This is a genomic window from Mesorhizobium sp. B1-1-7 (assembly GCF_006442705.1).
Classification (GTDB): Bacteria; Pseudomonadota; Alphaproteobacteria; order Rhizobiales; family Rhizobiaceae; genus Mesorhizobium; species Mesorhizobium opportunistum.
In genome coordinates this window covers 1-110,802 of sequence record NZ_VFWQ01000018.1, presented here as the reverse complement: position 1 = coordinate 110,802, position 110,802 = coordinate 1, and the positions used below count along the sequence as shown (strand labels likewise).

Below are 110,802 nucleotides of genomic sequence, written 5' to 3'. Positions count from 1 at the left end.
TCAGCGAGCGTGATTATTGGCGCACCCGCACCAGCGAGGTCGGCCGGCTCGTCGGCGAAGACTGGCAGGCGATGGAAACCTTCGTCCAGCGCGCCCGCGGCGCCGAGCCGGAAAAAGTGGTGCGGCCCGAGGCCGACAGTGCCATCCGCGCCGTCCATGCGGCCGGCTTTCGCCTCGCGATCCTGTCCAACGAACTCGACCTGTTCTATGGCGCCGGCTTCCGCCAAAAACTGCCGCTGCTCGGCTTGTTCGATGTGATCGTAGATGCCACCCATACCGGCATCCTCAAGCCCGACCCGCGCGCCTATGCCTTCGTCACCGAAGCGCTCGGCCTGCCCGCCGGCGCTTGCGTATTCGTCGACGACCAGCAGCGCAATATCGATGGCGGCCGTGCCGCCGGCATGCGCACGGTTCATTTCGACGTTGCCCGGCCGGCATTTTCCTACGCCGAGGCACTCGGCCATTTCGACCTCGTCCCCGCCGTCTGAGAACCATTTCCGGAGCCTGTCATGCGCGACATCAATTTCCTCACCGAGACGAACGCCAAGCCGATCTGGCATCCGATGGCGCACCCGGCCGAGATGCGGGCCAATCCGCCAAAGGTGATCATGAAGGGCGAGGGCGTCACCGTCACCGACATCGACGGCAACAGCGTGCTCGATGCCGTCGGTGGTCTGTGGAACGTCAACCTCGGCTACAGCTGCGATCCCATCAAGAAGGCGATCGCCGACCAGCTCGGCGCGCTGCCCTACTATTCGGGCTTTCGCGGCACCTCGACCGGACCATCTATCGAGCTCGCCTACGAACTCTCTGAATGGTTCGCGCCGGAAGGCATGGTGCGGACCTTCTTCACCTCGGGCGGTTCGGATTCGGTAGAGACGGCGCTGCGGCTCGCCCGGCAATACTGGAAGATCCGCGGCCAGGGCGACCGCACGAAATTCCTTGCCCTGAAGAAGGGCTATCACGGCACGCATTTCGGCGCCGCCTCGGTCAACGGCAATGCCAATTTCCGCCGCAACTACGAGCCGCTGCTGCCCGGCGTCTTCCACATTCCCGCACCCTGGACCTTCCGTAACCCGTTCGACGAGACCGATCCGGCTCGGCTGGCGAAACTGTGCGCCAAGGCGCTGGAGGACGAGATCGCTTTCCAGGGCGGCGACACCATCGCCGCCTTCATCATGGAGCCTGTGCTCGGCGCCGGAGGCGTCATCGTTCCGCATGAGAGCTTCATGCCGCTGGTGCGCGAGATCTGCGACCGCCACGAAATCCTTTTGATCGCCGACGAGGTCGTCACCGGCTTTGGCCGCACCGGCGCCTGGGCGGGCTCGCGGCTGTCGGGTGTGAAGCCGGATTTCATGACCATCGCCAAGGCGATCACGTCAGGCTATTTCCCGCTCGGTGCCACGCTGATCGGTGGCAAGGTCGCCGATGTCTTCGAGGCCGACAAGACCAGCTTCGGCGCGATCGGCCACGGCTACACCTATTCCGGCCATCCTGTCGGCTGCGCCGCGGGACTGGCGGCGCTTGCCGAAACCAAACGGCTTCGCCTGAACGAGAACGCCGCAGCGCGCGGTGTCGAACTTGCGGCCGTGCTCGAAGGCCTGAAGGCGAAGCACGCCATCGTTGGCGATGTCAGGTACAAGGGCTTGATGGCGGCGGTCGAGCTGGTCTCCGACCGCGCCACAAAAAAATCCGCCGACAAGAAGACCATGGCCGTGGTCTCGGAGGCGGCCTATGAGGCCGGCGTCATGCTGCGCGTGTCAGGCAACAACATCATCCTGTCGCCGCCGCTGATCATCAGCGCCGCCGACGTCGCCAAAATCGGCGAGGCGATCGGCGCAGGCCTGTCGAAGCTCTGACGGACAATTGAATACAACGAGGCTTTGGAACCGACGGATGACTCAATCGCAGAAGAAGATCGCCGAGGAAACCTTGGTTGGCCGGCGCGGCCGCCTGCTCGGCGCCAAGTCGCAATTGTTCTACGACGAGCCCGTGCACCTCGTGCGCGGCGAAGGCGTCTGGCTCTACGACGCCGACGGCCGCAAATATCTCGATGCTTACAACAATGTCGCCCATGTCGGCCACTGCCACCCGCATGTTGTCGAGGCGCTGTGCCGGCAGGCGAGCCTGCTCAACACCCACAGCCGCTATCTGCACACCGCCATCCTCGATTATGTCGAGCGGTTGACGGGGACGTTCGATGCAAGCCTTTCCACCGCCATCCTGACCTGCACCGGCAGCGAGGCCAACGACATCGCGCTGCGCATGGCGCAGGCGGCATCGGGCCAGATGGGCATCATCGCCACCGATGCCACCTATCACGGCAACACCACGGCGGTTTCGCAGCTCTCGACCCGCATGCCGCCGGTCGGTGGCCGCGCCCGTCATGTCAGGCTGGTGCCGGCACCCGACAGTTTTCGCCATCCCGATCCGATGGCTAACGGCAAGACCTTTGGCGACGTGGTGCGCGAGGCCATTGCCTCGCTGGCGAAAGACGGCATTGGCCTGTCCGGCATGATTCTGTGTCCGCTGCTCGCCAATGAAGGCTTCCCGACACTGCCCAGCGGCTTTTTCGATGATGCCGTGGCGGCGGTGCGCGACGCCGGCGGCCTGGTCATCGCCGATGAGGTGCAGCCCGGCTTCGGCCGCACCGGCAGCCATTTCTGGGGCCATCAGCGCGCCGGCTTCACCCCCGACATCGTCACCATGGGCAAGCCAATGGGCAACGGCCATCCGGTCGCCGCCGTCGTCACCACTGGGCAAATCCTTGCGACGTTCCGCGACGCCTTCCGTTACTTCAACACTTTTGGCGGCAATCCGGTTTCCTGCGCCGTGGCCAGCGCGGTGCTCGATGTCATCGAGCAGGAGAACCTCGTCGGCAATGCGCGCGACGTCGGCGCCCATGCACTCGGGCTGCTGCGCCCGCTGGCGGACCGCCGCGAATGCATCGGCGAGGTCAGGGGCGCGGGTTTGTTCTTCGGCGCCGAGCTGGTCCATGACCGTGAGACCCGCGAGCCCGCGCCTGACATCGCCGGGCGTATCATCAACGCAATGCGCCATCGCGGCGTGCTGGTGGGCAAGACCGGCATTCATGGCAATGTGCTGAAGATACGCCCGCCAATGCCGTTTTCGCGCGACAATGCCGATCTCTTGATCGCAACCTTGGACGAAGTGCTGGAAGAAGTCGGCGGGGTTACGGCGTGAGCGCTGTTTCCGCGCAATCGGAGCCCGAGACGGAAGCGGATGTCACCGCGCTTGCCAGGCGTGCGCTCGAACATTGGGGCGTTCGCGACAGTGAACCGGAACTGCTGAAATACCGCGAAAATGCGGTCTTCCGCATTCGCCTGCCCGATGGCCAGCCGGCCGCCATGCGCATCCACAGGCCGGGCTATCACTCGGATGCCGCGCTGTCTTCGGAATTGCAGTGGATGGGCTTCCTGCAATCGGCCGGGGTCGCCACGCCATCCCCGGTGCCGACGTTGAACGGCGATCTGTTCGTGCCGGTCGGCACCGGCACAGCGGCGCCGCGTCAGGTCGATTGTCTGAGCTGGCTGGAAGGCCGCGCTGTCGGCGCGCGCGGCGTGCCGCTCGGCTATGCGCCCGAACAGGCAAGGCGGGTATTCACGGCCATCGGGCGAACCATCGCCCGCATGCACAATGCCGCCGCCGGCTGGGCGACGCCGCCTGGCTTTGCCCGTCACAGCTGGGATTTCGAAGGCTTTTTCGGTGCGACCCCCATATGGGGCCGTTTCGAAACCTGCCCGTTTCTCGACGATACCAGCCGCGAACTGGTGTTCCGTGCCCACGAGAAGGCGGTCGCGGCGCTATCGCGGCATGAGCGTAGCGCGCGCAATTTCGGCCTGATCCATGCCGATCTGGTGCGCGAGAACGTTCTGCTCGACGGCGACGCCATCCAGATCATCGACTTCGACGATTGCGGCCATGGCTGGCACGTCTACGATCTTGCCGTGGCACTCTACCAGAACCGCGACGAAGCGATCTATCCGCTGATCGAGGCGTCGCTGCTCGATGGCTACCGCCAGGAGCGAGACCTGACGCCAGAGGACATCGCGTCCTTGCCACTGTTTTCAGCGCTACGCGCCTTTGCTTTCCTCGGCTGGGTGCAGAGCCGCGTCGAGGGTGACGTCAACAGGAATGCCGGCATGCGCATCTCGACCATCGCCGCCGACGTGGTAGTGGCTTACCTGCGGGGCACGTGAGCGCTGCTGCCGACTGCGCAGTCAACTCATCGCAAAATGGATGCTGACCGTTCCCGAACTGCCAAAATCGGCAACGATGGTGTCGCCGGGCCGCGCTTCGACCGGCCGCACGAAGGATCCCGACAGCACCACCTCGCCAGCCGCGATCGACATGCCGTAGCGGGCGAGCCGGTCCGCCAGCCAGGCGATGCCCATCGCCGGATGGTTGAGCACGCCGGCGCCAAGCCCGGTCTCCTCGACCTCGGCATTGCGCGAAACAATGGCGCCGATCCAGCGCATGTCGGCTTCTTGCGGTCGCTGCGGCCGGCCGCCCATGACGATGCCGGCATTGGCGGCATTGTCGGAAATCGTGTCGAAGAAGGTGCGTACCTTCTTGGTCTCGGCATTGACACGCTCGATGCGGGTGTCGAGGATTTCAAGCGCCGGCGTGATGTAGTCGGTGGCGTTGAGCACGTCGAAGAGGGTCACGCCGGGCCCCTTCAGCGGCGCCTTCATGACGAAGGCGATCTCGGCCTCGACGCGCGGCTGGATGAAGCGGCCGGTCGGAACCGCAGCGCCGTCGCTGAAGAACATATCGTCGAACAGCACGCCCGAATCCGGCGTGTCGATGGCCAGCGCATATTGCATCGCCTTGGAGGTCAGGCCGATCTTCCAGCCCTTCGGCTTCAGCCCGGCGCCGATCTTGCGCGCCACGAGCGCCGCCTGGACGCGGTAGGCGTCCTCCATCGTTGCCTCGGGAAAATCGAGGCTGAGTAGCCGGATCTGCCGGCGCGACCGCTCGGCCTCGAACAGCCGCGCCGCGGCGTCTTCGACTTGCTCGGGGGTCATACGCTTGCCTCGTCGACGACACCGTTGCGAAGCAGGCCGATACCGTCGGCCTCGACCTCGATCACATCGCCCGGCTTCAGCCAGATCGGCGGATCGAAACGGGCGCCGGCGCCGGTCGGCGTACCGGTGACGATGATATCGCCCGGCACCAGCGTGGTGAAGGTCGAGATGTAGTTGATGATCTTGCGGAAGGGAAAGATCATCCGGCTGGTTCGATCCTGCTGGCGGATCTCGCCATTGACGCGGGTGGAGAGCGCGATATCGGCGATCTGCGCCTCATCCGTGAACGGCACCAGCCATGGGCCGATCGAGCCCGTGCGGTCGAAATTCTTGCCTTGCGTGACGTTGAACTTGGCATGCCGCACCCAGTCGCGGATGGTGCCTTCATTGCACAGCGACAGCGCCGCAATGTGGCCGAGCGCATCGGTCTCGGCGATGCGCCGGCCGCCCTTGCCGATCACGATGACGATCTCGCCCTCATAGTCGAGTTGCGGCGATTCCGGCGGCCGTACCAGTGGCGCGTCATGGCCGACGAAGGAGCGCGGAAAGCGGATGAACAGCGAGGGGTTCGAAGGCGCCGCCTGGCCGTCCTTGTACTCCTCGTTGCGGTCCGGATAGTTGACGCCGACGCAGATGATCTTCTCCGGCGAGGGGATAGGAATGTCGTAGGCGACGGCATCGAGCGGGAAATCGGCGGCGAACGCCTCGGCCTCTTCCGCCAGCCGCCGCAAGGCGCCAGCCTCGATCACTTCGCGCAATGTCGGCCACTGGCTGTAGCGAGCCGCCAGGTCGACGACGCCCTGGCCGGTGACCGCGCCATAGCGCGTCTTGCCGCCGGCGGTGAAGGTGGCGAGCCGGGGCGGGGTCATGCTGCGGCTCCGGTGGTGGCGATGGATGTCTGCAGGGACAGAGTTCTACGGCGCCCCCCTCTGTCCTGCCGGACATCTCCCCCTCTTGGGGGGAGATTGGATTTTGTCTCTGCTTTCGCCAATTTCCAGCGTTGCAAGGAGGGCGTGGGCCGTGAAGCCAGCCAATCTCCCCCCTTGAGGGGGAGATGTCCGGCAGGACAGAGGGGGGCGACAAGGAATGCTGACATCAACTCAAAACCCGCCTACGGCGCGATGATCGGCGACGCCGTCAGATCCGGCTGGCGTGCCGCCGCGCCGGCGAAGGTGCTGCCCTCCTCGAACCAGCTTTTCGGGGCCGGTGCGCCCCACAGCGTCTGGCGCTGCGGGTCCTTGAGGTCCCACTTGATCGGCTCGAGGTCGGGATCGACCGTCTGGTAGTCCGAACAGTAGATCTCGATGCGGTGGTTGTCCGGGTCGCGGACATAGAGGAAGAACGCGTTGGATATGCCGTGGCGGCCGGGGCCGCGCTCGATGTTCGGCAGATAGCCGGTCGTCGCCATGAGGTCGAGCAGGTCGATGATGTTGAGCGGCGTCGGCACCCAGAAGGCGACATGATGCAGGCGCGGGCCGACGCCGTTGGTGAAGGCGATGTCGTGGACGCCGCCCTTGCGATGCGTCCAGGCCGCCCACAGCTTTCCGGTTGCCGCATCCTCGGTGTATTCGGTGACCCGAAAGCCGAGCTCGTTGTAGAAGCCGACGGACTCGTCGACATTGGGCGAGAAGCAGTTGAAGTGGTCGATGCGCAGCGGCTTGACGCCCTTGTAGAGCGCATATTTCTGGTGGATCGGCGGCAGCCTTTCCATCTGGGCATAGAACTCCAGCGGAATGCCGTGCGGGTCGCGGGTGCGGAAGGTGCGCGACTGGTAGGGCCGCTCGACCCATTCCACCGGCAGGCCCTTGCCCTTGAAGAAATGCACCGCCTTGTCGAGATCCTCGTCGGAAAAGACCTTGAAGCCGAGATCGCGCGCTTCCGGCGTCGTCGCCTTGCGAAGCACGATGCAATGATGGCCACGCTCCTCCATGGCGCGCAGGTAGATGGCGCCCGATGTCTCGTCGGTGACCTGCAGGCCGAGCGTGTCGACATAGAACGCGCGCGATCTGGCGAGGTCAGTGACGGCCAGCTCGACATGGCTGAGGCGCACGATGTTGAAGGCGGGATAGAGGTTGGGCTTGGGCAAGGGCATCTGATTTCCTCCGTCAGCCGCCGAGTTTCTGGATCGCGTGCGCTGAAGTGGCGAAGGCGATGTTCTTCGTCTCCATGTAGAAATCGAAGGAATGGTCACCGCCGTCGCGGCCGATGCCGGAGTTCTTGACGCCGCCGAACGGCGTCGGCAGATGCCGCACATTCTCCGAATTGACCCAGATCATGCCGGCGTCCAGCGCATCGGTGAAGCGGAAGGCGCGGGTCACGTCCGAGGTCCAGAGATAGCCGGTCAGGCCGTACTGCGTGTCGTTGGCGAGCGCCAGCGCCTCCGCCTCGTCCTTGAAGGCGATTGCCGTCAGCACCGGCCCGAAAATCTCCTCCTGGGCGATGCGCATTGTGTTGGTGGCGCCGGTAAACAGCGTCGGGCTGACATAGCAGCCGCCACCCGGTCCGGCGAACTTGCCGCCGCCGGCGGCGACCACCGCGCCCTCCGATTTGCCGATCTCGATATAGGACAGCACCTTTTCCTCGTGCACCGGATGGATCAGCGGTCCGACAACGGTCTTGGGGTCGAGCGGATGGCCTATTGTGATGCGCTTTGCCTTTTCCGCCACCAGATCGGTGAACTTGTCGTACACGGAAGCTTCGACCAGCAGTCGTGACGACGAGGTGCAGCGCTCGCCGTTGAGCGAGTAGATCATGAACACCGCCGCATCCGCGGCACGTTCGAGATCGGCGTCGGCGAACACGATCACCGGGTTCTTGCCGCCAAGTTCGAAATGCACGCGCTTCAGCGTGTCGGCGCCCTGTTTCATGATCATCGAGCCGGTGCGGCTTTCGCCGACGAAGCCGATCGCCTTGATGTCGGGATGCTCGGTCAGCGCCTTGCCGGCATGCTCGCCGAGGCCATTGACCAGGTTCCACACACCCTTCGGCAAGCCGGCCTCCTCGGCAATCTCGACCAGCAGCCGTGCGGTCAGCGGCGAAAACTCAGCCGGCTTATGAACGACGGTGCAGCCGGCGGCCAGCGCCGGCGCGATCTTCCAGGTCGACAGCATGAACGGCGTGTTCCACGGCGTGATAACGCCGACCGGACCGATCGGCACGCGCGTGGTGATGTTGACCTGGCCTGTCGTCCGCAGCGTCTCGCCGTCACGCGCTTCCGGCGCACGATCGGCGAAGAAGCGGAAGTTCTCCGCGCCGCGCAACGCCGCCTTGGCCATGAACTTCAGCGCCTGGCCGGTATCCATGCATTCGACGAAGGCGATCTCTTCGGCCCGTGCCTCGATGGCGTCGGCGATTTTGTGCAGCAGCTTCTTGCGCGCTTCGCCGGGCATGGCGGCCCAGGCCGGGAACGCCGCCTTAGCCGCCTTGGCGGCGCGGTCGATATCGGCGGCGCCCCCGCGTGCGACCTTGGCCAGCGGCTTCAAATCGACCGGCGACATGGTCTCGAAGGTCGAGCCGTCGGCGGCCGGCACCGCCTCGCCGCCGATCTGGTTCAGCACGCCGTCGCGCTTGAAGCGGGCCAGATAGGCTTCGGCCTTTTTCAGATTGCCTTCGAGATCGGACATATCAGCTTCCGTCACTTGCCGCGCAGCCGCGGGTGGATTGCGTTTTTCTTCCAGCTCAGCACTGGGTAGATTTCCCTGATCTCCAGCGACAAGGCGAAATGCGGCGTCTCGAACAGCGCTGCCAGATATTCGCTTACGGCCGCGAAGATGGCTTCTCCTGTCCGTTTCTTGTCCTCGGCGCTCCGGCCGGTCCCGATGCGAAACGACATGTCGAGGAAGGCGTTTTCCGGCAGCCTGTCGGCAATGGCATACGCGTCGGCGCGAAAGGCCCGCACCCTCACGGCGCCGGTCTCGAACAGCCCGGTGTCCAGCACCGTGCGCAACACCAGCGCGCACAATTCGCCCATATCGACCTTGGCATCGAGATTGGCCGAATACTCGATGGAGAAGTGAGGCACCGCGTCTCGTTCCCTGCAACATTGCTTTGTTATAATTAACGCGTTAATTACATGCGATCCCGCCGAAGTCAAGTCTTGCATCGGGCTTGGCACGACGATACGGGATGACGGTGACGGCGCTGAGGGCCAGCGCTGCTGGGCAAAGCCCGCCACCGATCGCGAGCCAGCGTTGGAGAGAATTTCACTTGCTGCCGGAAAATACTCGTCGCTCCCTGCCGATGGCATTGCTTCACGCCCGTGAAGTGGTGATGGCGCGGTTTCGTCCCATGCTTGCCGCCCATGACGTGACCGAACAGCAATGGCGCGTGCTGCGCGTGCTGAGCGAAGCCGGCCCGGTCGAGGCGACGGAGCTGGCCGACCGCGCCTCGGTGCTGCCGCCCAGCCTGACACGCATCATCAAGGCGCTCGAGGGACGCAAATTCATCACCCGCAACAAGGCCGAAGGCGACGGCCGCCGCGTCGTCCTGACCATCGCCCCGGCGGGTTCCGCCCTGATCGATGCCCTCTCGCCCGAGCGCCGCGTCATTTACGACGACATCGAACGCCGCTTTGGCCATGAGCGGCTGGAGCAACTGCTCGATCTCCTGGAAACCCTGATCGACGGCGAGAGCTGAGGCTCACCCGCCAAAACTGCCCAACCGCGTCGGCTGCGTGTAATTCCGGTCGACATAGAGCAGCGCCGAGCCGCCGCTGCCGTGCCTGACGTCGATGACGCGGCCGATCATGACATTGTGCGTGCCGACGATATGCACGTCCTCGATCTCGCAATCGAAATTGACGATCGCGTCCGATAGCGCCGGCGTGCCCGACGTCAGCGTCTGCCAGCGCGCCGCCGAATAGCGCGCTTCCATGTCCCGGGTCGCGCCGGCGAACTTTCCCGCCAGATGCATATGGTCATGCGTCAGCACGTTGACGCAGAAGCGCCGGTTGGCGAGGAACATGGCGGCCTGCGCCGAACGTCCGTTCATGCACACCAGCAGCGTCGGCGGCTCGTCGGAGACGCTGCACATGGCGGTGGCGGTGAAGCCGCCGCGCCCCGCCGGGCCATCGGTGGTGACGATGTTGACCGGAGCGCAGACCCTTGCCATGGCGTCGCGGAAATCGGCCTTCGAAATCTGCGTGGCCATCGGCGTTCACCCGGCCGAGGCGGGAAGCGGATTGAGCCAGGTATCGCCCGTCCAGCCATTCTCGTCATAGTCGGCCATGCAGGTGTCGACCAGTTCCTCCATCGCCTTCAGCCGGCCGCCGCGTTCGGCGCCCTTCAGCACCTGCAGCCGCACCTCTTCCGGCGCGCCGGCATAGTTCAGCTCATAGAGCGCGTGGCGGCCGCCGAATTCGGTGCCGGTCGCGTCCCACAGCAGCTTCATGATCTTGATGCGCTCGACATGGCCCATGTCGTTGGAGCCGCGCACATACTGCGCCAGATATTTGTCGATCTCGGGATTGTTGAAGTCGCGCACCGACGACGGTAGGTAGATCAGCCCGGACGCGATCACCCGGCGCACGGTGTCGATGACGCGCGGATAGGCTTCCGACATGAAGGTGCGGTAGGCCAATGCGGCTTCCAGATTGGGCAGCACCGCGCCATTCGCCCACGGGATGGGGTTGTAAGCCATCGCGTTGGAAAAGCTCCAGAACATGTGCCGGAGCGCGATCACCTCGCCCAGTGCCGCCTGGTTGCCGCGGAAAGCATCGCCGCCGGTGGCGCGCAGCGCCTTGGCCAGCAGGCCGGCGAGGAAGTCGAGCTTGACGGCAAAGCGCGTGCAGCCCTGGAAGCAATAGCCGTGCATGAAGCCCGACGCCGGATGGAACGACAGGATCTTCTGCGCGTCACGCAGCACCAGAACGTCCTCCCAGGGGATGAAGACATTGTCGAGCACCAGGATCGCGTCGTTCTCGTCGAAGCGCGACGACAGCGGATAGTCGAACGGTGCCGCCACCGTGTTGGCCGTCTGTTCATAGGAGACGCGGCAGAACATCTTTATGCCCGGCGCGTTCATCGGCACGATGAACATCACCGACAGCGATGGATCCTCGGTGACGGTCGCCGAGCTCTGCGCCAGGAAATTGTAGTGCGTCAGTGCCGAGGACGTCGCCACCACCTTGGCGCCGGAGACGTAGATGCCGGCATCGGTCTCCTTGGTGATGTGGACGAAAACGTCCTTCACCTGCTCTGCCGGCTTGTGGCGGTCGATCGGCGGGTTGACGATGGCGTGGTTCATGAACAGCACGGCTTCCTGGGCTCTGCTGTGCCAGGCGAGCGCATTGGCCTTGAACGGTCCGTACCAGTCGGCATTGGCGCCGAGCGTGTTCATCAGCGCCGCCTTGTAGTCGGGCGTGCGGCCCATCCAGCCATAGGACATGCGCGACCACTCGGCGATCGCCGTCTGTTGGGCGACGAGTTCGCCGGAGGATTTGGCGACACGGAAATATTTGTGGGTGTAGCCGCCCGATCCGGTGTCGGTGGCCGAGGTCAGCGTCTCGCGCCGCCTGGGGTCATGCAGCGCGTCGTAGAGGCATGCCAGCGACCGCGCCGAATTGCGCATCGCCGGATGCGTGGTGACGTCGGCGATGCGTTCACCGTTGATAAAGACCTCACGGCCGTCGCGCAGGCTCTCCAGATATTCGGCGCCCGTGAACGGGCGCGCTCTGTCGGCACGGAAATCTTCTGACCGCATGATGTTCCTCCACTTGGTATGCGATCCTAGCGTCGGGGCCGAGGATCAGCTATGGACGGAACCGCAAAACCGATTGGACTTTTTCCGGCGCCATGAGCCAGAACTCCATCCCCGATTTCTTCGTCTATGGCGAGCCCGTGCGGCCGCTCGATGTCGGTTTCCTGCATGTCGAGACAGTGCTTGCGCGCAGCAATATCCATCTCGGCCAGGTCGCCGCGCACAAGCATCCGCAGATGGGCCAGATCACCTACTGGACCAGCGGCTCCGGCACCTATCGCATCGAGGACCAATCCTGGGACTTTTCGGCGCCAGCCGTCAGCTTCGTGCCGAGCAATGTCGTGCATGGCTTCTCGATCGGCCCCGGCACCGACGCGATCGTCGTTTCAGTCGCCGACGATGCGCTCGCGGCAATAGAAGCGCACAGCCTGCTGCCGCTGGACAGGCCGGTCTTCGCCGACGGCCTGCCGCAGCACGCCGCCTGGAAACGGCTGGCGGCGGTGCTGGACATGATTGCCGCCGAATACACCGAAGCGCAGGCCGGCAACGACAAGACCTTGCCGTCGCTGATCGCCGTCGCGCTCTCCCATATCGCGCGTCTCGGCCCCGAGGTGAAGGACGCCGCAGGCTCATCCGAAGCCTCGCTGGCGCAGGGCCTGCGCCGTCTCGTCGATGCCCATTTCCGCGACAACTGGCCGGTTGACCGCTACGTCGAAGCGCTGGCCACGACGCCGCATCTTCTCGACAAGGCCAGCCGCGCGGTGCTGGGCAGCGGCGTCAAGCGCGTGGTCGGCGAGCGGCGGCTGCTGGAGGCCAAGCGGCTGCTTCTGTTCACCGTCCGCACCGTCGAGAGCATCGCCTACGAGATCGGCTTCGACGATCCGGCCTACTTCTCACGCTTCTTCCGCGAACGGGTCGGCGAAGCGCCTGCCGCCTGGCGGCGGCGGCAGTTGCAGGGGCATTGATTTGGTGCGGCGCCACGTCTCGTGACGCGCAATCCTTGATGTTGCAGCCTCGGCCACTTTTTCGTGAAGCTGCACGGGTTGATCCGCTCGCCTGCTTGCCTAGGTAGAGGGAGCGGCCGGGTGCCACGCAAAATCCCACAACAGGGCAAATCCGAAAATCGGTATGACATTTTCCTGTATTAGAAAGCTTGCCCTTCCTGTTCTTGTCGTCGGCGTCCAGTCCTCCTGCGTCATTCCAGACGATACATCGCGCATCGCCAAGGTTGACCCCACGACGGCGGCGGCTCGCAAGGAGATGGTCGGCCTCAGCGAAGCCGATGTTCGAATGTGCGCGGGCTTTCCGACCGCCACCGCGGACGCCGGTCACTCTGGCCAGATCTGGACCTACAAGCGCGTCGTTCAGCGCGGCAATCTCAGCATTGTCGTCCCAACCCTGGCGCTAGGTGCGATCCCGACGGTCGGCGGCTCCGTCAATGTCGCTCCCGGCGGCTATTGCGACACGCAAATACGCATGGTCGACGGCCGCGTCGCCGAAGTCGCCTATGCCGGCGACAACAATTTGCCGAACAGTCGCGATGCGCTCTGTGTCAGCACGGTGGACGCCTGTGTGTCCTATGCCCGCCAACACAGCCAAAGAGCGACAGCCAGATAGCCGTCACGGCCGATTGGCGAGCCGTGGCGTTGCGTGTCGACGCCGGTAAGGGCTTGACTGACCCGCCGGACGGAATACGCTAAGGCGAAATACCGGCCCTGATCGCCGGGCGGCAAACATGCCTCGTATGCCTCGCCCTTCCGGGCGCAGGCTGCGGGGCATTGTCATTTCTGGGGTCCTGTTTGAAACGGCGCATCGAGATCGGCATCCTTTATTCCCGTTCGGGGAGCTACCAACTCGTCTCCGATGCGTGCCGCATGGGCGCCATGCGCGCCATAGCCGACATCAATGCGGATCGCGGCCATGGTATCGAGCTGGTGCCGATCGAGCGCGATCCGCAAAGCAACGCGGATCGCTACGCGACGCTCTGCGAGGACATCTTCAAGACCAGCAGCGCCCGCCATGTCGTCGGCTGCGTCACCTCCTGGAGCCGCAAGGAGACGATCCCGGTGCTCGAGAAGGCGGGCGGCATGCTCTGGTACGCCTGCCCCTATGAAGGGTTCGAGGCCAACGAGCATGTCGTCTACATGCACGCTTGCCCCAACCAGCATTTGGTGCCGCTGATGGCCCATGTCGCGCCGCGCTTCGGCGCCAACGGCTTCCTGCTCGGCTCGAACTACATCTGGGGCTGGGAGATGAACCGCGTCGCTCGCGACCTGATCGCGGATGCCGGCGGCAAGGTGCTGGGCGAGCGCTATCTGCGCATCGGCGAGACCGACGTGTCGCGCCTGATCGCGGAAATCCGGGCGACGCGGCCGAGCTTCATCCTCAACAACCTGATCGGCACCTCATCCTACGCCTTCCTGGCCGCCTATCGCGACTTGGGCAGGGACGATTCCGCCTTCAGTCCGGAAACCTGCCCCGTCATCTCCTGCAACCTCACCGAGGGCGAGCTGCCGGCGATCGGCGAATCCGGTAAGGGGCATCTGTCGGTCGGGCCCTATTTCGCGCCACGGCCGGCCGCCTTCGCCTCGTCTTTCGAGGCCTCCGCCTATGCCTCCGTGCAGGTGATGGCCGACGTGCTCTCGCGCGATCCCGACGCCGGTCCGGCGGAATTTTCCAAGGCCTTCGCAGAACGCCGCTTCTCCACCCGGCTCGGGCCGATTGCCATCGACGCCCATTCCCAGCACGCGACACTGCCGGTGATCATCGGGCGGATCGCCGATGGCTTCTTCGAGGTCGTCAGCCGCGAGGACGAGGTCGCGCCGGACCCCTATCTGTCGCGCTACGACCCGGCAAAAACATTCGGCCGACCGCGCCTGAGGGTGGTGTCGTGACGAGAATCCCCCGCATCCCCAATCTCGGCGGCGCCAGGGCCTTCATCCTGCATCGCCCGCATCCGACGGTGCAGGCGATCACCAGGCAGTTGTCGGCCATCGGCCTGGTCACGCTGGACTGCTGGCCCGAACCGCCGCCCGAAGTGCTGGCCGCCGATTTCGTCTTCTTCGACGCCGATCTCGGCTTCGACGAGCAATTCCCGTGGAAACCGGGCGAAGCGCCGATGCCGCTGGTGGCGCTGATCGGTTCCGAGGCGCCAGGCCGCATCGAATGGGCTTTGTCGCACAAGGCGGACGCGCAGCTCTTGAAGCCGGTCGGCAATGCCGGCGTCTACAGCGCGCTGCTGATCGCCCGCCAGAGTTTCGAGGCGCGCAAACACCTGGCCAGCGAGATCGCCTCGCTTCGCCAGCGTGTCGCCGAGCGCCAGACCATCGTGCGCGCGGTGGCGGCGCTGTCGAAAGGCACCGACGACGAGCGCGCCTATGCGCAGCTGCGTTCCCTGGCGATGAGCTGGCAGATCAGCGTCGAGGATGCCGCACGCCGCATCGTGGCGATGACAAGTGCCGAAGCAACGGGTGAGGAAGCAACAGGCGAGGAAGGCGGCGATGACCAGTCCCATCGCGCCTGATCTTGCGGCCCTGTCGCGCATGCCGGCCAAGCCGCGTCCCGGCGTCTGGCGCCGGCTGGTCAAACGCCGCCTGGCGCTGCTCGGCCTGGTCATCGTCGCCATCGTCGTCGCCGGCGCGGTGCTGGCGCCATGGCTGACCGGCTACGATCCCAACGAACAGATGTTCGACGGCCTGACCATCGAAGGCTCGCCCCTGCCGCCGGATGCCAAATTCTGGCTCGGCACCGACCTGCTCGGCCGCGATTTGTTGACCCGCATGCTCTACGGCGCCCGCACCTCGCTGATCATCGGCATCGTCGCCAATGGCGTGGCGCTGTTGATCGGCACTTTTGTCGGTGTCACCGCGGGCTATTTCCGCGGCTGGATCGGCGGCGGGCTGATGCGCTTCACCGACCTGATGATGGCCTTTCCGGCGCTGCTGCTCGCCATTTGCCTGGCGGCGGTATTCCAGCCGAGCCTGTGGATCGTCGCCATGGTCATCGCGCTGGTCAACTGGGTGCAGACCGCGCGCGTCATCTACACCGAAACCTCATCGCTCGCCGAGCGCGAGTTCATCGATGCCGAGCGCACCATCGGCGCCGGCGCGCCGCGCATCCTGTTCCGCCACATCCTGCCGCATCTGCTGCCGACCATTATCGTCTGGGGCACGCTCGGCATCTCCACCACCGTGCTGCTCGAGGCGACGCTCTCCTTCCTCGGCATCGGCGTCCAGCCGCCGACCGCCTCCTGGGGCAACATCATTTTCGAGAACCAGACCTATTTCCAGGCGGCGCCCTGGCTGGTGTTCTTCCCCGGTGCGGCGATCCTGGCGCTGGCGCTCGCCTTCAACCTGATCGGTGACGCGCTGCGCGACATCCTCGATCCGACGCAAAGAGGCCGGGAATAATGGGGGGCCGGGCATGATCGCCTATCTCGGCCGCCGCCTGATCCAGTCGCTGCTCATCCTGCTCGGCGTCTCGCTGATCACCTTCGCACTGCTCTATCTCCTGCCGGCCGATCCGGTGCGCCAGATCGCCGGCCGCAGCGCCACGCCGCAGACGGTCGAGAACATCCGCCAGCAGCTCGGCCTCGACCAGCCCTTCGTCGTCCAGTACTGGCGCTATCTCACGAAGCTCGCCAGCGGCGATCTCGGCCGTTCCTACATCCAGCGCTCCGAGGTCACCGAGCTGATCGTCTCGCGGCTGCCGGCGAGCCTGCTTTTGATGGTCGGCGCCATCCTGTGCGAGCTGCTGATCGGGCTCTCCATGGGCCTGATCGCCGCCGTCAAGCGCGGCACCGCCGCCGACCAGACCTTGATGGTCGCTTCCTTCGTCGGCGTCTCGGCGCCGCAATTCGTCGTCGGGCTTTTGCTGCTCTACGTCTTTGCCGTGCGGCTAAGCTGGTTTCCGATCGGCGGCTACGGCACCTGGCGCCATCTCGTGCTGCCGTCGCTGACCATGGGCATCCTCGGCGCCGGCTGGTACGCCCGCATGATGCGCTCTTCGATGATCGACGTGCTGCGCCAGGATTATGTGCGCACCGCGCGTGCCAAGGGCCTGGCCCGCAGCGCCATCATCTTCCGCCATGCACTGCCCAACGCCATCCTGCCGGTCATCGCCATGATCGGCATCGACATCGGCATCTTCATGGGCGGCATCGTCGTCGTCGAAAGCGTGTTCGGCTGGCCCGGCATCGGCCAATTGGCATGGCAGGCCATCCAGCGCGTCGACATCCCGATCATCATGGGCGTCACGCTGGTGTCGGCCTTCGCCATCGTGCTCGGCAACCTCCTGGCCGACATCATCGCGCCCTTCATCGACCCCCGCATCAAGCTCAGATGACCATCAAGCTCGGATGAAAATGAAAACCGAACAGAGAAAGGGAACATAACAATGAAAAAGTTTCTCGCATCCACGGTAGCGGCGTCGGCCTTGGCGCTGATGCTCGGCATGACCAGCGTCCGCGCCGAGGACGCTGTCGATCCCAACGCCAAGCAGGGCGGCGCCATCACCATCACCTACAAGGACGACGTCGCCACCCTCGATCCGGCGATCGGCTACGACTGGCAGAACTGGTCGATGATCAAGAGCCTGTTCGACGGGCTGATGGACTATGAGCCCGGCACCACCAACCTCAAGCCCGACCTGGCCGAGAGCTACGAGATTTCGCCCGACGGCAAGACCTTCACCTTCAAGCTGCGCCACGGCGTGAAATTCCACAATGGCCGCGAGATGACGGCCGACGACGTGAAATATTCGCTCGACCGCGTCACCAATCCGAAGACGCAGAGCCCGGGCGCCGGCTTCTTCGGCTCGATCAAGGGCTATGACGATGTCGCGGCCGGCAAGGCGACAAGTCTCTCCGGTATCACCGTGGTCGATCCCTATACCGTCAAGTTCGAGCTGACCCGGCCCGACGCCACCTTCCTGCATGTCATGGCCATCAACTTCTCGCATGTCGTGCCGAAGGAAGAGGTCGAGAAATACGGCGCCGATTTCGGCAAGCATCCGGTCGGCACCGGCGCCTTCAAGCTGGCCGAATGGACGCTCGGCCAGCGCATCGTCTTCGAACGCAATGCGGATTATTGGCACAAGGGCCTGCCGCATCTGGACAAGATCACCTTCGAGATCGGCCAGGAGCCGATCGTGGCGTTGCTGCGCCTGCAGAAGGGCGAGATCGACGTGCCCGGCGACGGCATTCCGCCGGCCAAGTTCCAGGAGGTGATGGCCGATCCCGAGCAGAAGGCCCGCGTCGTCGAAGGCGGCCAGCTGCACACCGGCTATATCACCATGAACACCACCATGGCGCCGTTCGACAATGTGAAGGTGCGCCAGGCCGTCAACATGGCGATCAACAAGGCGCGCATCATCCAGATCATCAACGGCCGCGCCGTGCCGGCCAACCAGCCGCTGCCGCCGTCGATGCCGGGCTACGACAAGGAATACAAGGGCTATCCCTATGACGTCGCCAAGGCCAAGGCGCTGCTTGCCGAGGCCGGCCATCCCGACGGGTTCGAGACGCAGCTGTTCGCGATGAACACCGATCCCAACCCGCGCATCGCCCAGGCGATCCAGCAGGACCTGGCGGCGATCGGCATCAAGGCCGGCATCCAGTCGCTGGCGCAGGCCAATGTCATCGCCGCCGGCGGCGATAAGGCAGGCGCGCCGATGATCTGGTCCGGCGGCATGGCCTGGATCGCCGACTTCCCGGATCCCTCCAACTTCTACGGCCCGATCCTCGGCTGTGCCGGCGCCGTGCCGGGTGGCTGGAACTGGTCGTGGTATTGCAACAAGGACCTCGACGCCAAGGCGGCCGAGGCCGACTCGGTGGTCGATCCCGCCAAGGCTGCCGAGCGCGATAAGATGTGGAGCGCCATCTACGACAAGGTGATGGAGGACGCACCCTGGGCGCCGGTCTTCAACGAGCAGCGCTTCACCATGAAATCAGCCCGCATGGGCGGCGCCGACAACCTCTATGTCGACCCGGTCCATATCCCGATCAACTACGACAATGTGTATGTAAAAGATGTGCAATAACTGCGACTACACCATCCACGGGCGCCATCATCATTTCGGCTGGGACAATTCCTTTGTCCCGGCCGAGCGGGTGGCGCCCGGCTCGACCATCGAGTTCCAGTGCCTTGATGCCGGCGGCGGTCAGTTGCAGGCCGACAGCACGGTGGCCGACGTGGCCAGGATGGACTTCGCCAGGGTCAACCCGGTCACCGGTCCGATCTTCGTCGAGGGAGCCGAACCGGGCGACGCGCTGAAGGTGACGATCGAGCTGTTCAAACCGTCCGGCTTCGGCTGGACGGCCAACATTCCGGGTTTCGGCCTGCTCGCCGACGACTTCAAGGAGCCGGCGCTCAACATCTGGAAATACGATGCCGCCTCGCTGGAGCCGGCGCTGTTCGGCAAGAACGCCCGTGTGCCGCTGAAGCCGTTCGCCGGCACCATCGGCAACGCGCCTGCCGAGAAAGGCTTGCACTCGGTGGTGCCGCCACGGCGCGTCGGCGGCAATCTCGATATCCGCGACCTCGCCGCCGGCACCACGCTCTATCTGCCGGTGGAGGTGGCGGGCGCGCTGTTCTCGGTCGGCGACACGCATGCCGCGCAAGGCGACGGCGAGGTCTGCGGCACTGCGATCGAAAGCCCGATGGATGTCGTGCTCAAGCTCGACCTGGTCAAGGACGCCAGGCTGAAGACGCCGCGCTTCACCACGCCGGGCCCGGTGACGCGCCATCTCGACGCCAAGGGCTATGAGGTGACGACCGGAATTGGGCCGGACCTGATGGCGGGTGCCAGGGAGGCGGTCGCCCAGATGGTCGACCTGCTCGCCGGCCGCTACAGAATAGACCCCGTCGAGGCCTACATGCTGGCCTCCGTCTGCGGCGATCTCCGCATCAGCGAGATCGTCGACATGCCGAACTGGGTGGTATCGTTCTACTTCCCGCGCTGCGTGTTTGAATGACGCTACGTCGGCGCCAAGGCACCCCCCTCTGTCCTGCCGGACATCTCCCCCGCAAGGGGGGAGATTGGCGGTTTGACCGCTGCGCCTCTTCTCAAGCGGTGGTGATTGGCGAAAGCCGGAGTGATCATCGATCTCCCCCCTTGCGGGGGAGATGGCCGGCAGGCCAGAGGGGGGTGTGCCGGAGTAAACTCCTCCCCGGGCTACACTCCCAATGACCTCAAACCCCGAAATAATCCTCGACATCGCCAATCTCTCGGTCAGCGTGCGCGGCGAGGATGGCGAGCGCGACGTCGTCTCCAACCTGTCGCTGACGCTTTCGCGGGGCGAGACGCTGTGCATTGCCGGCGAATCCGGCTCCGGCAAATCGATGACCGCGCTGGCGATCATGCAGCTTTTGCCACAGCCTGCCGCGCGCATAGCGTCAGGCAAAATCCGGCTTCGTGGAGGGGATATGGGCGACACCGATCTTGCAACCCTCGACGAGCGCCAGATGCGCCGCATTCGTGGCGACCGCATCGCCATGATTTTCCAGGAGCCGATGACCTCGCTCAACCCGGTGCTGTCGATCGGCCGGCAGCTCACCGAATCCATCGAGGCGCACACCAGCCTGTCGCAGGCCGAGGCCCGCCAGCGCGCCGTCGAGGCGCTGAAGGCGGTGCGCATTTCGGAAGCCGAAAGCCGGCTAAAGCAATTTCCGCACGAGCTCTCCGGCGGCATGCGGCAGCGGGTGATGATCGCCATGGCGCTGGCGCTCGAGCCCGACGTGCTTATCGCCGACGAGCCGACGACGGCACTCGACGTCACCGTGCAGGGCGAGGTGCTGGAACTGCTGCGCGACCTGCAGCGACAGCATGGCACCAGCGTCATCCTGATCACCCACGACATGGGCGTGGTCGCCGAAATGGCCGACCGCGTCATCATCATGCGGCATGGCCGCATGGTCGAGGAGGGCAAGACATCGGACATCTTCGCCCGCCCGCAAGCCGACTACACGCGCGAGCTGCTCGCCGCCGTGCCGCGCATCGGCAGCGGTATCGGCCGCCAACAATCCAGGGATGTCGAGGTGGCGAAGCCGGCCGACGTCGCTGTGGTCAACGACCTGCATGTCCGCTTCGATTTGCGCGGTGGGTTCTTCGGCCAGGTCACCCGTCGCGTTCATGCCGTCGAGGGCGTCAGCTTCTCGATCGCGCCCAACGAGACGCTGGCGCTGGTCGGCGAATCCGGCTGCGGCAAGTCGACCACCGCCAAGGCGCTGGCCGGGCTGGTGCCGTACAGCGGCGACATCGTCATTGGCGGGCGCAATCTGTCGGGCTTAGGCCGCGACGAGCGCAAGGCGGTGCGCCGCGACGTGCAGATGATCTTCCAGGATCCCTTCGCCTCGCTCGATCCGCGCATGCGTGTCGGCGACCTCGTCGCCGAGCCCCTTGTCATCCACGGCATCGCTACGAAGGAAGAGCGCCTGGACCGGGTGGCGGCGCTGTTCGCGCGCGTCGGCCTGTCATCAGACCAGATGGAGCTCTATCCGCATGAATTCTCGGGCGGCCAGCGCCAGCGTGTCTGCATTGCCAGGGCGCTCGCCTTGCGACCGAAACTGATCATCGCCGACGAAAGCGTGTCGGCGCTCGACGTCTCGGTGCAGGCGCGCGTGCTCGATTTGTTGAAGGAATTGCAGCGCGAATTCGGCGTCGCCTATCTCTTCATCTCGCACGACATGGCGGTGGTCGAGAACATCTCCGACCGCGTCGCCGTCATGTATCTCGGCCAGATCGTCGAGATGGGCACGCGCGACCAGGTCTTCTCCAACCCGCGCCACCCCTATACGAAACGCCTGATCGAAGCCGTGCCGGTGCCCGACCCGGCGCAGCGCAGAAGCCGCTTCGCCCGCCTCGACCAGGAAATCCCGAGCGCGACCCGCAAGATCGGCGAGGCGCCACGAAAACTGATCCTGAGCGATGTCGGTGGCGGACATCTTGTTGCCGCCGGAAGTTCGGATCGGTGAGTGAAATTGTCGTCGCCGGTCAATTCTTGACGAGACCCTCATAAGGCGGCGTATTCAGGATATAGGCCACCTCTGTCCGGTTCCGGGCGCGAAGTTTTTTCATGATATTGCGAACATGCACCTTGACCGTGCTCTCGCACATGTTGAGTTCATAGGCGATGATCTTGTTCGCTTTCCCGCGACGCAGCGCTTCGATGACCGAAATCTGGCGCGACGTGAAAAAATTGTCTTCTTGCGCCTGCGATTTGGTGGCCTGGTGGCCGTCCCTGGCGTTTTTCGCCGATTGGAAAAGCACACTTGGCGGGATGAAAATTCCCCCTGCCGCGACGAGATGAATTGCCTTGGCTGCGATTTGCAGGCTGACGCTCGTCGGAACATAGCCGCATGCGCCATTGTCGATCGCTTTGTGAACATCGTCGAAATTTTCGATATCGGCCAGGATGATGGTGCTCACCCAGGGTCTGGTAGCCTTGAGGTGGGCGATCCGGGCAAGATGGTGGTCTGCCTCGGAGTTTGACCACACGGCGCACATCAGCACCGTCGAGATCCGTTGGGTCTCCTCCAGGTCTGCCGCGTCGAAGGTTTCGATGCTCGAGAAGTGCTGGAAACGAAATGCCGGTTCGATTTCCGCAAGGCCTCTTGCCAGGCAGTCGCACATCAGCGATCGATCATCGATAATCGCGATCTCGATATCCGCCGCAATGAAGGCGGGTGGGCTGTCAGGATCGATATCAAAAGCACACAGGCTTGCCTGGGCCGCCTCAAATGTTTGAATTGCTGTCATAGCTGCTCCTCTTGCCCCCTCGCTCGCATCTGGGGCGTGGCTACTGCTCCACGGTTCTCAACTCCGCCTCAGTAATCCGTGGATTCGAGCCAGATGTATGTGAAGCACAGCACACGACGGAGTGAAGCCGATCTCGGCAACGGCCATCGCGTCGTCGCCGAGGACTGAGGCGTTTGCCGATCCGGCGGCGGACACCCATGGCCGACCGGGGCTCCGGCAAACTGCCAGGCGGTTCACACGGTTGTGTTCCATCTCCGGCGCGCTCATGGGTGGCTTTTTGCCACCGAAGTGCGCCGCTTCGGACATGAAATCGGCAACGGCCCCTTGCCGATCATCCCATTTTCCTCATGTTTATTGCTTTGAAGATGATCGATCGTAGGGGGCGGCCGGATTCATCGTAATGGGAGGAAATACCATGAAGGCATGCTATTTCGTTTCTGCCGCATTTCTCGCCGCATCGGCGATCCCGGCCTCGGCCGCCGAAATTTCCGATGGCAAGGTCAAGATCGGCATCCTTAACGACCAGTCCGGCGTCTATGCCGATTTCGGCGGCAAGTGGTCGGTCGAGGCCGCCAAGATGGCGGTCGAGGATTTCGGCGGCAAGGTGCAAGGCGCGCCGATCGAGATCATCAGCGCCGATCACCAGAACAAGCCGGACATCGCCTCCAACATCGCGCGGCAGTGGTATGACACCGAACAGGTCGATGCCATCATGGAGCTGACGACCTCTTCGGTCGCTCTCGCCGTCCAGGGCATTTCCAAGGAAAAGAAGAAGATCGACATCGTCACCGGCGCGGCGACCACCGAACTCACCGGCAAGCAGTGCTCGCCCTACGGTTTCCACTGGGCCTACGACACCCATTCGCAGGCGGTGGGAACCGGCGGCTCTCTGGTGCAGCAGGGCGGCGACAGCTGGTTCTTCGTCACCGTCGACTATGCCTTCGGCTATTCGCTCAAGGAGCAGACCGCCAAGTTCGTCGAAGCCCATGGCGGCAAGGTGTTGGGCGAAGTGCGCTATCCCCTGGGGGCGACCGACTATTCATCCTTCCTGCTGCAGGCGCAGTCTTCGGGCGCCAAGGTGGTCGGACTGGCGAATGCCGGCCTCGACACCTCCAATTCCATCAAGCAGGCGGCCGAATTCGGCATCGTCCAGGGCGGCCAGCGCCTTGCGGCCCTTCTGTTCACGCTGGCCGAGGTGCATGGGCTGGGTCTCCAGGCCGCGCAGGGCGTCGTGCTGACCGAGGGCTACTACTGGGATCGCGACGACAAGAGCCGCGCGTTCGGGCAGCGCTTCTTCAAGCGCACCAACCGCATGCCGAACATGATCCAGGCCGCGACCTACTCGGCGGTGACGCAGTATCTGAAGGCGATCGACAAGGCCGGCACCGACGAGACCGAGGCCGTCGCCAAGCAATTGCATTCGCTGCCGGTGGACGACGCCGTGATGACCAATGGCAAGGTGCAGGCGGACGGCAACATGGTTCATGACATGTATCTCTACCAGGTCAAGGCGCCCAGCGAGAGCAGCAAGGACTGGGACTATTACAAATACCTCGCCACCATCCCCGGCAAGGAGGCCTTCCTGAGCGAGAAGGAAAGCGGCTGTCCAACGGCGGCCCAGTGATCGGCGCGGCCATGGCGCCGCCCGACCCCAACGGAAACGAGCCGCCTGTCGTGCTTTCCGCTCGCGGGCTGCGGCGCGATTTCGCCGGCTTCGTCGCCGTCAAGAACGTCGACCTCGATGTCCGCTATGGCAACATCCACGCCCTGATCGGACCCAACGGCGCCGGCAAGACCACCGTTTTCAACCTGCTGACCAAGTTCCTGGCGCCGACCAGCGGCAGGATCGAACTGCTCGGCCACGACATCACCCGCACCTCGCCGGCGAGAGTGGCGCGGATGGGGCTGGTGCGCTCGTTCCAGATATCGGCGATCTTTCCGCATCTCAGCGTGCTCGACAACGTGCGCGTCGCGCTGCAGCGACCGGGTGGGCTTGGCGTCCAGTTCTGGCGCTCGCTGGCGGCACTCGACCGGTTGACGCCGCGTGCGATGGAGCTGTTGCGCTCCGTCGGTCTCGACGATGCCAGGAACAGGCTGGCCGGCGATCTCTCCTATGGCAGGAAACGCGTGCTCGAGATCGCCACGACGCTGGCGCTCGATCCGAAGGTGCTGCTGCTGGACGAGCCGATGGCCGGCATGGGGCATGAGGACGTGGCCACGGTTTCCGACCTCATCCGTTCGGTGGCGGGCGACCGCGCGGTGCTGATGGTCGAGCACAATCTGACGGTCGTGGCCGATCTCTGCGACTGGATAACCGTCATGCAGCGCGGCGAGGTGCTTGCGGCCGGCGACTACGCCACCGTCAGCCGCGACGAGCGGGTGAAGGTCGCCTATATGGGCACCGCCGATGACTAGTGCCGCACCCCTGCTTGCGGTCCGCGGCCTCAACGCCTGGTACGGCGAGGGCCATGCGCTGCACGGCGTCGATCTGGAAGTGTTTGCCGGCGAGACGGTCACGCTGCTCGGCCGCAACGGCGTCGGCAAGACGACGACGCTGCGCGCCATCATGGGGCTGATCCGCAAGCGAACCGGCAAGGTCGTTTTCGACGGCGCGGACCTGATGCGGCTGCCGCTCCACAAGACCGCGCATCAGGGCATCGGCTTCGTGCCGGAGGAGCGTGGCATCTTCGCCACGCTGACGGTCGACGAGAACCTGGTGCTGCCGCCGGTCGTTGCCAAGGGCGGCATGAGCGTCGAGGAGATATTCGATCTCTTCCCCAATCTGAAGGAGCGGCGCAACAGCCCCGGCACGCGGCTGTCGGGCGGCGAACAGCAGATGCTGGCGATCGCGCGCATGCTGCGAACCGGCGTGAAGATGCTGCTTCTCGACGAGCCGACCGAGGGCCTTGCTCCCGTCATCGTGCAGCGCATCGGCGAGCTGCTGGCGACGCTGAAAAAGCGCGGCATGACGATCCTGCTGGTCGAGCAGAATTTCCGCTTCGCCAGCCGTGTCGCGGATCGTTTCTATCTGATGGAGCACGGCAAGGTCGTCGCCGGGTTCCCGACCGGCGAGCTGGCGAACCGCATGAGCCTGCTCCACGACGTTCTGGGTGTATGAGGACGCCATGACGATGATCTTCGGAATTCCCGTCCAGGCATTCCTCGGCCAATTGCTGGTCGGGCTGATCAACGGCTCCTTCTACGCCATGCTGAGCCTGGGGCTGGCTGTCATTTTCGGCCTGCTGCGCGTCATCAATTTCGCCCATGGCGCCCAGTACATGCTGGGCGCCTTCGTCGGCTATCTGCTGCTCACCTATCTCGGCATCGGCTACTGGCCGGCGCTGGTCCTTGCACCGCTTATCGTCGGCGTCTTCGGCGTCGTCGTCGAGCGCCTGGCGCTGTCGCGGCTTTACGACACCGATCCGCTCTACGGCCTGCTCTTCACCTTCGGCCTCGCGCTCGTGCTCGAAGGCGTATTCCGCTACTATTACGGCGTGTCGGGAAATGCCTACGCCGTGCCGCCGCTGCTTTCGGGAGGCACCAATCTCGGTTTCATGTTCCTGCCCAATTATCGCGGCTGGGTGGTCGTCGCCTCGCTGATCGTCTGTTTCGGAACCTGGGCGCTGATCGAGAAGACCAGGCTCGGTTCCTATCTGCGCGCGGCAACCGAGAATCCCCGTCTCGTCCAGGCCTTCGGCGTCAACGTGCCGCTGCTGCTGACCCTCACCTATGGCCTCGGCTCCGCCCTTGCCGGGCTTGCCGGAATTCTGGCGGCGCCGATCTATCAGGTGAGCCCGCTGATGGGGTCGGATCTCATCATCGTCGTCTTCGCTGTGGTCGTGGTCGGCGGCATGGGATCGATCCTCGGCGCGATCGTCACCGGCTACATGCTTGGCCTTGCCGAAGGGCTGACCAAGGTCTTCTACCCCGAGGCCTCCAACCTCGTGGTCTTCGTCATCATGGCGATCGTGCTTCTGGTCCGGCCGGCCGGCCTGTTCGGAAAGGACGCCTGACATGCGGAAGGGACATCCGAGATGGCCGAACTGACGCTTCGCGAGACATCGGCCGGAAAAACCCCGGCATGGCTCGAATGGACGCTGGTTGGGCTCGGCATACTGGGGCTGCTGGTGGCGCCCTTCCTCGTCTACCCGGTTTTCCTGATGAAGATGCTCTGCTTCGCGCTGTTTGCCTGCGCGTTCAATCTGCTGCTCGGCTACACCGGCCTGCTGTCGTTTGGCCACGCCACCTTCTTTGGCGGCGCCGCCTACTTTACCGCCCATGCCGTCAAGGTCTGGGGCTGGCCGCCGGAGGCGGGCATCCTGCTCGGCATGACAGGCGCCGCGCTGCTTGGCCTCGTCATGGGGTTCTTCGCCATTCGAAGGCAAGGCATCTATTTCGCCATGATCACGCTGGCGCTGTCGCAGATGTTCTTCTTCTTCTGCGTGCAGGCGCCCTTCACCGAAGGTGAGGACGGCATTCAGGGCGTGCCGCGTGGCGTGCTGCTCGGCGTCCTCGACCTGAACGTCTCGCTGAATATGTACTATTTCGTGCTGGCGGTATTCCTGGTCGGCGTCTTCGCCGTCTGGCGCATCGTCAATTCGCCCTTTGGCATGATCCTGCGCTCGATCCGCGAAAACGAGGGCCGCGCCATCTCGCTGGGCTATTCCGTCGCCAGCTACAAACTCGCCGCTTTCGTCATGTCTGCGGCGCTGGCCGGGCTGGCGGGCTCCCTCAAGGCCATCGTCTTCCAGTTCGCCACGCTTACCGACGTCACCTGGCAGATGTCGGGCGAGGTGATCCTGATGACGCTTCTGGGCGGCATCGGCACGATGGTTGGGCCGGTCATCGGCGCCAGCCTTGTGGTCGGACTGGAAAACACGCTTGCCACCTCCGGCTTCCCGGTGACCATCGCCACCGGGCTGATCTTCATGGTCTGCGTGCTGATTTTTCGGCGTGGTATTGTGGGAGAGCTCTATGCGCGGGGGCTCGGGCGGACCGGGAAGGGCTGAAGGGCACCAGATCGACCGCGCGCGATTGAACGGTCCGAGCAGCTGCGCTCGCCACGGCACATCCGTCCATTCCGCGTCGAAAAGACGTTCGGTCTCCTCAGAACTTAATTTACCAAGTCTATCGTCACATGCGCGAGTGCTGATAAATCAACCGCCCGTAAACCAACACTCGATCATATGCCGTATCAGTCGAGGGGCGGGTCATGGTCATCAATAAGTTCTGGCGGTCGGAAAGCGGCAATTTCGCGTTGCTGTTTGCGTTGGCGGCGCCTGCGATCCTGGCGGCCGTCGGTTTTGCAGCGGACGTATCCAGCGTCATGCGAGCAAAGGTCAACCTGCAGAACTCTTTGGACGCCGCGACCCTATCCTCGTCGCACCTGTCGGACGACGAAGCGGCCCGCAGACTTGCATTTGATGGCTATTTCCAGGCCAACGTCGCAAATCACCCGGAACTCACCAACGCGAAATTGACCCTGTCGGTCGACAAGGGTTTCAACTACGTCAAGACCAAGGCCATCGCTTCCGCGGACGTGAAACTCTATTTTGCTTTCCTGTTCGGCGACAACCAGCACATCGAAGTGGATGCCGGTGGTGTAGAAGCGACGAACAACCTCGAAGTCGTGCTCGTGCTGGACAATACGGGCTCCATGGCCGGTGCCAAAATCAAGGCTCTCAGGGACGCTACCAAGGTACTTCTTGATAATCTGGATGGAGCAAAGTCACCTGATCGGAAGGTGACCGCCGCGATTGTGCCCTTCGTTACCGCTGTCAACGTAAATGGCGACAAATTTGACCCGTCATGGATCGACATGGCAGGCAAATCGCCCAACAACGGCGCGAATTTTCCCCTGCTGCCCGACGGCAAGCGTGTAAATCACATGGACCTGTTCAGGGACCTGGCACAGGGAACCGGTTGGCAAGGGACGGGATGGAAGGGCTGCGTCGAGGCGCGCCCTGGAAGCGCTGCCATTTCTGACGTAGCGCCGGATCAAGCTGACGCCAACACCTTGTTCGTGCCCTATTTCGCTCCAGATGACCCCGGTGATGCAACCGGTCCATCGTCGAGCTATGGCAACGACGCCAAGGTCTACAACAACTCCTATCTTTCCGATGACGTTCAGGACGGCACGGACACCAAGGGAAAAGATAAAAAGATCGCCAAGTATGAAAACCCCAAGGCGAAAAAGATCAACGACAAATATGCCCCTCTGACAGTCGGCCCCAACCGGGCCTGCCCGACTCCGGTCGTGCCGCTGACCGCTGACCTGGACAAGTTGCGGACGGCTGCTGCCCAGATGCAAGAGTGGAACGGGTCTGGCACCAATGTCTCCGAAGGGCTCTCCTGGGGCATGCGGGTGCTTTCACCGGCCCCGCCGTACACCGACGGCGCGCCCTGGAAGACTCCGAATACGAGCAAAATCGTCGTTCTGCTCACCGACGGCGAGAATGTCGTTTACGGAGCGAGCGCCGAACCGGAAAAGTCGGACTACACTTCCTATGGCTACCTTTCGTCTGGCCGGTTCGGGACGAGTAACCAGACAGACGCCGCACGCTCCGTGGATAGATGGACGCTCGACGTTTGCGATAAATTGAAGGCGCAGCAGGTTCAGATCTACACCATTACCCTGCAATCCGACACGGCCGCGAACCGGACACTTTACGGCAAATGCGCGACAAATCCGGCTGACTACTATGCTGTCAACGATCCCAGCAAATTGCCGAATGTATTCCAAACCATCGCTGGAAAGTTCACGACACTCCAGCTGGTTGATTAGTCCACCCCAAGGAAGGGGCGTTGCGATTGCGGGACAAAGGGCAATTGCCGCTCAAGGCTAACACAGTGTAGTGGTGGGACAGAACTGGTCCCCACAAAACATGCCCGCCCTCTCGGTCGTTCTTCCCGCCTACAACGAGCAAAGTAACCTCGCCGACGCCGTCGACGAGGTTCTGAAGCACGTGGCGTCTGTCGTGCCCGATCTGGAAATCATCGTCGTCAACGACGGGAGCACTGATCAAACCCAGACGATCCTGGCAGCTTTGGCGTCTCGGCACCCGGAGGTTGTTGCTGTGCACCAAGCCAACGCCGGTCATGGCCAAGCCCTGAGTAATGGCGTGAGAAAGGCAACCGGAGGCTACCTTCTCCTGCTCGACAGCGATCGACAGGTGTCGCTGGAGGATTTCGCAGTGCACTGGCGGATGATGGCGGATTGCGACGTGCTCCTTGGATGCCGATGGCCGCGAGCAGATCCGCTGCATCGCATGATCGTATCGAACTCGTTGCGGTTGCTGCTGGCTGCCAAGTTCGGATTGGCTGCGAAGGATGCGAATGCCCCTTATAAGCTTCTCGGACGTCAGGTTTGGCACGAGGCTTTCGATAGGATGCGCACCGGATCCGTTATTCCGTCGGCATTGTTGGCCGCTCGTGCGCTGCAGCGAACTGATATTCGTGTCCTGCAAGTGAGTGTAGCGTACCGCGACCGTCCCCATGGGCCGTCCTCGTTGAACTTGAGGCGCCTTGCGAGCCTCTGTGCCAAAGCCGTCGCTGACATTTTCTTTTTCCGAACCAGCTCACGCGGCCATGCTTGATCCAGCGAGCTTGGAATCCCTTGTCGCAATGTGGCTCGCCATTTTGGTCACCGGTTTACTCGCTGTGCCGATTACAGGGCGACTTTTTCCCGGCGAGACAGCAACGCACTACTTCACGGGCAAGATTCTCGGTTGGTTGATCTGCACGTACATGGCCTGGCTCCTCAGCGCTTTCAAGCTGATCTCGTTTGAGCGCTCCGGCGTCGTTGTCGGCCTGGCTTCCTTGGCGACAATTTCCGCTCTCTGTTCCCTTGGGAGCAAGACGATGCCAAGGCTACGCGACGTCCTGCGATGGGAGATGGTTTTCTTTCTTGTTTATTTTGCCGGCGTCACACTGCGTGCAGAGAATCCCGATATCAGGAACCTGGAAAAGTTCATGGACTTCGGCTTCGTCAACGCCGCATTGCGAGCCGACTATATGCCTCCGCCCGACCCATGGTGGGCGGGCGAGCCGATCAATTACTACTACTTCGGCCATGTCGCGGCAGCCTGGCTGACAAAACTTTCCGGGGTACCATCCGACCACGGCTACAACCTCATGATCGGCGTGCTCTTCGCCTTCACTGCAATCATGGCGTTTTGCATCGTTCGGGACGGGCTGCGGCCGGCCAAGCCGGCAATCTCCATGGCACTAGCTGTTTCCGCAGCAGCGCTTGTCACCCTTGGGGGAAACTTCCACAGCGTTCTTTATGGTCCACTCCGCGGGCTCTCCCCGACGACACTAGGCAGGGAATTTCGCTTCCCCGATTCGACGCGTTATGTGGGTTTCGACCCTCCAACGACCGATAAGGTGTTTACGGAAATGCCCGCCTACGGTTTTACCGTGGGCGACCTGCATGCGCATTTGCTGAACCTGCCTGCCGGCTTGCTTATTCTCTTGATACTTTTTCGCCTTGTCGGGCGACGCCTCGCTGACCGATCCTCTGCAGGTGCCAGTCCAGCCGAGATATTGGCTCTCGGTTTCCTGTTCGCGGTCAGCGCCATGACAAATAGTTGGGACGCGGTCTCATATGGCATGCTGATGGGGCTCGCTGGTTTGTTCATATGGCTGCAGCCGAGCCAGATCGACGCAAAAAGTTTGACCTGGTTGGTGTTGCGAGGCGTCGCGGTGATTGCCATTGCTTGCCTATTGGCAAGTCCCTTTCTCGCCGCCTTCAAGCCGTTCGCCTCCAACCTTAGGCTCGCCAAAGCACATACACCGATTTGGCAACTCGCGATCGTCTACGGCCACGTGGCCGTCCCCTGCCTGGTACTTCTGACCGGGCTATTCCTTTGGGCGCGTGATGATGCGGCTTGGAAAAGTGCCGCAATGTTGGCCGCCCTGGCGTTGCTGCTGGTCGCCTTGCCTGAGCTAGTCTACGTCGAGGACATTTATGGCGGCGAATATGTTCGCGCAAACACCATGTTCAAGTTCAGCTTCGCCGCCCAACCAGTGGCGATGCTGGCAAGCGTGCTTTTGATCGGACTTCTGCTGAGCAGGGGTGGCCTCAAGATGGGGGCCTTGGCAGCGGTCCTGGCCATTCCGCTATTCGCGACATTGTCCTACTTCTGGGCTACCCATGCTGGTATCGGCAAGGCTCTAGCCTCAAATGCGCTGACACTGGACGGCCTTGGCTCCATATATCGAGATCGTGCCGCCGATCGGCCATTGCTGGATTGGCTGAGAGCTCAGGGAGCCGGTCAGCGGATCCTGCTTGTTGAAGCTTCGGGCGATAGCTACACCGACGCTGGCAGGCTCTCGGCTATGAGTGGTGTGCCCACTGTTATGGGTTGGCAAAATCACGAATGGCTCTGGCGCGGCGACTATGGTGCGACGGTCATTCGAGCCGAGGACGTTGCAAGCTTCTACTCGTCGAAAACGCCCGCCAATGCCTGCAGAATCTTGACAAAATACGGTATCACTCACATCGCCATCGGCACGGTGGAACGGGAGAAATATGCAGCATTAGATGAAAGCCTCTTTCGAGGGCTGGGAACTGTCATTGTTAATAGCGGACCTTCGATCCTGGTTCGTTTCGACGCATCAACCTGCTCAAATGGGAAGTCGACGGACAGGATGGACTGAGAATTAATGGTACATTGCGATAGGATGGGGCGGTGCTATCATCACCGCCGATATTTGGGGACGCCACGTGAAACGCACCTATGCCCGGCCCACGCTAGCTAAGTCACATATTTTGCCGCACCATTTGGCGGCGGCAACTGCTTTGTCACGTTCCCATGGAACGACGCCTCCAAGCCTGACTCCAACTCCAGCTCCGACATCAACACCGACGCCAACACCAACACCAACGCCGACGCCGACACCAACTCCAACTCCAACTCCGACACCGACACCAACTCCGACACCGACGCCAACGCCAACGCTGACACCAACTCCGACACCGACGCCGCCACCATAGGTTGCGGCTCGATCTATCCCCTGGCCATCACTAGCTTTGATCGCTGTTCACAGTCTCAACAGTGGAGGTCGGCTTTGAGTTCAAGACGTGGCGGCTGATGCCATCACCGAAGCGGCCACCGTGCATCATCGTCAGACCCGTTGCGCCAATGCTCAACTCGCAAAAGCCGTCACCCATAACACCCGCGCTCCAACGCCAGCCGCCGCACCAGCGCCAGCACCGCGTCGACGGTCGGTGTCGGCTTGTCCGTTAGCCGGCCAAGCTCCTGCACCGCGCTTACCAGCGCGTCGATCTCCATCGGGCGGCCGCGCTCCAGATCCTGCAGCATCGACGTCTTGTGGTCGCCGACATCGCCCGCACCCTTGATGCGGCGGTCGACCCCGATCGGAAAGCGCACGCCGAGGCTTTCGCCGATCGCCTGCGCCTCCAGCATCATGGTGCGGGCAAGCGCGCGGGTGCCCTCGTCGGCGACGATCGCGGCCAGCGTGCTGCCGGTCAGCGCCGAGATCGGGTTGAAGGAGAGGTTGCCCCACAGCTTCACCCAGATTTCGCTGCGGATGTCGTCGCGCACCGGCGCCTGCAGCCCGGCCTTGACCATTTCCTCGGCCAGCAGCGTCACTCGTTCGCTGCGCTCGCCGGAGGGCTCGCCGAGCGAGAAGCGCTTGCCCTCGACATGGCGGATGAGACCGGGCGCGTCGACCTCGACGGCAGGATAGACGACCGCGCCGATGACGCGCTGCGGCCCAATCCGCTGCCAGATCGCACCGCCGGGATCGACCGCGTTCAGCCTGGTGCCCTCGAGCGGCCCCCTCACCCCATGGAAGTACCACCACGGCACGCCGTTCTGCATGGTGACGACCGATGTTTTCGGCCCAAGCAGCGGCGCGATCTGGTCCAGGGCAGGGGTCAGCGAATGGGCCTTCAAGGCCAGCACCACAGTATCCTGCACGCCGAGCTCCTCGGCCTTGGCGGCGGCCCGGACAGGCGCTAGCGTTTCTTGGCCATCCTCGATCAGGCGCAGGCCATCTGCCTTGATCGCTTCGAGATGGGCGCCGCGCGCGACGATCGACAGATCGGTGCGGCCGGCGATCGCCAGCTTGGCGGCGAGATAGCCGCCGATCGCGCCGGCGCCGAAGATGGTGATCTTCATCGCCAAAGCCCGAGCTTGGCGGCGAGGCCGATGCGCTGCAGCTTGCCGGTCGCGCCCTTGGGGATCTCGTCCAGGATCACGACCTTGCGCGGCACCTTGAAGTCGGCGAGCCGTGTCGCGGCATAGGTGCGGATATCGTTTTCAGTGGCGCCCATGCCTTCGCGCAGCACCACGGCCGCGGCCACCTCCTCGCCAAGCTTGTCATGCGGCATGGCGAAGGTGACCACCTGCGCCACCGCCGGATGATCCATCAGCACGTCGTCGACCTCGAGCGGCGAGATTTTCTCGCCGCCGCGGTTGATGATTTCCTTGAGCCGGCCGGTGACCCGGAGATAGCTATCCTCGTCGAGCACGCCCTGGTCGCCGGTGTGGAACCAGCCATGCGCGAAGGCCGTGGCGTTGGCCTCCGGGTTCTTCTCGTAGCCCGCCGTCACATTGGGTCCGCGAATGACGATCTCGCCGGTCTCGCCGGCCTTGAGCAGCCGGCCGTCCGGCGCCATCACTGCTACTTCCGGACCGGCGCCGGCGCCGACGCTGCCCGGCTTGCGCAGGCCCGGCGGCAGCCGGTTCGACGCCATCTGGTGCGCGGCTTCGGTCATCCCGTAGGATTCGATCACCGGACAGCCGAAGGTCGCTTCGAGTTCGGCCATCACTCGCGCCGGCAGCGATGCCGAGGACGAGCGGATGAAGCGCAGGCGCGCGCCCGCCAGCGCCTCGGTGTTGCGCGCCGCCCGGGCCAGGATCGCCTGGTGCATGGTCGGCACCGCCGTGTACCAGCTTGGCCGCGCCTCGCCCAGCCACTGGAAGAAGCGCAGTGCATTGAAGCCCGGCGTGCAGTAGATGCTGCCGCCCGATGCCAGCGACGACAGCACGGCCGCGATCAGCCCATGGATGTGGAACAGCGGCATGATGTTGAGGCAGCGGTCGTCGGCCGTCAGGCCAAGCGTCGCCCCGATATGGGCTGCCGAGGCCGCGATGTTGGCATGGCTGAGCGGCACCAGCTTTGGACGCGATGTCGTGCCCGACGTGTGCAGCAGAAGCGCGATGTCGCCATCCCCCGCCATGTCAGGCGTCGCCTGCGGACCGATAGCCGCGCCCTCGATGGTGAAAATGCCGGCAGCCGGCGAAACAACAAGCCTGAGCATGCCGATGCCGAGCCGCTCGGCCACCGCAACCGCAGGGCCGGCCTCGTTTTCGGCAACAAGGATAGCCTTGGCGCCGATGTCGGTGAGATAAAAATCGAGCTCGTCCGGGCGATAGGCGGGATTGAGCGGCGCCGTCGAGGCGGTGGCGGCCACCGCGACGAAGGCTGTGGCCATCTCCGGCCCGTTAGGCAGCACGATCGCCACCCGGTCGCCGCGCCCGATGCCGAGCGCATGCAGCCGCTCGGCCGTGGCCTTGATCAGGCTGCGCAGCCCGCCATGGGTGAGTGTAGCCCTGTCCGGCGCCAGGATTGCCGGAGCATCATCGGTGCCGGCGGCGAGGCGGCGGGAAAGGTCTTTTGAATTCGTGCTCATGGTCACCAACTATGTTTCAAACGACTGGCGATGGAAGCCCAACAGACGGTGGCGCCGCCCCTCATTACCCTGCCGGGCATTTCTCCCCGTATAGCGACGGGGAGAAAGGGCTGGCCGCAACTCGGTCTTTCTTTTCAACCTTGGCGATTGGCGAAACCATCGACAACAGCGCCCCTCTCCCCGTCACTATACGGGAGAGGATGCCGGCAGGCAGGTGGGGGGCAGCGCCAACTCTTGGAATGTGATTCTCCACCTCAATATCCAAGCGCCATCCCATCCTTACGCGGATCGGAGGCGCCGGTGAGCGTGCCTTTCTCCCAGTCGATCAGCACCGCCTGTCCGCCGCCAAGCGGATGCTGCGGCTCGGCTAAGCGATGGCTGCGCCGGCGCAACCCTTCGAGCGCCTCGGCCGGAACGTTGCGTTCAGCCTCCACCATGCCGTCATTATAGAACACCCTTGGCGCGTCGAGCGCCTGCTGCGGGTCCATGCCGAAATCGATCATGTTGGTCAAAAGATGCACATGCCCGAATGGCTGGTAGCCCCCGCCCATGACGCCGAACGGCATCACCACGCGGCCGTTCCTGGTCGCCATGCCGGGCATGATCGTGTGCATCGGCCGCTTGCCGGGCGCGATGGCGTTCGGATGCGCCGGGTCGAGGCGGAAGCTCGAGCCACGGTTCTGCAGCACGACCCCGCTCTTCGGACCGACGACGCCGCTGCCGAACGAATAATAGGTCGAGTTGATGAAGGAGACGGCGTTGCGGTCGCGGTCGACGATCGAGATGTAGACCGTGTCGCTGCCCGGCAGGTCCAGGCGCGGCAGATGCGTCATGGCGCGGTCCCGGTCGATCTCGGCGCGCAGCCGGTCGGCATAGGCGCCGGAAAGGAGCTGTTTTGTGGGCACATGAACCTGGTCCTGGTCGCCGACGTAGCGGTCGCGATCCTGGTATGCCAGGCGCCCGGCCTCGATTTCCAGATGCAGCCGCTCGGCGCCATTGGGGTCGAGCCCGCCGAGCTTGAAGCCCGACAGCACGTTCAGCATGAGCAGAGCCGTCAGCCCCTGATTGTTCGGCGGCATCTGGTGGATATCGTAGCCGCCATAGGCGGTGCTGACCGGCGCCACATAGTCGCCCTTGGTCGCGGCGAAATCCTCGTGCGAATGCAGCCCGCCCAGTTCATTGAGCCGGCGCACCATGTCGTCGGCGACCGCGCCTTCGTAGAAGCCGGCACGGCCGTGCCTGGCGATTGTCCGCAAGGTGGCCGCCAGTTCCGGCTGGCGGTGGATGTCGCCGGCCTTCGGCGCCCGGCCGCCCGGCAGGAAGATGCGCGCGGCGTGTTCGTCGGCCGACAGGTCAGTCTCCGGCTCGGCCCAGTCGAAGGCGACGCGATCATGCACGACATAGCCGTTCTCGGCATAGTGGATGGCCGGCGCCAGCGCCTCGGCCAGGCTCTTGCGGCCATGGTCCTCCAAAAGCCGGCTCCAGGCATCGACGGCGCCCGGCACGGTCACCGCGTGCGGTCCCTGCTTCGGAAGCTCGTCGAAGCCCTTGTCGAGATACCAGTCGACGGTGGCGCCCGCAGGGGCGCGGCCCGAACCGTTGAAGGCCAGCACGTCGCCTTGCCCCTTCGGGCAGTAGAGCACAAAGCAATCGCCGCCAATGCCGGTCGACTGCGGCTCGACCACGCCCTGCACGGCGGCGGCGCAGACGGCGGCGTCCATGGCATTGCCGCCGGCGCGCAGCATGTCGATCGCGGCAAGGGTCGCAAGCGGATGCGATGTCGCGGCCATCGCTTGCGTGGCACGAACCGGCGAGCGGCCGGGAAACTGGAAATCACGCATTCTGTCTTTGTATCCCCTGGTCTGATGGATGCCACGTTGCCGCCATGGCGTAACACGACACGGCAACGGATCGCTTCGGCTTCTCGACACTGCGCATTGCCAATTCTCCTCGTTGCGCCAGACGCATGTCAGGCTCGGGCCCGATAAGGCGTTAGCCAGGTTTCCAGCGCGTTCAGTGCCGAGATGATCGTGAAATTGATGGTGAGATAGATTGCGCCCGCGGCCACGAAAACCTCTACGGCGCGATAGGTCTGCGAAATAAGCCCCTGGGCGATGCCGGTTACTTCCATCAGGGTGACGATCGATGCAAGCGACGTACCCTTCACCATGAGGATGATCTCGTTGCTGTAGCTCGGTATGGCTTGGCGCAGCGCCAAAGGCAAAACGACGAGGCGCAGGGTCTGGAGCCGTGTCATGCCGAAGGCAGAGGCCGCCTCGACAAGGCCGCGCGGCACACCCTGTATCGCACCCCGCAGGATTTCGCTGCCATAGGCGGCGGTATTGAGACTGAGCGCTATGATGGCGCACCAATAGGGCTCGCGAAACAGCCACCAGAGCCCCACTGCCTGAAGTGTGGGGCGGAACTGGCCGAGGCCGTAATAGATGAGGAATATCTGGACGAGCAATGGCGTGCCGCGAAAGACGGCAACGAAGGAGCGTATGGGCCAGACCAGCATCCGATGGTTTCCCTGCTGCGCCAGTGCGAGCAACAGGGCCAAGGCAAAGCCTATTCCGATCGACAACCCCGCAAGTTGCAAGGTCAACGGCAAGCCGGAGAGAAGGGTGGGAATGATCTCTACAAAGAAGGCCAAGTCGATCATGCGTGGACCATGCCTCGCCACGCCCGTGCCTCGCCGTAGCGGAAGACCGATCCGGTCACGGCAGCGATGAGGAAATACAGCGTCGCGGCTGCTACGTAGAAGACGAAGGGCTCCCGCATCGATCCCGCGCCGATCTGAGATTGCCGCATCAATTCCACCAAGCCGATCACGGAGATCAAGGCCGAATCCTTGAGCACGAGCTGCCAGACATTTCCGAGACCCGGCAGGGCGTGCCGCATCAGTTGAGGCACGATGACGAGACGCAGCGATTGGAACCGTGACAGGCCGAGCGCCTTGCTAGCCTCAAACTGGCCGAGATCGACGGCGAGATATGCTCCGCGATAGACCTCGGCTTGATAGGCGCCCGAAATGATACCGATCGCCAGGACGCCGGTCGCAAATGTCGGCAGCCCGACGAAGCCTGCGCTGCCGAAGAATTTGCCGATCTCAGTCAATGCTATGCTGCCGCCGTAGTAGAGCAGGTAGATCGTCAACAGATCGGGCACACCCCTGAACACCGTGCCATAGCCCTTGGCGACCCATGACGGCAAAGCTCTCGTGGAGAGCCGGCCTCCTGCTGCAATCGCGCCGAAGAGAGCGCCGAGCAGGAAGCCGAGGACTGACAGCGCAAATGTGACGCCGGCTGCCAGCAGCAAGGCTCCGCCCCAGCCGCCCTTGCCCAAGGAAAGGATATGGAGTGTGTCCGTCATGTGAAACCTGATCGTTCAGCACGGCATCCGGCCGATCGGTTGATGCCAACCGGCCGGACAGAATACACGTGGCTACTTGACCGGCGTCACGTCCGTTTTCACCCATTTTTCCGAGATGCGTTTAATGGTCCCGTCTGCAATGGCGGCGCTGATCGCGTCGTTCAGCATTTCCTTGAGCTTGGCGTCTTCCTTCCTGAGTCCCGCACCCGTTCCGGCGCCGAACAGGCCGCCGACAAAGCCCGGACCTGCAACCGTGAAGCCCGAGAATTCGGGTTTTGCGAGCGTCGCGGCGAGTGCTGTCTTCTGAGCGAATATTGCATCGATGCGGCCTGCGGCCAGATCGAGATCGTGCTGCTCGGTCGTCTTGTACTCGCGGATCTCCACCGTGTCGCCGAAGTATTTCTTGACAAATTCGAGCATGGCGGTGGCCGCCTGGACACCGACCACCTTGCCCTTCAGCAGGGGCTTCAACTTGTCGACCGCGGCCTGGGAAGCAGCCTCGTCGTCCAGTTTGAATTTCTCGGTCGAAGCGCCGAGCTTCCCCAGATCGCTATCCTTGGCGGCTGCGAACCCGCCCGGGTCGATCGCATAAGGCTGGGTGAAGTCGATGGTCTCGAGGCGTTTCGGCGTGATGAACATGCTGGCCATGATCACATCGAACTTGCCGACCTTCAGCGAAGGAATAAGTCCGTCCCAGTCCTGAGCGATGATGGTGCATTTGACCTTCATCCGCTCGCAAAGATTGTTGGCGAGCTCGATCTCCAGTCCGTCGAGCTTGCCGTCCGCGTTGGTGAAGTTCCACGGAGCGTAGGCACCCTCCGTGGCGATGGTTATGGCCTTGGGCGCGTCCTCGGCCAATGCGGTGTGCATGAAGCCGAACATGCTAAGTGCGGCCGCAACGGCGGCCAAACGACAAACTTTCATGTGGTTCCCCTTTTTTTGATAGGCTGATCGAGCTGTTCCTACGTCCGGCCGCATTGCCGGTTCGAGGCCATTCCTGTCCGGCCGGCGTTCGTCACCGGCTCGGACTCACGAACTCGGCCAGCATCGGTGCTGTGCTGAGAATGTGATCCTGCATCACCTTTTCCGCTTGAAGTTCGTCGCCTGAACGCAAGGCCGCGATCACGGCGGCATGCTCCTCGCGCGCAGAATGCGGCTTGTCGCAGTCGTCGAACCAGATGCGCATGTAGGGCTCTATCACCACATGCAGCGCCGCTATCTGGTGGATAAGCTTGGGCCTCCGGCTTAGCGCACAGATACGGCCATGGAATTCCTGGTGGCGGACCACCCAGTCGCTGCTTCCGCTCTGGCCCGCGCGTTCCATGCGCTCGAGCAGGCGCTCGAATTCCTCGAACTCCTCCTCATCGATCCGGGGCATCGCCAGCCTTACGGCCAGTCCCTCCAGAACCGACCGAATTTCGAAAATCTCGTAAAGCTCTTCGACCGTCAGGCCTGCGACCACGCATCCCCGATTGGGCCGCAAAACCACCAGCCCGTCGGAGGCCAGGCGCCGAAAGGCTTCCCGCACCGGCATTCGACTCATGCCGATCTCGGCGGCAATCTCCTCCGGAATAAGCCTGTCGCCCGGTTTGTAGCGGCCGAGGCGAAGGGCTCTCTGAACGTGCCTGTACGCCTCTTCCTCCGCGGTGGCGGGCATCTGTGGCTCTGCCGAAAAGGCTGCTGGCATGGGGGCACCTAGAAAGTATTTTTGTATCCACGTATCATAAAATCCGCATTTTATTGCATCGTCAATAGCCTGTGACGACGTTCAGGACGGAACAAGAGCTCGAAGTCGGCATCGACCTGCACCGCGTCATCGCCGAAATCAGCGGCAATGCGATGCTGCACGGCATGCTGTGCGGCATCCTCGACAAGTGCCAGCACTATGTCTGGACCGAGCTGTTGTGGCTCGACGAATGGAAGATCGCCTGCGACGAGCATGCCGAGATCGTCGAGGCGATCTGCGCCGGCGATGCCGCCCGAGCCGGCACGCTGGCCCGCGCCCACGTAAGGGGCTCGCGCGACAATGTGCTGCGCCTGCTGCAGGCGAAATCGGACTACCAGAGTTTTCTGGCCAAGGCGTCCTGAGTGGCGCTGGTGGCGGCGTCAGATGGTCCGAGCGGCCATGGATATTGCTATCGACGGCACTACTATATGTCTCACGAACTGCGACGAGGACGGTCCAGTGCTTCCCTCGACAGGGCTCGATCGGTTGAGCGCATTTTCGGATGGCGTGTTCGCCGTCCTCATCACGGTGCTGGTCCTCGACTTGCGCCCGCCGGAGTTGCCGACGTTCAAGGCGCTTCTGGAGCTCTGGCCGACATGGCTGAGCTACAGCGTCAGCTATCTCTTCATCGCCATCGTCTGGGCGAACCATCATCATCTGTTACGCCACGCCAGGGAGGCGACAGCCAGCCTGATGTGGTACAATTTCGCGCATCTGTTCTCGGTTTCGCTGCTGCCGCTGGCGACCGCGTGGATGGCGGTCAGCGAGCTGGCGCCGCAGCCGGTCGCCTTCTATGCCGCCGTCTTCTTCCTGGTGAACCTGACCTACATTCTTCTGATCCGCGAACTCATCGACCCGATGCCGGAGAACGCGGTTCCGCTCGCGGTGCGCAAGCGCATGCGCATCCGGTCGCTCGCGACGCTCTGCCTATTCGCGCTGGCGGGGCTGGTCGCCCTGAAATATCCAGTCGCGGGCTTGGCGATCTGTTGCTGCTGCTTGGCCGTCTATCTCAGGCCGGAAGCGCCGGGGGCAGGCAAAAGCTCAGTCAAAGGCTGAATTCTCGCACCCGACGCGTTGGACGGCTTCAGCCCTTGCGCTCCTGCAGGCTGTTGCCGCCGTCGACCACCAGCAGGGCGCCGTTGACATAGCTGGCGCCTTCCGATGCCAGGAACGCGACCGCCGCAGCAACCTCATCGGGCCTTCCGGCCCGCGCTGGCGGTGTTTGCAGGGCCGCCATCCGCTCCATCTCGCTCGACGCACCGGTTTCGATCCAGCCGGGAGCCACGGCATTGACCGTGATGCCGCTTCTGGCCACTTCGAGCGCTAGCGTGCGCATCAGGCCGACCATGCCGGCCTTGGCGGCGGAATAGGCAGATGTGCCCTCGAACGACACCAGCGGCCCGGTGACCGACGCCACATTGACGATGCGCCCGTAGCCCGCCTCGATCATCGCCGGCAGAAATGCGCGGGTGACCAGGAAGGCGGTCTTCAGGCTGACGTCGATGCCTCGGTCCCAGTCGGCTTCGGTCATGGCGAGAAACGCTTTGTCGACCGACGGCGATGCCAATGAGCCCATGCCGGCATTGTTGACCAGGATGTCGACCGCGCCGGCGGTTGCCCGCAGCCGCTCGACCTCCGCTGCGCTGGTGAGATCGGCGACCGCCGCGTTGGCGTCGATGCCCTCGGCGCGGAGCTCCGCCGCGCGATCGAGGACGCGTGCGCTGGCGCCGGTCAGGAACACGGCATGGCCCGCATGGCCGAGTTGCCGGGCAATGGCAAAGCCGATGCCGTCGGCGGCTCCGGCGCCGGTGACTAAAGCGCGCTTGATGTTGGTGGACGTCATGGCTCAATCAGCTCCGCTCGTTTCCGTCGCGCACAGCTGGACAGCAGTGGCCGCTAGCGCCGAACATATAGTCCATCGAAAAAGATTTGGCGCCTCGAGCGGTGAGGATCGAGCCGACTCTCATTTCTTCTGCCGGAATTTCGAATGGCAACCCGAACAATCCTGCAGGATGAGATGCAGCAAATGTTCCGCCGGCAGCTTGGCCGCATCGGCTTGCTCGGATTCCGGCCGCTTGCCGAGCAGGCTGCCGCCATCCATCGGCAGACCCGCTCCCATCCGCATGTCATCGCTGATTTCGGCCGGGGCTTTGTCGGCTTTGGCCGCGAGTGCCGAGGCGAGCTTGCCGATGTGGCGGGCGAGCGCTTCGAATTCCGGCCTCGCCTGGTCGATCTCCACCCTGGCGCCAGACGGCGCGCCCAGCGTGCCGGCCGGGAATTCGGCGAACAGGGCAGGGCTGGTGTGGGCGCTGAGCGCATCGGCCGCCGCCTTGAACCCGCCGGCATTATACTCGCGCTTGCCGTCGAACATCTCGGCGATGGTTCTTGCCGCCCCCGCCATCGCCTTCATGGAGGCCTGGCGGGCGGCCACGGTCGCATCGCTCGAGGCCGGCGCCATGGATGAGCAGAGAACCATCCAGCCGGCAAGCGCCAGCGTCGCGGCTCCGGCCGGTATGCGGGTCTTCATGCCCGCACGTCGAGCACGCCCATCATGCCGAGTTGCTCGTGCTCGAGGATGTGGCAGTGATACATGCGCCGGCCGGGCTGCTCCTGGCGCAACAGAAGCCGCACCGTCTCGCCACGCGCCACGTTGACGGTGTCTTTCCACGCAACGAAGGGTGGCTTGGAGACCTTGCCGTCGCGCTCATGCTCGATCACCTGGAACTGCGTGCCGTGGACATGGAACGGATGGTCCATGTCGGCCTGATTGACGATTTCCCACAGCTCCGTCTCGCCGGCTTTTGCGACGATATCGATGCGCGCCATGTCGAAGGTCTTGCCGTTGATCAGGAAGCCCATCTCCATGCCGGTCGCGTTCGTCGCCATGATTTCGGTGAAGACGAGACGCCGGCTGACAGCAGGGGCGGAAAGCGGAGCGATCGGCCGCAATCGCGCGGGCAGCGGCGGCATCGCCGCCCCCGGCGTTTCCGAGACATCGACCGTCAGCAGCATCAGACCAGCATCGGCCGGGCGGCCCGCGCCCATCCAGCCGCGATCATAGTCCAGCGTGCCCAGGGTAGCGGGACCAGGCCTGTCGAAGGCGACGACCAGCTCGATCCGCTCGCCCGGGCTGAGCAGGATCTCGTCCACCGCCACCGGCGCCTCGATGAGCCCGCCATCCGTTCCCACGATTGTCATCGCCGCGCCTTCGAAGGCGAGCTTCAGGAAGCGCGCATTGGTGGCGTTGTAGAGGCGCAGGCGCCGCCTGTCGCCCTTTGCAACGGCAAGCCTCGGGTTCCTCTGGCCATTGACCAGCACCTGGTCGCCGACGCGGCCGTTCATCAGGTCGGTCATGGTGTTGCCGGGTATCAAGCCGTCGGCGGCCAGCCGCAGATCGGTCAACATCAGCACCGTGTCACCATATTCGGCCGGAACAGGGTCGGCTTTCGATTTGACCACGAAGGCGCCGGCCAGGCCGCGATAGACCTGTTCGGCCGTCCTGCCATGCGGATGGGGGTGATACCAGTAGGAGCCGGCGCTGCCTTCCGGCAGGTCGAAGGCGTAGACGCGATCGGCGCCCGCGGCCACCGGGTCCATAGGATTGCCGTCCTGGTCGGCCGGCACGGGCATGCCGTGCCAGTGGACGGTGCTTGCCTCGCTGTTGATTCGGTTGGCGAAGCTGACCTCGACCCGGTCGCCCTCGAAAGCCTCGATCAGCGGCCCCGGGCTCATCCCGTTATAAGCGAGGATGGGCGTTTCCAGCCCCTCGGCGAAGCGCGCAATAGTGGCCTCCGCCGTCAGCTTCGCCTTGAACACGCTGGGCCGGGCCGCCTCGTTTGCAAGCAGCGGCAGCGCACGCAACGCTTCGCCCTCCGGCAGCATGGTGGCGCCTTGCGTCACCGCGTCCATATTGTGGCCGCTCATGCCGGGCATGGTGGACATGTCGTCCATTTTCATCTGCGCCAGCGCGCGCGGGCTCGCCAGGACCGTTGCCAGGCCTGCCGCCAGAAAACCGCGTCGATGCATTTTCGCTCCTCTATGTCGGGGGAAAGGGCCTCACCATACGACTTGCCGACGCTAAACGTTCCAGTGGCGGGAAGGTCAAGCGCGATCGACGGTTCGGCGTTTGGAATTTCCAGCCGATGGATCGCAATGGCTTCGGCCGCGTTCACCCCAATGGCTGATACAACCGGCCGTTTCATCGACAAGCGCGAGAAGCCCGACCATGCTCATCCAACCGATCGACTATTTTCTTGTCGCCTGGTTCACGCTCGCCCTGGCTTCGACCCTCTATGTCGGCTTCGACCAGTACCGCAACAATCCCGAGCCGGTGGTGATGAAATGGGGCTTCATCCTGGTGACGCTCTATATGGGTCCGCTCGGCCTGCTGCTTTATGTGCTGGCCGACAAGGAGCCGCGACCCGGCGAGCACGAGGCCTTCACCCGCACGCTTTGGAAGCAGGGTGTCGGCTCGACTATCCATTGTGTCGCCGGCGATGCCACGGGCATCATTCTGGCCGCCGTCATCACGGCGGCACTCGGCCTGCCGATGTGGCTCGATCTCATCGTCGAATATCTCGCCGGCTTTGCCTTCGGCCTGTTCATCTTCCAGTCGCTGTTCATGAAGTCGATGATGGGCGGCAGCTATTGGGAGAATGTGAGGAAGAGCTTCCTGCCGGAATTCATCTCGATGAATTTCATGATGGCCGGCATGGCACCGGTCATGAGCTTCCTCATGATGGGCCGTGACATGCGCGCCATGGAGCCGACGGAGCTGCTGTTTTGGGGCGTGATGTCGATCGGCGTCATCGCCGGCTTCGCGCTTGCCTATCCCGCCAATGTCTGGCTGGTCGCGCGCGGCCTGAAGCATGGCCTGATGACCGAGCGCCCAAATCAGGGCGCGGCTGGCGGGCACGAGCATCACCAGAAGGGACACAAATCGGCTTCCGGCAAGGGCAGCGCCGGCCATGGCATGCGCTCGGACGCCACCACTCCGCAAATTGCCGCGCTCGGCGTGGTGTCGGCGATCGCGTTGGCGCTTGGCATGGCCGCGCCGGCGAACTGGCTGAACCTGGCACTGTCGGCCCGCGATGTCGGCGGTGTGATCATGCCGCAAGGCATGATCATGGATCGCGACACGCCGGCGGACGCCATGCGCGATATGGCGGCGACCTCGCCGCGGCTCGTCACCGCTTCCTACGGCTTGGCTGCCAGGGGCGACCAGGATCTGCCGTTCCGCATGGAAAACGGCGTCAAAGTATTCGAACTCAGGCCCTCGGTGGTGCGCTGGCAGATCCTGCCGGACGTCGCGGTCGACGCCTATGCCTATAACGGTCAGATCCCGGGGCCGCGCATCCATCTTCGCCAGGGTGACCGCGTCCGCATCAACGTCACCAACGGCCTGCCGGAGGAAACCACGGTGCATTGGCACGGGCTGATCCTGCCTAACCAGATGGACGGGCCGGCCGAGATCACGCAGAAGCCGATCGAGCCCGGACAGAGCTATTCCTACGAGTTCACGGCCACCCAGCATGGCACCTACTTCTACCATCCGCATGCCAAGCCAGACCGGACCCAGGCGCTCGGCCTCTATGGCGCGCTGATCATCGATCCCGCCAACCCCGGCGACGAAGTGGCGGCGGACCACGACTATGTCATCGAGCTCCAAGAGTGGCTGGTGCGGGAGGGGCTGACCTATCCGTCGATGCCGATGGATGGCGGCATGCCCAACTTCTTCACCATCAACGGCAAGGCGTACCCTGCGACCGACACGATCCGCATGAAGGTCGGCGAGACGCTCAAGGTGCGTTTCATCGGCACCAACAACGGCTTCATCCACCCCATGCACATCCATGGTGGACCGTTCGAGGTGGTCGCCCGGGACGGCGAGACTATCCCTCCCGCCGCACGCTTCCTTGCCGATACCATCAATGTCGGGCCCGGCCAGCGCTACGACGTGGTCTGGAGGGCGCAACGCCCCGGCAAATGGTTGATTCATTGCCATATCCCGCACCACACGACGAACAACAATGTCGAGGACAAGGGCGGCGGCGGACTGATGACCGTCATCGAGGTGAGCTGACGGGGGCTAACCGTAAGTCACAGATCGCTTCGGCCATGCCGTTTTTTTGGACAGCGAAACCGCCGTCGGTTCAAAATCGGCTGAATCTGAAATCAAGCCGGTAACCGCACACCTGATAAGTCGACTGAATGATTCAGCTGTTTGGAATGGCGCGCCCGAAGAGATTCGAACTCCTGACCCCCAGATTCGTAGTCTGGTGCTCTATCCAGCTGAGCTACGGGCGCGCATCAGGCCGTGTTTTCAACGACCCAGCGATCCGATCCTGAGGACCGGCCGCGAATGTGTGCAGTTCCCTAGCGACTGAATTTACGAAAAGCAAGTCGATCCGGCAAAAGTTTTGTCGCAGGCATGTCATCTGGCGATGGCGGCTCGGATCCCGACGCTCGAGGCAGCCGCGAAGCCGGCGCGATTCCAGGCTGGACGGAAAGTCTCGGGGAAGATCAGGGAAAGGCCGAAAGGCAAGCGCCCCCCGAGGAAGCAGTGCGGAAGACCTCAGGCCGGGCGGCGCAGGCTGCCGCGGGCCTGGTCGAGCCGCACCGGCTGGTCGGGGATGGTGACCGAGAATGTCGTGCGTCCGCCGATCGACTCCACCAGTTCCACCGTGCCGCCATGCGCACGGATCAGTTCGTGCGCGATGGCCAGGCCGAGCCCGGTGCCGCCGCTGCGCGCCGAGCCGCGGAACGCCGCGAACAGGTTCTCGCGCGCCTTAGCCGGCAGGCCGGGGCCGGTGTCGGTGACGACGATGCGGCTGACGCTGCCCATCCGTTCGGCCGAGACCGCCAGCCGGCGCACCACCGCGCTCTCGGTGTCCGCCGCCATCGCCTGCACCGAGTTGCGGCAAAGATTGGTGAGCACCCGGAACAACTGGTCGGAATCGGCATCCACCTCGAACGCCGTCTCGACGGCGTTGATGAACTCGATGCCCTGTCCGATGTCGAGCAGGCCGTGCACGTCCTCGACCAGCTGGTACAGCCGCACCCTGCGCCGCGAAGGCGGCGGCTCCTGCGTGCGGCCATAGGCCAGAACGCCTTCGGAATAGGAGACGGCACGGTCGAGCGCGCGCAAAAGCTTCGGCGCGAAGGCCTGCACGGTCGGGTCCCTGACCTGGCGCAGGCGATCCGACATCAGCTGCGCCGAAGCCAGGATGTTGCGCATGTCATGGTTGATCTTCGACACGGCAAGGCCGAGATCGGCAAGGTGCTTCTGCTCGGAGAGCATCTTTTGCAGCCGCTCCTGCATCTGCGACAGTTCGCGTTCGGCAACGCCGATCTCATCGGCGCGGGCGGCGGGGCGGATGATGCGCCCGGGATCGTCCGGAGCCTCGGAGAAGGACAGCATCGAGCGCGTCATGGTGCGGATCGGCCCGATCATGATCAGGTCGATGGCGGCGTAGACCAGCATGGCCGTGAACAGCGAGATCAGCAGCGAGACGAAAGCGACATTGCGCGAATATCTCAGCATCGCGTGGCGCAGGCTGTAGTCCGGCATGATCAGCTCGAATTCCTTGTCGCTGTCGCCGACCGGTCCGAAAACGCGAAGCATCCGGTCGCCGCCGAAGAACAGCGTGTCCAGCGCGCCGGTCATACCCTTGACCATGCCGACGCTGGCGAGGTCGATGTGCTCGTCCACCTGCGGCGGCATGTCGGCCACCACCAGGAGCCGCGAGACGCCGCCATCGCGCACCGCGATCGCCTTGGCGCCGATCGCCATCAGCACGTCGTTCTGGGCCGTACGCGACAGCGAGGTCGACTCGCCTTGCACCAGCACGATCGAGACGGCCGCGGCCGTGCTCAGCCGCTCCTTGAGCCAGTTCAGCCGGTAGCTGGCGATCCAGGGCAGGAAGATGAGCACTTCGGCCAGCAGCACGAAAACGATGGTCAAAAGCAGCAGTTTCGTCGACAGGCCGCGCGACAAAGGAACCGTGCGGACGGCGGCTGGCGCTGTTCCGGTCCCTTCTCCCGCTTGCGTGGCTTCGCTCATGTAACCCTGTCTTCACAATCACTTGATCGGCCAAGATTAGGCGATTAAGGCATTTTTGCCAATTTTATCCTTTGGTCGGAACATTAAATCGCCGTCATAAAGCTCGCGTCCTTGGCGCGGCGACCTGGATTGACTTCCAAAACCCTTCTTTCTATAAGCCCGCTCACGCTCGGGCCATTCGTCCCGGCGCGGTTTCGATCGCGCCAAAGCCGGCCCGGCAAAGCTCCTGTTACAGAGTGACAGAATCAAGAAGGGCCGCACCCCGCGGTATTAAAACAAATGAAGCGTACCTACCAACCGTCCAAACTCGTCCGCAAACGTCGGCACGGCTTTCGTGCCCGCATGGCCACCAAGGGTGGTCGTGGCGTCGTCGCAGCTCGCCGCAACCGCGGCCGCAAGCGGCTCAGCGCCTAAGCGAGACGAGATCGTTGCCCGCAACCGGCAAGCCAGTGGGGGTCAATCCCAAGCGGCTTCTGAAACGCGCGGAATTCCTGGCCGTCCGCCGTGGTGAAAAGCGCCGCGGGCGGTTTTTCCTCGTCGAGGTCCTCGACCGCGGAGACGGCGGCGTGCCGCGTGTCGGCTTCACCGTCACCAAGAAGGTCGGCAACGCTGTTGTGCGCAACCGCGTCAGGCGGCGGCTGAAAGAAGCCGTCCGCGTCCATGCCGCAGATGACATGATGCCCGGCAATGATTATGTCATCGTCGGGCGCGACGATGCGCTGCGCGCCCCGTTCGGCCAGTTGAAGGCCGAACTCTCCCGCCGACTTCGCGGAACACGATAGGCCAAGGGCTCTCGATGGAAAACAACCGGAACTTCTTCATCACCATCGCGCTGTCGGTGCTGATCCTGACTTTGTGGCAGGTTTTCTACATGAACCCGCGCGTCGAGCAGCAGCGCGAGGCCGCCAAGATCGAGCAGCAGCGCGTGGAGGAGCAGAAGAAGGCGGCCGAGGCCGCCAATCCAGGCGCTGCGACACCGGCGCCGGCCCCAGGCACCATTCCAAACGCGCCCGGCGGCGACGCCGTCACCGCGGCCGGCCGCGATCAGGCGCTGGCCGCTTCGAAGCGCGTCAAGATCGACACGCCGAGCCTCGAAGGCTCGATCAACCTGACCGGCGCACGCCTCGACGACCTCAAGCTCAAGCACTACACCGAGACCGTCGACAAGAATTCGCCCGAGATCGAACTGCTCAACCCGCAGGCGCTGCCGACCGGCTATTTCGCCGAGATAGGCTTCGTCGGCAACGACAAGACCGGCGCGGTGCCGGGTTCGGACACGGTGTGGAGCGTGGAAGGCAATCCGACGCTGAGCCCGTCGACGCCGGTGACGCTTACCTACACCAACGACAAGGGCCTGACCTTCAAGCGCGTCTTCTCGGTCGACGCCAACTACATGTTCACGGTCACGGACACGGTGCAGAATTCCGGCGCCAGCGCGGTTTCGCTGTTCAATTACGGCCGCGTCACGCGCTACGACAAGCCGGCCGTCGCCAGCACCTACGTGCTGCATGAGGGCCTGATCGGCGTGACCGGCACCGAGGGCCTGGCTGAATACAAATACGCCAAGATCGAATCCGAAAAGCAGGTCACTCCGGGCAAGTCGACCGATGGCTGGCTCGGCATCACCGACAAATACTGGGCCGTCACGCTGGTGCCGACCGAGAAGCAGCCGTTCCAGCCACGCTACGCCTTTTTCGAGGATGGCCGGCACCGCTACCAGTCCGACTTCCTCACCGATGCAATCAATGTCGATGCCGGCCAGTCCGCGACGGTCGAGACGGAGATCTTCGCCGGCGCCAAGGAAGTGGCCAAGATTAACGCCTACGAGGCGGACCGTCACATTCGCCAGTTCAACCTGGTGATCGACTGGGGCTGGTTCTATTTCATCACCAAGCCGATGTTCTGGCTGATCGACACGCTCTACAAATTCTTCGGCAATTTCGGCCTGGCGATCCTCGCCACCACCGTCATCGTCAAGGCGCTGTTTTTCCCGCTTGCCAACAAGTCCTACGCGTCGATGGCGAACATGAAGAAGGTGCAGCCCAAGATGCTCGAGATCCGCGAGAAATACGCGGACGACAAGATGAAGCAGCAGCAGGCTATGATGGAGCTGTACAAGACCGAGAAGATCAATCCGCTCGCCGGCTGCTGGCCGGTGGCGCTGCAGATCCCGGTCTTCTTCTCGCTCTACAAGGTGCTCTACATCACCATCGAGATGCGCCACGCGCCGTTCTTCGGCTGGATCCAGGATTTGGCCGCACCCGATCCGACCTCGATCTTCAACCTGTTCGGCCTCGTGCCGGTCACGCTGCCGCACATGCTGATGATCGGCGTCTGGCCGCTGATCATGGGCGTCACCATGTTCCTGCAGATGCGCATGAACCCGACGCCGCCGGATCCGACGCAGGCCGCGATCTTTACCTGGATGCCGGTCATCTTCACCTTCATGATGGCGGGTTTCCCGGCGGGTCTCGTCATCTACTGGGCCTGGAACAACACGCTGTCGATCCTCCAGCAGGGCCTGATCATGAAGCGCCAGGGTGCCAAGATCGAGCTGTGGGACAATCTGGTCGCGCTGTTCCGGAAGAAACCGTCGCCGGCTGAGTAGCCGGCCATCTTCCTACAAAAGGCTGAATAGAAGATCTCTTCTCGAAAAGCCCGGTTCGTCCGGGCTTTTTCTTTGGGTGAATATCTGTTCACGTTCCCGTGATCGGCGAAACTGCAAGCGGTCGCGGGGCGTGACTGCGTGTGCATTTCCAAAGGCTATCAATTCCGATCAGCCCTCACCCGGAGGAAGACCACATGCGCTTGCCCTCATTCAGGATCATCGCCCTTTCCGCACTCGTCGCTGGCGCGGCAATTGCCGCCCCGGCCTATGCCAAGAACCCGACAGTCGGCGGCGCGCCGATGTACGCCACCAAGAACATCGTCGAGAACGCCGTCAACTCGAAGGATCACACCACTCTGGTCGCCGCCGTCAAAGCGGCCGGCCTTGTCGACACGCTGCAGGGCGCCGGCCCATTCACCGTCTTCGCGCCCACCAACGAAGCCTTCGCCGCGCTGCCGGCCGGCACGGTCGAAACGCTGCTCAAGCCCGAGAACAAGGACCAACTCACCAAGGTGCTCACCGCGCATGTCGTGGCCGGCAAGATCTCCGGCAAGGACATGATGGCCAAGGCCAAGGCGATGGGCGGCAAATATGAGATGAAGACCGTCTCGGGCGACACGCTCACCGCCGAGGTCAAGAAGGGCAAGCTCTACATCATGGATGAGTCCGGCGGGGAGGCCAAGGTGACGATCGCCGACGTCAACCAGTCGAACGGCGTCATTGATGTCGTCAACAAGGTGCTGTTGCCGAAGTAACGGCTTCCGGCAAAGGGGATCAGGCAGGTCCGTTGGGGCTTTCTCGGGCCTGCCGCCCCCACCTCATGACGAGGTGCCATGTTTATTGGGAAGCCATATCGGCAATGGGCCGGGGTCCTGCAGTCCCTCGCAGGGCTCCGGTTTCTTTTAAGAGCAATTCCAGGAAAAGTGTGACACGGTTTTCCCGGGAAAAGCGCGTAGCGCTTTCCCTTGGGAATTGCGTAAAAACAAAGAGATAGAGCGGTTCGCCGTTTCCGTGAAACGGTGAAATGCTCTAGCGCGCGTCGGGCAGCTATCCGGTCCGGCTTCTCCCGGAATCCTCCGCCGCAAAAAAGATCACTCCATGACGGCGCTGTGGTCGACCTTGGCCGGTGTCGCGGGCTTGCGCAGCAGGAGAACCAGCGGGATGGCGGCAAGCGACAGGATCATCATCAGCTTGAAGTCGTTCATATAGCTGATGATCGTCGCCTGCAGCGTCACCACGCCGTCCAGCGCCGCGCGGCCGGCCGCGCTGTAGGGGTTCATCGCCTGGAAGATCGCCGGATTGCCGAACGCCTGGTTGAAGGGCGTCACATAGGTGGCGATGTTGGCGTGGTTGATCTGCACGTTCTGCGTCAAGAGCGCGGTGACCACCGAGATGCCGACGCTGGAACCGATGTTTCGCGACAAATTGTACAAGCCCGTGCCTTCCGCGCGCCGCTCCGGCGCCAGCGTGGCAAAGGTGATGGTGGTCAGCGGCACGAACAGGAAGCCAAGCCCGGCGCCCTGGACGAACCCGGTGCTGACGATTGTCCATTGCGAGACGTCGGGCGTCCAGCCGGTCATGTCGTACATCGCCCAGGCGGTGATCAGCAGGCCGATCAGCAGCAGCCAGCGCGTATCGACCTTGCCAATCAGTTTGCCGACCAGGAACATGCACGCCATGGTGCCGAGGCCACGCGGCCCCATGACGATGCCGGCGGTCACCACCGGATAGCCCATCAGCGTCTGCAGATAGGGCGTCATCAGCGCCAGCGAGGCCAGGTAGGTGATGCCGATGATGAAGATGAAGATCATGCCGACGGCGAAATTCCTGTCGAGGAACAGCCGCGGGTTCACGAAGGTGTTTTTGGCGGTGAAGGTGTGGACGAGGAAGATGTAGAAGGCCGACGCGCAGATCAACGCCTCGACGATGATCTCGGATGACGAGAACCAGTTGAGCTGCTCGCCGCGATCGAGAAACATCTGCAGCGCGGCAATGGTTACGCTGAGCATGCCGAAGCCCAGCCAGTCCAGCCTGGCCTTGATGTCCAGCTTGGTTTCCTGGACGAACATCGACACGCCCGCGAAAGCCAGCGCACCGATCGGCACGTTGATGTAGAACACCCAGCGCCAGGAAACATTCTCGGTCAGCCAGCCGCCGATGACCGGCCCCAGAACCGGTCCGACCATCACCGAGACGCCGAACAGCGCCATCGCCGAGCCGCGCTCCTCGACGCTGTAGATGTCGAGCAGGATGCTCTGCGACAGCGGCACCAGCGCCGCGCCGAACAGGCCCTGCAGCAGGCGGAAGCCAACGATCTGCGGCAGCGACTGCGCGAAGCCGCACAGCACCGAGGCGACCACGAAGCCGGTGATCGAGGTCAAAAGGATGCGCTTGCGGCCGAAGCGGTTGGCAAGGTAGCCCGAGGGCGGCGTCATCACGGCGGCCGCCACGATGTAGGAGGTTAGCACCCAGTTGATCTGGTCGGCGCTCGCCGAAACGCTGCCCTGTATATAGGGCAGCGCGACGTTGGCGATGGTCGTGTCCAGCGCCTGCATGATGACGGCCAGGATCACGCAGGCGGTGATGGCGCCGCGATTGGCGACCACCGCTGTGGCACCTGTCGCGGACGCGCTGGTCATGATTTTTGTCCGAACCGGCCGATGAGGTCGGTGACGAAGTCCGGCAGCCCGCGCGCATGGCCTGTGTCGATGCCGACCACGACGCTCATTCCGCCACGCAGCGGCGGCTTGCCCTGGGAATCGTCCACCGTCACGCGCATCGGGATGCGCTGCACGACCTTGACCCAGTTGCCGGTGGTGTTCTGCGCCGGCAGCAGCGAGAAGCTCGACGACGAGGCGGGGCTGATCGAGGCCACCGTGCCGTGCCATACGGCGCCCGGATAGGTGTCGACGCTGATCGTCGCCGTCTGTCCCGGCCGCACATAGGTCAGCTCGGTCTCCTTCGGCTCCGCCTCGATCCACAGGTCCGTCTGCGAAATCAGGCTGAAGGCCGGCTGCGAAGCCGGCAGGTACTTTCCGACCTGCAGCGCGTCGACATTGGTGACGACACCGTCGAACGGCGCCTTGACGACGGAATCGGCGAGGTTGCGCTGGGCGTCGTCCACGCCCGACTGGGCCTGCAGATAGAAGGGGTTCTTCTCCACGGGCTGGTTGGCGTCGCCGCCAAGCTGGGCAAGCGTCGCCTGTGCCTGCGCCTTGGCGACGGACACTTTCTGGCGCGCGGCGACTAGGTCGTGCTGGGCGCTGTCGAAACTTGCCTTGGAGGCGGTCGAGGTCTTGAGCAGATCCTGTTGGCGCTGGAAGGCGGACTCGTAGTACGGAATGTCGGCCTGCGCCTGCTCGATCTGCGACAGCGATTGCTGGTAGCTTGCCTGCAGGGTCAGCACCTGGTTGCGCACGGTCCCGAGCTGGGCCTGGGCGGCGGCAAGAGCGGTCTCGAAGGAGGCCGGCCTCAGGCGGAAGAGCACGTCGCCCTTCTTCACCGCCTGGTTCTCGTGGACGTATATCTCCTGCACCGTGCCGGAAACGTCGGTGGACACGCCGAGCGACTGGGCCTGGATGTAGGCGTTGTCGGTCGTCATCACCTGGCCGCCGGTGACGTAGTAATAGCCGCCGACGACCAGCGCGACGGGAAGTAAGCCAAACAGGATCGGCCGCGTCAGGCCGCGCTTGGGCCTTGTCGGGGCCGGGGCCGGTGGCGCCACGGCGGCGGGCGCTTGCCGGGGTTGCGGCTCCTTGGCCGGAGCCTCCAGGGTTGCCGGTTCCGGAGCCACGGACACTTCCAGCTCGTCATTCTCGATGACGACATTGGCTCGCCTCTGCTCGCGTTCGCTGTCCAGCTGGATGATCTGGTCGCGTGAGCGATCGGTGGAAGGCTCGCCTTCGGCAGGCTTCTTGGGTGCGGTCGATTCAGCCATGTGTTTTTCAGCCATGTATTTTCTCCCGGTCGACGGCAGGCTGGGTGCAAGCCGCGAGCAGATTGGATTTGATCAAGCTTAGGGTTTGCAGCAGTTGCTGCTGTGCATCCGGCGAAAGCCCGTCGAAGGCCTCGTCACGCGTCTTCTGGCCATTGGCCCGCATGATCTCGAGCAGCGGATGGGCCAGAGGGGTAAGATAGAGCAGCCATGCCCGGCGGTCGGCGGGGTTGGGCCGGCGCTCGATGAAACCGCGCGCCTCCATCTTGTCGAGCAGCCGGGCAAGCGTGATCGGCACGATCTCGATGAGGTCGGCGAGCTTGTTCTGGTGAATGCCTTCATGCAGCGACAGATAAGCCAGCACCTGCCATTGCGCCCGGGTCAGCCCCGACGACCGCGAACGCTGCTCGAACCGCTTTCGAAGCAGGCGCGCAACATCGTGCAGCACGAAGCTGATATTGGGCGAGATTGGCATGGGGAGAAATTCGGGTCTACGAGCAACTTTTCGTGAGCATGCTTATTATCATCATGCACATAATCCTGCTGGACCCGATGCACAAGACGGGTTAAGCCGCGAAAAGGAAAAATTGCATGGGCCACGACAGCGAGGAGGCGCTTGGCGGTGGGAATTTGCCGGCAAGGATTTGACGAATGAATTGGATCAAGATCGCGGCTGTCACGGGCCTCCTGGTGTGCCCCGGCATCGCGGTTGCAAAGGAAGCGGTCAGCTGCGGCGGCGCCGCCATGCTGGGGGGCGCGCAGTTGAATTGCAGCCACGTCGAACCCAAGGCACCGCCGCAATTCTGCACGTTTAGCTGGGCTCTCCACACGATGGCGGGCGATCAGAAAGTCGTCGAAGGGACGTTTCTGCTGCCGCCGGGAGCATCGAATATCGCCGTCTACCAGGGCAGCGGTTTCGACAGCGCGCTGTCCAATCCGATCGTGATCTGCCGCGGCAACAAATGAACGTCGCGACCAAGGAAGGCTCGCTCTCGGCCGATTGATGCTATAGGGCGGATCACGTTATTTTGACAAGGCGCACCCCGCAGTCCGGATGCGCCGCCGACCAATCACTTCCTCGACGGATCTCGACATGGACGGACCCAACCCCGGCATCAAGCACCCGATCCCGATGCATACGCGCGTCGGCTTCCTGAAGCCGCTGGTGAGCGTGCCGAACATCGAGATCGGCGACTTCACCTACTATGACGACCCCGATGGGCCGGACAAATTCGCCGACAAATGCGTGCTGCACCATTATCCTTTCATTGGCGACAAGCTGATCATCGGCAAGTTCTGCGCCATCGCCGAAGGCGCGCGCTTTATCATGAACGGCGCCAACCATGCCATGTCCGGCTTTTCGACCTATCCGTTCAACATCTTCGGCCATGGCTGGGAAAACGGTTTTGATCCGGCGACATGGTCGAAGGAAGTGCGCGGCGACACCGTGGTCGGCAGCGACGTCTGGATCGGCATGGAGGCGGTGATCCTGCCGGGCGTGCAAGTCGGCCATGGCGCCATCATTGCGGCGAAGTCCGTGGTGACGCACGATGTGCCACCCTACGCCATCGTCGCCGGCAACGCGGCCAAGGTGGTGAAGATGCGGTTCGATGACAGGACGATCCGGCGGCTGCTGGCGGTGGCATGGTGGGACTGGCCGGTCGACAAGATCGGCCGCAACCTCGACGCCATCAGGGGTGCCGATATTTCTCTTCTGGAGGCAGCAGCTTGAACGCTTTGAACAGCACCACGATCGGCACCGAACTTTTCACGCGCGGCTGGATCTTCATCCGCGGCGTGCCGGCCATGAAGTTCCTGCCGCCGGAAGGGCCGCCGGAAATCGCCTTTGCCGGCCGCTCCAATGTCGGCAAGTCGTCGCTGATCAACGCGCTCGTCAACCAGAAGGGGCTGGCTCGCACCTCCAACACGCCGGGCCGCACGCAGGAACTCAACTATTTCGTGCCGGACGGATTTTCGGGCGAGGGCGCCGACCTGCCGCCGCTGGCGCTGGTCGACATGCCGGGCTACGGCTACGCCACCGCGCCCAAGGAGAAGGTCGACGAGTGGACGAAGCTGGTCTTCGACTATCTCAAGGGCCGCGTCACGCTGAAGCGCGTCTATGTGCTGATCGACGCCCGCCACGGCATCAAGGCCAAGGACGACGAAGTGCTGTCGCTGCTCGACAAGGCGGCGGTGTCCTACCAGATCGTGCTGACCAAGACCGACAAGATCAAGGTCGCTGGCGTGCCCAGGCTGATCGAGGAGACGCTGGCAAAGATCAAGAAGCGGCCGGCGGCGTTTCCGTTCGTGCTGGCGACGTCATCGGAAAAGGGTGAGGGTCTCGAGGAATTGCAGGCCGCCATCGTGCTTGCCGCCAATGGCGGGTGACGCGGTTTCCCGTCAGGACTTTGCCTCGAGGGCAATCATCTGGTGGCGTTCTTCCTCGGCCAGGCTTGCGGTGCCGTAGGCCTTCAGGAACATATCGACGCCCGACCGGACGATGTGCTCGATCTCCTCCTGGCTCGGCGCCTTGACGCGATAGGCGAAGATGCACTGCCGGAAAAGACCGGCAAGGCAAAGATCGGTGAACTGATAGGCGGCAAGGTCGACGTCGTCGATGCGCAGCAGGCCGCGCTCGATGGCGGCGTTCAAGAAGGCCACCATCCTGTCATGGCCGCGTTTGGGGCCGCGCTCGTAAAACCGCGCGCCCATGTCGGGTATCCTGTCGGAGGCGCCGATCACGGTGCGCTGCGCCTGGATGACCCTGGCCGAGGTGATCTTCATCGACAGCACCTTGCCGAACTTCACCAGCGTCTGGCGCAGATCGTCGGAACGGTCGAGCAAGTCGTACATGTTCTTGAATATGCTGCCGCGCTCTTCCTCGATCAGCGCCTCGAACAGCTCTTCCTTATTGGCGAAGTATACATAGATGGTGCCCTTCGACACGCCGGCTTCGCGCGTGATGTCGTTCATCGAGGCGGCCTCGAAGCCCTTGTCGATGAAAACGCGGCGGGCGCCGTCGATGATCTGGCTGCGCTTGACCGGGTCCTGTCCGGCGGCCGGGCGGCCGCGGCGCAGGCTGTCCAGCAGATCCTCGCATTTGTCGTTTTCGGCGTCGGGCGTTGTGTCGGCCATAAAAGTCACACCTCGAAAATAATTCGAACCAAGCGGTTCGATTGCCTCTTGATATGGTCCTCTTTACGCGCTATGTCAACGTCCATCGAACCGAACGGTTCAGTCTATTATAATCTTTCCTAGAGAGATGTCATGTCCTCAAACGCGCCATCCACCGCCGAAGTCCGTCCGTTCCCCAGCGCCAAGGTTGCGCCGGCGACGGAAGCACCGGAAATTCCTGTCCAGCCGGCCGCCGCGCCGCCGCCGGAAGCCCCCGCAAAGAAAAAGCGTTCGGCGCGCTCCGTCCTGCTGCCGATCATCGGCGTTGCCCTGCTCGGAGCCGGCGCCTGGTATGGCTATGACTATTGGACGACCGGCCGTTTCATGATCTCGACCGACGACGCTTACGTCCAGGCCGACATGGCGTTCGTCTCGCCGAAGATTTCCGGCTATGTCGATCAGGTCAAGGTGAGCGAGAACCAGCTGGTCAAGGCCGGCGACCCGCTGCTGACGATCGATGACGGCGACTACAAAATAGCTGTCGCCCAGGCTGACGCCCAGATCGCCACGCTGTCGAAGACGCTCGACCGTATCGACGCGCAGACCAAGGCCGCGCAGGCTTCCCTGCAGCAGGCGCAGGCGCAGAAGGTCGCCGATCAGGCCGCGGCCGGCAATGCCGCCCGTGCCCAGCAGCGCGCCGCGCAGCTGGTCAAGACCCATGTCGGCACGCAGGCGCAATTGGACGACGCCCAGACCGCGCTCGACCAGGCCAATGCCGCGCTGGTCGGTGCCGACGCGCAGATCGCCGCCGCACAGGCCAATATCGGTGTGCTCGAAGCGCAGCGCGCCGAGTCGGCGAGCACGCTCGCCTCCTTGCAGCTCAGCCGCGACAAGGCCGCGCGCGATCTTTCCTTCACCGTGCTCAAGGCGCCCTATGACGGCGTCGTCGGCAACCGTTCCGTCGAGCAGGGCGACCTCGTCAGCCCCGGCCAGAAGCTTGCCGTCGTCGTGCCGATGGACAAGCTTTACATCGTCGCCAACTTCAAGGAGACCCAGCTTGCCCGGCTGGTTCCCGGCGAAAAGGTCAACATCTCGGTCGACGCCATCGACGGCCAGCCCATCCAGGGAACCGTTTCGTCGCTCGCTCCGGCCTCAGGCGCGGTCTTCTCGCTGTTGCCGCCGGAAAATGCCACCGGCAACTTCACCAAGGTCGTGCAGCGCGTCCCGGTCCGCATCGACGTTCCGGCCGATGCCCTGAAGACCGGCAAGCTGCGCGCTGGCTTGAGCGTCGTCGTCAACGTCGACAGCCGCACCGCACCTGCCGCGACGACCAACTAGGCGCTTTTCGGAGGGCGGCTCGGGGGCTGATTAAGCACTGAGCCGCCCGGCCTGCCTCAAGGAGGCCCATGCAATGGCAACCGCAACAATCACCGCAGGATCGCCGCCGGCACGGCCGTCCGTCCCTGACACCATTTCCACACGCCGCATCATTGCCTTCCTGGCGATGGTGTTCGGCATGTTCATGGCGATCCTGGACATCCAGATCGTCTCCGCCTCGCTGGCCGAGATCCAGGCGGGCTTGAGCGCCAGCTCCGATGAAATTCCGTGGGTGCAGACGGCCTATCTGATCGCCGAGGTGGTCATGATCCCGCTGTCGGGCTTCCTCAGCCGCATGCTCTCGACGCGCGTGCTGTTCACCATCGCGGCGGCCGGCTTCACCGCCGCCAGCGCGCTCGCCGCGACCGCCACCAACATCGACCAGATGATCGTCTACCGCGCCGTGCAGGGTTTCATCGGCGGTGGCATGATCCCGAGTGTCTTTGCCGCGGCCTTCACCATCTTCCCGCCCTCGCGCCGCGCCATCGTCTCGCCGATGATCGGCCTGGTGGCGACGCTGGCGCCGACCATCGGCCCGACCGTCGGCGGCTATATCAGCCATGCCTTTTCATGGCACTGGCTGTTCCTGGTCAATGTCGTGCCCGGCATTCTGGTGGCGACCGCCGCCTGGTCGCTGATCGACTTCGACAAGCCCAATCTCAAGCTGTTCAGCAAGTTCGACTGGTGGGGTCTTGCCGGCATGGCGGCGTTCCTCGGCTGCATGGAATATGTGCTTGAGGAAGGCCCCAACAATGACTGGCTGCAGGATCATGCCGTGTTCATCTGCGCCATAATCATGACCATCGGCGCGGTGGTCTTCTTCTGGCGTGTCTTCACCGCCGAGGAGCCGATCGTCGACCTCAGGGCCTTCAGCAACATCAACTTCGCCTTCGGCTCGCTGTTCTCGTTCGTCATCGGCATCGGCCTCTACGGCCTGACCTATCTCTATCCGGTCTTCCTCGGCCGCATCCGCGGCTACGATTCGATGATGATCGGTGAGGCGCTGTTCGTCAGCGGCCTGGCCATGTTCGTCACCGCGCCGATCTCCGGCATCCTGTCGAGCAAGATGGATTTGCGGCTGATGATGATGATCGGCTTCTTCGGCTTCGCCACCGGCACGTGGTGGATGACGCACCTGACCGCCGACTGGGATTTCTATGAGCTGCTTATCCCGCAGATCCTGCGCGGCTGTTCGATGATGCTGTGCATGGTGCCGATCAACAACATCGCGCTCGGCACCTTGCCGCCCGACCGGCTGAAGAATGCGTCCGGCCTGTTCAACCTGACGCGCAACCTCGGTGGTGCCGTCGGCCTTGCTCTCATCAACACCGTGCTGATCGATCGCAACGCCTTCCACTACGCAAGGCTGTCGGAGCACGTGCAGTGGGGCAGTGCGGCGGCCCAGCAGAAGCTGCAAAACATGACGCTCAATTTCGAGCAGACCACCGGTCTCGATGCGGCGAGTGCCGCGATCTCCAAGCTGTCGGGCATGGTCCAGCAGCAGGCGGCGCTGCTGTCCTTCATGGACGTGTTCTACATGCTGACGGTGCTGTTCGCGACGCTTGGCCTGTTCACCATGCTGATCAACAAGCCTGCCGCGCCCGGTGGCGGCGGAGGCGGCGGGCACTAAACAAAAATACCCTACGTGGGCAGCGGTTTCGGGAAGCTCCTCCAGTCCACGCCCGAAAGGCTCTGACCGCGCGAAAAACTCCGGGCCGCAAAGCCCGGAGTTTTTCGTTTGAAGCAGAGTTCGTCAGGCCGTGGCGGGCTTGAAGCTCAGCGCCACGCCGTTGATGCAATGGCGCAGGCCGGTCGGCGCCGGGCCGTCGTCGAAGACATGGCCGAGATGGCCGCCGCAGCGGCGGCAATGCACCTCGGTGCGGGTCATGCCCAGCGACCGGTCCTCGGTCTTGCCGATACCATTGGCTATCTCCTGCCAGAAGCTCGGCCAGCCGGTGCCGGAATCGAATTTCGTCTCCGAGGGATAGACCGGCAGATCGCAGCCGGCACAGGCGAAGATGCCCTTGCGGTGCTCGTTGAGCAGCGGGCTGGTGCCCGGATATTCGGTGCCTTCCTTGCGCAGCACGTCGAAGGCGGCCGGCGACAGGATGGCCTTCCATTCGTCGTCGGTCTTGGTGACCTCGAACTTCTCGGCGGCTTGAGCTGCCTGCGGGCTGCCCATGCGCAGCAAGGTGGCTGCGGCCCCGACGACACCAACGGCAGCGACGCCGCTCAAAAGAAAGTCGCGACGGTTCATGACCAGTTCCTCCGATTGTCTATTTTGCCAAACTATGCCGCCACGCGAAAGTCAAAAGCCGGTGACGGTTGCCCTCGACGAACTCCGCGCCATTCCACGGGTGGATCCGTGGGCGGCGCGGAGCACGCGTGTCGCTTGCAGGTCCGGGAGCGAGACGATGCAATCGACGGAGGGCTCTTGCTGCAGGTTCGCCGCGGCAAGCCCTTTGTTACATTTTCGGGCCGATCACATCTTCGGGAGCAGGACCTTGTCGATGACGTGGATGACGCCGTTGGACTGCTCGACATCGGCGATCGTCACATTGGCGACATTGCCGTTCTCGTCGGTGACGGTGACCTTGCCGCCATCGGCCTTGAGCGACAGCTCGCAGCCGCCGGCGGTCTTGACCTTGTGGGTGCCGCCTTCGGCCTTGGCCATCGCGGCCACGTCGGCGCCCATCGCCTTGGCGCCGATGACATGGCAGGTCAGGATCTTGGCGAGCTTGTCCTTGTTCTCGGGCTTGAGCAGCGTGTCGACCGTGCCGGCCGGCAGGGCGGCAAAGGCTTCGTTGGTCGGCGCGAAAACGGTGAACGGACCGGCGCCCTGCAGGGTTTCGACCAGGCCGGCAGCCTTGACGGCCGCGACCAGCGTCGTGTGGTCCTTCGAATTGACGGCGTTTTCGACGATGGTCTTGTTGGCAAACATGGCGGCGCCGCCGACCATCGGGTTTTCGGCATAGGCGGCGGTGGCAAGCGCGGAAACGGCGATCGTACCGGCAAGCAAAAGGGTGGCGAATTTACGCATGATGTAGAACTCCTCGGGTTTTCTCTTCCCATTTTTGGGGACGCGAGGAGATACGGAACACAAACGCCGGAGTTTCAGTATATTTTTCGTTTTTGAATTTATCTGAGCGCGAGGAAGAAATTGTCCAAGCTGTAGTTTGCCGGCTTGGCGGCACTTTAGACGTGCGTGATGAAGGATAGACTTGCTATCGCCAATACCATGGTCACAAGCGCGAACGGTCGGGCTAGATGCTCTTCAAATCGCCCGCGGCAACTACCGGTCCGGTCGGCTGCCCAGTTGGCGAACCGCCTGATGGTTCGAGGCTGACGGCCAACACCGCGCCTTGCGCCAGCTTCTGCTGCGCCGCCGGCGAGACGACGATATGCGCGGTCGCTCCGCTCGGGATGACACCCATCGAGACCGGCGCGTTCTTGCCTTCGATCATCCACAGTTCGAAGTCCTTGCCGGAAGCACGCTCGCCGGAGACATGCGACAGGCTGACTTCATGGTGCGCGGCATCGTAGACGGCGAGGTATTTGACGTCGCTGCCGTCGGCGGCCAGCGAGGCGACTAGCCGCGTCTGCGGCTGGACGGCCACCGGATTGACGTAGGGCACGGCAATGTAGAGCGCGAGCGCGGCAACCGCCGCCACCGCGAGGCCGCGCCAGAAGGCGAGGCTGGACCACAGGCCGGCACGGGGTTCGGCGGGTGCGGCCGGGGTCGATGCAAACAGGCGTCGATCGACAGCCGCCTTCACCGATGCCGGTGGCTCGATTTCCGGATAGGCGTCAGCCAGTGGCGAGAGGCGAACCTCCCAGCCGTCGACAAGCCGCGCGAAATCGGTCTCGGAATCGATGCGCCTGGACGCGATCTGCCGCTCGTCCGCAGGCAGCACGCCAAGAATGTATTCGGCGGCGAACATGTCGTCGCCCCCACGTTCCGGTCCATTGTCTTCTGCGAGCGTCATCTCTCCAGGCATTCTCTGAGTTTCATCAGGCTGCGGCGCAGCCAAGTACGCATCGTGTTCAACGGCACGCCATGGCGCTCCGCCAGTTCGGCATAGCTTTCGCCCTTGAGATAAGCGCCCCGGACGGCCGCCGCCCGGTCCTTCTCCAACTCGTCGAGACAATGATGGACGCGTTCGGTCTCGTCGCCCGCCACCGCCATCGCTTCAGGTCCCGGCGCCGGATCGGCCACGTCGAGCGCGGCATCGATATCGGCGGCAGGTTTGCGCCGCGCCCGGATGCGATCGATCGCATGATTGCGCGCGATCGCCACCAGCCAGGAGATCGGGCTCAGATCGGAGACAGCAAAACGGTCCGCCTTCGTCCATATCTTGACGAAGACTTCCTGCAGCGCTTCTTCAGCATCTCCCCGGTCGTTCAATACACGAAGGCATACGCCGAAAAGTTTCGCGCTGGTCTGCCGGTAGAGCAGATCGAACGCGGCCCGATCCTTCATCGAAGTCCGGACGATCAGCTTGGTGATGTCCTGCGGCGTCATGCCGAGCCAAATTAGGCAATTGCGTTGTATTTGCAACGACGGAAATATTCGATGCACCTAAAGTTCCAGCGTCCGGACGCAGGCTTCGATTGCCAAGGGAATCGCCGCTGGCTAGCTTGGCGGCAATGGGGGGACGCACATGTCGGTCGAACGGATCCTGTGGGAAGAAGACGCAACCGGCCTTGCCGATCTGGTGCGCAAGGGCGAGCTGTCCGCGATCGAGCTGACCGAGGCGGCGATCGCACGCGCCGAGGCCACAAGGCCTGAAATCAATGCCACGGCCGAGCCGCTCTATGAAGCCGCACGGGCGCGGGCGAAAACCATGGACCGTTCGTTGCCGCTGGCCGGCGTGCCCTTTGCCATCAAGGATCTCGGCATCGCCATCAAGGGCGTACCGTCGCATGGCGGCAGCCGCATTCCCGCCTGGCTGCCCGATGTCAATTCGGTGATGACCGAGCGCTACCTCGCCGCCGGACTGGTCCCGATCGTCACCTCGACATCGCCGGAACATGGGCTGCGGCTGATGACCGAATCCAAGGCCTTCGGCATCACTCGCAATCCCTGGAACACCGGACACACCACCGGCGGCTCGTCCGGCGGTGCGGCAGCCCTGGTCGCCGCCGGCGTCGTGCCGGTGGCGCATGCCTCGGATGGCGGCGGCTCGATCCGCGTGCCGTCCGCCTGCACCGGGCTGGTCGGCCTCAAGACCTCGCGCGGCCGCATCCCGCTGACGCCGCTGGTGAGCGAAAGCTGGTACGGCATGGTGGTCGACCATGCTGTCACCCGCTCGGTGCGCGATTGCGCGCTGCTGCTCGACCTCACCCACCGTCCCGACTCGCTGTCGCCCTATGCCGCGCTGCCGCCGAAGGGCACATTCGCCGCTGCCGCCGCGCGCGATCCCGGCAAGCTCAGCCTGGCGGTCTACCGCAAGTCGCCGCTTGGCCTGCCGATTTCGGCCGAGACGATGAAAGCGCTGGACATCGCGGTGGCGCTTGCCCGCGAAGGCGGCCACACCGTCGAGGACATCGACCTGCCCTTCATCGAGCGTGATTTCTTCGCCGACTTCTGCAGGACGGTTGCCTCCGCCGTGGCCGGTACGCTGCGGGCGGAAGCGCAGCGCGTCGGCCGTGCCGTTACCGGCGACGTCGAGCGTGCCACGCGGGTGCTCGGCCGGTTGGGCGAGATGGTTTCGGCCGGCGAGACCTATGCTGCCCTGCAGCGGCTCCACGCCGCCTCGCGACAGCTGATCACGGAGACCGCGCAGTACGATGCCGTGCTGTTGCCCATCATCGCCCACCCGCCGCTCGCCTGTGGCGCCATGGATCCGCAAGGCGCCGATGAACTGATCGAGAACCTGCTCGACAAGCTTCACCTCACGCCCTTGCTTAAGGTGAAGTCCGTGTTCGGCCAGCTGATGGACAAGAGCCTATGGTTCACCCACTGGCCGGCGATCCACAATGTCAGCGGCCAGCCGTCGATTGCGCTGCCCGTCCACGTCACCGATGCCGGCCTGCCGCTCGGCATCCAGGCGGCCGGCCGGCCGGGCGACGAAGAAACGCTTTTGTCCTTCGCCGCACAGATGGAGAAGATTTCGGGCTGGCTGAAGCGACGGGCGCCGCTGATGATGCCCTGATAGTGACGAGGCCGTGAACCCGGCGAATATGACAACAATGACATTTGCGGGCAGAACCAATTCCCGCTAAGACGCCGCCGGTCTCAACGGTGCATGTCGCCATAAAATCAAAGCCAGGGAACCATGCCGATGACGGAGATAACCGCCACCGCCGAAATGCAGGCAGCCCTGCTGTCGCGGGCGCTGCCCTACATGCAGCGCTACGAGCACAAGACGGTCGTGGTGAAATATGGCGGCCACGCCATGGGCGATATCGAGCTCGGCAAGGCTTTCGCGCGCGACATCGCGCTGTTGAAACAGTCCGGGGTCAATCCGATCGTCGTCCATGGCGGCGGGCCGCAGATCGGCGCCATGCTGGCCAAGATGGGCATCGAATCCAAGTTCGAGGGCGGCCTGCGCGTCACCGACCAGAAGACGGTCGAGATCGTCGAGATGGTGCTGGCCGGCTCGATCAACAAGGAGATCGTCGCCCTGATCAACGCCGAGGGCGAATGGGCGATCGGCCTGTGCGGCAAGGACGGCAACATGGTCTTCGCCGAAAAGGCGCGCAAGACCATGATCGACCCGGACTCCAACATCGAGCGCGTGCTCGATCTCGGTTTTGTCGGCGAGCCGGTCGAGGTCGACCGCACGCTGCTCGATCTTCTGGCGCGCTCCGAAATGATCCCGGTGCTGGCGCCGGTGGCGCCCGGCCGCGACGGCCACACCTACAACATCAACGCCGATACCTTCGCCGGCGCCATTGCCGGCGCCTGCAAGGCCACGCGCCTGCTGTTCCTGACCGACGTGCCCGGCGTGCTCGACAAGAACAAGAAGCTGATCGACGAATTGACCGTCGCCGAGGCGAGGGCACTGATCAAGGACGGCACCGTCTCGGGCGGCATGATCCCCAAGGTCGAGACCTGCATCGAGGCGATCGAGCGCGGGGTCGAGGGCGTCGTCATCCTCAACGGCAAGACGCCGCATTCGGTGCTGCTCGAACTTTTCACCGAACATGGCGCCGGCACGCTGATCGTGCCCTGACGGGTCCGCGGCTGTGCCCGCCTGCGCGGCACGCACTAATCCGGCAGGGCCGCCACCGCCACGATCTCGATGACCAGATCGGGATGGGCAAGTGCAACCACTCCGATCACCTCCGATGGCGGCGGATTGTTGTAGCTGCAATGCTTTGGGCAATGCTCGGCAAAGAATTCATCCATCACGTCCAACCGGAAATTTGGCGAGCTCAAGGCCCCGCCGTCCGGAAACGGTCCCTTGACGTACTGGGTGATCTTGACGAGATGCTCGAGCGAACTGCCGAGTTCCTCCAAATCCGATTTGATGTTCGTCAGGATGGAGCGCCATTGCGTCGCCGCGTCACCAACGGCACCTCCCTTGCCACTCGACGGATCGTAGTTCTCGGCGGTGCCCGTATTTCCGGCAAGGAAGACGAACCCCCTGGCTCCCGTCACGACAGTGCCTTTCCCCCAGGGCATCAGCCGGTCACCTTTCATCTTCTTATGCGTGACAAGGTTCATCGCTTCCTCCTGCCGGTAACCAACGGTTCGATTGCAGAAAATTAGCGCACTGCCCGCCGGCCGCCAGGGCCAGCCTCGCGGCAGCGACACCTGGAGGAAGCGCCACTCAGGCGGAGCGCGATTGCGCGACGGCGTACGCGGCCGGTTTTCGGGCTGGACGCTGGAAGATCATCGCTTCTTCCTCGGCATCCTGCGGCGCGCCCCAGAATTCGGCGAGCGTCGGCCCGTCTTTCACCCTGATGTCGCGCGCCAGAAAACCCCAGACTTCGCGGAACCAGACACGGCGGCCCATCCGCGTATACCAGCGCATCGAATGCCGCTGCTCGGGATCGGGGTGGAACAGGATGCGCGCCAGAGCCTTTGGCCGCGACTGCACGGCGAGTTCGATCAGCTTGACCAAGAAGAACAGCATCCACGGCTTCAGCCGGGTCATGTGCAGCACCTGATGCTTGTAGTCCCACAGCCGGGCGTCCTGCTGGATCACCTTGCGGTCGCGGGCAATCCTGAAGAACGGCGTCCAGCGATGCGGCGTCACGTAAAGCGCCTGGATCTGGTCGGGGTCGTAGGCGATGAGCTGGCGAAAGCCGCGCCAGAGGTCGCGAAACCCCTCATCCTCGAAACCGGCCACCCAGGTCGCCATCGACAGGATGCCATGCTTTCGCAGCAGCCGGATCGCCTCGCGGTCGGATGAAATGCTGCCACCCTTGCGGATCAATTGGAGTGTCTGCTCGTCGGTGTTCTCCATGCCGAGCAGCCAGCGGATGACACCGGCCTTGCGGTAGAGATGCAGGATATCTGCGTCGCGCACGATGTCGTCGGCCCGCGTCGAGCCGACGATCAGCACCGGCACGTTCTCGGCGATCAGGGCGTCGAGAAAGGCGCGCCAGGCCTTCTTCGATACGGTCGGGTTCTCGTCGGCGAGATTGATCAGTTCGACGCCGTGCTCGCGGTGCAGCCAGGCGATTTCCCGCGCGAATTTTTTGGGATCGCGGTGCCGCCAGCGGGTCCAGAAGCCGCGCTGGCCGCAATAGTTGCACAGATGTGGGCAGCCGCGCGAAAACTGCATGACCACGGCGCGCTTGCCGCCCCAATAGCTGTAGCGGCTGTGGTCGATCAGTTCCCAGCCGACGCGGTAGGCGTCGAGCTCGGTGATGGTCATCGCCGGCTGCGTCGCGAAGGGACGGCGCAAATCGTCGCGAAAGGCGATGCCGGCCACGCTTGCCGGCGGCTGGTGCATTTCAAGCGCCTCGACCAGCGCCACGACGGTCGCCTCGCCCTCGCCGCGCACGATGAAGTCGAAGACATCGGTCGCCCCGAGGATGTCACGCCAGTGATAGGTCGGGAAGACACCACCATAGATGACGATGGTCGCCGGCTCGCGTGCCTTGATCATCCCGGCGATCAAAAGGGCGGTCGGGTGCGCCGAGGTCGAGCCGGAATGGCCGATCAGGACGAAGTCCGGTCGATCGTCGAGTGCGCTGCGCACCACAATGTCGAGCGGCATCGGCCCGAATTCGGCATCGACCAGCCGCACCTCGTGGCCGGCATCGAGCAGCGGGCCGCCCACCGCCAGCAGGCCAAGCGGCGGCAGATGATCGTCCGGCACGCGGCTGCCGATAGCGGTGTGCGGCGGATTGATCAGGACGATTTTCATGGCGGACCTCCTGGAGGGATGATCCGCGCATGCTGGCCGGCGATGTGGACCCCGGCTTGGCCGGTTTCAGCAGTTTGCGTGCAGCTTCTCCGCAGGAATGCGGAAGGATGGGCGATGTCATCGCTTCAGGTGCGCGAGCGGCACGTGGCCGGGCCCCTTGATGTTCTGCAGCACCAGCTGGGTGTGCACGTCGCGCACGCCGTCGAGCCGCATCAGCCGGTGCATGACGAAGGCGTTGAGTTCGTCGACCGACGGCACCATGACATGCAGCAGGAAATCGTGGTCGCCGGTCATCGTCCAACATGATGACACCTCGTCCATGCGCTGCACCGCGGCAATGAAGCTTTCGGGCGAGCCGTCGCTGTGGCTGACCAGGCGCACCTGGATGAAAACCTCGACCATCAGGCCGACCGCGCGGCGGCTGATCACCGCGGCAAAGCCCTTGATGATGCCGGCATCCTGCAGTGCCTCGAAGCGCCGCGCGCACGGCGTCGTCGAAAGGCCGATCTCCTGCGCCAGCTCCGATACTGGCTTGCGGCCGTCGCGCTGCAGGACATCGAGCATCTTGATCTCGAAATCATCGAACTGAGGCATTTTCACTCCTATAGCGCAGATTGTGAGTGAATATTATCCACGATATCGCATTCGAGCTACCACAAAAGCCGATTTGCCCCGGCAAATCCGGTTAGCCTTTCGGCAGGTCACCATCATGATTTGCAGGGAGAAAAGCCATGACGACGATGAGCGTTGCCGAATATGCCCGCGACTGCGCGGCGCAAGGGTTGCGTGGCGACTATTCGGTCTGCCGTGCCGATTTCACCGTGGCGCAGGGCTATGACTACAGCGCCGAGGAACAGGCGGTGTGGCGCACATTGTGCGACCGCCAGACCAAGCTGACGCGCAAGCTCGCCCATCATTCCTATCTCGACGGTGTCGAGAAGCTCGGCCTGCTCGACCGCATCCCCGATTTCGAGGACGTCAGCGCCAAGCTGCGCAAGCTGACCGGCTGGGAGATCGTCGCCGTGCCGGGTCTCATACCGGCCGCCCCCTTCTTCGATCATCTCGCCAACCGCCGCTTCCCGGTCACCAACTGGCTGCGCACCAGGCAGGAACTCGACTACATCGTCGAGCCGGACATGTTCCACGATTTCTTCGGCCACGTGCCGGTGCTGTCGCAGCCGGTGTTCGCCGACTTCATGCAGATGTATGGCAAGAAGGCCGGCGACATCATAGCGCTCGGCGGCGACGAGATGATCACCCGGCTCTACTGGTATACGGCCGAATACGGCTTGATGCAGGAGGCAGGCCAGCCGCTAAAGGCCTTTGGCGCCGGCCTGATGTCGTCCTTTACCGAATTGCAGTTCGCCGTCGAGAGCAAGGACGCCCATCACGTGCCCTTCGACCTCGAAACAGTGATGCGCACCGGCTACGAGATCGACAAGTTCCAGCGCGCCTATTTCGTGCTGCCGTCCTTCGACGCCCTGCGCGATGCCTTCCGGACCGCCGATTTCGAGGCGATCGTCACCCGCCGCAAGGGCCAGCCAGCACTCGACCCGGCGACGGTCTAGTGGATCCGGCTCCCGTGTTTAAGGCGCGTCGCGTGGATCCATTTCGACGCGACGCGCCTTGGGCGCTTTGATCTCGCCAGGCTATTGCATGGCAGACGGGTTCATCCACAGGAACTCCCAGACGTTTCCGTCTGGGTCTTCGATGTGACGGTTGAACATGAAACCGAGATCCTGCGCTGGATTGGGATCGGCGCGGCCGCCTGCCGCCACGCCCTTCTCGATTATGGCATTGACCTCGTCCCTGCTGTCGGTGGTGAGCGCGATCAGCATCTGGCTGTCACGCTTGGGATCGCCGATCTGCCGCGCTGTGAACTGGCTGTAATGCTGGTGCGTGAGCAACATGACACCAATGGAGTCCGAGAACATGATCGAGCTGGCCTGGTCGTTCGAGAACTGCGGATTAAGCGTGCCCCCGATCGCGAGATAAAAGTTTGTCGCTGCCTGCAGGTCGCGCACCGGCAGATTAAGGAAGATCATCTTGGTCATCGGTCTAGGCTCGCCTTCGTTGACAGGGTACTAGTCAGTCCAGTACCGTTTCAGAGCTATCATACGGGAACGGTACCGTCTAGTACCGGTCGAGAGGCGCCAATGGAAATCGAAGGTGAGACCAGATCGGCACGCAAGGATCGTGAAATCATCCAGGCGGCCACGGCGGCGTTCATCGGCAAGGGCTATGATGGAACCAGCATGGAGGAAATCGCCACAAGGGCGGGAGCTTCCAAGCAGACCATCTACAAGCATTTCACCGACAAAGAGACGCTTTTCGGCGAAGTCGTCCTATCAACCGCTACCCAGGTCAACGATGTCATAGAGTCCGTGACGACACTGCTTTCCGAGGCGAAATTCATGGAGGGCGGCCTGCAGCAGCTTGCTCGACGTTTGGTAACGATGCTCCTGGATGAAGAGTTGTTGAAGCTGCGGCGCCTGATTATCGCCAACGCGGATCGAATGCCGCAGCTTGGCCGCAGCTGGTACGAAAAAGGTTTTGAGCGCATGCTTGCCTCGACGGCGTCCTGCTTTCAAAAGCTCACCGATCGAGGGCTGATGCAAACCAGTGACCCCCGTCTGGCAGCCAGCCATTTGTTTGGAATGCTTCTTTGGATTCCCATGAATGAAGCTATGTTCACGGGAAGCAATCCGCGCTCCAAGGCCGAACTTGAACGGCACGCGGATGCTTCGGTGGAGGCGTTTCTTGTCGCCTATGGGGTCCAGCCGAAATAATCCGGTTCCCTGCCGGCGTTTAACGCCGCGAACACATGGCCCCTATCGCCCGGGAATGACCGGCCCCTCGGCCTTCAGCCGCGCAAGCTGGTCGCGCTGCAGGTCGAGCGCGGCGTTGACGAAGCGCGATATTGTGGCAAGTTCGGCGTCGCTGAAGGCGGCTATGACCTTTTCGCCTTCCCGCGCGATGGCGCCGTAATAGCGTGCCGACAGATCCCGCGTCGCCTCGGTCGCCTCGACCACCACCTTGCGCCTGTCCTCGAGGCTGCGCGTGCGTGTCAGCAGGCCACGCGCTTCCAGCCGGTCGATCAGCGCCGTCACCGCGGCCGGGGTGAGCCCGGTTGCGGTTGCGATCGCGCCGGCCGATTGCGGTCCGCCGTAAAGCAGTCCGAGGCAATGGCGCTCGGCCATGTTCAGCCCGAGCTTTACCCCGACCGCTTCGTCATAAGCCTGCGTCGCGTCCTGCCACTGCATGATGGCAAGGCCGATCTCGGCCGTCATTGCCTTGCGATTTCCACTTGACGAGTTTATTTCGATCATCTAATTATCAATCTGTCTAACATTTAGACTATCGCAGCAATATGCGGCTGCGCCGAAGACATGGCAAGAGCCTGCCGCCGACAAGGAGTGAAAAATGAGCTTGATTCAACAGCGCGCGCCTCTCTCGCATGATGAGGAGTTCAAATACGCCAAGCTTGCAATGGAATGGTATGGCTGGGGCTCTCCCATCGGCCTCGGCATTCTGCTCGTATCCCTGGCCGCCGCAGCGGTGCTGGTGCGCATCGCCATCTACGGTTTTTGAGCCGATACCAAGCTTTGCCGGCGCCGTCTTCAGCGCCGGCAGAGATTGCAAGGGAGCTCAGACGGCAACCACCTTGGCCAAATGCTCACCCAGCCGGCAGGCCAGCGCGGTGATCGTCGTTGTCGGGTTGGCTTGCCCCGACGTGCAGAACACCGAAGAGCCGCCGACATAGAGATTGTCCATGCCATGCACCTTGCAGTTGGCGTCGACCACGCTCCTGGTGACGTCGGTGCCCATGCGCGTGCCGCCCATATGGTGATGGCCTGCCGTCTCGTCGTTGGTCGGATAGTCCTGACCATTGGCGATCCAGTCGGCGATGCGCACCCGGCCGAGATTCTTCTCGATCAGCGTGGTGCCGAACAGCCTAAGCCCCTCGAGAAGGGTACGGCGTTCCAGGTCCGATTTCTTCCAGTGCAGTTCGATGCGCGGCACGCCGGCGTGGTCGACATCGGTCTTCGACAGTTCGATCTGGTTGGAGGCCCGCGGCGCCTGTTCCCAGGCGACATAGAGCTGGGCCGCGCAACGCAGGTTCTGGCTCAGCTTGGAGGACATCCATTCCGCCATGTTGGGCGCCGTGCAGGCAAGATCGGCGATCAGGCTCTTGACCCCCGGATACGGCGTCTCGATCAGACGGATGCCGAAATTCATGATCTGCAGGCGCTCCATCGCGGCGAGCGTCGGCGAGAAGAAGGCCTCGTTGACGGCATCGACCTCGAACGCGCCGTAGTCGGCCAGGATGGCATTGCCGCCCTCGAAGGTCGGGTGCTCCATCCAGTAACGGCCGAGCGCCGCCGCATTCGGCACCACGCCGCCGTTCGAGCGCCGGTTCGACCACAAAAGCAGCCGTGAATTCTCCAGCCCGCCGGTGCAGACGACGAAATAATCAGCGCTGAAGAAGCCGGCATCCTGGCCGTCGGACCACAGCCTGGCACCGGTCACCCGTTTGCCGTCGCCGGCAAGTTCGGTGGCATAGGTGTTGAGCACGACCGCGATATTGCCGCTCTTGTCGAGTTCGTCGCCGAATTTCTCGGCGAAACGCACCGCCGGGCTCTTGATCAGCTGTACCCAGCGAATGTCGTCCGATATCGGCACATCCGGCCGAAAATCGGGAAGGTCGAGGATGTCGTGCACCTCGTTCAGGTAGGGCTCGATATCGGCGCGGCGGATCGGCCAGCCGGTGTCGGGTGCCCAGGCTTTCGACTCGAAATCCTGCTTGTCGAGCACGCGGCACCATCCGGCCCAGTGGTTGGAGCTGCCGCCCATGAACCGCAGCCGGGTGATGTCGAGGTCGAAATAGAAATCGCCGACCGTGGTGCCGCGGTAGAAATCCTGGGATTCGTCGCTGAAATCCCGCGCGCCGGCTTCCAGCACCACGACCGGAATGCCGGCGGCACCGAGCTTGCGGGCAATGGTGGTGCCGGCAGGGCCGGAACCGAGGATGCAGACCTTGGGTTTGAAATTGGCGGCGCGATACGCCTCGTAACTGTCGAAGATCATGCCAGATCGCTCCGCTTCAGGATCCAGCCATTGGCCTCGACGATTTCGTTCGGGTCGGCCAGTGCATCGACCCGGGATGCGTCGGGAGGGGCGGCGTCGGCATCAGGCGATTTGCGGAACAGGGACAGGGCAGGCATTGCGATCAGCGCCTGCATGATCGTGCGGCGCGACATTTCTTTGAAGAAACTCATGACTGGTCTCTCGATGGGGCCTCGACTGCGCATGGCGTTCCCGGAACGGGACATGCATCGGGGAGGATGCCTGTTTCGTGCCAAACCTAACCATGGAGCCGTTTCAAACCGGATAATGGTGCGGCCGGCTGCAAACAAAGTTAGAAATCTCTTAACGGCGGCGCTGGCTTGAGTGGCCCATGGACCGGTCTCCCAGCCATTCGCCGGCGGCTCATGCGGCGGCCGAGATATCCGTGTCGAGGATCGATAGGTTGCGGCCCGCGTGCTTGGCTTGATAGAGGCGCCGGTCGGCGGCGCGCATCAGCTCCGATACATTGGCTTCCTCGCCGCAGACGGTGCCGCCGATGCTGACGGTCAGCGGAATGGTCCGTTCGTCGACGGGCCGGAAGCGGATCAGCTCGACCTCGCGGCGAATGCGCTCGGCGACGCGCTTGGCCTCTTGCTCGGTGGCTCCGACCAGGAACGCGCCGAACTCCTCGCCGCCGATGCGGCCGAGCACGTCGCCGTGGCGCACGCCCCGTTCGATCGCGCTGGCGATCAGCAGCAGCGCATCGTCACCGGTCAGGTGACCGAAGCTGTCGTTGATCTTCTTGAAATGGTCGGCGTCGATGATCAGCAGCGCGCCGCGATCGGACTTGCGTCGGGAGCCATCCAGCGCGGCGAAGAAGCTCTCCCGGTTGAGCATGCCGGTCATGTCGTCGCGGCTTGCCTTTTCCGCCAGGCGGCGATGCGCAGCGGCGAGCTGGGCGTGCGCCCGGGCAAGTTCGCGATGCGCGTTTTTCAGCCTGTCGCTCTGCCAGAAGGTGCTGGCACAAGCAACCCAGGCGAGTACCAGCGGACAAACAGTCGAGGTTAGCCAGATCGTCCGGCTGATCGGAAATCCCATGGCCGGAACGATGATCAGGGTCAGCAGGAGAGAGATGGCGACGGAGGCGAAAGCGATAGCGGCGGACTTCAGAATTATGGTGTTCATCGCTGGCTCCCACAGGACTGTCTCTGTGCCAGCAAGCCCTGAAGGCCACCTTTCCCGGATGCATAAAATTTGAATCGTGAGCCCATTTTTGCCACTTTGGTCGCGCGGAAGTTGTGGATAAAGTGCCTTTCGGAATCCGCGTTTCATGCCATAAGGGGCACATGACCACGCTCCCCGATCCCGCCCGCTTCGCTCATGTCACCGACTGGGTGTTCGATCTCGACAACACGCTCTATCCGCACCATTCGAATCTGTTCTCGCAGATCGACGTCAAGATGACCGCCTATATCGGCGAGTTGCTGGCGCTGCCGCGCGACGAGGCACGCAAGCTGCAGAAGGAGCTTTATCTCGAATATGGCACGACGCTGAACGGGCTGATGACGCGCCACGGCATCGACCCCGACGATTTCCTCGAGAAGGTCCACGACATCGACTATTCGTGGCTGGTGCCCGACCCGGTTCTCGGCACCGCCATCCGGCAGCTTCCCGGCCGCAAGTTCATCTTTACCAATGGCGACCGCAGGCACGCCGAGCGCACCGCGCGCCAACTCGGCATCCTCGACCATTTCGACGACATCTTCGATATCATCGCCGCCGACCTCAATCCCAAGCCGGCGCGCCAGACCTACGAGAAGTTCGCCGAACTGCACGCCGTCACCGGGCACAATGCGGTGATGTTCGAGGATCTCGCCCGCAACCTTTCCGTGCCGAAATCACTGGGCATGACCACCGTCCTGGTGGTGCCGCGCAATTTCGAGCCGACCTTCTCCGAAATATGGGAGCGCGACCCCGCGCAAGAGGACGACGTCGACTTCGTCACCGATGATCTGGCGACGTTTCTCACGGCGATTGTGGAAGGGGTGGAGGAGTTGAAGAACTGAGGAATTGAAGTACTGGGGAAACTGAGGAACTGGGGAACGATCCGGCTCCCTTTTTTCCTTCAGTTCTTCAGTTCCCCAATTCCCAGCCTACTCCCCCAGCTTGTAGAACCGGCTGATAATCCCCCACGCCTCGTCGGCGGTGTCGACGAAATCGATGATGTCCTGGTCGCCGGGGCTGATCGTGCCCTGTTCGGCGAGGAAATCGAGATCGATTGCCCTTTTCCAGAACGACTTGCCGAACAGGATCACCGGCACGCGTTCCATGCGTCCGGTCTGGATCAGGGTCAGCGTTTCGAAGAATTCGTCCATCGTGCCGAAGCCGCCGGGAAACACCGCCACCGCCTTGGCGCGCATGACGAAGTGCATCTTGCGGATGGCGAAATAGTGGAAGTTGAAGCACAGCTCCGGCGTCACATAGACGTTCGGCGCCTGCTCATGCGGCAAGACGATGTTGAGCCCGATCGACGGCGCGCCGACATCGTCGGCGCCGCGGTTGCCGGCTTCCATCACACCTGGTCCGCCGCCGGTCACCACGACATATTCGCGGTAGTATGAAGTCGCCGACTGCTGCGAGCAGAGACGGGCGAACTTGCGCGCCTCCTCGTAATATTTGCTGTTTTCCTCGAGGTTCTTTTTCTGCGTCTCGTTCTTGGCCGCCCAGGCTTCGCCGCCGGGCTCGGGCAAACGCGCGCCGCCGAACAGGATCACCGTGGAATGGATACCGCGCTCGGCCAGGATCATTTCCGGCTTCAGGAGTTCGAGCTGCAGCCGGACCGCGCGCAATTCGCGGCGCGTCATGAACTCGGGATCGTTCCAGGCCAGCCGGTAGGTCTCGGCCCGCGTCTGCGGCGTGTCCGGTACGCTTCTCGACCGCTCCAGATCCTCGTCCGAATGCGGCAGCGGCGTCCATCCCGCCTTTTCCATGGGAGTCATCGAATCCACCGTCCAATTCCCTTAACTGCGCCGTCCCGTGACGCACACGCGATTGACCCTCATACAGCCTTAACATAGGGTCCGCGCGACTTTTAAACAGGTTAAGGCTCAGGCCCTTAACAGCTTGGTAATGGAGCGAAATCATGTCGAAGCCCGATCTGGCAAGCCTCGAAAAGACCATCGAGAAGGCCTTCGAGGAGCGCGACACGATTTCGACCGCGACCCGTGGCGAGACGCGCGATGCCATCCAGTCGGCGCTCGACCTGCTCGACCGCGGCACGGTGCGCGTCGCCGAGCGGCAGGACGACGGCAAGTGGCACGTCAACCAGTGGCTGAAGAAGGCGGTGCTGCTCTCCTTCCGGCTCAACCCGATGGAAATCATCAAGGGCGGCCCGGGCCAGGCTGTGTGGTGGGACAAGGTGGCGTCCAAGTTCGACGGCTGGAGCGCCGTCGACTTCGAGAAGGCGGGCTTCCGCGCCGTGCCGGGATCGATCGTGCGCCGCTCCGCCTATGTCGCCCCGGGCGCGGTGCTGATGCCGTCCTTCGTCAATGTCGGCGCCTATATCGATACCGGCACGATGGTCGATACCTGGGTCGGGGTCGGCTCTTGCGCCCAGATCGGCAAGAATGTGCATCTTTCCGGCGGCGTCGGCATCGGCGGCGTGCTGGAGCCGATGCAGGCCGGTCCCACCATCATCGAGGACAATTGCTTTATCGGCGCGCGCTCGGAAGTCGTCGAGGGCTGCATCGTGCGCGAAGGCTCGGTGCTCGGCATGGGCGTCTTCATCGGCCAGTCGACCAAGATCGTCGACCGCGCCACCGGCGAGGTCTTCTACGGCGAGGTGCCGCCAAATTCCGTCGTCGTAGCCGGCTCGATGCCCGGCAAGCCGTTGCCGAACAACGAGCCCGGCCCCAGCCTCTACTGCGCCGTCATCGTCAAGCGTGTCGACGCCAAGACCCGGTCCAAGACCTCGATCAACGAGTTGCTGCGCGATTGATCTTTCCGCCGGGTGGGCGCACCTTCCGCCGGCGCGGCAATCGGTCGCGCTGGTTCGACATGGAGGGGTGACATGGACTGGAAATATCTGCTGACCAGCTATGAGGGTCGCATCAACCGCGCGAAGTTCTGGGCCAATCGGCATCATTTTCGTCGGCGCGGTAATCGCGATGATCCTCGACAACATACTGGGCACGACGTTCAACCAGATGCCTTACGGCTTTATCTATTTGCTCTACTCGCTTGCCATGCTCTATTCGGTCTTCGCCTTCTACGCCAAACGCTGGCATGATCGTGGCAAGTCCGGTTGGTGGAGCCTGATCATCCTGGTGCCGTTCATCGGCGCGATCTGGTTTCTGGTGGAGTGCGGCATTCTCGAAGGCACCAAGGGTGCCAATCAATACGGACCGGACCCGCTTGCCTGAAAGTTCAAATCTTACCTGGCTTTTCTTCAAGACATCGGGCCGCGTCAGCCGCGCGGCCTATTTTCTTGGCGGGCTGCTCGTCGCCATCATCCAGGCGTTTCCGCTGTACCGTTTCACGCTGGTGCCGGAGGGTTCGGCCGAGAGCAACATGTGGTCGTTCATCTTCTTCGTCGCCTTCATCGCCTCGCTGTGGTCGAACATCGTGCTGGCGGTGAAGCGGCTGCACGACCTCGACAAACCGGGCATTGCCGCGCTGATCCTGTTCGTACCAGTCGTCTCGATCGTCGCCTTCCTTGTGTTGTGCCTGTTTCCAGGGCAGCCTGGACCCAACCGCTATGGCCGGCGCACCAACGAGCCGGAACAACCCTGAGGATCGATCGGGCATGCGCTACCGTACGCTTGATCCGAAACTGATCGTCGAGACCGCCGAGCGGCTGGAGGGCCGCATCGCCGACCGTTTTCCCGATGCGGGACTGCGCGGCGTCGCCGCCGAACTGGTGTCGTTGTCGCGCGACCTGGCAAAGGCCGCCAAGGCGCTCGAGGCGCCGATCTGGTGGCTGCGCGGCATCATCGTCGCCGCCGTCGTCGCCGGCGCGCTGGTCTTCCTGTTCGTCGGCACCATCCTGCCACTCATTCACATTTCCCAGGCCGACGACGCAGTGCAGTCGGTGCAAGGCATCGAAGCCACGATCAACATGATGATCCTCGCCGTGCTCGGCTTCCTGGCCCTGATCCGCACCGAGGAACGCATCAAGCGCAAGCAGGTGTTTCGTCAGCTGCACGGCCTGCGCTCGCTGATCCACGTCATCGACATGCATCAGCTGACCAAGGATCCGGCGGCGCTGTCGGCCAATTTCAAGCCCACCCTGCACTCGCCAGCCCGCATCACCAATGCCGCGGATCTGGCACGTTATCTCGACTATTGCTCGGAAATGCTGTCGATCACCGGCAAGATCGCCGCGCTGTTCGCCCAGTCGGTCAATGACGCCGTGGTCATCGACGGCGTCAACGACATCGAGAATCTGAGCTCCAACCTGTCACGCAAGATCTGGCAGAAGATCACGCTGATCGAGGGCCACCCAGCGCCAGAACCTGTTCCGGCGTCAGGCCCGGCGATCCAAGCCGCGCCGCTTCGGCCGCGCGCACCAAAGCGGTAACGCTTTTCAAGAGCGGCACCGGTGTGCCTGTTTTTTCTCCGAGGCCGAGCACCGCACCTTGCAGCTCGCCGATCTCCGTCGGCCGTCCGCGTCGCAGATCGTCCCACATCGACGAGCGGGCCTCGGGGTCGATCGCCAGCATGCGTCGCGCCAAAAGCTTGAACAGCCAGTCCGGCAGCCTGAGCACCTTTGGCAGCAGCGCCGGCCGCAAGCCGGCGATACGAGCGGGCTCGATGCCGGAGGCTTTCATCGCCCGCAGCGCTTCGTCGATCTGGCCGGCCAGGATCAGCCGCCAGCGGCGATCGGCGAGTTCGCGCGCCAGCGGCAGGTCCGAAAGCGCCACCAGCGCGTTGTTCAAATTCATCAACAGCTTGCCCCACAGCACCGCCTTCATGTCGCCATGGGTTTCGACCGCCAGCCCTTCGACATTCAGAAAACTGGCGACATCGAGGAGGCCGGCAACACCGTCCTCGATCACCACCTTGCCGTCGCTGGCGCGGTGGACGTGCAGCGGCAATTCGCCGTCCGGCGACTGCACGACATTGAACGGCACCATGCCGGCCAGCACCGTTCGTCCGTCAAGTCCGGCGCGCAGCCTGTCGGCGTTGTCGACGCCGTTCTGCAGGCTGACCGCGACGGCATCGGGGCGGGCATGGGCCTTGATGAGGGCGGCCATCTCCTGCGTCGCGCCGCTCTTGACCGTCACCAGGATCACGTCGGCTTGCCGCAAGGCGGTGGCCGGATCCACGGTGACCTCGAGCGCATCCGGCTTGACCAGGCGATCACGGCCTTCGAGGTCGCTGACACGCAATCCGACCTGGCGCAGTGCCGTCTCTATGCGCGGCCGGGCCAGCAGGATCACCTGGCGTCCGGCAAGAGCCAGGCAGCCGCCGGCGTAGCAGCCGATGCTGCCGGCACCGGCAATGACGATCTTCTTCCCGCCGTTTGTCATTCTGTCGTTCCGCCGCGGCCACGACTATACGACATGAAAACCATAATGTCGGCGCTTTGTCAGGCCATTGGGCTGGCCCCTATGTCTGGCCGTGACAGGCCCTCAGCTTTCGACTATCGGTTTTGCCATGACGCTGCCGACCGACCCCGCCGCAAACCTCGCCACCCTTATCCGTTGCGCTTCGGTGACACCAGCCGAAGGCGGCGCGCTCGGCGCGCTGGAAACGATGCTGAAACCGCTCGGCTTCCTGGTCGAGCGGCCGGTGTTTTCCGAGGATGGCACGCCCGACATCGAGAACCTCTATGCAAGGCGTTCCGGCAACGGCCCGCATCTGATGTTTGCCGGTCATACCGATGTCGTGCCGGTCGGCGACGAAGCCGCCTGGACGCATCCGCCTTTCGCCGCCGAAATCGCCAATGGCGAGATGTATGGACGTGGCGCCGTCGACATGAAGGGCGGCATTGCCTGCTTCATCGCCGCCATGGCGCGCCATGTCGAGGCAAATGGCGGCCCGAAAGGCTCGGTCTCGCTGCTGATCACCGGTGACGAGGAGGGGCCCGCCATCAACGGCACGGTCAAGCTGCTCGAATGGGCGGCGTCCCGGGGCGAGAAGTGGGATGCCTCGATCGTCGGCGAGCCGACCAACCCGGACGCGCTCGGCGACATGATCAAGATCGGCCGGCGCGGCTCGATGTCAGGCGCCGTCACCGTCAATGGCCGCCAGGGCCATGCCGCCTATCCGCAGCTTGCCGACAATCCGGTGCGCGGGCTGATGAGCCTGGTCGACGCCTTGCTGCATCCCGTCTTCGACAAGGGAACCAGGGATTTCCAGCCGACCAATCTGGAAGTCACCTCAATCGATGTCGGCAACCCGGCCACCAACATCATCCCGGCGAAGGCGGTCGCTGTCTTCAACATCCGCTTTAACGACACCTGGACGGCCGAAACCCTTCAGGCCGAAATCCACAACCGCCTCGACCAGGCGGCCGGCCGCAAGAAATATCGGCCGGGCAAGAAAACGCCGGTCGATTACGATCTCGTCTGGCGCGACCATCCGAGCCACGTCTTCCTGACCCGTGACGACCGGCTGGTCGAAACGCTTGCCGGCTCGATCAGGTCGGCGGTTGGCAAGGAGCCGACGCTGTCGACCTCGGGCGGCACGTCGGACGCGCGCTTCATCAAGGACTATTGTCCGGTGGTCGAGTTCGGCCTGGTCGGCAAGACCATGCACATGGTCGATGAGCGCGTCGCCATCGCCGATCTCGAAACACTGACGCGGATCTACCAGCGCTTCATCGAAGACTGGTTCGGGCAGGGCTGAGCGGCATGCTTTCGGCGGACGAAACCCAAGCTTCGCTGACTGGCGCCTGGCGGCTGATGCTCGGCAAGGTCGACGGCCTGCGCCTGCTCGACCTGTCGGCCGACGGGTTCTGGAATTCCTTCTTCGCCATCATCGTCGCGGCGCCGGCGCTGATCGTCGGCTGGGTCGGCATCGCCAATGAGATCGGCGATCCCGATGCCTTCGCGGGCCGCTTCAGCATGCTGCTGCGGCTGGCGACCGTCGATATCGGCTCCTGGGTGCTGCCGCTGGTCGCGCTCGCCCTGGTGGCGCCGCGCGCTGGTATCGGTGGCCGTTTCGTCCACTATGTCGTTGCCAGCAACTGGGCCTCGGCGATCACCGCCTGGCTGATGCTGCCGTCGGCGCTGATCAGGCTCTTCCTGTCGTCGGCAAGCCAGGTCTCGAGCCTCGTATCGCTGCTGTTGTTTGCCCTGTCGATGGTGCTGACCTGGCGCATGACGAACGCCACGATCGGCAAGGGAGCGGCGGTCGGCACCGCCGTCTTCGTCGGCATGTTCATCGCGTCGCTGCTGGTGCTGTTCGGGCTGCAGATGCTGCTCGGCATCGCCGTGCCGGACGATGTCGGGGCTCAGAGCCTTTCCGGGCTCTATCCCGGATAGAGCGTCCCGCCTCTATTCGGGATAATCGACGCCAATGAGAAAAAGCCCGTCGGGCGGCGCCACCTGGCCGCAGGCGGCGCGGTCGCGCGCTTCGAGCGCCGCCTTGAGATCGTTGGCGCTCCAGCTGCCGTCGCCGACGCGCTTGAGCGAACCGACCATGGATCGCACCTGGTTGTGCAGGAAGGAGCGTGCCGAAGCCCGCACCTCGATCATGTCGCCCTGTCTGCTCACGTCGAGCTGCTCCAGCGTCCGGACCGGGCTGTTGGCCTGGCACTGCGTCGAGCGGAAGGTGGTGAAGTCGTGCCGCCCGAACAGGATCTTCGCCGCTTCGTGCATGGCGCCGGCGTCGAGCCGCTTCGGCACCCACCACACCTTGCCCTTCTCCAGCGCCGAGGGCGCGCGTCGGTTGAGGATGCGGTAGAGATAGTGGCGGCCGGTGGCCGAGAATCGGGCGTCGAAATCGTCGGGGACGACGCCTGCCTTGAGGATGACAACGCGTGCGCCCGCCGCCTGCAGATGGGCGTTGACGGCATCGCGCACCTTGTCGCCAGGCCATGCCTTGACGAGATCGACATGTGCGACCTGAGCCGTGGCGTGCACGCCCGCATCGGTGCGGCCGGCGGCGCGCAGTCGCACCGCCTCGCCACAGAATTTTTCGATCGCCTCTTCGATCGCCTGCTGCACCGAAGGCTGGTCGGCCTGGTGCTGCCAGCCGGCGAAAAGGCTGCCGTCATATTCGATGTCGAGGCGAAAACGCGGCATGCCGGGCAGCTACACGCTTTCGCCTAGGCGGCGAGAGCGGTGAAGGCGGAAGCATAGATCAGCCTGCCGGTTTCCGGAGCGTCGCCCCAGGCCAGCGCCTGCAGCGCTTCGCCCTGGTATTCGCTCTCGAATTTTTCGGCCCGCGCATGGCTATAGCCGAAACGGCCGTAATAAGCCGGATCTCCCAGCACCACGGCCAGCGTCTCGCCGGCATCCTTGAGGCGGATATGCGCCTCGCGGATCAGCGCGCCGCCAATGCCGCTGCCATGGAAGGAGGGCTCCACCGCCAGCGGCGCGAGCGCCACGGCCGCGAAGCTCTTGCCGCCATTTTGGACGAACAGCCGGGAAAACAGGATGTGGCCGACCACTTGCCCATCTTCCTCCGCCACCAGTTCGACGACGGCATCGCCGCCGGTCACCAGCGCATCGACCAGCCCGGCTTCCGCCTGCTGGCCGAAAGCGTGTTCCTCGACGTCGCGAATGGCCTCGCGATCCCGCGGCGTCGCCGCGCGTATCGACATCATGCTCATGAGAACTTCGTTCCTTTTTCGATCTTGGCCCCGCGCAGGAATTCCGACGCGGCAACGGGCCTTCCGCCCGCGCGTTGAACTTCGACCAGCCTGACCGCGCCTGTTCCGCAGGCGACCGTCAGCCGGTCATCGAGAATGCCTCCCGACTCGCCCAAATCATCCGAAAGCGAGAGGCTTTCGGACAGCGTCGAGCGAAGCAGTTTCAGCCGCTCCGGGCGGCCGCCAATGTCAATCTCGGACCAGGCGCCGGGAAAGGGCGACAGGCCGCGAATGGTGTTGTGGACCTCGGCCGCTGGCCGCGTCCAGTCCACGTGCGTCTCGGATTTATCGATTTTTCTGGCGTAAGTCACCCCGTCCGCGGCCTGTGCGGTAAATCTCAGGGTGTTCTCTTCCAGACGTGCCAGCGCTTCCACCATCAGGGCAGCACCGACGCTCATCAACCAATCATGCAGATCGCCGGCCGTCACATCGGGTTCGATGCCGCATTTTTCAACCAGTCCCACCGGCCCGGTGTCCAGGCCCTCTTCCATGCGCATCACCATCATGCCGGTTTCCAGGTCGCCCGCCATAATGGCGCGCTGGATGGGAGCCGCGCCCCGCCAGCGCGGCAACAGTGACGCATGGCCGTTGATGCAGCCGAGCCGGGGCGCGTCGAGGACCGCCTTCGGCAGCAGCAACCCATAGGCGACGACCACCGCGATATCCGCCCCCAGGGCATGCAAAGCGGCCTGCTCGGCTTCGCCTTTCAGCGATACGGGCATGCGCACCTCGACGCCCAGCCGCTCAGCCTCGCGCTGCACCGGCGACGGCGTCAGTTCCAGCCCGCGCCGTCCGGCGGCGCGCGGCGGCTGGGTATAGACGGCTGCAATCTGGTGTCCCGCTTCGGCAATGGCGCGCAACGTCGGCACCGAAAACTCAGGCGTGCCCATGAAGATGACGCGAAGGGGCATTCCCCTATCCCACCAGTTTGCCCGGCGCCCTGTCCTTGGCGAGCTTCTTGAACTTCTTCACCACCATGTCGCGCTTCAGCTTCGAGATGTGGTCGATGAACAGCACGCCGTTGAGATGATCGATCTCGTGCTGCAGGCAGGTCGCCATCAGTCCCTCGGCCTCCATCTCCTGCAGCTTGCCGTCGCGATCGAGGTATTTCACACGCACCGAAGCGGGGCGTTCGACTTCGGCGTAGTAGTCGGGGATGGACAGGCAGCCTTCCTCGTAGACGGAGCGCTGGTCGGCGCTTTCCAGGATTTCGGGATTGATGAAGACATGCGGCGCCGGCGTCTCGTCTTCCTTGGCGAGATCGATCACCAGCATGCGCAGGGGTTCGCCGATCTGGATCGCGGCCAGCCCGATGCCTGGCGCGTCATACATGGTCGCAAGCATGTCGTCGGCTAATCCGCGCAACGGCGCGTCGACGCGTTCTACCGGCTTGGAAACCTGGCGCAGGATGGGGTCGGGAAGGATGATGAGCGGCTTGATCGGCATGGCGTTCCACCTAAGACGTCCAGCGAAAAGCGTCAACCGGGGCGTCTGAGCCTCGTTCACGTTTTGATCTGTGTCGTCGGGCCGAATCGGCTATGCTGTCCACATGAATGACCTGAGCACCATCCTTTCGGAGCCCGTCGCACGGCTTGGCGCCTCCACGATCACGCTTGGCCACGCGATGGCTTTCGGCGCATTGCTGTTTCTTGGCCTGTTCGTGGCGCTTGTCGTCGCGCTGTGGCGGTCAGCCAAGGCGCGCGCCATGGCGGCTGCCGAAGCCGCAGACCACGCCCGCGACGCCGAGGCGCGGATGGCCGGCATTCTGCAATCCCAGGCCGAGATGCAGGGCCGCATGGGCGCTATCGCCGAAGTGTTCGGCGCGCGCCAGGCAGAGCTGACGCAATCGATCGGCCAGCGTCTCGACGCCATGACCGGCCGCATCGGCCAGACCATGACCGAACAGACCAAATCCACCCATGAGAGCCTGGCGAAGCTGCAGGAGCGGCTGGCGATCATCGATGTCGCGCAAGGCAACATCCAGTCGCTCGCCGGCCAGGTCGTGCAGTTGCAGGCGATCCTATCCAACAAGCAGACGCGCGGCGCCTTCGGCCAGTCGCGCATGGAGGCGATCGTCGCCGACGGTCTGCCGCATGGCGCTTACGAGTTCCAGGCGACGCTGTCGAACGGCAGCCGGCCCGATTGCCTGGTGAAAATGCCGAATGGTGCGCCGTCGCTGGCGATCGATGCCAAGTTCCCGCTGGAGGCATGGAACGCCATCCGTGCCGCCGATGGCGCCGACCTGCAGAAGGTCGCGGCCCAGGCCTTCCGCCGCGACATCGAGATCCATGTCCGCGACATCTCGGAAAAATACCTGATCCAGGGCGAGACGCAGGACACCGCCTTCATGTTCGTCCCGTCGGAATCGGTGTTCGCCGAAATCCACGAGAATTTCGAGGCGATCGTCCACAAGGCGCATCGGGCGCGCGTCGTCATCGTTTCGCCGTCGCTGCTGATGCTGTCGATCCAGGTCATCCAGGCCATCCTCAAGGACGCCCGCATGCGCGAACAGGCGCATCTGATCCAGGGCGAGGTGATCCGGCTGATGGAGGATGTCGCGCGGGTCGACGAGCGGGTGCGCAAATTGCAGGTCCATTTCGGCCAGTCGGCCAAGGACATCGACGATATCCTGGTCTCGACATCGAAGGTCACCAAGCGCGGCCAGAAGATCGAGGCGCTGGAATTCGGCACGCAGCCGGACGGCGATGCCGGCCCGGACGGCGCCTCACGTGCACCGGCCGCGAAGGCCGACGCCGGCCCCCGCGTCGCCGATTCGAAGACCGGTCAGCTCAGGCTGAGGGTCGTCGAAGGCGACGATTGAGGCGCGGCACCTGACCCGGCGCTACTGCTCCTCCACGGTGGTCATGCCCTGAAATTCAGGCAGCCAGTGCAGCGCCGATCGGTGCCATTTCTGCAGTGTCGGAACCAGATCCTGACGTTGTCGCGCGGTCCCCACCCGAATTCCATAGACCTTCGGACCATCGCCGACCGACGTGGCGTAAAGGTGCGAGCCGCAGTCTGCGCAAAAGGCCTGGACACGCTTGGCGCCGCTCGCCACGGTCTTGATGTAGATTTTCGGGGTGCCGCGCGTGATCCGGTAGTTGTTTTCCGGCGCCGGAACCGTCACGCGAAAGGCGGTGCCGGTCAGCTGCTGGCAATCCGTGCAATGGCAGATCGACGTCTTTTCCGGGTCGACCTCCGCTTCATAGGTGATGGCGCCACAGTGGCATCCGCCGTCTATCTTCATCGTCGCTCCTCCTGCAATTCGGACCAATCTTAGCGGGGCAAGCCCGCGAGGCAACTTCGCTTTGCTAGTCCAGGGCCGGGTCGGACATGGCACCGATCAGCTTGCGCCGCTGCTCCCAGGTCCCAGTGGTCTGCGGCTTGACGAACAGCCGCGTGATCTCCGGCATTTCTGCCTTCAGGCGCGCCTCGATGCGCTCGACACAGGCCTCGACCTCCGGCGCCGCCAGATGATCCTCGAACTCGATGCTCAGGGCGGCGACGATCTCTGCCGGTCCCATATGGACGGTCAGAACGCCGTTCGCCCGCTGTACCGCCGGATCCTGCTGGACGATCGCCAGCACCCTTTTCTGCACCTCGGGTGAAGCCGGCTCGCCGATGAGCAGGCCCTTGCTTTCGCGAGCCAGGAAGACCGCCGTCGCGCCGAGGATGAGGGCGATGCCGATGGAAGCGGCACCGTCGAGTTCCGGCATATCGAGCAGTTCCGCCGCCAGGATGCCGGCAAAGGCGACGATCAGGCCGAGCAGGGCGGCGCTGTCCTCGAACAGCACGGTGTAGACGCTCGGATCCTTGCTCGATTGCACCGCTTGCAGCCAGCCTTCCCCCTTGCTCTTCTGCCGGCGAAATTCCTTCAGCGCCACCAGCCAGGAGCTGCCTTCGAACAGGAAGGACAGGCCAAGGACGATGTAGTTCACCTTGACGTTGGCAACCGGTTCCGGCGCCATGATGTGGATGATGCCCTCGTAGAACGACACGCCGGCACCCAGCGCGAAGACCAGGAGGGCGACGATGAAGCTCCAGAAATAGAGTTCGCGGCCGTGGCCCAGCGGATGCGTGCGGTCGGCCGGACGCGCGGCACGATGCATGCCATAGAGCAGCAGGCTGCCATTGCCGGTGTCGACCAGCGAGTGCACGCCCTCCGACAGCATCGCCGAACTGCCGGTGAAGAAGGCGGCGGCGAATTTGGTCAGCGCGATGGCGAGATTGCCCGCCAGCGCCGCATAGATAACCGTTTTCGAGCCGCCATGCCCGGCCATGCAATGCTGTCTCCTTCAGGATACCCATCGTAGCTGCCCCGCCGCCGAAGCTCCACAGGCAGCACAACGCACGAACCGTCCCGATCGTTCAGGTCGTTGAAGGCTCGAGGGCTGGAACCCTTCTATTCGACGATCTCGTCGGTCCACACCTTGAAGCCGGCAAGCGTGCCCGGTCCGAAAATATGGGTCAGCGGCACGTCCGCCGCGTCGCGGCCGGAGGCGATCAGGATGCGGCCGATGCGCGGCGCGTTGTTGCGCGGATCGAAAGCATGCCAGCGACCGCCGAGATAGGCCTCCATCCAGGCGCAGAAATCCATGCTCGCCCAAGGCTTCGGCATGCCGATGTCGCTGATATAGCCGGTGCAATAGCGCGTTGGAATGTTGAGCGCCCGGCAGAAGGTGACGGCAAGATGCGCGAAGTCGCGGCACACGCCGCTCTGCTCGCGATAGGCTTCGGCGGCGGTGCGCGTCGGCCGTGCATTGCCGTAGTTGAAGACGATGTGATTGTGGACGAAATCACACACCGCCTGCACGCGCGGGATGCCTGGTGGTGTATGGCCGAACAGCCGCCAGGCGTCATCAGCCAAAAGGTCGCTCTCGCAAAACCGGCTGGGCAGCAGGAACAGCAGCGTCTCCGCCGGCAGGTCGCGCACCTCGTGCTGCCAGGCCATCGGCTCGCTCATCTCGAACGTACCGGGATCGCGGATCACCGCATCGGTACCGAAAGTAAAACGCCCGGGCGGTGCAACGAAGCGGTTGCACCAATTGCCGAAACTGTCGCGATAGCTCTCGACCGGCACAGGCGGGTTCGAGGTCAAAAAGTCAGGCCGCTCGAGATCGGAGGCACGGGAATAGTGGACATTGAGCATCGCGATGAGCGGCGTTTCCTGGGGAAACTCGAAGCTCATCTCGCAGCCGATGTGGATTCGCATCGTCGTCCTGACCGGCCTGCCTGGCAATCATCCAGCGAAAGCGCGGATCGATGCTGCAGTGCGAAGATGACCATGGCACGGACCGCCATGGTTTACGAGCAAATTAGAAAGCGGTTGAAAGCGGCCAGCCGGCGGCTGCGGCCGACTCAAGGCCCTTGCGGCAAAGCGTTTCTCTTGTTTCACTTGGCTTCCCGCAATTGGAGGAACGAATCATGGCTAAAGGTGCGATGAAGGCAGGCAAGGAAGCCCGCAAACCGAAGAAGGACGCCAAGAAGCCCGCGCCAGCGCCCGCCCTGAAGGCGCCGCCGGTCAAGGCGATGCGCATCAAGGAAAAGTAGGCTTCGGCACATCCCGCTCGGCGGGATTTGACCGGCGGCGTCGGACAATGCCGCCGGCGAGCGTTGATTGGACGTTTGGACGACCCTATATTGCTGGTGCGGGGACGACCCCGCGCCTTCCCCAAAATCCGGTCGGGACGACCCGCCCATCATTTATCGAGCATCTCGGGATCGCATTCCGTTCCGGCCCGATGCTGGATGGAGCGTTGCGATGTCGTGGATTTTTCTATTTTTTGCCGGCCTGTTCGAAATCGGCTGGGCGATAGGCCTCAAATACACCGATGGATTCACCAGGCTTGTTCCGACGGTGCTGACGGTCGCGTCGATGGTCGTCAGCCTTACCCTGCTCGGCCTGGCGCTGAAGGCGCTGCCCGTCGGCACAGCCTATGCGGTGTGGACCGGCATCGGCACCGTCGGCACGGCATTGCTCGGCATCTGGCTGTTCGGCGAGCCCGCCACGGCGATCAGGCTCGCCTGCATCGCGTTGATCGTCTGCGGCATCATGGGGCTGAAGTTCGCGGCCTGATCGAGTCCAAGCGCTTCCCTCGGCTTGATCCGAGGGAGAGACCTCCTGAGGAAGACAGCCGTTGGGATGTCCTGCCCTAAGGGGCTCAAAAGCGTCGCTTCACGAAAACGCGTTCAGGGCCGCTGCGAGGCGACCCTGATACTGAATTCGAAGCTTGACCGCGAAGGCCGTTAGCGAGCCGAGAAGCCTGGAGGCGTTCTGCCGGTACGCTGCTTGCGTGCCGCATAGCGTGCGTCGCGTTTCGCCTTGCGTTCGGCTTCGTCGGCCAGCAAACGGGCGATGCGCTCGTTCTCTTCGGCTTCCTTGATCTTCGCTTCAGCCTGTGCCGCCTCTTCGGCCGCGATACGCGCCGCTTCGGCCGCTGCCTCGCGCTCGGCCTTCTCGACCGCTTCGCGTGCCAGCTTTTCCTGCTTCAGCCTGGCCTTCTCAGCTTCGCGTATCTCGCGAGCCTCGAGGATTGCCTTGCGTTCGGCCTGTCGCGCCAGCACTGCAGGATCATCCGCCGCCGGCTTTGACTTGAAGCGCTCCAAAAGCGCTTTCTTTGCCTCGTTCGCGGCATTGCGCCGCTCGAAAATGTCTTTTTCCCTGTAGATAGCCAAGTCCACTTCCCTGAAGTCAATTCGCGAGGCTTACATACGCGCGAATAGCGAGAGTTCAAGCGCCAAAACGGTATGCCAGCCATGAAATTCTGTGCTGTTGCCCACGGGAGACGCCTTTCTCATCCAAACCGACATGCACTGTTCACCGTCCGGCTCTCTGGTGGCGAGGCACCGCGGTCGCTACTTCCAGAGCGGTTCACCGTTTCGGTGGACCGCTCTTTCTCTTTTGTTTTGACGCAATTCCGGACGGAAAACCGTTTCACACTTTCCCTGGAATTTGCTTTAGCCGCAAAACCCAACATCAGGATGACATCAGATGGAACTCGGTCTCTACACCTTTGCCGACGTCAGCCCGCAGCCCGGCCCGGGCGCCGTCGGCCCGCATGAGCGATTGCGCAACCTGATCGAGGAGGTCGAACTGGCCGATCAGGTCGGTCTCGACGTCTTTGGTCTCGGCGAGCACCACCGACCCGACTATGCGGCCTCGGCACCGGTCGTGGCGCTGGCGGCGGCCGCCGAGCGCTCCAAGCGCATCAGGCTGACCAGCGCGGTCACCGTGCTCTCCTCCGACGATCCGGTTCGCGTCTTCCAGCAGTTCGCCACGCTCGACCTTCTCTCGGGCGGTCGTGCCGAGATCATGGCCGGACGCGGCTCGTTCATCGAGTCCTTTCCGCTGTTCGGCTACAATCTGGAGGATTATGACGAACTCTTCGCCGAAAAGCTCGATCTGCTGCTTGCCATCCGCGACCAGGTGAAAGTCACCTGGTCCGGCAATCTGCGCCCACCGATCAACGATCGCGGCGTCTATCCCCGGCCGTTCCAGGACAGGTTGCCGGTCTGGATCGCTATTGGCGGCACGCCACAATCGGCGGCGCGCGCGGGCGCGCTCGGCCTGCCGCTGGCGCTCGCCATCATCGGCGGCGAGCCGGCACGCTTCGCGCCGCTGTTCGACCTCTACCGCGAAGCGGCCAACCGCGCCGGCAGCGACCCGACGGGTCTCGCCACCAGCATCAACGTGCACGGCTTCATCGCCGGGACGACCGAGCAGGCCGCCGATGACTTTTATGGCCCGCAAGCCGAGGTGATGAACCGCATCGGCCGCGAGCGCGGCTGGGGCCCGACATCGCGGGCGCATTTCGACCAGTCGCGCGGCCCGAATGGCGCCCTGTTCGTCGGCAATCCCGAGCAGGTCGCCGAAAAGATCGTCGCCCAGCACAAGATCTTCAACAATGACCGCTTCCTGCTGCAAATGGCGATCGGCACCATGCCGCACGCCAAGATCATGAAGGCGATCGAACTCTACGGCACCAGGGTGGCCCCGATCGTGCGCAAGGAAACCGCGAAGTCCGCGCCGGCGCTGGCAACACCCGCCGCCTAAGCGGCGAGCGGGCTCGCCAGCCGCGCCCGCTCGCAAGCCGGCTCATGGAACCTACAGCCTGAACTTCGCGTTTCCTGGAGGCAATTGCCGGCCGCGGAGAGGCGGACGGTTCGAGGGTGACCATGAAAACCGAACCCGCTGCCTTGGGCGCAGGCGCCGCCGACGAGCCGGATCCGCGCGTTGAGGCGCGTGCCGACACGCATCTGATGCGATTGCTGCTGGTCGGCATTTTCCTGTTCATGGCCATCTACGCGCTCTACTTCGCACGCGCCTTCTTCATGCCGGTCATCCTGGCTTTTCTGCTCGCCCTGACGCTCACCCCGATCGTGCGGATACTGCGCAAGCGCGGCATTCCCGAAGTGGCCTCTGCGACCCTTCTGGTGCTGCTGTCTATCTGCGTCTTCGCCAGCGCCGGCTACCTGCTCTCCAGCCCGGTCATCGACCTCATCAACAACTCCTCGTCGATCGGCCAACAGCTTACCGAACGGCTGGCGCAATTGCGGCGTCCGCTGGAAAAGATCATGCAGATTTCGCATCAGATCGAACAGCTGACCGAGACCTCGCAGGAGCCCGGCATCCAAAAAGTCGCGGTGGCGCAGTCCGGCATCCTGTCGGCGGCCGCCAGCAACATCCTGTCGGCGGGAACAAGCCTCACCATCATCTTCGTGCTGTCGCTGTTCCTGCTCGCCTCGGGGACGATGTTCTACGAGAAGATCATCCAGTCTTTCGCCAGCCTCAGCGAGAAGAAGCGGGCGCTGCGCGTAGTCTATGACGTCGAGCGCGAAATCTCGCACTATCTGCTTACCGTCACCATCATCAATGCCGGCCTCGGTGCGATCATCGGCCTCGGCCTGTGGGCGCTCGGCGTGCCCAACCCGCTGGTCTGGGGCGTGGCCGCCGCCCTGTTCAACTTCCTGCCCTATGTCGGGGCGCTCTTGACCATCGTGCTGGTCGCGGTAATGGCGCTGATCAGCTTCGACACCATTTCCTACGCGCTGTTGGCGCCTGCCTTCGTGCTTTTGTGCGACGTCGTCGAAGGCCAGTTCGTGACGCCGATGGTGGTTGGCCGGCGCCTCGAGATCAACGCCGTGGCGATCTTCATCGCCATCGCTTTCTGGTCGTGGCTGTGGGGTTTCGTCGGCGCCCTGATGGCGGTGCCGTTGCTGGTCGTCATCAAGGTGTTCTGCGACCATTTCGACGGGCTCAGCCATGTCGGCAATTTTCTCGCCGCGCAGCACACCGCCGTTGTGGAAGAGGAACCAGCCGAGAAGAACGGCAAGGCTTCGGCGTGACCGGCTGGCCGTGTTTGCGGCGCCGGGATCGAATGCCTATATCCGGCCGATCAATGCCCGGTGCCCTTCCCAATGAGCGATGCTCCCTTCGACCTCGACGCCTATTTCGCCCGCATCGGCTATGCCGGTTCCAGGGATGCTTCGCTGGATACGCTGAAGACGCTTCATTTCCTGCATCCGCAGGCAATCCCCTTCGAGAACGTCGACCCGTTTCTCGGCCGCCCGGTCAGGCTCGACCTTGCCGCGCTGCAGGACAAGATCGTCGCTGGCGGGCGCGGCGGCTATTGCTTCGAGCACAATCTCCTCTTCATGCATGCGCTGAATGCGCTTGGCTTTGAGGTCGGCGGTCTTGCCGCGCGCGTGCTCTGGGGCCAGGCGGAAGATGCCATCACGGCGCGCAGCCACATGCTGCTGCGCGTCGAGCTCGAAGGCCGGACCTACATCGCCGATGTCGGCTTCGGCGGCCTGACCCTGACCGCTCCGCTGCTGCTGGAACCCGGCACGGAACAGAAAACCCCGCACGAGACCTTCCGCATCGTCGCGGCTGACGATCATTTCCGCCTGCAGGCCGCCATCGGCGGCGATTGGCGCTCGCTTTACCGCTTCGACCTGCAGCCGCAATACGAGGTCGACTATTCCATCGCCAGCTACTTCCTGTCGACCAACCCGATATCGCATTTCCTCACCTCCGTCCTTGCGGCGCGCGCCGCGCCCGACCGGCGCTACGCGTTGCGCGGCAATCGGCTGTCGATCCATCACATCGGCGGCCGCACCGAGCGGAAGGACATAGCCACCGCCGCCGAACTTGCCGACACGCTGGAAGGCCAGTTCGGCATCATCATCCCAGACCGTGCCGGCTTCGAGGCCAGGGTGCGCGAGAAGAAGATCGTGGAGACCAACGCATGACCGAACTGTCCGTTCTCGACCTGTCGCCGATCGTCGAAGGCAGCGATGCCTCGCAGTCGCTGGCCAATTCGCTCGATCTCGCCCGCCATGCCGAGCGGTTGGGCTACAAGCGCTACTGGCTGGCCGAGCATCACAACATGCCGGGCATCGCCAGTGCCGCGACGGCCGTGGTCATCGCCCATGTCGCCGGCGGCACCAGGACCATTCGCGTCGGCGCCGGCGGCATCATGCTGCCCAACCATGCGCCGCTGGTGATTGCCGAGCAGTTCGGCACGCTGGCCGCCCTGTTTCCCGGCCGCATCGATCTCGGCCTCGGCCGCGCGCCCGGCACCGACATGAACACCGCGCGCGCCTTGCGCCGCAACCTCGAAGCCGGCGTCGACAATTTCCCGCAGGATGTCGTCGAGCTGATGGGCTATTTCCTGCCGGCCGAGGAGGGCCAGCGCCTGCGCGCCGTGCCCGGCGAAGGCCAGACCGTGCCGATCTGGATCCTCGGCTCCAGCCTCTATGGCGCGCAACTCGCCGCCATGCTCGGCCTGCCCTATGCCTTCGCCTCGCATTTCGCGCCGGCCGAGCTCGACCACGCGCTGGACATCTACCGTTCGCGCTTCCAGCCGTCGGAACAGCTCGACAAGCCGCATGTCATGCTCGGCCTCAATGTCTTTGCCGCACCCACCGATGCCGAGGCGCGATTGCTGTTCACCTCGCTGCAGCAGGCCTTCGTCAACCTGCGCACCGGCCGCCCCGGCAGATTGCCGCCGCCGGTCGAGAATTATGATCGCGATCTCGACCCGATGGCCAGGACCATGCTGGGCCAGGCGCTGTCCTGCGCCGTCGTCGGCTCTCCCGAAACGGTTCGCCAGGGCATCGATGCCTTCGTGCGCCGCACCGGCGCCGACGAACTGATGGTCACCGCGCAGATATCTGATCATGCCGCCCGGGTGCGGTCGTTCGAGATTTTGGCGGAGGCCCACAAATCGCTGTCGCAGGCGGCCTGAGGCGGCGTGGCACGGGATCGTGCTAAAAATGGGGCTGGGCAGCCCTACGCCAGCTTCACCAGCAGCCTCATGAAGGTGGCTGCCTCCTTGGCCGACAGTGGCGCCAGGGTTTCCGCGGTGATTTCGCGCGCCAGCGGGATCAGGCGTTCGATCGCTTCGCGCCCTTCGGCGGTCAGGTTGACCAGCAGCCGCCTTTTGTCGACCTCATGCTTGGAAAGCTCGACAAGGCCGCGCGCCTTCAGCCGGTCGATGACGCCCTTCACCGTCGCCGCGTCCATGGCGATCAGCGTGCCGAGCTGGTTCTGCGAGGTCTCGCCGACATCGCGCAGTTTGGCGAGGGCGGCGAATTGCGGTGGCGTCAGGTCGCCGATATGCGCGGCGAAGATCGAGACATGGCGCTGATGCGCCTTGCGCAGGATGAAGCCGACCTGCTCCTGCAGGAGGTAGTCCTGATCGTCCGGCGCCTCGACCTCGACCAGCTTGAGCAGATTGTCCTCGCCGCTCACCGCAAGCCGTCCCATGCCTTGATGTCGTCGGCCGCCAGCCCACCCATGCGATTGTGGATGCGCGGGCCGCAGGTCATGGCCAGGCAGAACAGGATCTCATCGGGGCGCGGGCCGTCGCTGATGCCGACCTCCATGGCGTCGAAATGGCTGCGCACATAGGCAGCGTTGATGTGGCCGAGCGGCACGTCAAGCTTCGAGCCGAAAGCGCCGACCTTCTTGGCCGACGGCACGATCGCCTTGGCGTCGCCGAGCCGCTCGCGCATGGCGTAGCCACCAGGCACATGCCAGAGCGCGCCATGCTCAAGCTCGCCCGCTATGCCGACAATGGCGCCCTTGCCGTAGCCGTCGATCTGCTTGACGTCGCCACCGAGTGCCGCGATCAGCCGGTCGGCGAGCAGCAGGCCGAGCGGTTTCAGATCGTCCATGGCGCTCTGCAGCTCCTCTGCATAACGTCCGGCGAACGGGTTTTTCACCAGCGCCATGGCGGCTGCGCGCCGGCGCGGCACTTCCGCGATCGGTCCGCCCTCGTGAAAGATCTCTTCGGTCAGGACAGCGATCTTGCGGATCGGAAACTCAGGCATGCGCAACTTCCTCCCTCGAATTTTTGTTGGGCGCCGCAAGCGCAACGGAGCCACTGATGCGGGCCTCACCGCCCAGAAACAGCGCCGATCCGGCGATCAGGCCGCGCCTGCGAAAATCTTCGGCGACAGCAAGGCCGTTGTCCAGCGCCCGGGCCACTTCGCCAGGCGCAAGTGTGCCGACGCTTTGTGTCACCAGCCGCGGGCCGAGATCGCTGTCGGGGGACAATTCGCTCGCTGGAATGCGCTTGATGGCTGGATTGCCGGGCAGGTCTACCGCGTTGGCGATGAGCGTCGCCGCCGCGTCGGCCTCGGCGCCTGTCCGCGCCAGCACGGTGACGGCGTCGGCAATGCCAAGCGAGAAGGAGCGGCCGCGCCAACCGCTGGTGGCAACGCCACGCACACCATCCTGCGCGCGGATCATGATCCGGTCGGCCATGTCGTGGCCCGTGCCGGCGATCGCCAGGTTCATCGAAAGGCCGTTGCCGATATGGAGAGCGCTGTCGCCGCCATTGTTGACATAGGCGCGATCGAGCTTGCGGCCGGCAAGCAGCGCGGCGAGCATTTCGTCGGCTACCGACCCGGCAACGGCGGCCATCGGCGTGATGAAGCATTCCGCCAGCGGGATGACGGCCGCCTCCATGCGACGCGCCGTTGGGCCGTCAAAGGCGCGCGGCGCCAGGAAAAATGCCGGCAGCCGCAATTCGGGAAGCTCCTTGACCAACTCGATCAGGATCGTCTGGAAGCGCGCGACGGCTTGTTCGTAGGCGTCACGGCACTCATCCGCCTCGCCAAAGGCTTCGACGATCAGGTCGATCGGCCCGTGGCTGAGGTGCAGCCGCTTGCCGTCCTGCAGCCAATGGACCTGCGGGCCTTGCATCATCCGGCCCCGTTCGCGGGCACGCGGTGCAATTGCGCCAGCGGCGGCCACGGATTGCCGCCCGGCGCACCGGTACCGCGGCGCGCATTGAGGTATTCGCCGCCCTTGGCAACGATGTCGTGGACACTGCGGATTTCGGCCTCGTAGCCGCCCAGCCTGATGTAGTCGTCGCGGCGCAAGGTGAATTCGATCGGCGCCACCAGCGCCGGCGTCGGCACATAGCCGAAGGCGCCTTCGGGCACCCGCGTGACATCGACCATCAGCGTGATGCCGCCGCCCGGCCAGACATAGACCGGCGCGCCGCCGACCGTGACATAGGTCTTCAGGCCTTGCACGGAGCGTGTGAGATTGACCGGGTTTTCGGTGACGCCGGCGCGCAGCGAACCGCCGGCGCCGCCGATGAACAGTACGGTGCACAAAGCCGGCTCGCAATTGTCCTCGATCAGACCGACCGACTTCTGCAGCCGCTCAGGGAACGGCTTTTCGACCGGCTTCAGTTCGTCATCGAGCTCGTAATAGGCGAACTGCTCGCCGGTGGTCGAAACCATCAGCAGCGACAGGCCGGGCCGCGCGCCCTTCTTGGCGTTCCATTCGCCAAGGATCGACAGCGGGTCGGAAATCGAGGTGCCGCCCCAGCCAAGGCCGGGTTCGGAGACCTTGAAATAGCGTCCCGGCGTCGAACGCCGGCCAATGATTTTTATCCCCGTATCCTGCCAGCCCAGCACCTTGCCGGCCTGATGCTCGGAGACGACGCCGGTGATGTGGTCGTCGACCACCACCACCTCATCGACCAGCCCGCGCCATTGCGTGGCAAACATGCCGATGGTGGCCGAGCCGCAGCCGACACGCATGCGATGTTCCTGCTTGCCGTCGATGACAGGTGGTTTGCCGGCTTCGACGATAATGGTGGCGCCGCCATCGATGCTGAGTTCCACCGGCTTGCGGCTGCACAGGTCGAGCAGCGCATCGCAGGTGGCGCGGCCTTCCGCCTTCGAACCGCCGGTCAAATGATGCACGCCGCCCAGCGACAGCATCTGAGAGCCATATTCGCCGGTCGTGACGTGGCCGATCGCCTCGCCTTGCGAGCGCACGACAGCCGTTTCGGGGCCGAGATGACGGTCGGTGTCGATCTTCACCTTGACGCCGCAATAGGAGAAGATGCCTTCGGTGACGACGGTCACCAGATCGACGCCCTCGACCTCCTGGCTGACGATGAACGGGGCCGGCTTGTAGTCGGGATAGGTGGTGCCGGCGCCAATTGCCGTGACGAAGCGGCGGCCGGTGTTGACCAGCTCGCCATCCCACGCTTCGCCCTCGGCAACGAAGGGCACCATCGTGGCGCCGGTCTCAGCCGCGTGGTCGAGGATGGTCAGCGGGTCCATGCGCACGATACGGCCGCCGACATTGCCGTAGCGGTCGCAGGCGCCGGTGCGGCCATCGGCGATGTAGCACATCACCGGGCAGGCATCGCAGCGGATCTTCTCTGCCACCAGCTTCTCGCCGGGATCATGGGTCTCGAAGCGCTCGGCAAGCTCGCTCATGGGCGTGCCTCCTTTTCGCGGATGCCATCTTTTTCGCGGATGCCCGCGCGGATACGCGTCGGCGTCGCCGGGACCTTGGTGACCAGGACGCCGGTGGCGTGGCGGATGGCGTTGAGGATCGCCGGCGCCGTCGGGATCAGCACATGCTCGCCCAGGCCCTTGGCGCCGAACGGCCCTTCGGGATCGGGGACTTCGACCAGTATGGTCTCGATAGGCGGCACGTCGCCAATGGTCGGGATCAGATAGTCGTGCAGGTTTTCGGTGCGGCCCGGAATGTATTCTTCCATCAGCGCCATGCCGATCCCTTGCGCGATACCACCTTCGATCTGGCCCTCGACCAGCAGCGGGTTGATCGCCTTGCCGACATCGTGCGCGGCGGTGATCTTGATCAGCTTCACGGTGCCTAGCTTGAGATCGACTTCCAACTCGGCGATCTGCGCGCCATAGCCGTAGACGGCGTAGGGCTTGCCCTGGCCCTTGGCGTCGAGCGGCAGCGTCGGCGGATCGTAGGTCTCCTCTGCGCCGAAGACGAAGCCGCCGCCATCCACGTCGAGCGAGGCGAGATCGATGCGGCGTGTGGCCTCGCCCTCGCGGATGACGATTGCCGAGCCATCGATTTGCATGGAGGCTTTTTCAGAGACATTGGCGAAACGCAGGATCCTTTCGCGCAAGGCGCGGCCGGCTTTTTCGGCCGCTTTGCCGGTCACGAAAGTCTGGCGCGATGCCGAGGTCTTGCCGGCGTCCGGGCTGATCGCCGTATCGGCGCTCTTCAGCCGGAATTTGTCCAGTGGCAAGCCAAGCGCGTCGGCGCAGATCTGGGCGATGACGGTGTTGGAGCCCTGGCCGATATCGACGGCGCCCTGGTGCAGGACGACGTCGCCCGATGGCGAGATGCCGACCCGGATGGTCGACGGATTAGGCAATGAGGTGTTGCCGCAGCCATACCAGCACGAAGCCACGCCAACACCGCGTTTTCTGTCCACGCTGGCGCTGTTGAAGGCATCCGCGTCCGCCGTCGCACGTGCCCAATGCGGACGGAGCGACTCCAGGCACTCGGCAATGCCGACGCCGGACTCCAGCCTCTGTCCTGTAACCGTTTCGGAGTCGTTCCGGAGGCAGTTTTTCAAGCGAAAATCGAGCCGGTCGATACCGAGCTTGCCGGCCAGCTCGTCATAGAGCGTCTCCTGCATGATGGTCGCCTGCGGTACGCCGAAGCCGCGGAAAGCACCGGAAATCGGTCCATGCGTATGCACGGCGCGGCCCTCGGCGCGGTAGTTCGGCGTCGCATAGGGGCCGGAGGCATGCACCGGCACGCGGTTGGCCACGGTCGGGCCCCAACTTGCATAGGCGCCGGTGTTGAAATCGCCTGAAAAAATCATGCCGGTGACATGGCCGTTGGCATCGGCGCCGATGGTCGCCTTCATCTGCGCGGGATGACGCTTGGTGGTCGAAATCATCGATTCATTGCGCGTGTAGGCAAGTGCCGCCGGCCGGCCGGTCTTCAGCGCCACCAGGCCGATCAGCGGCTGCAGCGAAACGTCGAGTTTTGAGCCGAAGCCGCCGCCGGTCGCCGTCGGCACGATCCGCACCTTGTCGACGGCAAGGCCGAGCACCTTCGCCGTCTCGTCACGGTCCATATATGGCGCCTGGGTGCAGGCGACGACAACCAGCGTGTCGCCGTCCATATAGGCATGGCCGGCCTCCGGCTCGATATAGGCGTGCTCGACATAGGAGGTATCGATCGCGCCGGAAACTGTGACGGCAGCACTGGCGAGCGCTGCCTCGGGATCGCCGCGCTCGACGAAGCCCTTGGTCAACAGGTTGGCCGGGCGCGCCTGATGGATCAGCGCAGCACCGTCGGCCTGCGCCTCGCCAGGATGCAGAAAATGCGGCAATTCGGTCCAGCGGACCGGAAAATCCGACAAATCGAGATCGAGCATCGCCTCGCGCTCGCCGGCGACCAGCGCCACCGCCTCGCCGCGAAGCCGCGCAAATCCGTCGGCCAGCGCCGGCTGGTCGGCAAATGGGCCGATAACGCCGAAACAGTTTTTTCCCGGAATATCGGCCGCCGTGAACACGCCGGCGATGCCGGGATGCTTCTTCACCCAGCCATCAAGATCGCCGAAAGCAAAGCTGGCGTGATAATGTGGCGAGCGGACCACCAGCACGGCAAGCGCATCGGCGGGGAAGGCATCGCCGCCGAATTTCTCAGCCCCGGTGACTTTCGGCACGCCATCGAGCCGGATGGGGGAGGAGCCAATGGCGTGGCCGGACTGAGGCAAACGAAAATCGAGGCTTGCTGTCTGCAAGGAGGCCTCCATCACCGCCGCGATGATCTTCCGATAGCCGGTGCAGCGGCACAGAATGCCGCCGAGCGCGTCCTGCACCTCGATCTCGGTCGGGCTCGTCTTCTTCTCCAGCAGCGCCGTCGCCGCGACCAGCAGGGCGGGCGTGCAGATGCCGCATTGCGCCGCGCCATGGGCGAGGAATGAGGCCTGCAACGCCGACAGCCGGCCATTGGCAAGCCCTTCGACCGTTGTCACCGATGCGCCGGCGGCGGAGGCCGCCGGCATCAGGCAGGCGCAGACGGGATCGCCGTCGACCAGCACCGTGCAGGCGCCGCAGTCGCCGGCGTCGCAGCCGACCTTGGTGCCGGTCAGCTGCAATTCGTCGCGCAAAACCTGCGACAGCCGGCGCAGCGGCGGCACGTTGACCGAGACGGCGACGCCGTTGACCGCGAAGGCGATGTCGGCACGTTCGAGGCCAAGCGGAACGCCACCCAGATCGGGCAGAGCTTCACTCATTTCAGGCAGAACCTGGCTCATGCCGCCACCATGTGGTCGTTCATCGGTCCGGCGGCCGTCAGCACGGCGCGGGCAACGATCTCGCGCGCCGCATCGAGCCGGTACTCGGCGCTGCCGCGCACATCGGCGATCGGCGACAGCTCGGCCATTGGCGCGGATTGGACCGCATCGGCGAGCCCGCCATCCGCTGCCAGCCCCCGCAATGCCGCTTCGACACCGGCAAGCCGCTTGGCGACGGCCGAGCACGAGCCGACGGCTATCGCCGCGTCCGTGACAATGCCGCCCTCGACGACCAGGCGCGCCGCCACCATGGCGATGGAAATGACGAGGTAGCGCCGCGCACCGAGCTTGACGAAGGCGGATGCACCCGCAGGCTTCGGCACGCGGATGGCCGTGACCATTTCGCCCGGCCGCAGGGCCGTGCGGCGGTTGCCGAGAATGAAATCCGGCAAGGGCAAGAGGCGCGTTGCCGCCGCCGAGCGCAGCTCGACCTCGGCATCGAGGATAAGTAGGGCAGGCACGCCGTCGGCGGCCGGCGAGGCGTTGCAGAGATTGCCGGCGACCGAGGCGACGTTCTGGATCTGCGCCGAGCCGACCTCGCGCGCTGCCTGTTTCAGTGCATCGAAGGCTGGCGGCAAGGGGTGGTGGATGATGTCGGTCCATGTCGTGCGCGCGCCGATGACCCAATGGCTGTCGGTCTCGGCGATACCGCGCAGCGCCGTCAGGCCGTTGATGTCGAGGACATTGTCGCGGAACGGCTTGCTGCCCTGTGCCGGATAGAAATCCGTGCCGCCGGCCAGAATGCGCCAGACGCCCTCGCCAAGCAAAGCGAGCGCCTCGTCGACCGTGGTGGGTTTCGCGTAACGGATCACGCTTTGCCTTCCCGAAAAGAGGCCTTCCAGAGCTGGTACTTCGAAAGATCCTTCCAGCGCAGGGGCGGGAAATTCATTCGTATGCAAATGATATCAAGCCGGCAGGAATTGTCAAAGCCGGAGTTTGCGGCAGCTCCGCTTCCACGCATTTGTTATGCTTCCAGAGGTTGACGCAGGCGGCCATCTGGTCAAGTTTCTGCGTCCGGTCGCGTCAGCGGCATTTTCCACTGGAGCCTGCATACGGAAGAGGAAAGCCCCATGGCCGACGAAGCGCTTGTTGTCATCGACCTGCAGAACGACTTTTGCCCCGGCGGCGCGCTGGCGGTTGCCGGCGGCGACGAGATCGTGCCGCTGGTCAACGATATGATCCGCCATGCCGACCATGTCGTGCTGACGCAGGACTGGCATCCCGCCGGTCATTCGAGCTTTGCCTCCAGCCATCCGGGCGCGCAGCCTTTCACCATGATCGAGATGCCCTACGGCCAGCAGACCTTGTGGCCGGACCATTGCATCCAGGGCAGCCTCGGCTCGGATTTTCACTCCGGCCTCGCCTGGACCAAGGCCGAGCTCGTCATCCGCAAGGGGTTCCGCCCCGCCATCGACAGCTACTCGGCCTTCTTCGAGAACGATCATGCGACGCCGACCGGCCTCGCCGGCTATCTCAGGGAACGCGGCATCGACACGCTGACCCTGGTCGGGCTGGCGACCGATTTCTGCGTCGGCTTTTCGGCGCTCGACGCTGTCAGCCATGGCTTCAAGACCACGGTCCGGCTCGACGCCTGCCGCGGCATCGATCTCAACGGTTCGCTTGATGCCATGCTGCAGCGTATGCGCGACGCCGGCGTGACGCTTGAAGACCAGTTGTCGGACTGAACGGTGGGGCAGCGGGGGGCTTTTTGCGGATCACCATAGGCAAGATGGCAGGTGCGGCGATCGCTGTCGCGCTCCTGTTTCCAGGCGTGGCTTTCGCGGCAGAAGAACGCGGCCTGCCCGGCGCCGCGATGTCGCTGTGGTGGGCGCTGCCGTTTGCCGGGCTGCTGCTGTCGATCGCCACCGGTCCACTGCTGTTCCACCATGCATGGGAGCATCACTACGGCAAGATCACAGCCCTATGGGCGGCGCTGGTGATCGTGCCGTTGGCGCTGGTCTTCGGCATCCCCTCGGCGACCGAAGCGGTGCTGCATGCGCTGCTTACCGAATACATGTCGTTCATCATCCTTCTGTTCGCGCTCTACACGATCTCGGGCGGCATCCTGCTTGCCGGCAACATCCATGGCACGCCGCTGGTCAATGCCGGGCTGCTGCTTGCCGGCGCAATCCTGGCCTCGGTGATCGGCACCACCGGCGCCTCGATGATCCTGATCCGGCCGATCCTGCGCGCCAACGACAACAGGCCGTTCAACGCCCATGTCGTCATCTTCTTCATTTTCCTGGTTTCCAACATCGGCGGCTCGCTGACGCCGCTTGGCGACCCGCCGCTGTTCGTCGGCTTCCTGCGCGGTGTCGATTTCTTCTGGACCACCGCCAATCTCTACCGGGAGACGCTTTTCGTCGGTCTCGTCGTGCTGGCGGTGTTCCTGATCATCGACATCATCCTGCACCGGCGCGAGGCCGGCGCGCCGAAGATCAAGGATCCGACGCCGGATACGAAGGTGCGCCTGCGCGGCCTGGCCAACCTTCCGCTGCTGGCCGGCGTCATCGCTGCGATCCTTTTGTCGGCGGCCTGGAAGCCAGGCGTCAGCTTCTCCGTGTTCGGCGTCGGTCTCGAGTTGCAGAACCTGGTGCGCGACGCCATCATTCTGGCGCTGGCCCTGCTGTCGCTCCCCCTCTCCTACAAAAGCCACCGCGAAGCGAACGGCTTCAACTGGGGGCCGATCGCGGAGGTGGCGAAATTGTTTGCCGGCATCTTCATCTGCATCGTGCCGGTCATCGCCATCCTCAGGGCAAGCCATGAGGGGGCCTTGGCGCCGCTGGTGTCGATGGTCAGTTCTCCTTCAGGCCACCCCAACGACCTCGCCTATTTCTGGCTGACCGGAGCGCTGTCGTCCTTCCTCGACAATGCGCCGACCTATCTGGTGTTCTTCGAACTCGCCGGCGGCGACCCTCTGCATCTGATGACGGAGTTCGCCTCGACGCTTGCCGCGATCTCGGCAGGCGCCGTGTTCATGGGCGCCAACACCTATATCGGCAACGCACCCAACTTCATGGTCTATGCCATCGCCAGGCATCGCGGCGTCAGGATGCCGGGCTTCTTCGGCTACATGGCGTGGTCCGGCCTGGTGCTTATCCCAACGTTTTTGGTCGCGGGCTTTCTGTTCTTCGGGTGATCAACCGACGCCCACGTAGCGCCTGACCGCCGACGGGTCGGCGCGCAGGCCCTCGACATCCACGGTTTCGCGGTTGCGTCCGTTCTCGATGAAGCAAACCCTATCGGCGACCGACAGCACCGCGTCGACCCGTTGTTCGACAAGGATGGTCGAGACGCCCATGTCGCGCAGCTTTGCCACCGTCTCGCGGATCTTGGCGATCATCGACGGCATCAGCCCTTCGGTCGGCTCGTCGAGCAAAAGCACCTGCGGTTCGAGGCAGAGCGCGCGCGCCATGGCCAGCATCTGTTGCTCGCCGCCCGACAGGGTGCCCGAGCGCTGCCTCAGCCGCTGGCGCAGCAATGGAAAAAGATCGAGGACATTTTCCCGCACGTCCTTGCCCTTGCCGCGCGCCATCAGCCCGATCTCGATGTTTTCGGCCACAGTCATTTCGGCGAACAGCCGCCGTCCCTGCGGCACGTAGGCGACGCCGGCCTTCGGCACCTCATGCGCCGGCAGGCGGGTCAATTCCTGGCCGTCGAGCTTGATCGAGCCGGCGCCGGCTGGGACAAGGCCCATGATCGCCTTCAGCGTGGTCGTCTTGCCGGCGCCGTTGCGGCCGAACAGACACAACACCTCGCCCTTGTTCAGCACGAGGTCGAGACCATAGAGCACCTGGACCTCGCCGTAGAAACAGTCCAGTCCCGAGATCGCCAAGGCTTCCGGCTTGCCCGTCTGCGTCATCTTCGTTTCGATCATGGGGCCGTCCCCAGATAGGCTTCCTGCACCGCCGCGTTTTCGCGGATCGCCTCGGGCGTACCCTCGGCCAGGATCTTGCCGGTATTGAAGACGGTGATGCGGTCCGCAAGCTGCATGACGACCGGCATGTTGTGCTCGATCAGGAGCACCGTGGCGCCGTTGGCTATGTCGCGCACAAGCGCGATAAAATTGTCGATCTCGCTGTCGGCCAGCCCCTGCGTCGGCTCGTCGAGGATCAGCAGGCGTGGTTTCAGCGCCAGGCCCATCGCCACTTCCAGCAGGCGCTGATGGCCGTAGGACAATTGCCCGGCCGGCATATGGGCGCGGTCGGCCAGCCCGGTGCGTTCCAGCGCCGACATGACGCCGGCACGCACGGCACCCTTCGAGCGGCCGTCGCTCAGCGTGCGCTGCACCGGCAGCGCGACATTGTCGTAGGCGGTGAGGTTGGCAAACACACTGGTGATCTGGAACGTGTAGGCGATGCCCTGGCGGACCCGGACATAGGCCGGCAGGCCGGTGATGTCGGCGCCATCGAAGACGATCGCTCCCGAAGTGGGCTGGATGCGGCCGCTGACCAGGCTGACGAAGGTGGTTTTCCCCGCTCCGTTGGGGCCGATCACGGCGCGGATTTCGCCCGGCATCAACGTGAAATCGACACCGTCGACCGCACGCAGACCGCCAAAACTGCGCGACAGGCCTTTAGTCGTCAGAAGCGGCGTCATGGCAGCCATCCGAGCCAGCGCTGGCGGATGCTGCCCAGAACGCCCTTCGGGAAGAACAGCACCAGCAGGATCAGCGCAATGCCGACGATCAGCAGATAGGCCGAGGTGTAGCCGCTGGTGATGTCGATGACGTAGTACATGAACAGCGTGCCGATCAGCGGTCCAAGCGTCGTGGCGGCGCCGCCGAGCAGCACCCACAGCAGCGGCAGGATCGAATACTGCACCGAGGCGAAGCTCGAGCCGATATAGCCGAACAGCAGCGCGTAGGCGGCGCCCGACGCCGCACAGATCGCGCCGGAGACGACGACGGCGGCGAGCTTGTTGGAGAAGGTGTCGTAGCCCAGCATCTTCGTCCGCTCCTCGTTCTCGCGGATGGCGACCAGCACGCGGCCATGGCGGGATCCGACGATGGCCAGCGTGATCATGAGCACAAGCGAGAACAGCGTCAGCGCACTCATGTAGCGCACCGTCGGATTGGTGAGGTCGAGCGAGGTCGCACCGAGATCGAGCACGCGTGCCGGCTGCGGCACGACCTGGCCCTGGTCGCCCCCGGTCCACACGGCGAAGTAGAGGATGAGCAGATAAAACACCTGCGCGAACATCATGGTGACGATCATGAAGGCGACGCCGGTGGTGCGCAGCGCCAGGAGGCCGATCGCCAGCGCCAGCACGGCGCCGCAGGCAATTCCGGCGGCGAAGGCCAGCGGCACGTTCCAGCCGAGCTGGATGACGGCCAGGCCGGCGCCATAGAGACCGGCGCTGAAGAACATCGCATGGCCGAGGCTGAGCAGGCCGACATAGCCGAACAGCAAATTGTAGCCCATGGCGAACACCGCCAGCACCAGGATGCGGGCGAGCAGGCCGTGATAGTAGTCGGGCAGCACGAAGCTCAGCACGAACAGCAGTGCGATGACGCCGAGGTGGAGCGCGTAGGCTTTTGCCGGCGAAGCTTCACTCATCGCGAGGCCGTCCCGAACAAGCCCTGCGGCCGGAACACCAGCACCATGGCGACCAGAAGCGTGGCGATGATCTTGGCCAGCGTCGGCGAGAAGAACATCGAGATGATGCCGTCCGACATGCCGATCAGCACGGCGGCGACCACGGTGCCGCGCAGCGAGCCGAGGCCGCCGATGATGACGACGATGAAGGACAGCAGCAGCGGATCCTGCCCCATCAGGTAATGCGCCTGGCTGATCGGCACGATCAGCACCGCGGCGATGGCCGCCAGCATGGCGCCGAGCGCGAAGACGCCGCCATAGACGCGGCCGACAGGAATGCCGAAGGCTTGCGCCGTCTCGCTGTCATACTGCGTGGCGCGCATGACGAGGCCGGCCTTGGTGCGCGTCAGCACCAGCCAGGTCGCGATCAGCAAGAGCGCGGAAGCGGCGACGACAGACAGCTTGTAGCCGGAATAGCCGAACCACGGCAAAAGGATGCGGTAGTTGAAGGGCGGCTCCACCGGCCGCGCCTCCGGACCGTAGAAGGTCAGCGCGAGCTGCTGGATGATGTAGAGCATGCCGATGGTGGCGACGATCGTGGCTTCCGGATTGTAGTTGAGCCGGCGCAGCACCAACCGCTCGGCAACCAGCGCGATGGCACCGACGATCAGCGGGGCAATCACCAGTGCCGCCAGGAAGCCAAGCGCCGGATGGCTGCCGACCGCTGTCGAGATCGCCCAGGCGAGCACCGCGCCGAGCATGAAGAACTCGCCATGCGCGACATTGACGACACGCATGACGCCGAACACCAGCGATAAGCCCAGCGCCGTCAGCGCCAGCACGGCGGAGGTGACAAGGCCTTCGAGGGCGGCGAGGAGGAGGTGGGGTCCGAAGTGCATCGGCTAGACACCAGCGGATGCGCGAGGCACCCCCCTCTGCCCTGCCGGGCATCTCCCCCTCAAAGGGGGAGATCGGATGTCGTCGATGGTTTCGCCAATGATCAAGGCCGGCAGATAGGCGCCGCCGCATAAGCTGCCGATCTCCCCCCTTGCGGGGGAGATGTCCGGCAGGACAGAGGGGGGTGCCTTGGCACTCACGCTGGCTAAAGCAGCCTACAGCGCCTGCGTCGTATAATCCCCCTCGGCCTCGTAAAGCCCGTCCTCGATCTTGGTCTTGTGCACGACCTTGAGCTTGCCGCCCTCGACCTTGGAGATGTTCTGGATGCCGAAACACTGGTGGATCTTGCCGTTGAAGGTTTTCGGCCCCTGCGGGTGCTCCGGGCCTTCGGCGAAGGCGGTCAGCGCCTCGGTTGCCTCGACCAGCTTGGCGCGGTCCTCCGGTCCCTTGTAGCCGGCGTCTTCCATCGCCTTCTTGACGACATAGAGCGTTTCCCAGCAGCCGAACATGTGCGCGGCGGTGGAGACGTCCTTGGGGTCGCCGACGGCCGCCCCATTGTCGTCGATGCCGACAGCGGCGCGATAGGCCTTCTGCGCTTCGCTGTCATCGGGCTGCGCGTAGCGTGGCGACCCTTCCCAGAAATGGCTGCCGTCGAGGAATTCCAGGCCGGGGCTGTTGATGTCGGTGGCCTCGAGCGAATCGATGAAGCCGAACAGCTGCGGCCGGTTGGAGCCGTAGAATTCGCCGAGTTCCTTGACGAAGGTGAGCACCGCCGGGCCGACCATGACGTGGTAGATCACTTCGGTCTCGGCCGGGATCTGCGGGAAATATTTGGTGAAGGACGATTCCGTCGGCGGGATGGCGATCTGCGCGATGACCTCGGCGCCTTGCGCCTTCAGCGCCGGCGGCAGGTAGTCGCGATGATCGTAGCCGAAGGCGAAATCGGGGAATATCTGCGTCACCTTCTTGCCGGCATTGGCCGCGATCCAAGGCGCCATCGACTGGATCTGGCTCTTCACGTCGGTGATGCCGGGCTGGAAGACATAGCGGTTGAGCTTGGTCGAGGCGACGTGGTGGCCTTCGCTGATCACGAAATAGGGCATCTTGTTTTCGCCGGCGGCGGGCGCCGAGCCGATGACGACATGCGAGAACAGTGTGCCGAAGACGATGTCGGTCTTGTGCTGGGTGGCGAATTTGCCGACCACTTCCGCACCACGGCCGGGATCGGTGCCGTCATCCTCGATGATCACCTCGACCTGGCGGCCGTTGATGCCGCCGGCGGCGTTGATCGCCTTGATAGCGGCGGCCGTGGTCTTCTCGTACCAGCGGCCATAGGCGGCACCGATGCCGGTGCGGTGCGACTGGAAGCCGATCTTGATCGGCGCAGAGCTCTGCGCCTGGGAGTAGCGGACGAAGCCGGGAGCGAGCGTCAAGCCGGCGCCGGCGGCGAGGCCCTTCAGCGCCGTGCGGCGAGAGAGCGTGGTTTTGGAGAGATCGAAAAACCCATTCTTGTCAGTCACGGCAGTTCCCCTGTTTTTTGAGTTTTGACCAATGGCTGTAGCGCGGCGGGCCGCCCTATCGGAGGGCCGAAATTGCATGTGTACAAACTAAATCACCAAAGTCGGGACACGGCAATGCTGGTTCCCTAGGCGAATCCCGGTTTATTTTCCAGTGCAGACGGCTCATCCAACTGTCGGCGTGGCAAGCAGCCAGAGGCCGAAGACGGTGTAGGCGATCATCAGCAGCGTGAGCGGAAACTGGCTGAGCGCGGCGCGGGCAGGCTGCGGATGCAGGCGCCAGGCAAGCCCGTGGGCGACGAGGACGGCGAGCACATGGCCAAGGATGATGGCGCCGGCCTGGATGTTCCACAGCCACCAGGCCGAGCCGGCTCCGGCAACGATGCCGGCCTCGATCTGCATGTCGGCTGTGCCGAACAGGTTCCAGCCCAGTGCGAACGGGTCGGACAGGGAGGCCAACGTATACTGGCCGTCGACCAGCAGCGCCGTCAGGTAGTGTGCGACATGATAGGCGAGCGCGATCGGCACGATCGACCAGACCAGCAGTCCCGCGGCATGACGAACGGGCTGATCGCTGCCGGCAAGGCGTTGGCCGAGCCAGACGGCAAGCAGGAAAACCGCCGCCAGCAGCAGGAATGTCAGGACGAGCCCGAAAGTGCCGCTGCCGATCACTGCGGTGCGGCCCGGGAATTCGAGCGGATTGATGCCGAACAGGCCGAGCCAGAAGAAGGTTTTCGACAGGCCGTCGAAGGACACCGACGACAGCGCAAGCAGCAGGAAGGCGATGCCGCTGGGCGGCAACGGCTCGGCGGCGAGCAGCTTGGCGCCCGGCCAGCAGAGCGCAAGCCGGCCGGCGTCGTTGCGCTCGACGGGCGCGAAACGCGCCACCATCGAGAAGAAGAGCGTCAGGAATTCTCCGCCGCGGCTCCAGCCGCGATAGCCGAATGCCAGCATGGCCAGGAAGGTGAGCAGCCAATAGACACCGGCGGCAACGGCAAGCCGTGCGGGATCGTCGGGAGCCGGATCGATGAGTTCGAACCAGGCAAAGGCGAAAAACAGGATGACGGCTGGCCAGCAGCCGAGCCATCGGGGAAGCAGCAGTATCCCTTCATCGCCCGCGCGCAAGAGACGTGAGATCAGACGCCAGGGCCCGTACCAGGGATTGAGCCACGACCAGAGGTCGCCGAAGACGCCCTGCAGCAGCGTGAGGCCGGCCCACATCAGCGTCCAGATCAGCAGCGGCAGCGGATTGGAGAGCGGGTCGCGGCTGCCGAACAGGCCAGCGGCAATGAGAATTGCAAAGCCGGCAAAGGATATCAGGCTGACGGCGGTCCGCGCGCCGTCGCTGACGGTGAAGAATTGCAAGCGCCGACGCCAGAATTTGTCGAGAGCCACGGGCGGCAGCAGGGCCAGCACGAGGAAGCTGACGGCCACTGCGAAAGCGCCGCCGGCGAGATAATAGCCGGTCGGGAGAAGCAGGACATGGCCGCGGTCGGAGGCGTGGGCGGAGGCTGGGGTGGGGAGGAGGGCCAACCAAGTGGCGATGCTTGCAGGCAGAAATCCCGAAGGAAGGCGCTCTACGAGGCCCCCCTCAAACCTTGACCAGCTGCTCCACGCGATCCTTCTCGCCAAAAATCCTGATATAGCGCTCGATCTCTTTCTCG

General features: G+C 63.9%; 111 protein-coding genes, 1 tRNA gene and 1 pseudogene (1 of these 113 only partly in view). 55 read left to right on the top strand and 58 right to left on the bottom strand.

Features of this window, described 5'->3' with window-relative positions:
* The 4 genes in view from FJ978_RS26930 to FJ978_RS26915 are tightly spaced (at most 37 nt apart) and all read left to right on the top strand, a layout consistent with a single transcriptional unit that may run on beyond the window.
* On the top strand, positions 1-488 hold the 3' portion of the coding sequence (locus FJ978_RS26930; protein WP_140575453.1) for an HAD-IA family hydrolase. The gene continues 181 nt to the left of window position 1, outside the view; only the last 488 of its 669 coding nucleotides appear in the window; its start codon lies off the left edge, out of view; its stop codon occupies positions 486-488.
* Between the two features lie 21 nt (positions 489-509).
* Positions 510-1,859: an aminotransferase class III-fold pyridoxal phosphate-dependent enzyme gene (locus tag FJ978_RS26925; RefSeq protein ID WP_140575450.1), complete on the top strand. Its 1,350-nt coding sequence runs from the start codon at positions 510-512 to the stop codon at positions 1,857-1,859.
* A gap of 37 nt (positions 1,860-1,896) precedes the next feature.
* Entirely contained in the window at positions 1,897-3,204 is a 1,308-nt protein-coding gene (locus FJ978_RS26920; RefSeq protein WP_140575447.1) for an aminotransferase class III-fold pyridoxal phosphate-dependent enzyme, read from the top strand.
* Positions 3,201-4,220, top strand: a complete 1,020-nt coding sequence (locus FJ978_RS26915; RefSeq protein WP_140575445.1) for a phosphotransferase — start codon at positions 3,201-3,203, stop codon at positions 4,218-4,220. The genes FJ978_RS26920 and FJ978_RS26915 overlap by 4 nt, the downstream gene beginning before the upstream one ends.
* 21 nt (positions 4,221-4,241) lie before the next feature.
* Here FJ978_RS26915 and hpaH read toward each other — a convergent pair whose 3' ends face one another.
* From hpaH to FJ978_RS26890, 5 genes are all read right to left on the bottom strand, one after another.
* A complete protein-coding gene (gene hpaH, locus FJ978_RS26910) occupies positions 4,242-5,048 on the bottom strand; it encodes a 2-oxo-hept-4-ene-1,7-dioate hydratase (RefSeq protein ID WP_140575442.1) in 807 nt (268 codons plus the stop codon).
* Positions 5,045-5,917 (bottom strand): fumarylacetoacetate hydrolase family protein, encoded by an 873-nt coding sequence (locus tag FJ978_RS26905; protein ID WP_023765410.1) that lies wholly within the window; start codon positions 5,915-5,917, stop codon positions 5,045-5,047. The genes hpaH and FJ978_RS26905 overlap by 4 nt, the downstream gene beginning before the upstream one ends.
* Before the next feature lie 242 nt (positions 5,918-6,159).
* Complete coding sequence (gene hpaD / locus FJ978_RS26900; protein ID WP_140575439.1) at positions 6,160-7,140, bottom strand: 3,4-dihydroxyphenylacetate 2,3-dioxygenase; 981 nt, start codon at positions 7,138-7,140, stop codon at positions 6,160-6,162.
* Between the two features lie 13 nt (positions 7,141-7,153).
* On the bottom strand, positions 7,154-8,671 hold the full coding sequence (gene hpaE, locus FJ978_RS26895; protein WP_140575437.1) for a 5-carboxymethyl-2-hydroxymuconate semialdehyde dehydrogenase: 1,518 nt from the start codon (positions 8,669-8,671) through the stop codon (positions 7,154-7,156).
* A gap of 11 nt (positions 8,672-8,682) precedes the next feature.
* The gene (locus FJ978_RS26890; RefSeq protein WP_140575434.1) at positions 8,683-9,069 is read right to left on the bottom strand and encodes a 5-carboxymethyl-2-hydroxymuconate Delta-isomerase; all 387 of its coding nucleotides are present in this window, start codon (positions 9,067-9,069) and stop codon (positions 8,683-8,685) included.
* Positions 9,070-9,287: 218 nt separating this feature from the next.
* On the opposite strand from FJ978_RS26890, the gene hpaR reads away from it, so the two are divergent.
* Complete coding sequence (hpaR, locus tag FJ978_RS26885; RefSeq protein WP_224728766.1) at positions 9,288-9,683, top strand: homoprotocatechuate degradation operon regulator HpaR; 396 nt, start codon at positions 9,288-9,290, stop codon at positions 9,681-9,683.
* A gap of 3 nt (positions 9,684-9,686) precedes the next feature.
* On the opposite strand, the gene FJ978_RS26880 is transcribed toward hpaR, so the two are convergent.
* Together FJ978_RS26880 and FJ978_RS26875 are read right to left on the bottom strand one after the other, a co-directional pair.
* Entirely contained in the window at positions 9,687-10,196 is a 510-nt protein-coding gene (locus tag FJ978_RS26880; RefSeq protein WP_023682716.1) for a flavin reductase, read from the bottom strand.
* A 6-nt stretch (positions 10,197-10,202) separates the two neighbouring features.
* Complete coding sequence (locus FJ978_RS26875; protein WP_140575431.1) at positions 10,203-11,747, bottom strand: 4-hydroxyphenylacetate 3-hydroxylase N-terminal domain-containing protein; 1,545 nt, start codon at positions 11,745-11,747, stop codon at positions 10,203-10,205.
* Positions 11,748-11,839: 92 nt separating this feature from the next.
* Between FJ978_RS26875 and FJ978_RS26870 the strand changes: the two genes are divergently transcribed.
* The 9 genes from FJ978_RS26870 to FJ978_RS26830 all read left to right on the top strand — a co-directional run bounded on the left by FJ978_RS26870 (position 11,840) and on the right by FJ978_RS26830 (position 21,715).
* A complete protein-coding gene (locus FJ978_RS26870) occupies positions 11,840-12,709 on the top strand; it encodes a helix-turn-helix domain-containing protein (RefSeq protein ID WP_140575429.1) in 870 nt (289 codons plus the stop codon).
* A 163-nt stretch (positions 12,710-12,872) separates the two neighbouring features.
* Positions 12,873-13,361 (top strand): hypothetical protein, encoded by a 489-nt coding sequence (locus tag FJ978_RS26865; RefSeq protein WP_140575426.1) that lies wholly within the window; start codon positions 12,873-12,875, stop codon positions 13,359-13,361.
* Between the two features lie 182 nt (positions 13,362-13,543).
* Positions 13,544-14,638, top strand: coding sequence for a transporter substrate-binding protein (locus tag FJ978_RS26860; RefSeq protein ID WP_140575424.1), 1,095 nt, complete (start codon positions 13,544-13,546; stop codon positions 14,636-14,638).
* On the top strand, positions 14,635-15,267 hold the full coding sequence (locus tag FJ978_RS26855; protein WP_140575422.1) for an ANTAR domain-containing protein: 633 nt from the start codon (positions 14,635-14,637) through the stop codon (positions 15,265-15,267). Before FJ978_RS26860 ends, FJ978_RS26855 begins: the two co-directional genes overlap by 4 nt.
* Positions 15,245-16,153 (top strand): ABC transporter permease, encoded by a 909-nt coding sequence (locus FJ978_RS26850; RefSeq protein WP_140575419.1) that lies wholly within the window; start codon positions 15,245-15,247, stop codon positions 16,151-16,153. Before FJ978_RS26855 ends, FJ978_RS26850 begins: the two co-directional genes overlap by 23 nt.
* Positions 16,154-16,166: 13 nt before the next feature.
* Positions 16,167-17,087 carry an ABC transporter permease gene (locus FJ978_RS26845; RefSeq protein ID WP_140575415.1) on the top strand — a complete coding sequence of 307 codons (921 nt, stop codon included), beginning with the start codon at positions 16,167-16,169 and terminating at the stop codon, positions 17,085-17,087.
* A gap of 51 nt (positions 17,088-17,138) precedes the next feature.
* Complete coding sequence (locus tag FJ978_RS26840; RefSeq protein WP_140575412.1) at positions 17,139-18,782, top strand: ABC transporter substrate-binding protein; 1,644 nt, start codon at positions 17,139-17,141, stop codon at positions 18,780-18,782.
* Positions 18,772-19,716, top strand: coding sequence for an acetamidase/formamidase family protein (locus tag FJ978_RS26835; RefSeq protein ID WP_140575409.1), 945 nt, complete (start codon positions 18,772-18,774; stop codon positions 19,714-19,716). The genes FJ978_RS26840 and FJ978_RS26835 overlap by 11 nt, the downstream gene beginning before the upstream one ends.
* A gap of 211 nt (positions 19,717-19,927) precedes the next feature.
* On the top strand, positions 19,928-21,715 hold the full coding sequence (locus FJ978_RS26830) for an ABC transporter ATP-binding protein (RefSeq protein ID WP_140575407.1): 1,788 nt from the start codon (positions 19,928-19,930) through the stop codon (positions 21,713-21,715).
* Between the two features lie 19 nt (positions 21,716-21,734).
* Here the strand turns inward: FJ978_RS26830 and FJ978_RS26825 are convergent, their stop codons facing one another.
* Positions 21,735-22,499, bottom strand: coding sequence for a response regulator transcription factor (locus FJ978_RS26825; RefSeq protein WP_140575404.1), 765 nt, complete (start codon positions 22,497-22,499; stop codon positions 21,735-21,737).
* 415 nt (positions 22,500-22,914) lie between these two features.
* On the opposite strand from FJ978_RS26825, the gene FJ978_RS26820 reads away from it, so the two are divergent.
* The 8 genes from FJ978_RS26820 to FJ978_RS26785 all read left to right on the top strand — a co-directional run bounded on the left by FJ978_RS26820 (position 22,915) and on the right by FJ978_RS26785 (position 32,159).
* A complete protein-coding gene (locus FJ978_RS26820) occupies positions 22,915-24,123 on the top strand; it encodes an ABC transporter substrate-binding protein (protein WP_140575401.1) in 1,209 nt (402 codons plus the stop codon).
* Positions 24,124-24,134: 11 nt separating this feature from the next.
* Positions 24,135-24,914 (top strand): ABC transporter ATP-binding protein, encoded by a 780-nt coding sequence (locus FJ978_RS26815; protein WP_140575399.1) that lies wholly within the window; start codon positions 24,135-24,137, stop codon positions 24,912-24,914.
* Entirely contained in the window at positions 24,907-25,617 is a 711-nt protein-coding gene (locus FJ978_RS26810) for an ABC transporter ATP-binding protein (protein ID WP_140575396.1), read from the top strand. The genes FJ978_RS26815 and FJ978_RS26810 overlap by 8 nt, the downstream gene beginning before the upstream one ends.
* 7 nt (positions 25,618-25,624) lie before the next feature.
* Entirely contained in the window at positions 25,625-26,512 is an 888-nt protein-coding gene (locus FJ978_RS26805) for a branched-chain amino acid ABC transporter permease (RefSeq protein WP_140575393.1), read from the top strand.
* 21 nt (positions 26,513-26,533) lie between these two features.
* On the top strand, positions 26,534-27,508 hold the full coding sequence (locus tag FJ978_RS26800) for a branched-chain amino acid ABC transporter permease (protein WP_140575390.1): 975 nt from the start codon (positions 26,534-26,536) through the stop codon (positions 27,506-27,508).
* A gap of 203 nt (positions 27,509-27,711) precedes the next feature.
* Positions 27,712-29,283, top strand: a complete 1,572-nt coding sequence (locus tag FJ978_RS26795) for a pilus assembly protein (RefSeq protein ID WP_140575386.1) — start codon at positions 27,712-27,714, stop codon at positions 29,281-29,283.
* A gap of 100 nt (positions 29,284-29,383) precedes the next feature.
* Positions 29,384-30,094 (top strand): glycosyltransferase family 2 protein, encoded by a 711-nt coding sequence (locus FJ978_RS26790; protein WP_140575384.1) that lies wholly within the window; start codon positions 29,384-29,386, stop codon positions 30,092-30,094.
* A gap of 28 nt (positions 30,095-30,122) precedes the next feature.
* A complete protein-coding gene (locus FJ978_RS26785) occupies positions 30,123-32,159 on the top strand; it encodes a DUF2298 domain-containing protein (RefSeq protein WP_181176855.1) in 2,037 nt (678 codons plus the stop codon).
* A 506-nt stretch (positions 32,160-32,665) separates the two neighbouring features.
* Here FJ978_RS26785 and FJ978_RS26775 read toward each other — a convergent pair.
* The 7 genes from FJ978_RS26775 to FJ978_RS26740 form a co-directional block, all read right to left on the bottom strand.
* Positions 32,666-33,646 (bottom strand): 2-dehydropantoate 2-reductase, encoded by a 981-nt coding sequence (locus FJ978_RS26775; RefSeq protein ID WP_140575376.1) that lies wholly within the window; start codon positions 33,644-33,646, stop codon positions 32,666-32,668.
* A complete protein-coding gene (locus FJ978_RS26770; protein ID WP_140575373.1) occupies positions 33,643-35,163 on the bottom strand; it encodes an acyl--CoA ligase in 1,521 nt (506 codons plus the stop codon). The genes FJ978_RS26775 and FJ978_RS26770 overlap by 4 nt, the downstream gene beginning before the upstream one ends.
* A gap of 254 nt (positions 35,164-35,417) precedes the next feature.
* On the bottom strand, positions 35,418-37,004 hold the full coding sequence (gene ggt, locus FJ978_RS26760) for a gamma-glutamyltransferase (RefSeq protein ID WP_140575370.1): 1,587 nt from the start codon (positions 37,002-37,004) through the stop codon (positions 35,418-35,420).
* Between the two features lie 128 nt (positions 37,005-37,132).
* Entirely contained in the window at positions 37,133-37,825 is a 693-nt protein-coding gene (locus tag FJ978_RS26755; protein ID WP_140575368.1) for an ABC transporter permease, read from the bottom strand.
* Positions 37,822-38,535, bottom strand: coding sequence for an ABC transporter permease subunit (locus FJ978_RS26750; protein WP_140575365.1), 714 nt, complete (start codon positions 38,533-38,535; stop codon positions 37,822-37,824). The genes FJ978_RS26755 and FJ978_RS26750 overlap by 4 nt, the downstream gene beginning before the upstream one ends.
* Before the next feature lie 72 nt (positions 38,536-38,607).
* Complete coding sequence (locus FJ978_RS26745; RefSeq protein WP_013891900.1) at positions 38,608-39,459, bottom strand: transporter substrate-binding domain-containing protein; 852 nt, start codon at positions 39,457-39,459, stop codon at positions 38,608-38,610.
* 91 nt (positions 39,460-39,550) lie between these two features.
* Positions 39,551-40,192 (bottom strand): GntR family transcriptional regulator, encoded by a 642-nt coding sequence (locus tag FJ978_RS26740; protein WP_246678213.1) that lies wholly within the window; start codon positions 40,190-40,192, stop codon positions 39,551-39,553.
* A gap of 101 nt (positions 40,193-40,293) precedes the next feature.
* Here FJ978_RS26740 and FJ978_RS26735 point away from each other — a divergent pair, with 101 nt between their 5' ends.
* Positions 40,294-40,623: an FCD domain-containing protein gene (locus FJ978_RS26735; RefSeq protein WP_246678212.1), complete on the top strand. Its 330-nt coding sequence runs from the start codon at positions 40,294-40,296 to the stop codon at positions 40,621-40,623.
* A gap of 97 nt (positions 40,624-40,720) precedes the next feature.
* On the top strand, positions 40,721-41,317 hold the full coding sequence (locus tag FJ978_RS26730; RefSeq protein WP_140575359.1) for a TMEM175 family protein: 597 nt from the start codon (positions 40,721-40,723) through the stop codon (positions 41,315-41,317).
* Positions 41,318-41,345: 28 nt separating this feature from the next.
* Here the strand turns inward: FJ978_RS26730 and FJ978_RS26725 are convergent, their stop codons facing one another.
* From FJ978_RS26725 to FJ978_RS26715, 3 genes are all read right to left on the bottom strand, one after another.
* On the bottom strand, positions 41,346-42,104 hold the full coding sequence (locus FJ978_RS26725; protein ID WP_140575356.1) for an SDR family NAD(P)-dependent oxidoreductase: 759 nt from the start codon (positions 42,102-42,104) through the stop codon (positions 41,346-41,348).
* Positions 42,105-42,224: 120 nt separating this feature from the next.
* Positions 42,225-42,788, bottom strand: coding sequence for a cytochrome c (locus FJ978_RS26720; protein WP_140575354.1), 564 nt, complete (start codon positions 42,786-42,788; stop codon positions 42,225-42,227).
* A complete protein-coding gene (locus tag FJ978_RS26715; RefSeq protein ID WP_140575351.1) occupies positions 42,785-44,287 on the bottom strand; it encodes a multicopper oxidase family protein in 1,503 nt (500 codons plus the stop codon). Before FJ978_RS26715 ends, FJ978_RS26720 begins: the two co-directional genes overlap by 4 nt.
* A 199-nt stretch (positions 44,288-44,486) precedes the next feature.
* Between FJ978_RS26715 and FJ978_RS26710 the strand changes: the two genes are divergently transcribed.
* Positions 44,487-46,343 (top strand): DUF4396 domain-containing protein, encoded by a 1,857-nt coding sequence (locus tag FJ978_RS26710; RefSeq protein ID WP_140575348.1) that lies wholly within the window; start codon positions 44,487-44,489, stop codon positions 46,341-46,343.
* A gap of 147 nt (positions 46,344-46,490) precedes the next feature.
* Here the strand turns inward: FJ978_RS26710 and FJ978_RS26705 are convergent.
* Together FJ978_RS26705 and FJ978_RS26700 are read right to left on the bottom strand one after the other, a co-directional pair.
* Positions 46,491-46,567, bottom strand: a tRNA-Arg gene (locus FJ978_RS26705).
* Positions 46,568-46,835: 268 nt separating this feature from the next.
* Positions 46,836-48,323 carry a HAMP domain-containing sensor histidine kinase gene (locus FJ978_RS26700; RefSeq protein ID WP_140575345.1) on the bottom strand — a complete coding sequence of 496 codons (1,488 nt, stop codon included), beginning with the start codon at positions 48,321-48,323 and terminating at the stop codon, positions 46,836-46,838.
* Positions 48,324-48,602: 279 nt separating this feature from the next.
* Here FJ978_RS26700 and rpmH point away from each other — a divergent pair, with 279 nt between their 5' ends.
* The 4 genes from rpmH to FJ978_RS26675 all read left to right on the top strand — a co-directional run bounded on the left by rpmH (position 48,603) and on the right by FJ978_RS26675 (position 51,686).
* Positions 48,603-48,737 carry a 50S ribosomal protein L34 gene (rpmH, locus tag FJ978_RS26690; protein WP_008833937.1) on the top strand — a complete coding sequence of 45 codons (135 nt, stop codon included), beginning with the start codon at positions 48,603-48,605 and terminating at the stop codon, positions 48,735-48,737.
* 14 nt (positions 48,738-48,751) lie between these two features.
* On the top strand, positions 48,752-49,105 hold the full coding sequence (gene rnpA / locus FJ978_RS26685) for a ribonuclease P protein component (RefSeq protein ID WP_013891888.1): 354 nt from the start codon (positions 48,752-48,754) through the stop codon (positions 49,103-49,105).
* A 14-nt stretch (positions 49,106-49,119) separates the two neighbouring features.
* Positions 49,120-50,931 (top strand): membrane protein insertase YidC, encoded by a 1,812-nt coding sequence (yidC, locus tag FJ978_RS26680; RefSeq protein WP_140575338.1) that lies wholly within the window; start codon positions 49,120-49,122, stop codon positions 50,929-50,931.
* A gap of 194 nt (positions 50,932-51,125) precedes the next feature.
* Positions 51,126-51,686: a fasciclin domain-containing protein gene (locus tag FJ978_RS26675; RefSeq protein WP_013891886.1), complete on the top strand. Its 561-nt coding sequence runs from the start codon at positions 51,126-51,128 to the stop codon at positions 51,684-51,686.
* Between the two features lie 336 nt (positions 51,687-52,022).
* On the opposite strand, the gene FJ978_RS26665 is transcribed toward FJ978_RS26675, so the two are convergent.
* Genes FJ978_RS26665 through FJ978_RS26655 form a run of 3 tightly spaced genes read right to left on the bottom strand, consistent with a single transcriptional unit; the run spans position 52,023 to position 55,340 of the window.
* A complete protein-coding gene (locus tag FJ978_RS26665; protein WP_140575333.1) occupies positions 52,023-53,570 on the bottom strand; it encodes a DHA2 family efflux MFS transporter permease subunit in 1,548 nt (515 codons plus the stop codon).
* Positions 53,567-54,868, bottom strand: a complete 1,302-nt coding sequence (locus tag FJ978_RS26660) for an HlyD family secretion protein (RefSeq protein ID WP_140575500.1) — start codon at positions 54,866-54,868, stop codon at positions 53,567-53,569. The genes FJ978_RS26665 and FJ978_RS26660 overlap by 4 nt, the downstream gene beginning before the upstream one ends.
* Before the next feature lie 7 nt (positions 54,869-54,875).
* On the bottom strand, positions 54,876-55,340 hold the full coding sequence (locus FJ978_RS26655; protein WP_140575330.1) for a MarR family transcriptional regulator: 465 nt from the start codon (positions 55,338-55,340) through the stop codon (positions 54,876-54,878).
* Positions 55,341-55,516: 176 nt separating this feature from the next.
* Here FJ978_RS26655 and FJ978_RS26650 point away from each other — a divergent pair, with 176 nt between their 5' ends.
* The 3 genes from FJ978_RS26650 (at position 55,517) to yihA (ending at position 57,253) form a co-directional block, all read left to right on the top strand.
* On the top strand, positions 55,517-55,831 hold the full coding sequence (locus FJ978_RS26650) for a hypothetical protein (RefSeq protein ID WP_140575328.1): 315 nt from the start codon (positions 55,517-55,519) through the stop codon (positions 55,829-55,831).
* A gap of 127 nt (positions 55,832-55,958) precedes the next feature.
* Positions 55,959-56,597 carry a CatB-related O-acetyltransferase gene (locus tag FJ978_RS26645; RefSeq protein WP_140575325.1) on the top strand — a complete coding sequence of 213 codons (639 nt, stop codon included), beginning with the start codon at positions 55,959-55,961 and terminating at the stop codon, positions 56,595-56,597.
* Positions 56,594-57,253, top strand: coding sequence for a ribosome biogenesis GTP-binding protein YihA/YsxC (yihA, locus tag FJ978_RS26640; RefSeq protein ID WP_140575323.1), 660 nt, complete (start codon positions 56,594-56,596; stop codon positions 57,251-57,253). Before FJ978_RS26645 ends, yihA begins: the two co-directional genes overlap by 4 nt.
* Positions 57,254-57,265: 12 nt before the next feature.
* Here the strand turns inward: yihA and FJ978_RS26635 are convergent, their stop codons facing one another.
* On the bottom strand, positions 57,266-58,000 hold the full coding sequence (locus FJ978_RS26635; protein ID WP_013891879.1) for a TetR/AcrR family transcriptional regulator: 735 nt from the start codon (positions 57,998-58,000) through the stop codon (positions 57,266-57,268).
* A 132-nt stretch (positions 58,001-58,132) separates the two neighbouring features.
* Between FJ978_RS26635 and FJ978_RS26630 the strand changes: the two genes are divergently transcribed.
* Both FJ978_RS26630 and FJ978_RS26625 read left to right on the top strand, forming a co-directional pair.
* Positions 58,133-59,317 (top strand): HlyD family secretion protein, encoded by a 1,185-nt coding sequence (locus FJ978_RS26630; RefSeq protein WP_140575320.1) that lies wholly within the window; start codon positions 58,133-58,135, stop codon positions 59,315-59,317.
* 73 nt (positions 59,318-59,390) lie between these two features.
* Complete coding sequence (locus FJ978_RS26625; RefSeq protein WP_140575317.1) at positions 59,391-60,986, top strand: DHA2 family efflux MFS transporter permease subunit; 1,596 nt, start codon at positions 59,391-59,393, stop codon at positions 60,984-60,986.
* A 123-nt stretch (positions 60,987-61,109) separates the two neighbouring features.
* Here the strand turns inward: FJ978_RS26625 and msrB are convergent, their stop codons facing one another.
* From msrB to FJ978_RS26605, 4 genes are all read right to left on the bottom strand, one after another.
* Positions 61,110-61,613 (bottom strand): peptide-methionine (R)-S-oxide reductase MsrB, encoded by a 504-nt coding sequence (msrB, locus tag FJ978_RS26620; protein ID WP_140575313.1) that lies wholly within the window; start codon positions 61,611-61,613, stop codon positions 61,110-61,112.
* A 225-nt stretch (positions 61,614-61,838) separates the two neighbouring features.
* Positions 61,839-62,396, bottom strand: coding sequence for a fasciclin domain-containing protein (locus FJ978_RS26615; RefSeq protein ID WP_140575310.1), 558 nt, complete (start codon positions 62,394-62,396; stop codon positions 61,839-61,841).
* 223 nt (positions 62,397-62,619) lie between these two features.
* A complete protein-coding gene (locus tag FJ978_RS26610) occupies positions 62,620-63,342 on the bottom strand; it encodes an anti-sigma factor (RefSeq protein WP_140575306.1) in 723 nt (240 codons plus the stop codon).
* Positions 63,339-63,878 (bottom strand): sigma-70 family RNA polymerase sigma factor, encoded by a 540-nt coding sequence (locus FJ978_RS26605; RefSeq protein WP_140575302.1) that lies wholly within the window; start codon positions 63,876-63,878, stop codon positions 63,339-63,341. Before FJ978_RS26605 ends, FJ978_RS26610 begins: the two co-directional genes overlap by 4 nt.
* Before the next feature lie 139 nt (positions 63,879-64,017).
* Between FJ978_RS26605 and FJ978_RS26600 the strand changes: the two genes are divergently transcribed.
* A complete protein-coding gene (locus tag FJ978_RS26600) occupies positions 64,018-65,511 on the top strand; it encodes an amidase (RefSeq protein WP_140575296.1) in 1,494 nt (497 codons plus the stop codon).
* Positions 65,512-65,640: 129 nt separating this feature from the next.
* Positions 65,641-66,534 (top strand): acetylglutamate kinase, encoded by an 894-nt coding sequence (gene argB / locus FJ978_RS26595; RefSeq protein WP_041164491.1) that lies wholly within the window; start codon positions 65,641-65,643, stop codon positions 66,532-66,534.
* A gap of 35 nt (positions 66,535-66,569) precedes the next feature.
* On the opposite strand, the gene FJ978_RS26590 is transcribed toward argB, so the two are convergent.
* The 3 genes from FJ978_RS26590 to FJ978_RS26580 all read right to left on the bottom strand — a co-directional run bounded on the left by FJ978_RS26590 (position 66,570) and on the right by FJ978_RS26580 (position 69,276).
* Entirely contained in the window at positions 66,570-67,028 is a 459-nt protein-coding gene (locus tag FJ978_RS26590) for a RidA family protein (protein WP_140575292.1), read from the bottom strand.
* Between the two features lie 106 nt (positions 67,029-67,134).
* The gene (bchE, locus tag FJ978_RS26585) at positions 67,135-68,682 is read right to left on the bottom strand and encodes a magnesium-protoporphyrin IX monomethyl ester anaerobic oxidative cyclase (protein WP_140575288.1); all 1,548 of its coding nucleotides are present in this window, start codon (positions 68,680-68,682) and stop codon (positions 67,135-67,137) included.
* Positions 68,683-68,799: 117 nt separating this feature from the next.
* Positions 68,800-69,276: an Lrp/AsnC family transcriptional regulator gene (locus tag FJ978_RS26580; RefSeq protein WP_013891868.1), complete on the bottom strand. Its 477-nt coding sequence runs from the start codon at positions 69,274-69,276 to the stop codon at positions 68,800-68,802.
* Positions 69,277-69,413: 137 nt separating this feature from the next.
* Between FJ978_RS26580 and phhA the strand changes: the two genes are divergently transcribed.
* The gene (gene phhA / locus FJ978_RS26575) at positions 69,414-70,250 is read left to right on the top strand and encodes a phenylalanine 4-monooxygenase (RefSeq protein WP_140575285.1); all 837 of its coding nucleotides are present in this window, start codon (positions 69,414-69,416) and stop codon (positions 70,248-70,250) included.
* A gap of 81 nt (positions 70,251-70,331) precedes the next feature.
* On the opposite strand, the gene FJ978_RS26570 is transcribed toward phhA, so the two are convergent.
* Entirely contained in the window at positions 70,332-70,736 is a 405-nt protein-coding gene (locus FJ978_RS26570) for a VOC family protein (RefSeq protein WP_140575282.1), read from the bottom strand.
* Between the two features lie 102 nt (positions 70,737-70,838).
* Between FJ978_RS26570 and FJ978_RS26565 the strand changes: the two genes are divergently transcribed.
* The gene (locus FJ978_RS26565; protein WP_013891865.1) at positions 70,839-71,471 is read left to right on the top strand and encodes a TetR/AcrR family transcriptional regulator; all 633 of its coding nucleotides are present in this window, start codon (positions 70,839-70,841) and stop codon (positions 71,469-71,471) included.
* A gap of 42 nt (positions 71,472-71,513) precedes the next feature.
* Here the strand turns inward: FJ978_RS26565 and FJ978_RS26560 are convergent, their stop codons facing one another.
* Entirely contained in the window at positions 71,514-71,972 is a 459-nt protein-coding gene (locus FJ978_RS26560) for a MarR family transcriptional regulator (protein WP_013891864.1), read from the bottom strand.
* Between the two features lie 133 nt (positions 71,973-72,105).
* Here FJ978_RS26560 and FJ978_RS32880 point away from each other — a divergent pair, with 133 nt between their 5' ends.
* Positions 72,106-72,273 (top strand): hypothetical protein, encoded by a 168-nt coding sequence (locus tag FJ978_RS32880; protein ID WP_013891863.1) that lies wholly within the window; start codon positions 72,106-72,108, stop codon positions 72,271-72,273.
* Positions 72,274-72,330: 57 nt separating this feature from the next.
* Here the strand turns inward: FJ978_RS32880 and FJ978_RS26555 are convergent, their stop codons facing one another.
* From FJ978_RS26555 to FJ978_RS26545, 3 genes are all read right to left on the bottom strand, one after another.
* Positions 72,331-73,770, bottom strand: coding sequence for a GMC family oxidoreductase (locus FJ978_RS26555; RefSeq protein WP_140575277.1), 1,440 nt, complete (start codon positions 73,768-73,770; stop codon positions 72,331-72,333).
* Positions 73,767-73,961, bottom strand: coding sequence for a hypothetical protein (locus FJ978_RS26550; protein ID WP_013891861.1), 195 nt, complete (start codon positions 73,959-73,961; stop codon positions 73,767-73,769). The genes FJ978_RS26555 and FJ978_RS26550 overlap by 4 nt, the downstream gene beginning before the upstream one ends.
* A gap of 211 nt (positions 73,962-74,172) precedes the next feature.
* Entirely contained in the window at positions 74,173-74,934 is a 762-nt protein-coding gene (locus FJ978_RS26545; RefSeq protein WP_140575498.1) for a GGDEF domain-containing protein, read from the bottom strand.
* A 161-nt stretch (positions 74,935-75,095) separates the two neighbouring features.
* On the opposite strand from FJ978_RS26545, the gene FJ978_RS26540 reads away from it, so the two are divergent.
* Complete coding sequence (locus FJ978_RS26540) at positions 75,096-75,815, top strand: pyrimidine 5'-nucleotidase (RefSeq protein WP_013891859.1); 720 nt, start codon at positions 75,096-75,098, stop codon at positions 75,813-75,815.
* A gap of 87 nt (positions 75,816-75,902) precedes the next feature.
* On the opposite strand, the gene FJ978_RS26535 is transcribed toward FJ978_RS26540, so the two are convergent.
* Positions 75,903-76,748, bottom strand: a complete 846-nt coding sequence (locus FJ978_RS26535) for an LOG family protein (protein WP_140575274.1) — start codon at positions 76,746-76,748, stop codon at positions 75,903-75,905.
* 143 nt (positions 76,749-76,891) lie between these two features.
* Between FJ978_RS26535 and dapD the strand changes: the two genes are divergently transcribed.
* The 4 genes and pseudogenes from dapD (at position 76,892) to FJ978_RS26515 (ending at position 79,327) form a co-directional block, all read left to right on the top strand.
* Positions 76,892-77,746 (top strand): 2,3,4,5-tetrahydropyridine-2,6-dicarboxylate N-succinyltransferase, encoded by an 855-nt coding sequence (gene dapD / locus FJ978_RS26530; RefSeq protein WP_013891857.1) that lies wholly within the window; start codon positions 76,892-76,894, stop codon positions 77,744-77,746.
* A 72-nt stretch (positions 77,747-77,818) separates the two neighbouring features.
* Positions 77,819-78,170: pseudogene (locus tag FJ978_RS26525) on the top strand (DUF805 domain-containing protein).
* Positions 78,163-78,540: a DUF805 domain-containing protein gene (locus tag FJ978_RS26520; protein WP_013891855.1), complete on the top strand. Its 378-nt coding sequence runs from the start codon at positions 78,163-78,165 to the stop codon at positions 78,538-78,540. Before FJ978_RS26525 ends, FJ978_RS26520 begins: the two are co-directional and overlap by 8 nt.
* Positions 78,541-78,553: 13 nt before the next feature.
* Positions 78,554-79,327, top strand: coding sequence for a hypothetical protein (locus FJ978_RS26515; RefSeq protein WP_140575271.1), 774 nt, complete (start codon positions 78,554-78,556; stop codon positions 79,325-79,327).
* Here the strand turns inward: FJ978_RS26515 and FJ978_RS26510 are convergent.
* The gene (locus FJ978_RS26510) at positions 79,230-80,279 is read right to left on the bottom strand and encodes a 2-dehydropantoate 2-reductase (protein WP_140575267.1); all 1,050 of its coding nucleotides are present in this window, start codon (positions 80,277-80,279) and stop codon (positions 79,230-79,232) included. The two genes, FJ978_RS26515 and FJ978_RS26510, sit on opposite strands and share 98 nt — an antisense overlap.
* 127 nt (positions 80,280-80,406) lie before the next feature.
* Between FJ978_RS26510 and dapE the strand changes: the two genes are divergently transcribed.
* Positions 80,407-81,600 (top strand): succinyl-diaminopimelate desuccinylase, encoded by a 1,194-nt coding sequence (gene dapE / locus FJ978_RS26505; protein WP_140575264.1) that lies wholly within the window; start codon positions 80,407-80,409, stop codon positions 81,598-81,600.
* Positions 81,601-81,605: 5 nt separating this feature from the next.
* Positions 81,606-82,238 (top strand): hypothetical protein, encoded by a 633-nt coding sequence (locus FJ978_RS26500; protein WP_013891851.1) that lies wholly within the window; start codon positions 81,606-81,608, stop codon positions 82,236-82,238.
* 12 nt (positions 82,239-82,250) lie between these two features.
* Here the strand turns inward: FJ978_RS26500 and truA are convergent, their stop codons facing one another.
* Genes truA through def form a run of 4 tightly spaced genes read right to left on the bottom strand, consistent with a single transcriptional unit; the run spans position 82,251 to position 85,015 of the window.
* Positions 82,251-83,000 (bottom strand): tRNA pseudouridine(38-40) synthase TruA, encoded by a 750-nt coding sequence (gene truA / locus FJ978_RS26495; protein ID WP_140575261.1) that lies wholly within the window; start codon positions 82,998-83,000, stop codon positions 82,251-82,253.
* Between the two features lie 23 nt (positions 83,001-83,023).
* Positions 83,024-83,530, bottom strand: a complete 507-nt coding sequence (locus tag FJ978_RS26490) for an N-acetyltransferase (protein ID WP_023777834.1) — start codon at positions 83,528-83,530, stop codon at positions 83,024-83,026.
* Positions 83,527-84,480: a methionyl-tRNA formyltransferase gene (gene fmt, locus FJ978_RS26485; RefSeq protein WP_140575259.1), complete on the bottom strand. Its 954-nt coding sequence runs from the start codon at positions 84,478-84,480 to the stop codon at positions 83,527-83,529. The genes FJ978_RS26490 and fmt overlap by 4 nt, the downstream gene beginning before the upstream one ends.
* Positions 84,481-84,484: 4 nt before the next feature.
* Positions 84,485-85,015, bottom strand: coding sequence for a peptide deformylase (def, locus tag FJ978_RS26480; RefSeq protein WP_023777836.1), 531 nt, complete (start codon positions 85,013-85,015; stop codon positions 84,485-84,487).
* Positions 85,016-85,118: 103 nt separating this feature from the next.
* Between def and FJ978_RS26475 the strand changes: the two genes are divergently transcribed.
* Positions 85,119-86,390, top strand: coding sequence for a DNA recombination protein RmuC (locus tag FJ978_RS26475; protein WP_140575256.1), 1,272 nt, complete (start codon positions 85,119-85,121; stop codon positions 86,388-86,390).
* Positions 86,391-86,411: 21 nt separating this feature from the next.
* Here FJ978_RS26475 and FJ978_RS26470 read toward each other — a convergent pair whose 3' ends face one another.
* The 3 genes from FJ978_RS26470 to FJ978_RS26460 all read right to left on the bottom strand — a co-directional run bounded on the left by FJ978_RS26470 (position 86,412) and on the right by FJ978_RS26460 (position 88,781).
* Positions 86,412-86,816: a GFA family protein gene (locus FJ978_RS26470; RefSeq protein WP_140575253.1), complete on the bottom strand. Its 405-nt coding sequence runs from the start codon at positions 86,814-86,816 to the stop codon at positions 86,412-86,414.
* A gap of 64 nt (positions 86,817-86,880) precedes the next feature.
* A complete protein-coding gene (locus tag FJ978_RS26465; protein ID WP_140575248.1) occupies positions 86,881-87,849 on the bottom strand; it encodes a cation diffusion facilitator family transporter in 969 nt (322 codons plus the stop codon).
* 122 nt (positions 87,850-87,971) lie between these two features.
* Positions 87,972-88,781, bottom strand: coding sequence for a transglutaminase family protein (locus tag FJ978_RS26460; protein ID WP_140575245.1), 810 nt, complete (start codon positions 88,779-88,781; stop codon positions 87,972-87,974).
* Between the two features lie 212 nt (positions 88,782-88,993).
* On the opposite strand from FJ978_RS26460, the gene FJ978_RS33425 reads away from it, so the two are divergent.
* On the top strand, positions 88,994-89,119 hold the full coding sequence (locus FJ978_RS33425) for a hypothetical protein (RefSeq protein WP_013891842.1): 126 nt from the start codon (positions 88,994-88,996) through the stop codon (positions 89,117-89,119).
* Positions 89,120-89,330: 211 nt separating this feature from the next.
* Positions 89,331-89,645, top strand: a complete 315-nt coding sequence (sugE, locus tag FJ978_RS26450) for a quaternary ammonium compound efflux SMR transporter SugE (protein ID WP_013891841.1) — start codon at positions 89,331-89,333, stop codon at positions 89,643-89,645.
* Between the two features lie 170 nt (positions 89,646-89,815).
* Here sugE and FJ978_RS26445 read toward each other — a convergent pair whose 3' ends face one another.
* Positions 89,816-90,244 carry a DUF6481 family protein gene (locus FJ978_RS26445; protein ID WP_023765479.1) on the bottom strand — a complete coding sequence of 143 codons (429 nt, stop codon included), beginning with the start codon at positions 90,242-90,244 and terminating at the stop codon, positions 89,816-89,818.
* Positions 90,245-90,560: 316 nt separating this feature from the next.
* On the opposite strand from FJ978_RS26445, the gene FJ978_RS26440 reads away from it, so the two are divergent.
* The 4 genes from FJ978_RS26440 to FJ978_RS26425 all read left to right on the top strand — a co-directional run bounded on the left by FJ978_RS26440 (position 90,561) and on the right by FJ978_RS26425 (position 94,818).
* A complete protein-coding gene (locus FJ978_RS26440) occupies positions 90,561-91,622 on the top strand; it encodes an LLM class flavin-dependent oxidoreductase (protein ID WP_140575242.1) in 1,062 nt (353 codons plus the stop codon).
* A 122-nt stretch (positions 91,623-91,744) separates the two neighbouring features.
* Positions 91,745-92,914: an AI-2E family transporter gene (locus FJ978_RS26435; RefSeq protein WP_140575240.1), complete on the top strand. Its 1,170-nt coding sequence runs from the start codon at positions 91,745-91,747 to the stop codon at positions 92,912-92,914.
* A 72-nt stretch (positions 92,915-92,986) separates the two neighbouring features.
* On the top strand, positions 92,987-93,820 hold the full coding sequence (locus tag FJ978_RS26430) for an arylamine N-acetyltransferase (RefSeq protein WP_140575236.1): 834 nt from the start codon (positions 92,987-92,989) through the stop codon (positions 93,818-93,820).
* A complete protein-coding gene (locus FJ978_RS26425) occupies positions 93,817-94,818 on the top strand; it encodes an LLM class flavin-dependent oxidoreductase (protein ID WP_140575233.1) in 1,002 nt (333 codons plus the stop codon). The genes FJ978_RS26430 and FJ978_RS26425 overlap by 4 nt, the downstream gene beginning before the upstream one ends.
* A gap of 44 nt (positions 94,819-94,862) precedes the next feature.
* Here FJ978_RS26425 and FJ978_RS26420 read toward each other — a convergent pair whose 3' ends face one another.
* The 6 genes from FJ978_RS26420 to FJ978_RS26395 are packed head-to-tail and all read right to left on the bottom strand — an operon-like array spanning position 94,863 to position 101,999.
* Positions 94,863-95,324 (bottom strand): MarR family transcriptional regulator, encoded by a 462-nt coding sequence (locus FJ978_RS26420; RefSeq protein WP_140575492.1) that lies wholly within the window; start codon positions 95,322-95,324, stop codon positions 94,863-94,865.
* Positions 95,321-95,905 carry an amino acid synthesis family protein gene (locus tag FJ978_RS26415; RefSeq protein ID WP_013891834.1) on the bottom strand — a complete coding sequence of 195 codons (585 nt, stop codon included), beginning with the start codon at positions 95,903-95,905 and terminating at the stop codon, positions 95,321-95,323. Before FJ978_RS26415 ends, FJ978_RS26420 begins: the two co-directional genes overlap by 4 nt.
* The gene (locus FJ978_RS26410; RefSeq protein ID WP_140575495.1) at positions 95,898-96,782 is read right to left on the bottom strand and encodes a UPF0280 family protein; all 885 of its coding nucleotides are present in this window, start codon (positions 96,780-96,782) and stop codon (positions 95,898-95,900) included. Before FJ978_RS26410 ends, FJ978_RS26415 begins: the two co-directional genes overlap by 8 nt.
* Entirely contained in the window at positions 96,782-98,323 is a 1,542-nt protein-coding gene (locus FJ978_RS26405; protein WP_140575230.1) for a 6-hydroxynicotinate reductase, read from the bottom strand. Before FJ978_RS26405 ends, FJ978_RS26410 begins: the two co-directional genes overlap by 1 nt.
* Positions 98,320-101,127 carry a molybdopterin-dependent oxidoreductase gene (locus tag FJ978_RS26400; protein WP_181176854.1) on the bottom strand — a complete coding sequence of 936 codons (2,808 nt, stop codon included), beginning with the start codon at positions 101,125-101,127 and terminating at the stop codon, positions 98,320-98,322. Before FJ978_RS26400 ends, FJ978_RS26405 begins: the two co-directional genes overlap by 4 nt.
* Positions 101,128-101,144: 17 nt before the next feature.
* Positions 101,145-101,999, bottom strand: a complete 855-nt coding sequence (locus FJ978_RS26395) for a xanthine dehydrogenase family protein subunit M (protein WP_140575225.1) — start codon at positions 101,997-101,999, stop codon at positions 101,145-101,147.
* 258 nt (positions 102,000-102,257) lie between these two features.
* Between FJ978_RS26395 and pncA the strand changes: the two genes are divergently transcribed.
* Positions 102,258-102,872, top strand: coding sequence for a bifunctional nicotinamidase/pyrazinamidase (gene pncA, locus FJ978_RS26390; RefSeq protein WP_013891829.1), 615 nt, complete (start codon positions 102,258-102,260; stop codon positions 102,870-102,872).
* Between the two features lie 44 nt (positions 102,873-102,916).
* Positions 102,917-104,326: a sodium:proton antiporter gene (locus FJ978_RS26385; RefSeq protein ID WP_140575490.1), complete on the top strand. Its 1,410-nt coding sequence runs from the start codon at positions 102,917-102,919 to the stop codon at positions 104,324-104,326.
* Here FJ978_RS26385 and FJ978_RS26380 read toward each other — a convergent pair whose 3' ends face one another.
* The 6 genes from FJ978_RS26380 to FJ978_RS26350 all read right to left on the bottom strand — a co-directional run bounded on the left by FJ978_RS26380 (position 104,327) and on the right by FJ978_RS26350 (position 110,695).
* Positions 104,327-105,049 carry an ABC transporter ATP-binding protein gene (locus FJ978_RS26380; protein WP_140575487.1) on the bottom strand — a complete coding sequence of 241 codons (723 nt, stop codon included), beginning with the start codon at positions 105,047-105,049 and terminating at the stop codon, positions 104,327-104,329.
* 11 nt (positions 105,050-105,060) lie between these two features.
* Positions 105,061-105,786, bottom strand: coding sequence for an ABC transporter ATP-binding protein (locus FJ978_RS26375; RefSeq protein ID WP_140575223.1), 726 nt, complete (start codon positions 105,784-105,786; stop codon positions 105,061-105,063).
* Positions 105,783-106,745 (bottom strand): branched-chain amino acid ABC transporter permease, encoded by a 963-nt coding sequence (locus FJ978_RS26370; RefSeq protein ID WP_140575220.1) that lies wholly within the window; start codon positions 106,743-106,745, stop codon positions 105,783-105,785. The genes FJ978_RS26375 and FJ978_RS26370 overlap by 4 nt, the downstream gene beginning before the upstream one ends.
* A complete protein-coding gene (locus tag FJ978_RS26365) occupies positions 106,742-107,623 on the bottom strand; it encodes a branched-chain amino acid ABC transporter permease (RefSeq protein ID WP_140575217.1) in 882 nt (293 codons plus the stop codon). The genes FJ978_RS26370 and FJ978_RS26365 overlap by 4 nt, the downstream gene beginning before the upstream one ends.
* 213 nt (positions 107,624-107,836) lie before the next feature.
* The gene (locus FJ978_RS26355) at positions 107,837-109,141 is read right to left on the bottom strand and encodes an ABC transporter substrate-binding protein (protein WP_140575214.1); all 1,305 of its coding nucleotides are present in this window, start codon (positions 109,139-109,141) and stop codon (positions 107,837-107,839) included.
* Positions 109,142-109,303: 162 nt separating this feature from the next.
* Positions 109,304-110,695, bottom strand: coding sequence for a hypothetical protein (locus tag FJ978_RS26350; RefSeq protein WP_181180433.1), 1,392 nt, complete (start codon positions 110,693-110,695; stop codon positions 109,304-109,306).
* Positions 110,696-110,802: the final 107 nt, after the last annotated feature.

Bases quoted from the DNA above. Each gene is read 5' to 3' on its own strand.
- FJ978_RS26925 (WP_140575450.1), top strand. From the start codon at position 510: ATGCGCGACATCAATTTCCTCACCGAGACGAACGCCAAGCCGATCTGG.
- FJ978_RS26920 (WP_140575447.1), top strand. From the start codon at position 1,897: ATGACTCAATCGCAGAAGAAGATCGCCGAGGAAACCTTGGTTGGCCGG.
- hpaH (WP_140575442.1), bottom strand. From the start codon at position 5,048: ATGACCCCCGAGCAAGTCGAAGACGCCGCGGCGCGGCTGTTCGAGGCC.
- FJ978_RS26905 (WP_023765410.1), bottom strand. From the start codon at position 5,917: ATGACCCCGCCCCGGCTCGCCACCTTCACCGCCGGCGGCAAGACGCGC.
- hpaD (WP_140575439.1), bottom strand. From the start codon at position 7,140: ATGCCCTTGCCCAAGCCCAACCTCTATCCCGCCTTCAACATCGTGCGC.
- hpaE (WP_140575437.1), bottom strand. From the start codon at position 8,671: ATGTCCGATCTCGAAGGCAATCTGAAAAAGGCCGAAGCCTATCTGGCC.
- hpaR (WP_224728766.1), top strand. From the start codon at position 9,288: ATGGCATTGCTTCACGCCCGTGAAGTGGTGATGGCGCGGTTTCGTCCC.
- FJ978_RS26880 (WP_023682716.1), bottom strand. From the start codon at position 10,196: ATGGCCACGCAGATTTCGAAGGCCGATTTCCGCGACGCCATGGCAAGG.
- FJ978_RS26875 (WP_140575431.1), bottom strand. From the start codon at position 11,747: ATGCGGTCAGAAGATTTCCGTGCCGACAGAGCGCGCCCGTTCACGGGC.
- FJ978_RS26870 (WP_140575429.1), top strand. From the start codon at position 11,840: ATGAGCCAGAACTCCATCCCCGATTTCTTCGTCTATGGCGAGCCCGTG.
- FJ978_RS26865 (WP_140575426.1), top strand. From the start codon at position 12,873: ATGACATTTTCCTGTATTAGAAAGCTTGCCCTTCCTGTTCTTGTCGTC.
- FJ978_RS26850 (WP_140575419.1), top strand. From the start codon at position 15,245: ATGACCAGTCCCATCGCGCCTGATCTTGCGGCCCTGTCGCGCATGCCG.
- FJ978_RS26845 (WP_140575415.1), top strand. From the start codon at position 16,167: ATGATCGCCTATCTCGGCCGCCGCCTGATCCAGTCGCTGCTCATCCTG.
- FJ978_RS26840 (WP_140575412.1), top strand. From the start codon at position 17,139: ATGAAAAAGTTTCTCGCATCCACGGTAGCGGCGTCGGCCTTGGCGCTG.
- FJ978_RS26835 (WP_140575409.1), top strand. From the start codon at position 18,772: ATGTGCAATAACTGCGACTACACCATCCACGGGCGCCATCATCATTTC.
- FJ978_RS26830 (WP_140575407.1), top strand. From the start codon at position 19,928: ATGACCTCAAACCCCGAAATAATCCTCGACATCGCCAATCTCTCGGTC.
- FJ978_RS26825 (WP_140575404.1), bottom strand. From the start codon at position 22,499: ATGACAGCAATTCAAACATTTGAGGCGGCCCAGGCAAGCCTGTGTGCT.
- FJ978_RS26820 (WP_140575401.1), top strand. From the start codon at position 22,915: ATGAAGGCATGCTATTTCGTTTCTGCCGCATTTCTCGCCGCATCGGCG.
- FJ978_RS26815 (WP_140575399.1), top strand. From the start codon at position 24,135: ATGGCGCCGCCCGACCCCAACGGAAACGAGCCGCCTGTCGTGCTTTCC.
- FJ978_RS26810 (WP_140575396.1), top strand. From the start codon at position 24,907: ATGACTAGTGCCGCACCCCTGCTTGCGGTCCGCGGCCTCAACGCCTGG.
- FJ978_RS26805 (WP_140575393.1), top strand. From the start codon at position 25,625: ATGACGATGATCTTCGGAATTCCCGTCCAGGCATTCCTCGGCCAATTG.
- FJ978_RS26800 (WP_140575390.1), top strand. From the start codon at position 26,534: ATGGCCGAACTGACGCTTCGCGAGACATCGGCCGGAAAAACCCCGGCA.
- FJ978_RS26795 (WP_140575386.1), top strand. From the start codon at position 27,712: ATGGTCATCAATAAGTTCTGGCGGTCGGAAAGCGGCAATTTCGCGTTG.
- FJ978_RS26790 (WP_140575384.1), top strand. From the start codon at position 29,384: ATGCCCGCCCTCTCGGTCGTTCTTCCCGCCTACAACGAGCAAAGTAAC.
- FJ978_RS26785 (WP_181176855.1), top strand. From the start codon at position 30,123: ATGTGGCTCGCCATTTTGGTCACCGGTTTACTCGCTGTGCCGATTACA.
- FJ978_RS26775 (WP_140575376.1), bottom strand. From the start codon at position 33,646: ATGAAGATCACCATCTTCGGCGCCGGCGCGATCGGCGGCTATCTCGCC.
- FJ978_RS26770 (WP_140575373.1), bottom strand. From the start codon at position 35,163: ATGAGCACGAATTCAAAAGACCTTTCCCGCCGCCTCGCCGCCGGCACC.
- ggt (WP_140575370.1), bottom strand. From the start codon at position 37,004: ATGCGTGATTTCCAGTTTCCCGGCCGCTCGCCGGTTCGTGCCACGCAA.
- FJ978_RS26755 (WP_140575368.1), bottom strand. From the start codon at position 37,825: ATGATCGACTTGGCCTTCTTTGTAGAGATCATTCCCACCCTTCTCTCC.
- FJ978_RS26750 (WP_140575365.1), bottom strand. From the start codon at position 38,535: ATGACGGACACACTCCATATCCTTTCCTTGGGCAAGGGCGGCTGGGGC.
- FJ978_RS26745 (WP_013891900.1), bottom strand. From the start codon at position 39,459: ATGAAAGTTTGTCGTTTGGCCGCCGTTGCGGCCGCACTTAGCATGTTC.
- FJ978_RS26740 (WP_246678213.1), bottom strand. From the start codon at position 40,192: ATGCCCGCCACCGCGGAGGAAGAGGCGTACAGGCACGTTCAGAGAGCC.
- FJ978_RS26725 (WP_140575356.1), bottom strand. From the start codon at position 42,104: ATGACGTCCACCAACATCAAGCGCGCTTTAGTCACCGGCGCCGGAGCC.
- FJ978_RS26720 (WP_140575354.1), bottom strand. From the start codon at position 42,788: ATGAAGACCCGCATACCGGCCGGAGCCGCGACGCTGGCGCTTGCCGGC.
- FJ978_RS26715 (WP_140575351.1), bottom strand. From the start codon at position 44,287: ATGCATCGACGCGGTTTTCTGGCGGCAGGCCTGGCAACGGTCCTGGCG.
- FJ978_RS26710 (WP_140575348.1), top strand. From the start codon at position 44,487: ATGCTCATCCAACCGATCGACTATTTTCTTGTCGCCTGGTTCACGCTC.
- FJ978_RS26700 (WP_140575345.1), bottom strand. From the start codon at position 48,323: ATGAGCGAAGCCACGCAAGCGGGAGAAGGGACCGGAACAGCGCCAGCC.
- rpmH (WP_008833937.1), top strand. From the start codon at position 48,603: ATGAAGCGTACCTACCAACCGTCCAAACTCGTCCGCAAACGTCGGCAC.
- yidC (WP_140575338.1), top strand. From the start codon at position 49,120: ATGGAAAACAACCGGAACTTCTTCATCACCATCGCGCTGTCGGTGCTG.
- FJ978_RS26675 (WP_013891886.1), top strand. From the start codon at position 51,126: ATGCGCTTGCCCTCATTCAGGATCATCGCCCTTTCCGCACTCGTCGCT.
- FJ978_RS26665 (WP_140575333.1), bottom strand. From the start codon at position 53,570: ATGACCAGCGCGTCCGCGACAGGTGCCACAGCGGTGGTCGCCAATCGC.
- FJ978_RS26660 (WP_140575500.1), bottom strand. From the start codon at position 54,868: ATGGCTGAATCGACCGCACCCAAGAAGCCTGCCGAAGGCGAGCCTTCC.
- FJ978_RS26655 (WP_140575330.1), bottom strand. From the start codon at position 55,340: ATGCCAATCTCGCCCAATATCAGCTTCGTGCTGCACGATGTTGCGCGC.
- FJ978_RS26650 (WP_140575328.1), top strand. From the start codon at position 55,517: ATGAATTGGATCAAGATCGCGGCTGTCACGGGCCTCCTGGTGTGCCCC.
- FJ978_RS26645 (WP_140575325.1), top strand. From the start codon at position 55,959: ATGGACGGACCCAACCCCGGCATCAAGCACCCGATCCCGATGCATACG.
- FJ978_RS26635 (WP_013891879.1), bottom strand. From the start codon at position 58,000: ATGGCCGACACAACGCCCGACGCCGAAAACGACAAATGCGAGGATCTG.
- FJ978_RS26630 (WP_140575320.1), top strand. From the start codon at position 58,133: ATGTCCTCAAACGCGCCATCCACCGCCGAAGTCCGTCCGTTCCCCAGC.
- FJ978_RS26625 (WP_140575317.1), top strand. From the start codon at position 59,391: ATGGCAACCGCAACAATCACCGCAGGATCGCCGCCGGCACGGCCGTCC.
- msrB (WP_140575313.1), bottom strand. From the start codon at position 61,613: ATGAACCGTCGCGACTTTCTTTTGAGCGGCGTCGCTGCCGTTGGTGTC.
- FJ978_RS26615 (WP_140575310.1), bottom strand. From the start codon at position 62,396: ATGCGTAAATTCGCCACCCTTTTGCTTGCCGGTACGATCGCCGTTTCC.
- FJ978_RS26610 (WP_140575306.1), bottom strand. From the start codon at position 63,342: ATGACGCTCGCAGAAGACAATGGACCGGAACGTGGGGGCGACGACATG.
- FJ978_RS26605 (WP_140575302.1), bottom strand. From the start codon at position 63,878: ATGACGCCGCAGGACATCACCAAGCTGATCGTCCGGACTTCGATGAAG.
- FJ978_RS26600 (WP_140575296.1), top strand. From the start codon at position 64,018: ATGTCGGTCGAACGGATCCTGTGGGAAGAAGACGCAACCGGCCTTGCC.
- argB (WP_041164491.1), top strand. From the start codon at position 65,641: ATGACGGAGATAACCGCCACCGCCGAAATGCAGGCAGCCCTGCTGTCG.
- FJ978_RS26590 (WP_140575292.1), bottom strand. From the start codon at position 67,028: ATGAACCTTGTCACGCATAAGAAGATGAAAGGTGACCGGCTGATGCCC.
- bchE (WP_140575288.1), bottom strand. From the start codon at position 68,682: ATGAAAATCGTCCTGATCAATCCGCCGCACACCGCTATCGGCAGCCGC.
- FJ978_RS26580 (WP_013891868.1), bottom strand. From the start codon at position 69,276: ATGCCTCAGTTCGATGATTTCGAGATCAAGATGCTCGATGTCCTGCAG.
- phhA (WP_140575285.1), top strand. From the start codon at position 69,414: ATGACGACGATGAGCGTTGCCGAATATGCCCGCGACTGCGCGGCGCAA.
- FJ978_RS26570 (WP_140575282.1), bottom strand. From the start codon at position 70,736: ATGACCAAGATGATCTTCCTTAATCTGCCGGTGCGCGACCTGCAGGCA.
- FJ978_RS26565 (WP_013891865.1), top strand. From the start codon at position 70,839: ATGGAAATCGAAGGTGAGACCAGATCGGCACGCAAGGATCGTGAAATC.
- FJ978_RS26560 (WP_013891864.1), bottom strand. From the start codon at position 71,972: ATGACGGCCGAGATCGGCCTTGCCATCATGCAGTGGCAGGACGCGACG.
- FJ978_RS32880 (WP_013891863.1), top strand. From the start codon at position 72,106: ATGAGCTTGATTCAACAGCGCGCGCCTCTCTCGCATGATGAGGAGTTC.
- FJ978_RS26555 (WP_140575277.1), bottom strand. From the start codon at position 73,770: ATGATCTTCGACAGTTACGAGGCGTATCGCGCCGCCAATTTCAAACCC.
- FJ978_RS26550 (WP_013891861.1), bottom strand. From the start codon at position 73,961: ATGAGTTTCTTCAAAGAAATGTCGCGCCGCACGATCATGCAGGCGCTG.
- FJ978_RS26545 (WP_140575498.1), bottom strand. From the start codon at position 74,934: ATGAACACCATAATTCTGAAGTCCGCCGCTATCGCTTTCGCCTCCGTC.
- FJ978_RS26540 (WP_013891859.1), top strand. From the start codon at position 75,096: ATGACCACGCTCCCCGATCCCGCCCGCTTCGCTCATGTCACCGACTGG.
- FJ978_RS26535 (WP_140575274.1), bottom strand. From the start codon at position 76,748: ATGACTCCCATGGAAAAGGCGGGATGGACGCCGCTGCCGCATTCGGAC.
- dapD (WP_013891857.1), top strand. From the start codon at position 76,892: ATGTCGAAGCCCGATCTGGCAAGCCTCGAAAAGACCATCGAGAAGGCC.
- FJ978_RS26515 (WP_140575271.1), top strand. From the start codon at position 78,554: ATGCGCTACCGTACGCTTGATCCGAAACTGATCGTCGAGACCGCCGAG.
- FJ978_RS26510 (WP_140575267.1), bottom strand. From the start codon at position 80,279: ATGACAAACGGCGGGAAGAAGATCGTCATTGCCGGTGCCGGCAGCATC.
- dapE (WP_140575264.1), top strand. From the start codon at position 80,407: ATGACGCTGCCGACCGACCCCGCCGCAAACCTCGCCACCCTTATCCGT.
- FJ978_RS26500 (WP_013891851.1), top strand. From the start codon at position 81,606: ATGCTTTCGGCGGACGAAACCCAAGCTTCGCTGACTGGCGCCTGGCGG.
- truA (WP_140575261.1), bottom strand. From the start codon at position 83,000: ATGCCGCGTTTTCGCCTCGACATCGAATATGACGGCAGCCTTTTCGCC.
- FJ978_RS26490 (WP_023777834.1), bottom strand. From the start codon at position 83,530: ATGAGCATGATGTCGATACGCGCGGCGACGCCGCGGGATCGCGAGGCC.
- fmt (WP_140575259.1), bottom strand. From the start codon at position 84,480: ATGCCCCTTCGCGTCATCTTCATGGGCACGCCTGAGTTTTCGGTGCCG.
- def (WP_023777836.1), bottom strand. From the start codon at position 85,015: ATGCCGATCAAGCCGCTCATCATCCTTCCCGACCCCATCCTGCGCCAG.
- FJ978_RS26475 (WP_140575256.1), top strand. From the start codon at position 85,119: ATGAATGACCTGAGCACCATCCTTTCGGAGCCCGTCGCACGGCTTGGC.
- FJ978_RS26470 (WP_140575253.1), bottom strand. From the start codon at position 86,816: ATGAAGATAGACGGCGGATGCCACTGTGGCGCCATCACCTATGAAGCG.
- FJ978_RS26465 (WP_140575248.1), bottom strand. From the start codon at position 87,849: ATGGCCGGGCATGGCGGCTCGAAAACGGTTATCTATGCGGCGCTGGCG.
- FJ978_RS26460 (WP_140575245.1), bottom strand. From the start codon at position 88,781: ATGCGAATCCACATCGGCTGCGAGATGAGCTTCGAGTTTCCCCAGGAA.
- FJ978_RS33425 (WP_013891842.1), top strand. From the start codon at position 88,994: ATGGCTAAAGGTGCGATGAAGGCAGGCAAGGAAGCCCGCAAACCGAAG.
- sugE (WP_013891841.1), top strand. From the start codon at position 89,331: ATGTCGTGGATTTTTCTATTTTTTGCCGGCCTGTTCGAAATCGGCTGG.
- FJ978_RS26440 (WP_140575242.1), top strand. From the start codon at position 90,561: ATGGAACTCGGTCTCTACACCTTTGCCGACGTCAGCCCGCAGCCCGGC.
- FJ978_RS26435 (WP_140575240.1), top strand. From the start codon at position 91,745: ATGAAAACCGAACCCGCTGCCTTGGGCGCAGGCGCCGCCGACGAGCCG.
- FJ978_RS26430 (WP_140575236.1), top strand. From the start codon at position 92,987: ATGAGCGATGCTCCCTTCGACCTCGACGCCTATTTCGCCCGCATCGGC.
- FJ978_RS26425 (WP_140575233.1), top strand. From the start codon at position 93,817: ATGACCGAACTGTCCGTTCTCGACCTGTCGCCGATCGTCGAAGGCAGC.
- FJ978_RS26415 (WP_013891834.1), bottom strand. From the start codon at position 95,905: ATGCCTGAGTTTCCGATCCGCAAGATCGCTGTCCTGACCGAAGAGATC.
- FJ978_RS26410 (WP_140575495.1), bottom strand. From the start codon at position 96,782: ATGCAAGGCCCGCAGGTCCATTGGCTGCAGGACGGCAAGCGGCTGCAC.
- FJ978_RS26405 (WP_140575230.1), bottom strand. From the start codon at position 98,323: ATGAGCGAGCTTGCCGAGCGCTTCGAGACCCATGATCCCGGCGAGAAG.
- FJ978_RS26400 (WP_181176854.1), bottom strand. From the start codon at position 101,127: ATGAGTGAAGCTCTGCCCGATCTGGGTGGCGTTCCGCTTGGCCTCGAA.
- pncA (WP_013891829.1), top strand. From the start codon at position 102,258: ATGGCCGACGAAGCGCTTGTTGTCATCGACCTGCAGAACGACTTTTGC.
- FJ978_RS26385 (WP_140575490.1), top strand. From the start codon at position 102,917: ATGGCAGGTGCGGCGATCGCTGTCGCGCTCCTGTTTCCAGGCGTGGCT.
- FJ978_RS26380 (WP_140575487.1), bottom strand. From the start codon at position 105,049: ATGACGCAGACGGGCAAGCCGGAAGCCTTGGCGATCTCGGGACTGGAC.
- FJ978_RS26375 (WP_140575223.1), bottom strand. From the start codon at position 105,786: ATGACGCCGCTTCTGACGACTAAAGGCCTGTCGCGCAGTTTTGGCGGT.
- FJ978_RS26370 (WP_140575220.1), bottom strand. From the start codon at position 106,745: ATGAGTGAAGCTTCGCCGGCAAAAGCCTACGCGCTCCACCTCGGCGTC.
- FJ978_RS26365 (WP_140575217.1), bottom strand. From the start codon at position 107,623: ATGCACTTCGGACCCCACCTCCTCCTCGCCGCCCTCGAAGGCCTTGTC.